The organism is Sphingobium sp. UBA5915 (genome assembly GCF_002431195.1).
Taxonomy (GTDB): Bacteria; Pseudomonadota; Alphaproteobacteria; order Sphingomonadales; family Sphingomonadaceae; genus Sphingobium; species Sphingobium soli.
Genome location: NZ_DJDV01000097.1, coordinates 1 through 82394, shown reverse-complemented (window position 1 = coordinate 82394; position 82394 = coordinate 1). Strand labels below are relative to the sequence as shown.

Sequence of the window (82394 nt, the reverse complement as noted above, 5' to 3'; positions counted from 1 at the left end):
CGGGGGACTGCTGTCCTACCATGTCGGCGACCAAGCGAAGCGAGAACCAGGGGCGCGCACCGCGGCGGTGGAGGGGCATCTAGGCCCACCACCCGAGGCGGGCAATCATAAAATTTCAAAAAAACGACATAAGCGAATTTTGGGCAGCGAAGGGGCGATCACACCGGTGAGATGGCTGGGCCGCTTCCTAAAAAGCGTCGCCAGGCATTGCCATCAAGGACGCCTCGCCCGCGCCGATCGCCCGCGCCAAGCCCTCACTCTCCGGCAGAAGCCGGAGCACGAAGAATTCGGCAAGCGCGCGCTTGCTCGCGTGCAAGGGACTATCGCCGGTCGCCACGGCTGCCATTCGAGTCCACATCCATCCCAAGCAGACGAGGGCAAACAGGCGAAGATAGTCAACCGCCGCCGCTCCCGCGGCGTCGGCACCGGCCCCACGCAAGGCGATCGTCGCGTCTCGCAGAAGGCCAAGCGCGTTACGCACCCGTTCGGCCATTTCGACGCCTTCGCATTTTTGCAAATCCATTTCGATCTGATCGAACAGGCGCTCGACCACAGTGCCGCCGGCCATAGGTAATTTGCGGCCCACAAGATCCATCGCCTGGACCCCGTTCGTACCCTCATAGATCTGCGCGATGCGCGCGTCTCGCACGAACTGCTCCATCCCCCATTCGCGGATATAGCCGTGGCCGCCGAACACCTGCTGCGCCACTACCGCACTTTCAAATCCGAAATCGGTGAACGCGGCTTTCACAACAGGCGTAAGCAGCGCGACCAACGCATCGGCATCCGCCCTGATTGCCGGATCGGCATGGCCCTGCGCCCGATCCCACTGCAACGCGGTCCACCCAGCCAGCGCGCGCCCGGCTTCGACAAAAGCACGTACCTTGAGCAGCATGCGCCGGACGTCTGCATGTTCGATGATCGCAACAGGGCCCCGGCCGCCATCGCTACCGCGCCCCTGGAGCCGATCCTTGGCATAAGCGGCCGCCTGTTGATAAGCAGCGCCGGCAATGCCGAGCCCCTGGATGCCGACCATTAGTCGTTCGGCATTCATCATGGTGAACATGGCCGCTAAGCCACGGTGCGGCTCGCCCACCAGCCACCCCGTTGCGCCATCATAGTTCATGACACAGGTCGGCTGGGCATGAATGCCCATTTTCTTTTCCAATGCGCCGACCGACATGGTGTTGCGCGTGTCATCGGGCAGCATCTTGGGCACAAGAAACAGACTGATACCCTTCACCCCAGCAGGCGCATCGGGCAAACGGGCAAGAACGAGATGGACGATATTGGACGCCATGTCGTGGTCGCCCGAAGAAATGAAGATCTTCTGCCCGGTGATTGCGAAACGTCCGTCTCCCAGATCTTCCGCCTTTGTTTTCAGCAGTGCAAGGTCGGTGCCGGCTCCGCTTTCCGTCAGCGCCATGGCGCCGGTCCATTCTCCGCTGATCAACGGCGCCAGATAGCGGGTCTTAAGGTCGTCGCTCGCATGGGCGGCGATCGCTTCCATCGCGCCGCGGGTGAGACCCGGAAAAAGCCCGAATGAAAGATTGGATGCGGACAGCATCTCATCGAGCCATAATTGCAGGATGAAGGGAAGGCCCTGTCCGCCATGGTCCGGATCAGCAGCCAGGGACGGCCATCCCGCCTCGACGAAGGCTTGATAAGCTGCGGCAAAGCCGTCAGGCATGACCACTGATCCATCGACCAGCCGCGCGCCTTGCTCATCCCCTTGACGATTGAGCGGATGAAGATGATCGGCACAGAATTTCCCCGCCTCTTCAAGGACCGCCGTCGCGAGGCCGCAATCCACGTCCTTGCCGAGCTCCGTCATCGCTCCATCAAAATCGAGCACCTCCTCCAACAGGAAACGATAGTCGTCGATGGGCGGGATATAGCTTTGCATAATACGGGCCTTTCTATTGCATAGCGCTATACCAAACAGTTGTTACAGCTTCAACCTGTCGATATGTCGTGGCGAAACACACGCGCGATTTGCTCAGCGATGTCTCGGGGCGACAGGCGGCCGGGCCGCACCCAGTCGGCCGCCGAATTAAGTTGAGACAGAAGCAGGTTGCGATAGATGGAGCGGTCAAGCTCAGGCGGCAACGGCAGATTGGCCACCAAGTCCCGAAACCGCGTTTCGAACCGATCTCGCCGCTCGATCAGCGCGGTGCGAACCGTAGCGGGCACCTCGCGAAAATCGTTCATCATCGGCATCGTCAACGAGTCAGGGTCGAGCTGAATCTCCAATAAAGCGGCGCAGGCCGCCTCAAGCCGGGCCCAAGGCTCGAGCTGCTGCGATGCAGCCTGAGCGATCCGACGCTCCGCTTCGTCCAGGGCTGCGTGATGGAGTTCTACGAAAAGGGCGTCCTTAGATCTGATATGATGATAGAGCGATCCTCCCTGGACGCCGGCCGCTTCCCCAATGTCCCGCATGGATGTTCCGCGATAGCCCTTGCGCGCAAATAGGCGCGCGGCGATTTCCAATATGGCGCGGCGGCGCGCGCCGCCCGTTTCCGGTTCGCTGGTCCTGTCATCCCTTATCGTCATCCCGGCGACCTAGCATGAAAGGGGACGCCGAATCACCCCGGGACGCACTCGGCGATCCAGAGGGTGTCGGGTAACGACCAGCCATATCGACCGAAGGTCCAATTGCACGCTCGACCGCCTCTGCCATCCTTGATCCAACTTTAATCGATTCAGGAGTGGACGATGCTGCAGCAGGCCATGGAGCGTTTTGCGGGCGAGAGGTTGATCCGTGAGCGCTACGACAATTATATTGGTGGACAGTGGGTAGCTCCAGCCAAGGGCGAATATTTCGACAATATTTCGCCCGTCACGGGCCAAGTCGTCTGCCAGATCGCACGCGGGACCGCCGATGATATCGAACTGGCACTCGACGCAGCCCACAAAGCCAAGGATGGTTGGGGCAAGACATCGCCTACCGACCGGTCCAACATTCTGCTCAAAATGGCCGACCGCATGGAGGCCAATCTCGACCTGATCGCGATGGCTGAAACGATCGACAATGGCAAACCCATCCGGGAAACGACGCATGCAGACATCCCGCTCGCGATAGATCATTTCCGCTATTTCGCGGGTTGCCTACGCGCTCAGGAAGGATCCATCGCGGAAATTGATCATGACACGATCGCTTATCATTTTCACGAACCACTCGGCGTTGTCGGCCAGATCATCCCATGGAATTTTCCAATTCTGATGGCGGTCTGGAAGCTCGCCCCTGCCTTGGCGGCGGGCAATTGCGTGGTTTTGAAGCCTGCTGAACAAACCCCAATGTCCGTCATGGTCCTGATGGAAGTCATCGGTGACCTGCTGCCGTCGGGCGTGCTCAACATCGTAAACGGCTTTGGCGTGGAGGCTGGCAAACCTCTGGCCAGCAACAAGCGGATTTCCAAGATCGCCTTCACCGGCGAAACCACCACGGGCCGCCTGATCATGCAATATGCGTCGGAAAATCTGATTCCGGTCACGCTCGAGCTTGGCGGCAAGAGCCCGAACATCTTTTTCGAAGACGTCATGGACGCTGACGACGATTATTTTGACAAATGCCTTGAAGGCTTCGCGATGTTCGCCTTGAACCAGGGCGAGGTGTGCACCTGCCCCAGCCGCGCCCTGATCCAGGAAAGCATCTATGACCGGTTCATCGCCCGCGCCGTTGAACGGGTCAAGGCCATCCGCCAGGGTAGCCCGTTAGACCCAGCGACCATGATCGGCGCCCAGGCCTCGAACGATCAGCTTGAAAAAATCCTCTCCTATATCGAGATCGGCCTTGGCGAAGGAGCCGAATTGCTGACCGGCGGCGAAAGGGCACGGCTAGATGGCGAACTGGCGGAGGGCTATTATGTCGAGCCGACCGTGTTGAAGGGCCATAACAAGATGCGCATCTTCCAGGAGGAAATCTTCGGCCCGGTATTGTCCGTCACCACGTTCAAGGACGAGGCGGAAGCCGTCGCGATCGCCAACGACACGCTGTACGGACTTGGCGCCGGCGTTTGGACGCGCGACGGCAGCCGCGCCTATCGGATGGGCCGGGCCATTCAGGCAGGCAGAGTCTGGACGAATTGCTATCACGCCTATCCGGCCCACGCAGCCTTTGGCGGCTATAAGCAATCCGGTATCGGACGCGAAACGCACAAGATGATGTTGGATCACTATCAGCAGACGAAGAATCTGCTGGTAAGCTACAGCCCGAAAGCGCTCGGCTTTTTCTGATCCGGCGAAGATGCAATTGTCGGAAGCTGCATTCCCTGTTCCAGGGCTTCCGATGGCGGCGGGCGACAATCTTCCCCAGCGCCCGCCGCACTGGTCAGTAGCAAGGACAGTCACCATGGTGCCAGCGCGCGTGATAGCCACGCCGGAAGCGGAAGCGATGATGCGGGCGCTTACGCACACGCATGGTGCGCTGATGTTTCATCAATCCGGCGGTTGCTGCGATGGGTCCGCGCCGATGTGTTTTCCGCGCGGCGAATTCAAAGTCGGAACGCAGGACGTTCTTCTAGGGCATGTGGCAGGCGACATTCCCGTATGGATCGGCAGCGCGCAGTTTGACTATTGGCGCCATACCCAGGTGATGATCGACGTCGTGCCCGGTCGCGGCGCGGGCATGTCACTCGAAAGTCCGCAAGGTGTTCGTTTCATCGTCCGCTCCCGAGTTTTCACGGATGAGGAATATGCCGCGCTGGAGGCGGCAGGCGGCCCCGTCCGCGGATGCTGAACGTCGGACTGGTCACGCGTCGCCGGCAGGTTCATAAGACCGTATAACAAGGAGAAATCAGGGGGGGGGAGATACCGATGACGTTGCTGGCTTCACGCATTGGCTTTGCAGCCAGTCACGCTGCGAGCCCTGTTGCCGCCATGGACGAGATCATGGAGCAGCTTGGCGAAGCGCCGCTGGCTGGCCTCATGCTGTTCTGCTCGCATCGGTTCGACCGGGATCCGCTGGCGCGGGCCATCAACCGGCGTAGCGAAGGCGTGTCGGTCATCGGTTGCACCAGTTCGGGGGAGTTGACCGATCGCGGCTATGACGAGGACAGCCTTTCCGCGATCGCTTTTCCAACAGACAGCTTTCACCTCGCCTCCCACTGTTTCCAGGATGTCGACATGTTCGATCCGGTCGCGGCGCGCGACGTCGTCCGCAGTCTGGTCGCCACAGCGACGCGCGACAGCCGGTCTCTTGGAGAGAAAATAAACCAGGTTGCCCTGTTCCTCATTGACGGGCTGTCGCATCGCGAAGAGTTGCTCACCATGACGATCCAGGACGCGCTGGGCGATATCCCTTTGATCGGTGGGTCATCGGGCGATGGCCTGGCATTTCGGGAAACATCCATATTTGAGGGGGGGCAATTCCACGCGCATGGAGCGGTAGTGGCGATCTTGTCCACGCCTCGGCCCCTGCACGTTTTCAAGGCGCAGCATTACCGGCCGGGCGCAGCCAAGATGGTTGTCACAGGCGCCATTCCGCAGGATCGGGTCGTAACCGAAATCAACGCAGAGCCTGCGGCCAGCGAGTATCTGCGCATCGCCGGCCATGCCGGCGAGGCACTGGGCGTCGAATTCTTTGCCGCACACCCGCCGATGGTCCGCGCCGCTGGCGACTATCATGTCCGGTCCATCCAGAGCGCAAATGCCGATGGCAGCCTGACCTTCTACTGCGCGATCGACGAAGGCATCGTGCTGACCGTAGGAGAGCCGGTGGATCGCATCGCGGGCATGGATGCGCTTTTCACCGACATCGCCGATCAATTAGGCGAAGTCGATCGCATCATCGCCTTCGACTGCGTGCTCAACCGCATCGACGCAGAACAGCGCCAAATTTCCCGTGCCGTCTCGGAACTCTACCGTCGCCACAGCGTCATCGGGTTCAATACTTATGGCGAGCAATATCACGCCCTGCACGTCAACCAGACGTTCAGCGGTCTGGCCATCGGAAAATGACCGGGGCGGCCGCCGAAATTGCAGACTTGGACGAGATAGACGTCGCGGCCTTGCGTCTGGAAGTCGCCAAGCTGCGCAAGATCAATGCCGCATTGATCGACCGGGTCGAACGATCCAGCGATATGGCCGGCAATGCGTTCGCCATGTTCGAGACTGCGATTTCCCTAGAATCCATGGTGCGCGACCGCACCGTCCAGCTAGAAGACGCACTGGCGCGATTGGCAAGCGCGCATGCGGAACTAGCAGCGGCCCACGATAGTGCCGACGCAGCGCGCATGCGGTTGCGCGATGCCATCGATTCCATCAACGAAGGCTTTGTCCTCTTCGATGCCGACGACCGGCTCCTGCTGTTTAACGAAGCCTATCTCGGCTTCTGGCCCGACATTGCCGATCAGCTGCGTGAAGGCATGCGGTTCGATGAAATCGCTCGGCTGGCGGCGGCACATCAGACTCCACGGGAAGCTTTGATAGCGCCTGACCGCTGGGTTTCTGAACGCCTTGCCCGCCACAGCGTCACACAGGGCGGCCATGTTCAGGCCCTGGCCGACGGACGATGGGTGCAGGTCAACGAACTGCGGACCAGCGAGGGTGGAATTGTTGGCATCTACACCGATATCACCGAAGCAAAGGCCGAGGATGCACGCGAGCGCACGCGAGAACTGGCCGAGCGCAACATCATCCTGCAGGCGACACTCGACAATTTGTCAGAAGGCGTTTGCCTGTTCGACGCGGACAGAAATGTCGCGGCTTGGAATGAGGCCCTGCAACGCCTTCTGCGCTTGCCGGAGGACTGGGCGCAGGACATGGGCAACCATGCGCAATTGGTGCACTGGTGCCGAACCGAGCGGCATCTGGCTGACGAAGGGTACCTGGACTGGCGAGATGGCATTGGCCGAAAGGTCGGCCAGGTTCGCGCAGGGGATCGCTGCTTTGAATTGCGCAGCACAATGTTGGAAGGCGGCGGACAGGTGATCGGTTTTACCGATGTCACCGATATGTTGCGCGCGCAGGCGTCCTTGAAGGAAACGGCTGAAACGCTGGAACGCCGGGTCACGGAACGGACGGGCGAACTAGAGGCAGAGGTGGCCGAGAGGCGACAGATCGAGGCGGAATTGATGGACGCCAAAATTGCGGCGGAAAAGGCCAATCTGTCGAAGACGCGCTTCTTGGCCGCAGCAAGTCATGACCTGCTCCAACCTTTGAACGCCGCGCGCCTGTTCGTGGCGGCCTTGGGCGACAGGCGGCTCGCCTTGCCTACCCGCGCTTTGGTCAGCCAGACGTCCACCGCGCTCGATTCGGTGGAGGATTTGCTGGAGGCACTGCTGGAAATCAGCCGACTGGACGCTGGCGCCATCCAGGCAGAATTGTCGAACTTCCCCCTGGACCGTCTGCTGGACACGTTGCGGGTGGAATTTGCGCCGATGGCGCGGTCGGCAGGGCTGTCGCTCAGTATCGAGGGCGAGCAGGTCTGGGTGCGGTCTGATATCCGGCTGCTGCGGCGGATCCTGCAGAATTTTCTATCGAATGCCGTGCGGTACACACAGAAAGGCGCTGTGCGGCTGCATTGCCACATGTTCGACGCGCTAGTCGAAATCAGCGTTACGGACACCGGCCCCGGCATCCCGCCCGACCAGCAGCAATTGATCTTCGAGGAGTTTCGGCGGTTCGACAATCGCCAGTCCGGCAAGGGTCTGGGTCTCGCCATCGTCCGGCGGGCGAGCGACATGCTGCGGCATCCGGTGACGCTGCGGTCTGTGGCTGGCGCCGGCTCCACCTTTTCGATCATGGTGCCGATCGGCGTGGAAAGCGCAGACGAACGGCAGCCACACGACGCTACGGGAAGGGATCGCACGATGCGCGGGCTGACCGCATTGGTGGTGGACAATGAACGCGCGATCCAGACCGGCATGAGCAGTCTGCTGGGTGGATGGGGATGCAGCGTCGTGACGGCCGGCAGCTTTGCCGAAGCAGCGGGCCAGTTCGCGGCTGGGACGGCGCCCGACATCATCCTGGTGGACTATCATCTGGACGAAGAGGAAACCGGCGATGTCGTCATCGAGCAATTACGGGCGCGTTTTGGTCTTCGGGTGCCAGCGGTGATGATCTCGGCCGACCGCGGCGAAGCGCTGAAAGCCCAGCTGGACGCCGCCGACATTCCCCTGCTCAACAAGCCGGTGAAGCCGGCGCAATTGCGGGCGTTGTTGCGGACGATCCTGAAATAACAAGGCTGTGGCCATCAGTCGCCGCTAAAGCCCACACGGTTCGCCTTGATGACCGCCTGGGTACGGCTGAGCACGCCTAGTTTTTGCAGGATGGCCGAGACATGCGCCTTGATCGTGGTCATCGACACGCCGAGGTCATGGGCAATCTGCTTGTTGAGGCGGCCACGAACAAGATGGCCCAGAACAGTCTTCTGCTGCGGCGTCAGGCTATCGATGCGGCGGACGATATCATCCTCCTCCACCGAAGGGGGCGGCACTTCGCCCATGGTTTCGGGCAGATAAATTTCGCCAGCGACGATGCGTTGCAGCGCATCGACAATGCCGCTGCGCTTGAGCGATTTGGGGATGAACCCCGCCGCTCCGGCCGCCAAAGCGTCCTGCACGATGGCGCGGTCGAAAGCGCCCGAGACCATGACGACGGGGAGGATTGGAAAACGCTGCCGCAGCAGTTTCAACCCGTCGAGGCGGCGAACGTCGGGAATATTGAGATCCAGCAGGATGAGATCGAAATTGTCCTGCTTTTCCAGCAGCGCGACCGCTTCTGCCAAGCTCGCCGCCTCCAATATCTCGATATTGTCGAAACTGATCGCGATGACACTGCGCAGGCCATCGCGCACCAGTGGATGATCGTCGATGATCAGCACCCGTTCCATCATGGCGTCCCCGCCCATATACTGACCCATCCCCCGCCCCTGCATTTCATGATCCATGATGCCATGGGCGGAGGCAAGATGCATCGCGCGTGGCGGCAATGCCGGCATGTGCGGCGTATGATGTCCCCGGCCCATGACAATCATCAATCAATCTCCTTTCATTTCGGCTTATCGCGGCAGCTTGAACACCCAGAGCGCCCCGCCCTGGTTGATGTCCTTGAAGCTTTTGGCCACTTCGCCGCCCCACAGCGGGACCGCCCCACCCCAGCCAGACATGACGGCGACATATTGTTCGCCATCCTGTTCCCAGGTGACGGGCGATCCGACCACGCCAGATCCGGTCTGGAATTTCCAGAGTTCCTGCCCCGTCTTGGCGTCGAACGCCTTGAGATAGCCCTCCGGCGTGCCGGTGAAGACGAGGTTGCCGCCCGTCGTCAGCACGCCGCCCCATAGCGGCGCCTTGTTCTTATATTCCCACATGATCTTGCCGGTCTTGGGATCCATTGCGCGCAACGCGCCGATATGGTCTTCGGCAATCGGCTTAATGGTGAAGCCCGCGCCCAGATAGGCCGCGCCCTTCTTGTAGGCGATGGGTTCGTTCCAGATATCCATGCCCCAGTCATTGGATGGCACGTAGAACAGGCCCGTGTCCTGGCTATAGGCCATGGGCATCCAGTTCTTGCCCCCAAGGAAGGAGGGGGAGGCAAAGACCGGCTTCCCCTTCTCGGTCGTCGGCGCGCCGGGTCGGCCGGCTTCGATATAATTGGGCCGTCCGGTCTTGAGATTGATGCCGTCAGCCCAAGTCGTCTGCATGACGAATTTCGAGGCGCTGACCAATTTGCCGTTGGTGCGATCGAGCACATAGAAATAGCCGTTGCGATCCGCCTTGGCGCCCAGCTTCATCGGCTTGCCATTGATCGTGGCGTCGAAGGGAATGAATTCGTTGACGCCGTCGAAATCCCAGCCGTCATGCGGCGTTGTCTGATAATGCCATTTGATGACGCCGGTGTCGGGATCGAGCGCGATGGTGGAGCTGGTATAGAGATTGTCGCCCGGGCGCAGATGGCTGTTCCAGGGTGCTGGATTGCCGGTCCCAAAAAAGAGCAGATTGGTTTCCGGGTCGTAGGTGCCGCCAAGCCAGGTTGCGCCACCGCCGGTCTTCCACAAGTCGCCCTGCCAGCTGGCGTTGGTCTTGCCGGTGATGCCGTTATCCTTGCCCCGCAACGTGCCCATATGGCCTTCGATCACGGGGCGGTGCCAGATCAGTTCGCCGGTGTTGACGTCGCGCGCCTCGACCGCGCCGACGACGCCGAATTCGCCGCCTGAATTGCCGGTGATGACCATGCCCTTGACGATGATCGGTGCGGCTGTCGCGCTATAGCCTTCCTTATAGTCGGCGATCTGCTTATTCCACACGACCTTTCCGGTTTCGCGGTTCAGCGCCACCACGCGCGCGTCGAGCGTGGCGAAGATGATCTTGTCGCCATAGATGGCCGCACCGCGATTGACGACGTCGCAGCAGGGCATGATCGCGTCCGGCAGTCGGGCATCATATTGCCATTTTTCCTCACCGGTGCGCGCGTCAAAGGCAAAGAGGCGCGAATAGCTGCCCGTCACATAGATGGTGCCGTCATAGACGATCGGCTGCGCTTCCTGACCGCGCTGTTTTTCACCGCCCAGCGAGGCGGCGAAGGCGGGCACGAGTTTTGCGACATTGCCCGCGTCAATCTGCTTCAAGGGGCTGAACCGCTGTGCGCGCGGACCCATGCCATAGGTCAGCACGTCGCCGGGCGTTGCCGCGTCGTTCATGAGGTCAGCATCGGTCGGGCCAGCCCCCTGCGCCAGCAGCGGCGCCCCAGCCACGACCAATGCCAATGCGGCGGCGCCGCCCAGCGAACGCAACATACGTCCCTTCATCATCATCCTCCCATTTCTGCGGCGCCGTGCGCCCCCATTGCGCCGAACAGCCTATGCCGGGCGGCGCAAGCGGCAATTGGACCTTCGGTCGGGAGGAAATGCACAGGAGCGAAGTTCATTCGCTTTGGCCGCTTTTGGCCCCGAAGCGACCGCAGCGCGCCCCACGAAGCGACACGGAAGCGACACCTAAGCGACAGGTGGCGATAGCCACCAAAACCCGCCCAACCGAGCATGAAAAGGATCGAAGCGTGCCTCACCGACCAGGATAGATCAGAGAAAGTCCAACATTGGAAGCGGCAAGTGAGGGCCGCGATCAGCCAGCGACAGGCTTCTGATAGGTGACGCCATGGGCGGCGAACAGGGCGGCCAGTTCGCCCGACGTCCCCATGGCGGCCAGGATGTCCTCCACCGCGTCGCCCAGCGTGCGGCTGTTTTCCTTGACCGCCATGCCGATGTCCCAACCCGGCGAGGTGAAGGCGGGAAGCGGCATTTTGCGGCGAATGATGGCGGGATTTCCGCGGTCATGCAGCGCTGCTTCGATCTGGGCGCGGCTGGCGAGCACGCCGTCGGCCCCGCCATCGAGCATCGCGTCCACGGCGGCTGCGCCGCTTTTATGATGGACGACATCCCTGGACAGTACCCCGCCAAAGGCGCCGATCAGATAAAAATCGGGAATGCTGTCCAGTTCGGCGGCGAGCCGCCTGCCCTTCCATTGGACGGGCGGCGCATCACAGTCGATATCGCCATTGGCGCAGGCAAACTGGAACGTCTCACGATAATAAGGCGCGACAATCGCAACCTGATCATTGCGCGCGGCAAAGGCCCGGTCAAAAGGCACATGCAGCATGATGTCGGCCGGCATGAAGCCGAGCAGTCCGCCCTTCCAAACCGCATTGCGCAGGTCATCGTCGACGCTTTCATCCGCCGTAATCTGCGCCACGTCGGCGCGTACGCCCAGCTTTTGCGCCAAGGCGTTGGCAAGATCGATGTCGATGCCGGTCAGCCGGCCGTTTTTTTCCCAGGACCAGGGACGGTTATCACTATAGACGGCGACCCGAAGGACCCCTGTATCCCTGACCTTGCCAAGCGGCGCCGCGCCGATGCGCGAGGGCAGCAGGCCCAGTGTCGCGGCAGCGCCGGCGGCGCTGAGAAAGGCGCGGCGGCTGACCATGGGATCAGCCCTCGAACTTGGTTTCGAGCCAGGCGCGGATCGCCCAGCCGGTCTTTTGCCCCAGGACATCCCCAAATGGCGGCATATAGACTTTTCCGTCATGGCTTGAGCCGTGGCGATAGCGTTCGGCGAACCACTGGTCGCCCGACTCACCCTGCTCCAAATAGCGCAGGTCCGGGGCGATGCCGCCGCTTTCCGCGTCGAGCCCATGGCAGCGTGCGCAATTCTGGCCATAGGCGGACTGGCCGATTTCGATCGCCTTGGCGTTGCCGCTATAGGGATTTTTTTCCAGCCATTCCTCGCCAATGTCCGGCAGCGCGGAGGTATCGACCGCCTGCGGCGTCACGTCGCCATGCGCCAGCAGTTGGCTGGCCGTCGTTCCGCCCAGCACGGCAAGCGCGCCCAGCAGCAAAATGCGTCCCGAAGTCATGAGCCTGTCCATCCTCACCCATCATGTCCTGTTCCATGCAAGTGTAGGGGAGCGGCGGAGCGCGCCCCATTGGCCTTTGGTACAATCCCGCCCGCCTGATGCTGCGCCTAGACCATTGGGACGACGGACATTGAGGGAGAGGGCTGGCATGAAGAAACTGCTATGGGCCGCGATGGCGAGTGCGATGCCGGTCCCGGCGATCGCGGACACGCTCTATGTCTCCAATGAGCGGGGCGACAGCGTGAGCGTGATCGACGGCGCGACGCGCACGGTGCTGGCAACGTGGGATGTGGGCGGCCGGCCACGCGGCATCACCGTGTCGAAGGATGGACGATATGTCTATCTATGCGCCAGCTTGGATCATGCGGTGCAGGTGATTGATCGCGCCAGCGGCAAGCTGGTGGCCGAATTGCCGTCCGGTGAGGACCCCGAGCAATTTTTCCTGTCGCGCGATGGCGGCACCCTGTTCGTCGCCAATGAAAATGACGCCGCGCTGACCGCGATCGACCTTTCCTCGCGCACCGTCGCCTTTCAGGTGGCGGTCGGCGGCGAGCCGGAAGGCGTCGCGCAAAGCCCGGACGAACGATGGGTCGCGGTCACGTCCGAAGAGGATAATGTCGTCACCTGGATTGATCTTTCCACCCGGACGGCGGCAGGCGAAACCGCGACCGAGATGCGGCCGCGCCATGTCGAATTCACCGCCGATGGGCGCCAGCTTTGGATCGCGGCCGAGATCGGCGGCGTCGTCCAGATCGCGGACGTCGCCAGCCGGACGATTACGGACACGCTGCCGTTCGAGATAGAGGGCGTCGCGGCGCATCGCATTCTGCCCTGCGGCATCCGCTTCACGCCCGACGGCAAGACCGCGATCGTGGCGCTGGGCCGCGCCGATCATGTCGCGCTGGTCGATGTGGCGAGCCGCAAGGTGCGCGCCTATGTCCCGGTCGGCCGCCGCGTCTGGCATGTCGCGGTCAGCGCCGATGGCCGCCACGCCTATAGCGCCAATGGCCTTTCGAACAATGTGTCGGTGATCGACCTGGACATGGCCAAGGTGGTGGGCACCGTGCCGGTCGGCTCTGCCCCGTGGGGAATCGCCATCGCGCCCTGACCCGACCGATACCGCAGCGCCCGGCCGAAAGTCGCAGAACCTAAGTTCAATTTTCGGTCCGCCTGATGCAGCCCACTGTCCGGGCCAGCCGGAACCACCGGCGGCTCAACGGGAGGATGAGATGAAGGGGACACTGCGCCTGATGTGCGCCGCGAGCGCATTCGCGCTTTGCGTCACGGCCGCGCCGGCGATGGCCGGCACCACCGCCGATCTGCTGAAACGACTGCATGAAAAGGGCATCCTGACCGACGAGGAATATCAGGAGCTGCTGAGCGGCCAGGCGAGCGAAACGGCGCAGGCGGCTGCCGCGCCCAGCGCACCGCCCGTGACACCCGACGCATCGGGGGGCGCGGGCTTCGTGCGGATGACCGATAGCGGCATCGGGTTGCAGATGGGGGATGTGACGCTGAAATTTTCAGGGTCGGTCAACGGATTTTACGTGCACGACAATGGCGAAGCGCCCAGCGCGACCAACACGGTCGTGGGCGGTGTCGCGACGGTGGGCGGCGACACATCGGCGATCCGCAACGGCCTGCTGCCCGGTTTCCTGAAGGTCGAGGCGATGACCACCCAGGGCGGGTGGGACGTGGGCGCGCATTTCGGCATGTATCCGGGCATCAATTCAGTCAATTATGCAGCGGGCGGCGGCGCCAACAGCCCCGGCAATCCGCGCGCGTTGCAGACCAGCGGCATCGATTTCCGCCAGACCTATCTGACGTTCGGGCGCAAGGGATTTGGCGAGGTGAAGATCGGCCGTGATATCGGCCTGTTCGCGTCCGAAGCGATATTGAACGACATCACCTTGCTATCGTCGGGCACGCCGGCGGGCAATGTCGCGCCGTCCAACACGACGCTGGGCCGGATCGGCATCGGCTATATCTATACCGACTTCCAGCCGCAGATCACCTATACCACGCCCAGCTTTGGCGGGATCACCGCCAGCATCGGAATTTTCGAGCCGCTGTCATCGCTGACCGGCCCGGCCGAAACCAACAAGCAGCCCGGTTTCCAGGGCAAGCTGGTCTATGACGGCAAGATGGGCGCGGTATCGACGCGGCTGTGGGCGTCGGGCATTACGCAGAAGCATAATGTCGATGCCGGCCCTGATTATACCGGCTGGGGATGGGATGTGGGCGCCAAGGTCGGCTTTGGCCCGGTGACGGTGGTCGGAACCTATTATGACGCATCGGGCCTTGGCACCACTGCGCTCAACCTGTTCGACACAGATGGGCTGGGCAACAAGCGCGACAGCCACGGCTTCTATCTTCAGGGCCTGGCGACCTTCGGCAAATTCTCGTTCGGCGGCAGCTATGGTGAGAGCCATCTGGATTACGCCAATGCAGCCGATGCGATCGCCAACCCCGCGCTGGTCGACAAGAATAGCAGCTGGGTGGGGCAGGTCCGCTATGGCCTCAATAGCTGGGTGACGCTGCTCGGCGAATATGTGAGCACCAAGTCGCAGGCGCATAACGGCAATGAGGCGTCGTCGGACGCGATCGCGGCGGGCGCGATCCTCTTTTTCTGACCAAAGGACCAATGTCACGGGGGACGGGCCGCATCCTACAAGGGGTGCGGCCCTTTCCGTTTGCAATCGCGACAAAAAACCAGAAGGGAGAGGCCGCCTGAGGGGAATGCCATGAAGACCTGCCTGCTGCCTGCGTTGCTATTGACCGTTCCGACTGCCGCTTGGGCGCAGACGCCCGGCGATGCGCCGGCGATCATCGTGACGGGACGCGGCCTGCCGCTGCCGCCGGGAACCCCGGCCTATGGATCGGTGGTGATCGGGCGCGAACGGCTGATGGACAGCGCGTCGGGGCGGATCGAAACGGTACTGGGCGATGTCGCGGGATTTCAGCAGTTTCGCCGATCGGACAGCCGGTCGGCGAACCCGTCCGCGCAGGGCGTGACGCTGCGCGCGCTGGGCGGCAACGCGTCAAGCCGGACCTTGATGCTGCTGGACGGGGTGCCGCTGGCCGATCCCTTCTTTGGTTATATTCCCTTCGGTGCGCTGGCGCCCGAGCGACTGTCGGTCGTGCGCGTGACGCGCGGCGGGGGCAGCGGCGCGTTCGGATCGGGCGCGGTCGCCGGCACCATAGAACTGGCGAGCGCGACCCGCGAAGAATTACCCGACATGGCGCTGAGCGCTCTATATGGCAGCCGAGACGCCAGCGAATTGTCCGCCACCATCACCCCGGATCTGGGCGGCGGTCATGTCTCCCTGTCGGGCCGATGGGACCGGGGGGATGGATTTTATACCACGCCGCGCGACCAACGAGTCGCCGCCAGCGCGCCCGCCGCCTATGATGGCTGGTCGACCAATCTCCGCGCGGTCGCTCCGATCTCCGCGACGTCCGAATTGCAGTTTCGCGCAACGCTGTTCGAAGATCATCGCACGCTGCGTTTCCAGGGCGCCGACAGCATGAGCGAGGGCCAGGACGCCAGCATCCGCTATGTCGCGCGCGGCCCGTGGCAGGTCGATGCGCTGGCCTATATCCAGGCGCGCAATTTTTCCAATATCGTCATATCCTCCTCCAGCTTTCGCAAGACGCTGGACCAGCGCAACACGCCATCGACCGGGCTGGGCGGCAAGATCGAGCTGCGCCCGCCGGTCGGTCCCCAACATGTGCTGCGCGTGGGCGCCGACACGCGGCTAGCCACCGGCGACATGTATGAGGACGCCTATAACGCCAATGTCGCGAGCAACCCGCGCACCTTCCTGCGTCATGCGGGCGGCGAGCAATGGACGAGCGGCCTGTTCGTCGAGGATGACTGGACGCTGGGCAGACTGGTGCTGACCGGCGGCGCGCGGGTTGACCGGTGGACGATCCGCAACGGTTTCTACCGCCAGGTCAATGCGACGACGGGCGCGGCCACGGGCGAATCCTATGCCGATCGGTCGGGCTGGGAAACGACCGGCCGGGTCGGCGCGCTGTTCAGGCCCGGCGACGCGGTGGCGCTGCGGGCGGCGGCCTATAGCGGCTTTCGTCTGCCGACGCTGAACGAACTGTATCGGCCCTTCGTGGTCTTTCCCATCACCACGCGCGCCAATGCCGCGCTGAACCCCGAAAAGCTGAAAGGCGTGGAGGCGGGCGTCGACCTGACACCCATGAAGGGCGTCACCCTGTCGGCCACGGCCTTTTACAACCGGCTGGACGGCGCGATCGCCAATGTCACCATCGCTCCCAACACACGCGAGCGGCAGAATGTCGAGCGGATCGTCGCCAAGGGCGTGGAACTGACGGCGGCGGCGCAGATGGGCGATTTTTCCCTGTCGGCATCCTATGCCTATAGCCACAGCAGCGTGCATGCGCCGGGCGAGGCGTTTGACGGCTTCACGCCCGCACAGGGTCCGCGCCATGCAGCCAGCGGCACGGTGGCCTGGGCGCCGCGCGGGGGGCCATCGCTGTCCACGACGCTGCGCTATGTCGCCAAGCAATATGAAGACGACCTGCAAAGCGATGTGCTGCCCGACGCGCTGACGCTGGACGCGGTTGCGCGCCTGCCGCTGGCCAAGGGCGTATCGCTGGTCGCGCGGGGCGAAAATCTGTTCGACGAAACAGTCGTCACACGCAATGCGGGCGGGTCCATCGACCTTGGCACGCCGCGCACGCTGTGGATCGGCGTCAGCTGGCGTCCTTGACCCAAAGTAGGATGGAGCGCCCCCTGCCCTTCCCCTAACCCTTGTTTCAACAAGGAAAATGGGGGTGAGGATGATGCGGACCTGGGGTGCGCTGTTGGCCGGATCGGCGGCGATCTGGACGATGCCAATTAGCGCGGCGGAAGGCGAGGCCGACAGCGACATCGACAGAAGCGCGATCATCGTGACTGCTCCGGGGGGCGCAGTCGACGTGGACGATGCGCTGATCCTGACGCGCGACGATATCGGGCGCGCGGGCACACCCGACCTGCTTGGCGCACTGACCCGGACCATCGCGGGCATTACCTTGCAGGACGCACAGAATAATCCCTGGCAACCCAATCTGGTCTATCGCGGCTTTTCCGCGTCGCCATTACAAGGGGTGGCGCAGGGACTAGCGGTCTATCTGGACGGGGCGCGGTTCAACCAGCCCTTTGGCGATACGGTGGCGTTCGACCTGCTGCCCGAAGCGGCGATCCGAAGCGTGAGCCTGCTGGATGCAAGCCCGGTCTATGGCCTCAACGCGCTGGGCGGCGCGATGCTGGTCGAAACGCGCACCGGCCTGTCCGATCCGGGGCTGGAGGCCAGCTATAGCGCGGGACGTTTCGGTTATCGCGAGGCGAGCATTGCAGGTGGCATCGCGCGCGGCGACCTGAGCGCCTATGGCGCGTTCCAATATAGCCATGAGGATGGCTGGCGCGATTTTTCACCCTCAACCCTCTATAATGGCTATCTCGACCTGGGCTTCGACACGGCGTCGGGTGGCCTGCATGTCAAGCTGGTGGGCGCGGATACCGACCTGACCGGCAATGGGGTCGCCCCGGTCGAATTACTGGCAGCGGACCGGCGCGCGGTGTTCACTTGGCCCGATAACAGCCAGTCGACCTATGGCCGCATCAGCCTGCATCCCTGGGTCGCCCTGTCCGACACCACGCGGATCGAAGGCACGCTCTATGCCCAGCGCCTGACGCTACGCACGATCAACGGCGACGCGGCCGATATCGAGGCATGCGAGGAGGAGGACGAGGCAGGGCTGTTGTGCCTGGAAAGCGTCGGGGATGATCCCGATGAGGAGGAAGAGGCGGTGCTGACCGACGCGGCCGGCGCCCCGATCGCCGACATGCTGGACGGGGACGGCTATGGCGTGCTCAATCGCGGCCGTACCCGCACGCGCGCCATGGGCGCCCTGTTCCAGATCATCGACGACCGGCCGATGCTGGGCGGGCGCAACCATTTCGCGCTGGGCCTGAGTTACGACACCAGCCGGACGCGATTCGACACGTCGGTCGAACTGGGCGCGTTGACCGATGCGCGCAGCGTCGATGGGCTGGGCACGATGATCGTACAGGGCGATGGCGCCATCGCGCCGGTCAGCCTGATCACGCACAGCGATTATTGGGGCGTCTTCGTGCAGGACAAGCTGCCGATCACGCCGCGCCTGTCGGCCGAAATCGGCCTGCGATATAATCATGCGCGGATCGTGTTGCAGGACCAGATCGGCACGGCACTCAACGGTCGGCACCGGTTCCAGCGGGTCAATCCGGGCGTGGAACTGGATTACAGGATGAGCGATGCGCTGTCGCTGCGGGCAGGCTATGCGGAAACGAACCGGGCGCCGACCCCGGCGGAGTTGTCCTGCGCCGACGAAAATGCGCCGTGCAGCCTGACCAACTTCTTCATCGCAGATCCGCCGCTCAAGCAGGTGGTGGCCAAAAGCTGGGAAGCGGGCGCGAGCGGATCGGGACAGGCCGGCGGCATCAAGGTCGATTGGCTACTGTCGGCCTATCGCACGCGCAACCGCAACGACATTCAATATATCGCCTCGGCCATCAGGGGGCGAGCCTATTTCCAGAATATCGGCGCGACCCGGCGGCAGGGGATCGAAGCCAGCGTCAAGGCAAGCCGGGGCGGCCTGACCGGGGCGATCAGCTACGCCTTCACCGATGCGACCTATCGCGCGCCGCTGACGCTTGCGAGCCCGGCCAACCCGCAAGCGGATGATGACGGAAGAATCGCGGTGGCGCGCGGCGACAGGCTGCCGGGCATTCCCCGCCATAGCGCGACGCTGAGCCTCGACTATGCGACAGCGCGATGGTCGGTGGGGGGCGATGTGCTGGCGCGGAGCGGCCAGTATCTGGTCGGCGACGAAGGCAATGATACGCGCCAGGTGCCCGGCTATGCCATCGTCAATCTGCGCGGCAGCGTGACGATTGTGCCGGGCGTCAGCCTGTTCGGCGAAGTGCGCAACGCCTTCAATCGACGCTATGCGACATTCGGAACGTTCAGCGAGGTAGATGAGATCGACCTGGAGGAAGCGCCCGGCGCGTCGGACCCGCGCGCTTATGGCCCGGGCGCGCCGCGCCGTTGGTATCTGGGCATGAAGGCGAGTTTCTAGGATTTAGTCCGGCCGGTCGACGCGCGGAAGCAGCCGCGCCTCTAGTCCGGGATAGAGGTGCGAGACGCTGCGTTGCAGTTCGTAGCGCGCGGCGGCGAGGCCGGCGAAGCGATCAGGGATCGGCAGCATCCCCGCTTCCACCATGTCGAGACCGGCGGCGACGGCATCGGTCAATGTCGCGTCGAGCCAGTCGAGCCAGTCGCGAGTCTGGGCGATCGCGGCCGTGCCGCCAGGATCCAAAGGTCCATGGCCCGGCAGCAAGGCGCCATGATCCAGCGCCGCGAGCCGATCAAGGCTGGCGCGCCAGGCCGGCAAGTCGGCGGTCGGCGTGCTGGGCGCGCGATTATAAAACACAAGATCGCCCGCCATCAGCAGCCCGGTCTGTTCATCGAGCAATGCCAAGTCCGCGCTGCTGTGGCCAGACAACGCCAGGAGGCGAAACGTCCGGCCGCCAAAATCCTCCTGCCCGGCCGTCAGCGCGATGCGGGGCAGCAAAAGGTCGGTGCCGCGCATCCAGTCGCCGAGGATACGGTACATGGCATCGGAAAAGCCCTGCCCCTGCGCTTCAATGGCGGCGATGGTGCCTGGCAGTGCGGCGGCGCGGGTGGCGTCGAAAGCGCCAAGGCCAAAGCCATGATCGGGATGGAGATGCGTCACATAGATGCGGATCACCGGCTTTCCGGTCAGCTCTTCGGCCACGCGCTTGAGCGCCAGGCCATAGCGCAACGACGGACCGCAATCGATCAACACCGTGCCCGCAGGCGTATCGACAATGGCGATATTAGCGATGGCGCCGCCATTGTCAGGCTGAATGGGGGCATCGGCCCCCCGCACCATCCAGATGCCTTGCGCGATTTGTTCGGGTTCGATCGCATAGCTTTCGGCTGCTCTGGCGACAACGGGCAGGAAGGCGAAGCCTGTCAGGACGCTGCGACGCGAGAGCATCAGGGGCGCGCCGGTATCGGCGATTGCCGGGCCACGTCGATGCGCGCGACATAATCCCGGCCATTGGTGTCGCGAGCCTCGACCAGAAGCTGCCCCCCTGCCGGCGCATCGGGCATGAGGGTCAGCGCCGGGTCTTCGGCCACGCTGGCCCACAGATCCATGTCGCCCAGCAGCTGGCCATCGCCATCCTTCACCGTCAGATGGTCGAGATGATAGGTCGCGATATTGGCGACCAGCCCGGTATCCATGGGGTGGCGAAAGCCGAGCCGCAGGCGCGAGCCATCCTGCTGCGGCCAAGCGCGCCCGCGAATTTCGCCCAGATGATCAGCCCAGTCGCCCTTCACCCGGCTGATCGGTGGAGTGGAACAGCCCCCGCCCGCGGCATCGATCCAGCCACCCGACACCAGCCACTGGCCGTCCGCCAGCTGCACCGCGCCGCGCACCGGCGTTCGCTGGTCGAGCTTGATGCGGGTAGCGACATAAGGCGCGGCATGGGTCGGCCGATAGTCGATCGCGATCGGAATGGGATTGAGGTCGGCAAACAGCAGCATCCGCCGCACCCCGGGAATTCCGCGCGCGTCGATGGCGACGGGAAAGGCGCGCTGATCCTCTGCTATGGCCGGAAATTCGACCTTCACCCGCGCGTCGAACCGGACCGGATCGTCGCCGAACAAGGTGAGGGCATGAGCGCGCCACATGGGCGATCCCAACGGATCGGCGGGATAATCCTGCGCCGCCTGCCCCGGCGCGGCGATCAGCGCCAGCAGCAGCGCCATCATGGCCTTCATGTCCCTTCTCCCTAAGTGCAGGAGGTAAGGCAGGCCGCCTTGCGATACCATTGCACCTTGGGTCGATGACGCGGAAGGATTTGACGATGGGGATCGCGTGGATGATGCTGTCGATCGCTGCGCCTGCGGAGGCGGACGCATCTGCATTCGACAGCGCGGGATATCGGATCGCCCATTATCGCGCGCCGACGCGGCGCGCACCCAACGGCGTTACCCGGATCGCACCCCAGGCCGCAGCGATGTTGCGGCCAGGTGTCGATGCCCTGTTCATCGACGTGACGCCGGTCGATCCCGGTGCGGGGGGCAAGCCAGAGCGAATGACGATTCCCGGCGCGCACTGGTTCCCCGAAAGCGGCAGGGGTGGCATTGATCCGGCCGTCGAACGATGGCTGATCGGCGGCGTGACGCGGCTGACCGCAGGGCGCGCCGATATGCCAGTCATCGTCTTTTGCCTGGCCGATTGCTGGATGAGCTGGAATGCGGCGCGACGGCTGCAGCGCGCGGGCTATCGGCCTATCTGGTGGCTGGCGGAAGGGAGCGATGGCTGGCGGGACCTGGGCTTGCGGCTGGAGCCTGTCAGTCCCGAACGCAACCGGCCCGAATGACCGACGACCCACGCAGTCCGAACAGGGACCTTGGACCAATGGCCCATTGCGCCGGGTTAGGGAAAACCCCCATTTTCTTTGGCAATCCGGCGGCCTACGCCGAGCCATCCAATGGAGAGAGCCTTGATCCGTCCCGTCATTCTTCGCCTGTCGGTCGCCACACTGCTGCTGTCGCCCCTGCCCGCGGCCGCCAAGGAGATCATCGTCCATATGAAGAACCAGGGCGCGGAGGGCGCGATGGTGTTCGAACCGTCCTTCGTCAAAGCCGCGCCAGGCGACAAGATCCGGTTTTTGCCGACCAATCCCAGCCATAATGCCGAAACCATGGCCAATATGCTGCCAACGGGCGCGACGCCGATGAAGGGGGCGATGAACAAGGAAGTGACGATGACTGTGACCAAGCCCGGTCTTTATGGCATCAAATGCATGCCGCATTATTCGATGGGCATGGTCGCCCTGGTCCAGGTGGGCAAGGTGACGCCAGCCGATATCGCCGCAGCGAAAGCAGTGAAGCTGCCCCCCTTCGCCGCCAAGCGCATGACGGCCGCGCTGGCCAAGGTGAAATAACCGACTGTAGTCGCCCGCTGCCGTCAAGAAAGGCGTCAGAGCCAGACGCGCAACCCCAGGACGAGGCTGGCGGTCGACGCCCCCCTGCCCCGTCAGACCTGCCGCAGGGCGCGGGCGGGGCGGACCGACAGGAGCGGCAGCGCGCCGGCAAGGCCGATGCCGAGTGTCAGAAACGCTCCGCCCGCCAGGGTGCCCAGCATGACCGCCCAGTCGGGCGACCAGGTAAAATCGAAGACCTGAACAATGACGAACCAGGCCGCCGCGCTGCCAAGCGCCAGCGCCACGACCGCCAGCAGAACCGAGAGCAGGCCATATTCCAGCGCCTGACCGCCCAGCAGTTGCAGCCGGGTCGCCCCCAGCGTCTTGAGGATGACGCTGTCATAGCTGCGCGACTGGCGGGCGGCGGCGATGGCGCCCACCAGCACCGCAATGCCGGCCAGAATGGCGACCGAGGCCGCAACCAGAATGGCGCGCGACATTTGTGTCAGGATGGCGCCGACCTGATCGATGACATCGCCCACCGCAATGACCGACACGCCGGGGAAGGCCGCCAGCAGGGCGCGGGTCATGGCGGTGTCGTGGCGCGGGTCCATGGTGATGGTGGCAGCAACGCTGTGGGGCGCGGATTGCAATGTGACCGGCGAGAAGACGAGCACATAGTTGAAACCCATCGTATCCCAGTTGACCTTGCGCAGCGAGGCGATGCGCGCCGTAATCTCTCGCCCGAGGATCGAGACGGTCAGCCTGTCACCCACGCCGATGCCCAGCGTGCGGGCCGCTTCCGCGTCGAGCGAGACGAGGGGCGGACCGCGATAGTCGGTCGGCCACCAGGTGCCTGCGACCAGATCACTGCCTTCGGGCAAGGCCGCACTGTAGGTGACGCCGCGTTCACCGCGCAGGAACCAGGCACCTTCGGGCAGTTGCGCAAGATCGGCAACGCGCGTGTCGCCATAGCCGGTAATGGTGCCGCGCAGGACGGGCACGATGTTGAGTTGCGCTTCGGGAGCCTGCGCCCGGGCAATAGTGCGGAAGCGCTGCTGCTGCGACGCGGGGATGTCGAGCACGATCTGCGCCGGCGCTTTCTTGGGCACGACTTGCCGGATTTCCGCATCCAGGCTGGTTTCGATCCCGGCGAGCGTTACGAACAGGGTAAGAGCAAGGCCAAGCGCAACGATGAGCGCGGCCGTCTGCGCGCCGGGCCGATGGAGATTGGCGAGCGCCAGCCGCAGCCAGGGACGGCGGGGTCGGGGCAGGCGCCGGGCGATCCGGCGCACGGCGATGCCGATGCCAAGCAGCAGGAGCAGAACCGCGCCGACCGCGCCCAGAACCGCCGCGGAGAATAGCGGATCGCCCGCCGTCCCAAGCGCCAGCGCGACGAGCAGCAGACCGGCCAGCGCCATGGCGGCAAGGCTGCGTCGGTCAAGACCGGAGCGACGTTCGATCGCACCCCGGAACAAGGCGGCGGCGGGCTGGGTCCGCGCCCGGGCCAGCGGCGGGAACGTGAAGAGAAAAGCGATGAGCAATCCATAGAGCGCGCTTGTCGCCAGCGGCAGCGGGAACAGGCGGAAACCCGGGCTGACCGGCAGCACGTCGCCCGCGAGCGCGACCACGAGCGGGGGCAGCACCGCGCCGACGACGAGCCCTGCGGCAATGCCCAGCAGCGCGACGGCGCCCACCTGCAAGCGGTAGATGCGCGCGATGTCCGCCGCGCTTGCGCCCAGCACCTTGAGCGTCGCAATGCCATTGCGCTTGCCCGCGAGATAGGAAGCGACCCCGTTGCTGACGCCGATCCCGGCGATGACCAGGGCGGCAAGGCCGATCAGCGACAGGAACTGCCCCATCCGGTCGATGAAGCGATTGGCGCCGGGCGCGGCGCGATCGCGATCCTTGAACGTCCAGCCTTCGCCCGCGCGCGCCTTTTCCCAATCCTTGCGCACGGTTGCCGCGTCATAGCGCGGGTCGAGGCGAATGCGATATTTGGTGGAATAGAGACTGCCGGGCTGGATCAAGCCGGTCCGACGCAGCCCCGACAGGGACGTGATCGCCACCGGTCCCAGGGTGAAGCCCTCCCCCAGCCGGTCGGGCTCATCCACGATGATGTCGCGGACAATGAAGAGCGCGTCGCCGTAGCGCAGCTTTGCGCCGCGACCGATGTCCAGCCGTTGGGACAAAGCGTCGCCGATCAGGATATCGCCGGCATCAAGCGGACGATAGATGCCGTGCCGCAACGCCAGCGCGCCATAAAGCGGATAGGCAGCGTCCACCCCCTTGAGTTCGGTCAGGATGGCGGGCGGCGCGTTCCCCCTCCCCTGCCCCACCCGCTGGGCCATGGCGCGCATGCGGATAGTTTGGCTGAGCGCGCCAAGTTGACGAAAAGCCTGTTTGTCGCCCAGGCTGGCTTCGCGCTGGGTCATGCCGATTTCGATGTCGCCGCCCAGGATCAGCCGTCCCCGATCGCGCAGTTCCTGCGTGATCGCGCTGGTCAGGCTACCGATCGCGGCCAGCGTCGCAACGCCCAGGAACAGGCAGAGGAACAGGAGGCGCAGGCCGCGAAAGCCCAGATGCAGGTCGCGACGGGCAATGCGCCACGCTGCGCGCCAGCCAAGCCGGCTCACGCCATGTGATCCGACAGGATGCGTCCGTCACGCATTTCGATGATGCGCTCGCAGCGCTGCGCCAGCGCGGCGTCATGCGTGATGATGAGCAGCGTCGCCCCCGCCGCCGCCTGCCGTTCAAACAGCAGGTCCATGATCGCCGCGCCAGTCGCGGCGTCCAGATTGCCGGTGGGCTCGTCGGCAAAGAGCAAGGTGGGGCGTGGCGCGACCGCGCGCGCGATGGCGACGCGCTGTTGCTCGCCACCCGACAATTGCGCGGGATAATGATCCAGCCGGTGGCCAAGGCCGACCGCGCGCAATTCGTCAGCAGCAATGGCAAAGGCGTCCGCCTGCCCCGCCAGTTCGAGCGGCACCGCGACATTTTCCAGCGCGGTCATGGTGGGAAGCAGATGAAAGGATTGGAGGATGATGCCGATCCGACCGCGCCGGGCGCGTGCCAGATCATCCTCCCCCAAGGCGCCGAAATCGACCCCGCCAATTTCCACCCTTCCCCCGCTTGCCCGCTCCAACCCTGTCAGCACCGCCATCAGCGAGCTTTTGCCCGATCCCGACGCGCCCAATATGGCGACGCTTTGCCCGCGCTGCACATGCAGGTCGATCCCCTTGAGGATCGTTACCGGGGCCTCGCGGGTTCCAAGCTGAAGCGTGACATCCTGGGCACGAATGGCGATAGTTGCAGGATCGAGTGGCGAATGCATGAAGGGAATGGGTCCTTGGCGGGCAGGTTGACGCAATATGGGGCATTGACGCTGATTGTCCATCTGACGGCGGGTTGTTCTCCTGACGCGCCGCCCCCTCCCCCGGCGAGAGAACAGGCGCAGAGGGTGGAGCCGCCGGCCCGGGCGACGCCATCGGCCGACCGCAAACTGGTCGTGGCGTTTGGCGACAGTCTCTATGCCGGCTATAATCTGGACCAGGGACAAGGGCTGGCGCCGGTGTTGGAGCGCGCGCTGGCCGACCGCGGCCTCAAGGCGCAGGTGGTGAATGCCGGCGTGTCGGGCGACACGACGACGGCGGGGCGCGCCCGGCTGGCCTTCACGCTCGACGGGCTGCCGCGCACGCCGGACCTGATGCTGGTCGGGCTTGGCGGCAACGACATGCTGCGCGGGCTGTCGCCGCAGGAAACGCGCGACAATCTGGACGCGATCCTGCGCGAAGCCAAGGCGCGCGGTATCCCGGTTATGCTGACCGGCATGCTCGCGTCGCCCAATATGGGGGCCGATTATGCCGCTGCGTTCAACCCCATCTTTCCGGATCTGGCGCACAAATATGACGCCGCGCTCTACCCCTTCATGCTGGACGGGGTGCTGGGCGACCGGACGCTGCTTCTGCCTGACGGCATCCATCCCAATGCGCGGGGCGTGACAGTGATCGCCCGCCGGCTGGCGCCGATTGTTGCGCAAAATCTTAAAGGCTGACGCCGGCGACGCTGCCGCCGCTTGGGGGTGATTTTGGGAGGGCCGATGCGGTGCAAGCGCGCGCGATCGGCGCATAAAGCTGACTTTCCCAAGCTGTCTTTATCATTGAATATACTATTCTTTCTTGTTGATAAAAAACAGATTATCATACCCTGCTATATATAGGACAGGAGGCGGCCCTTGGAGGAAGATCGGCAGCTCGCTTATGCGCATGCGCAGGAGGCTTTAGGCCGTCTGGACGAGCGCATGCGGCTCAGCCCGGTTCGCGCGGCCTTCCGTGTGCGCGCCCATGTCGCTGAACGTCAGGCACTGGCCGCGATCGATGCCGTTCCGTTGCATGACCATGATATCGAGATTGACGGCCGGGGCACGGTAAGAACATCGACCTTTGACCTCAGCCTGGGGCGACGGTCCATCGGAACGCCCATTAGTCTGGACGCACTGGCAGGCGACGCCATGGCGGTGCTGGACTGGCTTGGCATGAAACCAGACCCGATGGGCGATGGCGGGGTGGTCAACGGGCCAATACTGGATGACATGATCGCGCGCGTGGAGACTTGGCAGCGGGCGATAGAGCGTTGGCGCCCCTCCCCTCCCCTGATCGCCAGCGCGCATGTCGCTGCGTCCTGGCGATCGCACGCGCCTCTTGGTCGGAGCGATCTGGCCGCCAGCCTGCTGATTGGGGATCGATGGGGACCGGGGCGCTGGAATGGGTCGCATGGCGGCCTGATTGCCCTGGGTCTAGACACGCAACAGAGCGGATGGCGGATGGCGCGAGACGCTGCGCTGGAGCGCTTATGGCTGGACGCCATTCGGGATGCTGCGCAGATGCTGCTGGACCTGGAGCTTCGCCTGCGCGGTTTTGCCGCACGCGCGCGCCACTTCTTGGACTCGCGGCGGCGCGCCGGGCGGCTGGGTGACGTGCTGCATCTCGCAATGTTGCGGCCCTATGTAACAAGCGCAATGGTGGCGCGGCATTTGCAGCTGACCAGCGCCGGTGCCATCAAGTTGCTGACCATCGCGGCAGAGGCGGGGCTGCTGATCGAACGCACCGGGCAGGCAAGCTATCGCCATTATGCGATACCCGTTGCCGCACCGCCCGGTGTTCCGCGCGACGGCCGCAATCCGCTGGACCGGTCAGAACCGAGCATCTGGCAAGATGACTCGGTGCCATGGGATTGGCCGGGATGACAGTTGCTGCCTGTGCAACTGCGACCATAAAAAACCAAAATATCGAACCATGCCCGTCGCGTCAGCGGCGGGAGATTCCAGGATTCTAGAGATTCTAAGATTCGCCATATGTAAGTTATTCTTTTCGCAGCGGGATTCAGCACTGACCTGACCCGGTGGGGGTAATTCCCTGTCCTTGTGGGGGCGCAAGCCTGACCCGATGGGGGGCCTATCCTGCCCTCTTGGGGACCGTCCTGACCGCTTGGGGGAACGAGCATGAGCACCCCATAGGGAGTAAATTTGGGCATCGATGCGCCCAGAGGCTCACAAGTCCGCGACTCGGGGTGAAACAAAGATTTCCTATTGAGCAGAGCGAATTTCTATCCTGACCTGATGGGGGCACCCAAACCAGCCTATCCTGTCCTGACTTGACCTTCGCTGTCAGGACAGGCATTTCTGGCGCGATCGACGGGGTGGCGCCATGGACGAATCTGCAGGCATCGAGCAACAGGAAAGCGAAGAGGCTGCAACGCCGCGGTCGATGCGGGTCGCGGCCGCGCTGTCGCGCAAGGGCGGCGATGAATTTGTCAAACCCGGTCGGTTGGTCGAGGTGCGGTTCGTCAAGGGTCAGTCACTCAGCCTGACCGCTTCGCGCCTGCTTGCCCTCATGATCCTGACGGCGGGGGGCGATGCCTGGCGTGATATTCCGCATCGTATGCGCAAGGCGGATATCCGGCGCGGCCACAAGGGCAATGAGCGGATCGTGGATATGCTGGAAGAATTGCACCGGACGCTGTTTGCCGAAGACGACAAAAGCTGGCGGGGAAAGCGTGCTACCAAGCGGTTCAATTTGATCCAGGCATCGTGGGAAGAGGTCGAGGACGGGGACAAGGAAACCGGCTGGATTGAATGGCAGTTCACGCCCGATGCACGGCGGCTGATCCAGGAATCAGAGACCTATGCCGTCATGAACCGGCAGGCGGTGTTGGGTTTCCGCTCGGCTTACGCCCTCAAACTGTACGAGGAGGGCGCGCTGCGTCTGCACCGCCGGCAGCCTGTATGGAAGGTCGATATCGTCGGGCTCAGGGCAGCTTTGGGTATTGATCCGGACAAATATGGCGATTTTGCACAGTTGCGTCGCAAGGTGCTCAAGATCGCAAAGACGGAGATCGACCAGCTGGCCCATTTCACGGTGGAATGGGAGGAAATCCGCCGCGGCCGCGCGGTGGTGGAGATCATATTCCGCTTTGCGCCCAAGGGCGCGCCATCGCAGATCGCGACCGTCGATGAATTGGCGCGCCACTCCGCCGGTAGGAAGGCCAGGCGAGAGCATGCGGTGGAAACTGTGATCGCAATTGGGCGGGAGGAAGATCTGGCAGACCCGGCAGAGGTCACGCATTTGCTGTCTGCCGCGACAACGTCAATGACCGTGAGCGAAGAGCGGGCGCGCGACAAGGCGGCGGCGCCCTGGGCGCGGTTTCCGCGTGGCAGGCTGCATTTCGGGACGACAGAGCAGGCGGCACGGGCCATAGGCTTGCGTCATGGCGGGGGGTGGGACGTCGACCTGATTGCCGATGCCTATCGGGAGGCCATGGGCGACCGGCTCGACAGCCTATCAGGCGCGAAGCTTGAAAAGTCGTGGAAGGGATTTTGCGAGGCATTCTTCGCGCGGCGGGGGCGTCCATCGTAATAATTGCAGCCCTGCAATTTTTCCTGAAGGGCGAATGCGGCGACCTGAGATGTCGCCTATCATATTTACGTCGAACTACGTTGGGGTAGCCTTTGGACCATCAACATAGCTGGCGTCCGTCGATGCAAAGGATGAGCGCCAAGGGCGCTACATGCATGCGGACAAATCGCGACGGCGCCCCTTTGCCGCTCGCCTAAGTCGTGCGTGCCTCCGCATCTCCGGTAGGGGTGTGCGCGATCGCTTTCATAAACCGGCTTTTGCCACCGCTGAGGATCCGCAGGCGCACCCGCCTATTGGAACGGGAGCCAAGGGAGTCGTTGGTTGTTCGGGCGGCTTGATACACGGGGAGGTTCGCGATGTCTGAACCATTGCTCTGCTCATGCTCCATCTGCTGATGCGCAGCGCCCTCCCCTTCGGCGCCACCCAGGAATCGCGAATGCACAAAATCCAGGTGGAAAGAATCAAGCCGAGTAATCTGATGCCTGGAACATTTACCCATTCCTTCGGCATCATGCGTCCACCCTGCAAGGGATCACTGCGCCGATTGCAGGCTAATCGAGAATTGCAGCCCTGCAATTTTGTATCGCCGCCCCCAAAAGGTCAGGATCCATCATGCTCTGTCAGGCCGACCGCCCCCATTAGGTCAGGATAGGTAGCACAATTTACGATGCGTTGAAGCTACAACGCGGATTTGTGAATTTTACGCGCATATTGACGGGAAAGTGAAAATCGAAGATGTAGTACGCCAGTTTCACAAGGAGCAGCTATGGCTTCCGCATTTGAACAAGTGCGGCTGGGGGAAGCACTGGACGTTGCCACTCTAGCCTCTCGGTCCTCTTCTGTCCTCGAAAAGCTGCGTAATTCTGCACGCAACGCGCGAGCCGACGAACGGCGCGAGCCAACTTTCCAGATCGGAAAGGCCGCCGACCTGGTGGGGCGAACGACAGCAGCGATTCGGGAGGCGGAAAGCGATGGCCGCCTTGTCCCCCCTCCCCGTGCGGACAATGGGCGGCGTATGGGGTACACGCTCGCGCAACTCAACGATATGCGCGGCACTTTTGGCACGCGGCCGTGGCGGGAACCCGAAGACCCATGCTCGATCATCGCGGTCCAGAATTTCAAGGGCGGTGTCGGCAAATCAACCGTGTCGGTGCACCTTGCCCAATATCTGGCCATTCGCGGCTATCGAGTGCTCCTGATCGATTGTGACAGCCAGGCGTCGGCCACGACTCTGTTTGGCTATGTGCCCGATCTCGATCTGGATGAGGACGAAACCCTGTACCCCTATCTGCGCGAGGGGGAGCGGGCGTCGCTCGACTATGCTATCAAGAAGACGCATTTTGACGGGCTGGACCTGATCCCCGCCAATTTGCGACTGTTCCAGTCGGAATATGAACTGGCCGCCCGCATGGCGCGGGGGCAGGGGACTTTGCTGGACCGCATGGCGCATGGCATCGCGTCGGTCCAGGATCTTTATGATGTGATCATCCTGGACCCGCCGCCAGCGCTCGGCGCGATTTCCCTGTCGGTGTTGCGCGCAGCCAATGCCCTGGTGGTCCCGGTGCCGCCCACGGTGATGGACTTTTCCTCGACGACCGCCTTCCTGGCGATGCTGGACGAGACGATCCAGGAACTCGCATCCTACGACCTTGCGCCGCAACTCGCTTTCCTGCGGTTCGTGGCGTCGAAGGTGGACGAGGGCAAATCCATGCAGAAGGGGCTGCTGGATCTGATGCGACAAGTCTATGGCAATGCCATGGTGCGCACGCCGCTCAAGGATTCAGCGGAAATCGACAATGCGACCGCGCGGTTGATGACGGTCTACGAACTGGAAGGTCCGATGACCAGCAAGGCGGTTCGCGACCGGTGTCTAACCTATCTCGACGGAGTGAATGCGGAGATCGAACTCGAGATCCGTAAAACATGGCCCAGCCATCTGGGACGCCTGCGCAAGGCGGGCCACGCATGAACAGGAGAAATTGCAGCCCTGCAATTTGGCATGGAGGAGAGCGAGCATGAACTCCCGGAACAAGAGTTTCATGGCCGACCTGGTGTCGGCAGTGGAGCCTGCGGCCGAGGGACAGGGGCGGCCTTCGCGCCTGGGCGTTGGCGTGCTGGGGGGACGCAACAACCGGTTGGCGGAACTGGCGTCCGGGTCGGTGGTCAATAACCCGCAGGAGCTTGTCGATCCTGCTCGGTGCCGCATCTGGGATCGGCACAACCGGGATTATGCGGCGCTGAATGAAGAGCGCTGCAACGACCTTATCGAAAGCATAGTGGCGCAGGGTAAGCAGGAAGTGCCTGCGATTGTCCGGCGCGTGCAGGACCCCGATTATGATTATGAGGTGATCTGCGGCGCCCGCCGGCATTGGGCGGTGTCCTGGCTGCGCCAGCATAATCATCCTGAAATACGCTATCTCGTTGAAATCAGGGACTTAACGGATGAGCAAGCGTTCCGCATCTCGGACCTGGAAAATCGCGCGCGGGCGGACCTAAGCGACCTGGAGCGCGCACGCGACTATTTAAAGGCGCTCGACCTTTATTATGCCGGCAGTCAGAAGCAGATGGCTAAGCGGCTCAACCAGTCAGAGGCCTGGCTGAGCCGGTATCTTGACCTTGCCCGACTGCCGCAGGATTTGGTGGAGTCGTTTCCCGACCCCTTCGACCTTAAAATCTCCCATATCGGCAGTCTAAAGCCGATCCTGAAGGCCGATGACATGCGCGCCACGGTGCTTGGCGAGGCACGCCGAATTCGCGAAGCACGATTGGCAGGGGAGCGGGGCATTCCTGCCAATGCGCCGGAGATGATACGCGCTTTGGTCGCAGCGGCCGGCATGACCGCCAATATGCGGGAAAAAGCTCGTCTGCCCAAGGCCCCCAAGAGGACAGGATCGGATGCCGTCATCGTCCACAGCGCCGCAGGCGCGCCTCTGCTGCGCGTCGATGCGAAGGACCGGCGTGGCGTGACGTTGACCCTGTTTCACAAAGGCGGCGGGTCGCGCGCTGAGGCCGAAGGGGCTTTACGCGACCTTCTCGACAATCATTGGCCAGCCGGATAACGGACAGGGTGCGCGATCCGCGTTCGAAAAAAGGGCTGTGGCTTGCCATATAGGCACTGCAGATATTTGCCTGAATGCCCTTGCGCCGGTGCGGTCTGCTTGCAATATGGCCGCGCGGCGTGGGGGCGTTGTTACAAGAGTGTGGAAACATAATGCCCTCCCTGTTCGGGATGACGCCGGCGCGATCTTCGACGCTGCTTCCCTTTGCCTTGCTGATCCTGATGATCCCGCCCTTTCTGGCGGACATGGCATTGCCACTCGGCATGTCGGTATGGGTGCTATACCTGCTGCCGCTTACCTTGTCCTACATGACGTCACGGGCGATCATTCCGCCACTGCTGGCGGTGACCGCGACTCTCTTGATGGCGATCGGCTATCAGATCGCGCCGGCGGGCGTCGATCCGACTGTTGCGCAGGTCAATCGCTCGCTCGGGGGCCTTACGGCCTGGTTGTTGGGCGGCCTTGGCTATGCGTTCATTCGCACGAAACTGGCCGTGCGGAGGGAGGAATGGGTTCAGCGATCGCAGATCGGCCTTGGCCGGGCCATGGCGGGCGAACGCAATCTCCAGACGCTGGGCGAAGACTTGCTCCGCAATCTCGTGACACGTCTGGATGCGCAGGCGGCCCTGCTATTCGTCGATGACGGCGCGGCCTATCGCAGGGTCGCCAGCATCGGGGTGCCCCAGGGCGCGGACATTATCAGCTCGACCGGTCCAGACGATGGTCTGATCGGCGTCGCCATCACCGAACGGCGCATTGTCCGCGTCGGTCCGGTGCCGCCGTCCTATCTGGCCTATGGTGCCGGCATGGGGCAGGCCGCGCCCACCACCATGCTGGTCGCGCCGGCCTGCGCTGACGATGATGTCGTTGCCGTGCTGGAAATCGGTTTTGCGCAGGAGCCAGACGCCCAGGCGCTGATATTGTTGGAGCGGGCAGGGGAAGCGATCGGCAAGGCGATCCGCGCCGCGCGCTATCGCGAGCGCTTGCAGGAATTGCTGGAGGAGACGCAGCAGCAATCGGAGGAATTGCAGGCGCAAAGCGAGGAGTTGCGCAGCGCGAACGAGGAACTGGAAGAGCAAAGCCGGGTGCTGCTCGATTCTCAGGCGCGCCTGGAAACGCAGCAGGCGGAATTGGAACAGACCAATGTCGAGCTGGAGGAGCAAACGCAGCAGCTGGTCCAGCAGCGCAATGATCTGACCCGGGCGCAGGCGTCACTGGAGGAGCAGGCGCGCGAACTGGAGCAGGCGAGCCGCTACAAGTCCGAATTTCTGGCCAATATGAGCCATGAGCTGCGCACCCCGCTCAATTCGCTACTGATCATGGCGCGATTGCTGGCCGACAATCGGGCAGGAAACTTGACCGCCGAGCAGGTTCGCCATGCCGAAACCATCGAGACGTCGGGCAACGACCTGCTGCTGCTGATCAACGACATATTGGATATTTCGAAGATCGAGGCAGGGCATGTCGATCTACAAACACGGAATATGCGCATCGCGCCGATGGTCGAGAAGCTGCATGCTCTGTTGGAACCGGGCGCGCGGCAAAAGGGGATTGCGCTGCGTATCCCAGCGGCCAGCGCCATGCCGGTCGAGATTGAGAGCGACCCTCATCGGGTGGAGCAGATCCTCAAGAATTTCCTGTCGAACGCCATCAAATTCACCGACAAGGGCGAAGTCACGCTGACGGTGGAGGAGGCTGGGGACGACGCCATTGCCTTTACCGTCCATGACACGGGCATCGGCATTCCGGTCGAGCAGCAGCAGACCGTCTTTGAACCCTTCCGGCAGGCCGATGGATCGGTCAGCCGGAAATATGGCGGCACCGGGCTGGGCCTGTCCATATCGCGCGAACTGGCGAAATTGCTGGGTGGCGAGATCAGCCTGGTGAGCGCGCCGGGGGAGGGGAGTAGCTTTACGCTCACGCTGCCACGCCATTTCACCGAGACGCCCGTCACCCGTCCGCATTATCGGCCCGCGCCGCGCGAGGCGGCCCCGCTGCTGGCGACCCGCACCGACCTGCCAGCGCCACCGCCGCGCGTCCGGTCTGTCGAGGATGATCGGGACGCCCTGACCGGCGACAGCCGCGTCATCCTGTTTGTCGAGGATGATCCGGCCTTCGCCCGCATATTGTGCGACCTGGCGCGCGAACTGGATTTCCAGTGCCTGTTGGCCGAAAGCGCGGACGAGGGCGTGACGCTGGCGCGCCAGTTTGTGCCGCAGGCGATCATCCTGGACATGGGGTTGCCCGACCATAGCGGGCTGTCCGTGCTCGACCGGCTGAAGCGCGACGTCAATACGCGGCATATTCCAGTGCATTGCGTATCTGTGGCCGACCATGCGCATGCGGCGCTGTCGAGCGGCGCGGTGGGCTATATGTTTAAACCGGTCAAACGGCAGCAGCTTACCGAGGTGCTGGAAGGGTTGCAGCATCATTTTTCCGCGCGCATGCGCCGCGTTCTGCTGGTGGAGGATGACGCGACCCAGCGCGAAAGCCTGCGCCTGCTGCTGGCGACGCGCGATGTCGATACGGTCGAGGCAGCCGACGCAAGCGAATGTCTGGAACGGCTGTCCACCCAGACGTTCGACTGCATGGTCATGGACCTCAATCTGCCGGACGCATCGGGCTTTGAGTTACTGGAAAAGCTGAGCCGCGATGACAGCCTCTCCTTCCCGCCGGTGATCGTCTATACCGGCCGCGATCTGTCGGCCGAGGAAGAGCTGCGCCTGCGCCGTTATTCCAAGTCGATCATCATCAAGGGGGCTAAGTCGCCCGAGCGGCTGCTCGATGAAGTGACGCTGTTTTTGCATCAGGTGGTCGCCGATCTGCCCGCGCGGCAGCAGGCGATGCTGGCGACCGCGCTCAATCGGGATGCGCTGTTGGAAGGGCGCCAGATATTGGTCGCGGAGGATGACGTGCGCAATATTTACGCACTCACCAGCCTGTTCGAGCCGCATGGCGCCACCGTTCATATCGCGCGAAACGGCGTGGAAGCGCTTAAATTCCTGGAGGGCGAGCGCGGACGGGATATCGATCTGGTGCTGATGGACGTGATGATGCCCGAGATGGACGGGCTGACGGCCACGCGCGAGATCAGGGCCAATCCGGACTGGCGCGACTTGCCGATCATCAGCCTGACCGCAAAGGCGACTGCGCAGGATCAGGCGCAATGCATCGCCGCGGGGGCCAATGATTATCTGGCAAAGCCCCTGGACGTGGACAAGCTGCTATCGCTGGTGCGGGTGTGGATGCCGCGATGACGATCGACGCGGTCGTGGGGAACGACGCCATCGAAGAGCTGCAATTGCTTGAGCTCGACTGTCTGCTCGACCTGCTATGGCGCCGCCACCAGTTCGACTTTCGCGGCTATTCGCGCGGGTCGATGCTGCGCCGCATGGTTCGGGCGCAGCAATTTTTCCAGTGCGACAGCCTGTCGATGTTGCAGCATCGGATGCTGCACGAACCGGCCATATTGCCCGACCTGCTGAGTTTCCTGACCATCCATGTCAGCGAGATGTTTCGCGATCCCGGCTATTTTCGTGCCCTGCGCGAAGAGGTCATCCCCCATCTCGCGACGTTCCCCTCACTCAAGGTCTGGGTCGCGGGATGCAGCACGGGGGAGGAGCTCTATTCGCTCGCCATCCTGTTTCGGGAGGAAGGGCTGGACAGCCGCACGCTCTTCTATGCCACAGACATCAGCCCGGCCGCGCTGCGCAAGGCGGAAATGGGCATTTACGATCTGGACCGGCTGGCGGGCTTTACCGCCAATCATCAGGCGTCGGGCGCGCGCACATCGCTGAGCGATTATTATACCGCCGCTTATGGCGGTGCGCGCTTTGATCCCAGCCTGCGCGAGCGCACGCTTTTTGCCGAGCATAGCCTGGTCAATGATCAGGTGTTTGGCGAAGTGCATCTCATATCCTGCCGCAATGTCCTCATCTATTTCGATCGTCCCTTGCAGGACCGGGCGATCGGATTGTTCCAGGACTCGTTGGTCCGAGGCGGTTTTCTGGGTCTGGGCGCCAAGGAAACGTTGCGCTTTTCAACCCATGCAAATGCATTTAGCGAATTTGCCGCGCAGGAGCGGATTTACAGGAAAGACCAAAGCGCAGGAAATGTCGTCCATGTCTGAAGAAGCGCCGATCAATTTCCTGCTGGTGGACGATGTGCCCCAGAATCTGGAAGCGCTCGAAGCGCTGCTGGCCAATGACGGGCTGCGCCTGTTCAAGGCGCAGTCGGGCGCGCAGGCGCTGGAACTGATGCTGGAGCATGAATTCGCGCTGGCGTTGCTCGATGTGCAGATGCCGGAAATGGACGGGTTCGAACTGGCCGAGATCATGCGCTCAACCGAGCGGACCCGCGCCATTCCGATCATCTTTCTGACGGCGGTCGCGACCGATGAACAGCGCCGCTTTCGCGGATATGAAGCCGGTGCGGTCGATTATCTGCTCAAGCCCATCGACACGCGCATGCTGCGCAGCAAAACCGATGTCTTTTTCGAACTGAGCCGGCAGCGCCAGACATTGGCACGCCAGCGCGATACCTTGCGCGACACGGCGGAGCAGCTGGCGACGACGCTCAACCGCCTCAATGCCCATCGCGACAATTCGCCGCTGGCCATCGTGGAATTCGAGCCGGACCTGAGGCTGATCAGCTGGACGCGCGGGGCGGAACGGCTGTTCGGCTGGTCAGCCGAGGCGGTGCTGGGGCGCCATGCCGGAACCATCGGATGGATGGATGTGGACACGGCCGGTGCGGTCACGCGCCATGTCGCGGCCCTGACGCTTGGCGGGGAACAGCGCGACATGCAGGTCCATGCCGTCCAGCGGATCGACGGCGCATCGCTGGAATGCGAATTTTATTATTCCCTGTTGCTGGACCATCAGGGCAAGCCGGCTTCCGTCAGCGTCCAGATTCTGGATATTACCGAACGGCGGCGGGCGGAAGAAACACAGCATCTGTTGATCGGGGAGCTTAACCACCGGGTCAAGAATACGCTCGCGTCAGTACAGGCGATCGCCTTCCAGACGCTCAAAGGAGCGCCCAGCCCCGCTGAATTCGCCGATAAATTTACCGGACGCCTTCAGGCGCTGGCGCAGGCGCATTCGTTGCTCAGCCGCCAGACTTGGCAAAGCGCCAGCCTGTCGCAACTGGTGCAGGATCAACTCGACCTGGGCACGATCGATGAGGGGCGATGTTCGGTGTCCGGCCCTCAGGTCGAATTGTCGCCCAACCTGGCGCTGCATCTGGCGCTGGTCCTGCACGAACTGGGCACCAACGCCGCCAAATATGGCGCGCTATCCAACCGCGAGGGGCATGTGTTCATCGACTGGCGGATAGCGAATGAACGATTGTTGCTTAGCTGGCGCGAAAGTGGCGGGCCGGCCGTCACCCCGCCAACGCGCAAGGGCTTTGGCACGATATTGGTCGAACGCAGCCTTTTGGGGGAGGGTGGGGCAGTGAGCGCCGACTATCCGGTCGAAGGCGTGCACTGGCAGTTCGACCTTCCCTGGTCCGCGGCCACGGCGGACATGGGATCGGCCAGCCCACCTCCCGGCGCGGCAGTCCATGAACCGATCATCTATGGCGAACGCCTCAACAGCCACACCATCCTTGAAGGGCTGGAATTTCTGGTGGTGGAGGATGAACCGCTGATCGCGTTCGAACTCGCCGACGTGTTGACCGAAGCCGGCGCGCGGGTGGTGGGGACGCCATCGACCCTGGACGATGCGGTCAATGCAGCTGAAACGCTTGCTTTCGACGCGGCGATCCTCGACGGCAACCTGCAAGGGGCGGCGGTCGATCAGATCGCCGAAGCGCTGGATCGCCGGGGCATACCCTTTCTGTTCCTGTCTGGCTATGGACCCGAACATCTGCCCGTCGCCTTCAACGAGCGGCCGTTGCTGAACAAGCCGTTCGACAGAGGCCATCTGCTCACCATCTTGCGGCGCATCGTCAAGTCGCCGACGCCTGAACCGGTGCCCGCGCGCCGCGTTGCGAATTAGGGCGCGAGCACCGTATCGACCGCCTGGGCCAAAGTGTCCGGATAGTCGAGGGTATAGTGTAAGCCGCGGCTTTCCTTGCGATGGAGCGCGGAGCGAACGACGAGCCGCGCCACTTCCAGCAGGTTGCGCAGTTCGATAAGGTCGGGCGTCACCCGGAAATTGCCGTAATAATCGTCAACCTCGCGCGAAAGCAGGTCGATGCGGTGTTGCGCGCGCTCCAGCCGCTTGGTGGTGCGCACGATCCCGACATAGTCCCACATGAAGCGGCGGATTTCCTTCCAGTTATGCTGGACGATGACTTCTTCGTCGCTGTTGGTGACGCGGCTTTCGTCCCACGCGCGGATCGGCGGGGGCGGGGGCAGGTCGTCCCAGGAGCCACGGATATGCTTGGCCGCCGCTTCTCCGAAAACGAAACATTCCAGCAGGGAGTTGGACGCCAGGCGATTGGCTCCGTGAAGGCCGCTTTCGGTCACTTCGCCAGCGGCATAGAGGCCGGGCAGGTCGGTGCGGCCATCAAGGTCGATGATGACGCCGCCACAGGTATAATGCTGCGCCGGGACGACCGGGATCGGCTCCTTGGTGATGTCGATGTCGAGATCGAGCAGCCGGGCATAAATGGTCGGGAAATGATGCCTCACGAATTCCGGCGGCCTGTGGCTGATGTCGAGATGGACATAGTCCAGCCCCAGGCGCTTGATTTCATGGTCGATGGCGCGTGCCACGATGTCACGCGGGGCGAGTTCCGCGCGCGCGTCGAAACGCGGCATGAAGCGTTCGCCGCCACCCGGCACGCCGGGGGGGAGTTTCAGATGACCCCCTTCGCCGCGCACCGCTTCAGTGATCAGGAAATTCTTGACCTCCAGATTATAGAGGCAGGTGGGGTGAAACTGGTTCATCTCCATATTGGAAACGCGGCACCCCGCGCGCCAGGCCATGGCGATGCCGTCCCCTGTCGCGCCGCGCGGCGCGGTGGAGAACAGATAGGTGCGGCCTGCGCCGCCAGTGCACAGGATGGTTGCGCGGCCCAGCAGTGCGTCGACGCGCTTGGTCGCCTTGTTAAAGGCATAGACGCCCCAGACATGGCCGTCGCCCGAATAACGCTCGCCATGGCGCGAGGTGATAAGGTCGATCGCGACCATATCCTCCATCAGGGTGATGTTGGGATTGGCGCGCGCGGCCTTGAGCAAGGCGACCTGGACGGCGTGGCCGGTGGCGTCGTCGACATGGACGATGCGGCGGTGACTGTGCCCGCCTTCGCGCGTAAGGTCCCAGCGTTTGCCAAAGGCGTCGCCGCCATCCTCGCTGGGGTTGAAGGGCACGCCGAGCGCCGCGAGCCGCTCGATCGCGGCGGGCGCTTCGGACACGACGAATTCCACCGTCGCGCGATTGTTGAGGCCCGCGCCGGCGACCATCGTGTCGTCGACATGCGCCTCGAAACTGTCACCCGCGTCGAGTACAGCAGCAATGCCGCCCTGCGCCCAGTTGGTCGACCCGCTGTCGAGCGCGCCCTTGGCCAGCACCAGCACCTTGCGATCCTGCGCGAGGTTGATGGCTGCCGTCAGTCCGGCGGCGCCAGAACCGATGATGATGACGTCATGGGGGGTGGTGGGCATATATAGCGCTCTTGCTGCTTCTGTTCTACGCTCCTTCCGCAGACGGAAGGGGGGACTGTTTCGCGTTACGCCGCCGCCGTCAGATGCAGGAACACATCCTCCAGGTCCGGGTCGCGGGTCACCACATCGACGATCGACAGGCCGCTTGCCTGCACGGCGCTCAGCACTTGGCCGGCATTGGCGCGGTCCTTGCTGTAGGTGATGGTGAGTGTGCGTTCGCCGGACAGTTCCACCTTTTCGAAACAGGGGGCATCCGGCGCGGCCGTCACATCGCGATCGACCGTTACCTGCACGACCTTCTCCTGTGCCATGGCGATCAGTTCGCGTGTCGGCTTGTCGGTGATCACCTTGCCATGATTGATGATCCCGATGCGGTCACACAGTTCCTCGGCTTCCTCCAGATAATGGGTGGTGAGCACGATGGTGACGCCCATGGCATTGAGTTCGCGGACATAGTCCCATAATTGCTGGCGCAATTGCACGTCGACGCCGGCGGTGGGTTCGTCCAGCACCAGGATGGGTGGCGAATGGACCATGGCCTTGGCGACCAGCAGCCGACGCTTCATACCGCCCGACAGGGTGCGGGCATAGGCATTGGCCTTGTCGTCCAGATGCACCGCGCACAGCAATTCCATCGACCGGCGCTTGTCCTTGGGCACGCCGTAGAAGCCTGCCTGATTGTCCAGCGTCTCCAGCGGCGTAAAGAAGGGGTCGAAGACGATTTCCTGCGGCACGATGCCGATCGAATTCTTGGCGTTGCGCGGATTGACGTCGATGTCGAAGCCCCAGATGCGCACGTCGCCGGCCGTCTTGTTCACCATGCCGGCCAGGATGTTGATCGTGGTCGACTTGCCCGCGCCATTGGGGCCGAGCAGGCCGTAAATCTGGCCGCGTGGAATGGTGAGGTCGATGCCGTCGAGCGCGCGCTTGCCGCCCTTGTAGACCTTGGTGAGGTTACGGATTTCGATAGCGGCTTGCGGGGCAGGGCTGTCAGTCATGCCTGTTCTATGGGGATGGCGACAGAAGAAGGGAAGAGGGCGGAGGCATTGGGGAGGCTAAGGATCGCCCGGCGGCCTTTCAGGATCGGGGCCGGCAAGACATGGAGTGCCCCGAGTGGGTTGAATATGGGCTTGATGATTTCCGCCGGGACGCTTTTCGTGTAGGGGTGGGATTCCCAAGGTGTGGGCATGCGTTCCAAAACCCGCACTGCTATTGGTCCTTTCCATCCGCCTCTCATCTGGAGACTATTGATGAAAATCGCCCTGATTACGGAAAACAGCCAGGCGGCGAAGAATTCGACGATCCATTCGGCATTGACCGCCGTTGCCGAACCGCTGGGCCATGAAGTGTTCAACTATGGCATGTATACGGCCGAGGATAAGGCTTCGCTGACCTATGTCATGAATGGCATCCTGACCGGCATCCTGCTCAATTCCAAGGCGGCCGACTTCGTCGTTACCGGCTGCGGCACGGGCATGGGTTCCATGCTGGCATGCAATGCCATGCCCGGCGTGTTTTGCGGCCTGGTCATCGATCCGACCGACGCTTTCCTGTTCGCGCAGATCAACGATGGCAACGCCATTTCCATGCCCTATGCCAAGGGTTTTGGCTGGGCCGCCGAGCTGAACCTGCAGGATGTCTACCGCAAGCTGTTCGAAGGCGAGCGGGGCCTTGGCTATCCCAAGGAACGGGCCGAAATCATGGCCAAGAATCGCGGCATCCTGAAATCATTGAAGGACGCTTCGTGCAAGGACATGGTGACGGTATTGAAGTCGGTCGATCAGGATTTGCTCAAGGCCGCGATCGCCGGTGAACGCTTCCAGGAGTATTTCTTCGCCAATGCGAAGGATGAGGCCATTCGCGATTATGTGAAGGGCGTTCTGGAAGGGGCGCCGGCATTGGCCGACGCCTGAGTATGAGGCGACCGGGCGGCAATCGCGCCGTCCGGTTTGCTCTTAAAAATCTTCGGCGATATCCATGAGCCCGAGCAGCTTCTTCGGCGCAACCTGCCGCCAGCTAGCGCGAAGCCGATCGCCGATGTGGTCCCAGTCATTGGCGCCTTGGTCCAGCCGGATGCCGACCCAGTCCGTGCCGAAATAAGCCGGGCGATAATATCGGTCGGGGTCCGCATCGATCAACGTCGCCTGTTCGTCCGGTGCGGTGGTCTTGACCAGCAGTGCAACGATGCCGTCGCCATGATGGTCGCGGGTGAACCAAGCGAATTTCTTGCCCTTTTCAATCCCGAAACATGGCATGCCATGGGAGGTGATCTCGTCTGCCTGGGGCAGGGCAAGGGCAATTTCCCGGACGCGGTTCAGCATCCATTCGGGCTGCTGTTCGCGCGTGACGAACTCCGCCAGCGTGCGCGAATAGAGCTGGTGCTCGGCGATCAGGATGCGGGCGGCAAGGCTGTCGGCGCTATCGTCCGGCAGGATCGCGACCGCAGTCTGCGCCAGAACCGGCCCGTCGTCCAGTTCGGCCGTCACGACATGAACGGAGCAGCCAGCATGGCTGTCGCCTGCGTCGATGGCGCGCTGGTGCGTGTCGAGGCCCTTATATTTGGGCAGCAGGCTGGGATGGATATTGAGCATCCGGTTTTCCCAGCCGGCAACGAATTCCGGCGACAGCAGCCGCATATATCCCGCCAGAGCGACATAGTCCGCACCCGCTGCGCGCAATTGGACATCGATGATCGAATCAAATTCGGCGCGTTTCAGCCCCTTGTGGCTGTGGCCAAAGGTGGCGATGCCCTCCGCCGCCGCCAGCGCCAGGCCCGGTGCGGCCGGGTCATTGGCGGCGACCAGCACGATCTCATAGGGGCAGTTGTCAGCCTTTGCGGCATAGAGCAACGCCGCCATATTCGACCCCCGCCCGGAGATCAGAACAGCGACCCTGGCTTTTGCCATCATTTTCCCTCCGTTCCGCCGGACAAGGTTGGTGGCATCACCCCAGATGGGTGGCCGACCAGTCTGCTTTCGCGCTCCAGCTGTCAGCGCTGCCCCGGACGGTGCAGCCCTTTTCCCCGGTAACGACCGCGCCGATGGCGAACACGGCTTCGCCCGCATCCTCCAGCGCCTTCGTAACGGCGGTAACATGCGCCTCATCCACGGCCAGCACCATGCCGATGCCGCAGTTGAACGTGCGCGCCATCTCCTCCGGCTCGATATGGCCCTGTGCCTGCAAGAAGGCCATCAGCCGGGGCTGAACCCAGGCGTCGGCTTCGATCACGGCGTGCGCGCCTTCGGGCAGGACGCGGGGTATATTTTCCAGCAAGCCGCCACCGGTGATATGCGCCAGCGCGTTGATCAAGCCCGCGCGCACCAGCGGCAGCAAGCTTTTCACATAGATGCGCGTGGGCGCCATCAGCGCGTCGATCAGCAGCACGTCCTGGTCGAACAGGGCAGGGCGGTCGAGCCTCCACCCCTTGTCGGCGGCAAGGCGGCGGACCAGCGAATAGCCGTTTGAGTGCACGCCCGAAGAGGCGAGGCCCAGCAGCACGTCGCCGGGTTTCACCCGGTTACCGGTCAGTGCCTTGGATCGTTCCACCGCGCCGACGCAAAAACCCGCAAGGTCATAGTCGCCATCGGCATACATGCCTGGCATTTCGGCGGTTTCGCCGCCAATGAGCGCGCAGCCCGCCTGACGACATCCCTCGGCAATGCCGGCGATGACGCGTTCGGCGACGCCGCTTTCCAGCCGACCGGTCGCATAATAATCAAGGAAGAAGAGCGGCTCTGCCCCCTGGACGATCAGGTCATTGGCGCACATCGCGACCAGATCGATGCCGACACCATCATGGCGGCCATGGTCGATCGCGAGCTTGAGCTTGGTGCCGACGCCATCATTGGCCGCGACCAGCAACGGGTCATCATAGCCCGCGGCCTTGAGATCGAAAAAGCCGCCAAAGCCGCCCAGTTCCGCGTCAGCGCCCGGCCGGCGCGTCGCCTTGGCCAGGGGGGCGATGGCGCGGACCAGGGCATTGCCCGCGGCGATATCGACGCCAGCCTTGGCGTAGCTGTAGGATTCGTTGTCGCTCATGATCAGCGGCCCTAGAACAAAGAGGCGCAAAACGGAAGCTTGGCATCCCGGGCATTACGCGCCAAAAGGGCGCGCGTGAGCCTGAGCCCGTCCCTGTCCCGCCCCCTGTTCCGGCCCATGGCGCTGGTGCGCCTGCTGTCCCGGCCTGTCCAGATCGCGATCGCCATCGGTCTTGGCTTGCTGGCCGCCGCGCTGTTCGCGCAGATGGAGGGGGAACGCGGCGTCCCGCCAATCGCCAGCGGCGGCGATTTCGAGGTAACAGGCGTCAAGGTGGATGTGGAAGCCAAGGACGCTGACAGCGCGCGCTATGCCGGCTGGCGCATGGCGCAGCGACAGGCCTGGCGGATGTTGTGGAGCCGCACCCACGGCGGCGCGGGCGCGCCGGCGCTGTCCGATTCGCAGCTGGAAGCAATGATTTCAGGGATCGAGATCGAGCAGGAGCAGGTGGGCCCCACCCGTTATGTCGCTACGCTGGGCGTCATGTTCGATCGCGCGCGCACCGGGCAGTTGCTCGGCGTGTCGGGCAATGTCCGTCGGTCGCCGCCGCTGCTGGTCATTCCGGTGATGTGGGATGGAGGATCTGCCGTTTCCTACGAGCGGACCAATGAATGGCAGAAGGCTTGGGCGCGCTATCGGACCGGCGAAAGCGCCATCGATTATGTGCGCGTCGCCGGATCAATCGCCGATCCGATCCTGCTCAATGCTGGCCAGACCGGGCGACGCGGCCGTCTGTGGTGGCGGGTGCTGCTCGACCAATATGGCGCGGCCGATGTCGTCATCCCGATCGTGCGGTTGGAGCGCGCCTATCCCGGCGGCCCGATTACCGCGACCTTCACGGCGCGCTATGGCCCGGACAACAGCCTGATCGGCAGCTTTGCGCTGCGGGCGTCGAACGCCAGTGGCCTGGCGCAAATGCTGGACGAAGGCGCGAAGCGGATCGACACGCTCTATACCGGCGCGCTCAACGACGGCCGCCTGCGTCCTGACCCCTCGCTCATCATCGAGGAGCCGGTCGATCCCGCCACGCTGGAGATTGAAAATGCCGTCGAAGCGCCGATCGAGGCGATCGATGTGCCGGTTGCGGGCGTCAGCACGACCGGCAGCTTCACGATCCAATATGACACGCCGGACGTCAGTTCGGTGGGCGCGGGCGAATCGGCCGTCCGGTCCATCCCGGGCGTGCGTTCGGCATCGACCAGCAGTTTGGCGCTGGGCGGCACATCGGTCATGCAGGTCGGGTATGACGGCAGCATCGACATGCTGCGCACCGGGCTTCAGGCGCGCGGTTATCAGGTCGCCGTCGCTGGAACGACGCTGCGCATCACGCGGCGACAGGCGCCGCCTCCCGCACAATGAGCCAGATCAGCCTTCCGTTCGAAGGTCATGAAGGGAGGGGCGAAGGCGATTTTCTTGTCAGCGACGCCAATCGTGTCGCCGTTGCCTATCTGGAGCGCTGGCGGGATTGGCCGCTGTCCATTGCCGTTCTGACTGGCCCGCCGCGTTCGGGACGGTCGACACTGGCACGTCAGTTCGCCCGCATGAGCGGTGGCGATGTCATCGATGATGCGCATGAGGGTGACCGCCCGCTGGACGATCATCGGCTATTTCATGCCTGGAACGCCGCGCAGACGGAGCATCGCCCGCTCCTGCTGGTGGGGCAGGCACCGCCCGCCACCTGGCCCGTCACCTTACCCGACCTACGCTCCCGTCTGGCCGCCGTCCCCCATGTCGGCATCGATGCACCCGACGAGATGCTGACCCGCGCACTCATCCAGCGCAGTTTCGATGCCGCTGGCGCGGCGTATTCTGCGGATTTGCCAGATTGGCTGGCGCGGCGGATCGACCGATCCTATGCCGCCATCGAAACGATCACGCGCCTGCTGGATCGCGCTGCCTTGTCATCTGGACGCAAGATTTCGGTCGCAATGGCGAAAGAGGCCCTGCAATCCGCGGGTATCCTGCCTATAGTCCCGCCCGATCCTTCCTCAGTGCAACGCGAGTAGTCCGTGGCCGAAGCCGATCCCATTGCCAATCTGTCGCTGCCCAGCGACCGCTATTTCAATCGTGAGCTGTCCTGGCTGGCGTTCAACCAGCGCGTGCTGGAAGAGGCGATGAACCGCGCTCATCCGCTGCTGGAGCGCTTGCGCTTCCTGTCGATTTCGGGCGCGAACCTTGACGAGTTTTTTTCCGTGCGGGTCGCAGGGCTCAAAGGGCAACAATTACAGAATGTCGACATGCGCTCCGCCGACGGGCTGACTCCGGCGCAGCAACTGTCCGCGATTACCGAGACGACAGGCACGCTGATGCGCGCGCAGCAGAAAGTATGGGGCGCGCTCCATGGCGAACTGACGCAGGTTGGCGTCGAGGTCATCGGCCCTTCGGCCGACATGGACAATGTCTGCGCCGCCTGGCTGCGCGAACATTTTCTGACGCAGATCTTCCCGATCCTCACGCCCCAGGCCCTCGACCCGGCGCACCCCTTTCCCTTCATTCCCAACCAGGGGCTGTCGATCGTTTTCGATCTCGAGCGCCTGTCGGACAAGCAGCCGATCCGCGAGCTGGTGATGATCCCATCGTCGCTCGCGCGGTTCGTGCGCGTGCCGGGGGAGCCAGCGCGCTACATGGCACTGGAGGCAGTGATCCGGCGCTTTTCGGAGGACCTCTTCCCTGGCTATCGCGTTCGCAACAGCGGCGTCTTCCGCATCATCCGCGACAGCGACATCGAAATCGAGGAGGAAGCGGAGGATCTGGTCCGCTATTTCCGCAGCGCCATCAAACGCCGCCGCCGCGGCCGCGTTATCCGCATGGAAATCGAGGAGCGCATTCCCGAACCGGTCGAGGAAATGTTGCAGGACATGCTCCAGGGGCATGACGCGATCATCGAGGAGGTGGAGGGTTTTGTCGGCATCGGCGACTTGTCCGGCATCGTCGATGAAGATCGGCCAGACCTCAAATTCGAACCCTATGCGCCGCGCTTTCCCGAACGTATCCGCGAATATGGCGGCGACTGTTTTGCCGCGATCCGGGCCAAGGACATTGTCGTCCATCATCCCTATGAAGCGTTCGACGTCGTCATATCCTTCCTGAAACAGGCGGCGTCCGACCCGGATGTGGTCGCGATCAAGCAGACGCTCTACCGCGCGGGCAAACAGTCGGCGATCATCCGGGCGCTCATCGACGCCGCCGAAGCGGGCAAGTCCGTGACCGCAGTGGTCGAACTCAAGGCGCGATTCGACGAAGAACAGAATTTGATGTGGGCGGACGCGCTGGAGCGTGCGGGCGTGCAGGTCGTCTACGGCTTCATCGACTGGAAGACCCATGCCAAGGTGTCGATGGTCGTGCGGCGCGAAGGAGAGCAGTTCCGCACCTATTGTCATTTCGGCACCGGCAATTACCACCCGATCACCGCGCGGATTTACACTGACTTGAGCTTCTTCACCGCCAATCCCGATTATGGCCGCGATGCCGCAGCGTTGTTCAACTATATCACCGGCTATGTCGAACCGCAGGGTCTGGAAAAGCTAGTGATGAGCCCGCGCGACCTGCGCAATCGGCTGTGTGAACTGATCGAGGCGGAAATCGATCATGTGCGCGCCGGGCGGCCCGGCACCATCTGGGCCAAGATGAACAGCCTGGTCGATCCCGCGATCATCGAAAAACTCTATGCCGCCAGCAATGCCGGGGTGCGGATCGAGCTGATCGTGCGCGGCATTTGCTGCCTGCGACCGGGGGTGCCGGGCATGTCTGAAAATATCCGCGTGAAGTCGGTGGTCGGCCGTTTCCTGGAACATAGCCGCATCACCGTGTTCGGCAATGGCAAGGCGCTGCCCAACAATGGCGCGAAAGTCTATATCAGCTCGGCCGATTGGATGCCGCGCAATTTCGATCGCCGTGTGGAATTCTTGGCCCCGGTGGAAAGCGGCACCGTGCACGACCAGATCGTCGACCAGGTGATGGTTGCCAACCTGATCGATACCGAACAGAGCTGGGAACTGGACGCCGAAGGTCATTATAGCCGCGTCGAAATGGGCGAAAAGCCGTTCAACCTGCATCGCTATTTCATGACCAATCCGTCGCTTTCGGGACGTGGCGCGGCTCTGGACAGCGACGCCGTCCCGACCTTGCGTTTGCGCAGCGGGGGTTGAACGCTGCCATGAATTCGATGCTGAGCCGCGTGCGCGCCGTAGCCGAACAGATGGTGACATCGCCCGAGCCCGCCCATGCGCGCACGGCGATCATCGATATCGGGTCAAACAGCGTGCGCCTGGTCATCTATGACGGACCGCGCCGCATCCCCTTCATCCTGTTCAATGAAAAGGTGATGGCCGGACTGGGCGCCTCGCTCGCCCGCACCGGTGCGATCGAACCCGAAGCGATGGAGCGCGGCCTGCGCGCCATCGGTCGGTTTGCGCATCTGTGCCGGTCGATGAAGGTTGCCGATATACGCTGCGTCGCCACGGCGGCGGTGCGCGATGCAACCAACGGACCCGACTTCATCGCCCGCGCCAAGGATATGGGGCTGACGGTCGAATTGCTCACCGGCGCGCAGGAAGCGATCGGCGCAGCCATGGGTGTCCTGTCGGGCATTCCCGGCGCGGACGGCATTGTCGGCGATTTGGGCGGCGGCAGCCTGGAACTGGCGCGGGTGCGGGACGGGGCGGTGGAACAGACCATATCGCTGCCGCTGGGCGTGCTGCGCCTGCCGCAGATCCGCGCCAAGGGGCCGCGTGCCTTGGAGCGCGCCGTCGCCAAGATGCTGGACAAGGCCGGATGGGCCGCTGAACCAGGCTTGCCCTTTTACATGGTCGGCGGGTCGTGGCGTGCGCTCGCGCGGTTCGACATGCAGCTGACCCATTTTCCGCTGCCCGTCGTCCATCAATATGAAATGACGGCTGCGCGCGCCGAGCAGTTGACCCGTATCGTCAGCCATGTCGACAAGGCCCGGCTGAAACAGATACCGGCCATGACGGGATCGCGCGTGCCGACGCTGCCGGACGCCGCCGCTCTGCTGTCGGTTGTGGTGCGCCAGCTCAAGTCGAGCCGTCTGGTCGTGTCCGCCTATGGCCTGCGCGAGGGGCTGCTTTACGGAGCGCTGCCGCCCGATATCCAACGGCACGATCCGCTATTGGTCGCGGCCGAGGCGGAAGGGGAGGCGCAGGCGCGGTTTCGCGGCCATGGGGATCGGATCGACCGCTGGATCGCTCCGCTTTTTACCGATGACGATGCGTCGGGCCGCCGTATCCGCCGGGCCGCCTGCTTGCTGGCCGATGTAAGCTGGCGCGCTAATCCCGACTTTCGGGCGGAGCGGGGTGTCGAAATCGCTTTGCACAGCAACTGGGTAGGTATTGACGCGGCGGAACGAGCGATGCTGGGACAGGCGCTCAGCAGTCATTTTGGCGGAGGGGTGGCACCGCTGCCGGCGCTGGAGCGAATCGCCATGACGGACCGGTTGCAGCGCGCCATTTTATGGGGCCTCGCCATCCGCCTGGCTCAACGCATGTCGGGTGGAGTGGAGGCGCCATTGGCGGTATCGCGGCTGGAACGGCACGACGACCGCATCGACCTGTATCTGCGCGCCGAGGATGCCGATCTTTATGGCGAAGCCGTCGAACGCCGCCTGCGGCATCTGGCCCAGGCCATGGGGCTTAAATATCGGATGATGAACGGCTGACGGGCACCAAGGCGCCCGTCCCATTCAAACGCATATCGCGCTTATTCGCTCTCGCCGGTGGTTGGCGTCGCGGGGCCGCCGGCGGTTGCGGCGTCAGCGGGCGCCGCGCCTTCGACGCTTTGGGCGGCGTTGGTTGCATCGCCCGCCGCTTCTGCCGGCGTGGCGCTCGCTTCTGCTGGCTCAGGGTCGGCCGCGGGCAGCGGCAGGTTGGACCCTTGCGTGTTCAGCCAGGCGATCAAATTGGCGCGATCGGCCGGATTGCCCAGGCCGGCGAAGGTCATCTTGGTGCCTGGCGCAAATTCACGAGGGCTTTTGAGCCAGGCGTCCATATTTTCGAACGTCCACTGACCGCCCTTGCTCTTGAGCGCATCGGAAAAGGCAAAGCCCGCCTTGCCCACGGCAATTGCTTCGCCGACCGTGCCCCACAGATTGGGACCGATGCCATTGGCCCCGCCCTGGTTCACGGTGTGGCAGGCGGCGCATTTGGCGAACACCTTTTCGCCCGCCGCGACGTCGGCGCTGGCCAGCAGGGTGTTGAGGCTGGGTCCGCTGTCGCCGCCTTCGCCTTCGGCCTCAACACCCTCGATGGCATAGCCCATCTTTTCCGGCCGTTCGGTTTCGAAATATTTGGAACTGACGATCGCGCCACCCAGGGCGATGATGCCTGCAAACAAAGCCCAGCCCGCCACGGTATTGAAACGATCGCCCATCTCGCTCGACTTCCCTTGCTTTTGTCTTGGCGGCTGTCAGTCGCGCCCCCTCTTGAGCGCTGCCATAATCGGGCTGGCGCGATGGTGCAAGCCGGGTTGATAGACGAATGCGCAGGGCGCTTGCGCCGGCCGGGGGGAAATCCTAAGCGCGCAGGCGCAAATGGAAAATTATCCTGCCCCCGCCCGCGCGATCGTCGCGGACCAGGCTGCCAAGGCCGCAGCCAACCCCGCGCGCGCCGTCGCCTATCAGGGCGCGCCCGGCGCCAATTCGCATCTGGCGGCGCTTGGCTATGCACCCGATTGCGTGCCCTTGCCCTGCTTCGCGTTTGAAGACGCCATCGACGCTGTGCGCAAGGGCGAGGCGGACCGCGCCATCATCCCGATCGAAAACAGCCTGCACGGGCGCGTGGCGGACATGCATTTCCTGCTGCCCGAATCGGGGCTCCATGTCATCGATGAATATTTCCTGCGCATTCGCCACTGCCTGATGGCGCCCGATGCGACGCCTGTAACCAGCGCGGTCAGTCATGTTCAGGCGTTGGGCCAGTGCCGCCACTATCTGCGCGAACGCGGCATTCAGCCGGTCGCCTATGCCGATACGGCGGGCGCGGCGGCACTCGTCGCCGAACGCAAGACGCCGGGGGAAGGGGCAATCGCGCCCTATCTGGCGGCCGAACTTTATGGGTTACGGCTGGTCGCGGAAAATATCGAGGATAGCGACGACAATATGACTCGCTTCCTTGTGCTGGCGCGTGAGGCGAAAATGCCGGTCGCAGGCATCGGCCCGGTCATGACCACTTTCCTTTTCGAAGTGAAGAATGTGCCCGCCGCACTTTACAAGGCGATGGGCGGATTTGCCACCAACGGCGTCAATATGACCAAGCTGGAAAGCTACCAGCGCGGCGCCAGCTTTGCCGCCACGGAATTTTTCTGCGACATCGAAGGCATGCCGGGCGATGCGGCGGTCGACCGGGCGCTGGCCGAACTGGAATTCCACACCAAATGGGTCCGGCAGCTTGGTAGCTACCGTCAGGCCCGTCCGCGCACCTGACCCAAGCGGCGGCGGCGCGTCAGCACCAGCCGCGCTCCACCCTTTCGCCCGTAATACTTCAAGGGTATAGGCCGACCATGGTTGCTGCCATCCTTCTGTCCGCCTTGGCGATGAGCGTCATCGTCGGCGTGCGTTACCTGCTGGCAAGCGGCGGCTTCGCGCTCGCGACGCGCATTCGCCAGCCCGGTCTCTACCGGGGGCTGGAACGGCAGATGGGGCGGGAAGTGCGCTGGTCGCTCTTGTCTGCGGTCATTTACGGCGTGCCGGCGGGGATCGTCGCCTGGGGCTGGCAGGCGCGCGGCTGGACGCAAATTTACAGCGACATTGGCGACTATCCGATCTGGTATCTGCCGCTGTCGGTGCTGCTCTATCTCGCCGCGCATGATTGCTGGTTCTATTGGACGCACCGCTGGATGCACCAGCCGCGCCTGTTCCGCATCGCCCATGCGGTGCATCATGCCAGCCGCCCCCCAACCGCCTGGGCCGCGATGAGCTTTCATCCCTGGGAAGCGCTCACCGGTGCGATCGTCATTCCGGCGCTCGTGTTCATAATACCGATCCATGTCGGCGCGCTGGCCGTCGTCCTGACCGTCATGACGGTCATGGGGGTCAGCAACCATATGGGGTGGGAAATGTTTCCGGGCTGGATGGTGCGCGGGCCGCTGGGCGCCTGGCTGATCACGGCGAGCCATCATCAGCGCCACCATGAATATTATGCTTGCAATTACGGCCTGTATTTTCGTTTCTGGGATCGTCTGTGCGGCACCGACAAAGGGTTGGGCAAATTTGCGAAGGGACGCACGTGAAGGCGGTTGGTCTGTGTCTGGCGGGGTTTTTTTCGATGGGTGCGGCGCCCGTCACTTTGCCACAGCCCCTCAGCATGGCGCTGGAAGGGCTGCGTTCGGCCAAGGGCCAGATTCTGATTTGCGTGACGCGCGATCCGGATCATTTTCCCGACTGCACGGATGACCCTGACAAGCGGCATTTTTCCATACCCGCGTCCAGCGACCCCGTGACGCTGGGTCAATTGGCGCCGGGCAGCTATGCCATCGCGATCATTCATGACGAAAATCGCAATGGGCGGTTGGATACCTTCGCCGGCATTCCGCGCGAAGGCGTGGGCTTCTCTCGCAACCCTGTCCTGCGCTTTGGCGCGCCCAGCTTCCGATCTGCCAGTTTCACGATCAGCGGCGCGCCGGTCGAACAGGATATTCAGCTGAAATATTTCCTGTGACGGAAATCGGGAACCTGTAACCCCCCCGAAACATTCTGCCTTCCGAATAGAGATTTGAAAACAGGGGTCCTCATGCCATCCTTCCGTAGCCTTGTGGCCGCGACATTTGTCGCGCCCCTGTCATTCACCATGACCGCGCAGGCGCAGGAGGCGGAGGATCACAGCAATCTGACGATCGGCGTCGGCGCGGCCGCCGTGCCGAGCTATGAAGGGTCCGACGATTATCGTGTCATCCCGATCCCGCAGCTGCGGGGCAAGGTTCACGATTTCGCCTTCTGGACGCGCGGACCGGCCCTCTTCGTCGATGTCATTCCCAATCGCAGCGACGAAGGCATCGACATTCAGCTCGGCCCCGTCGTGGGCGCACGGTTCGACCGCACCAGCCGCAAGCGCATCAAGGATGACGCCGTCGCCGCGCTGGGCAAGCTCGACACCGCAATCGAGGTGGGTGGCTTCGTCGGGATCGGAAAGACCGGCGTCATCACCAGCGCCTATGACAATATTTCGGCGCGCGTCACCATCACCAAGGACGTTGCCGGGGCACATGACAGCATGATCGTGACGCCCGCGATTGAATATTTCACCCCTTTGTCGATCCGCAGCTTCGTTGGCCTGGGCGTGTCGGCCGATTATGTCGGCAAGAAATATGGCCGCTATTATTTCGACGTGACGCCCGAAGAGGCCGTTGCGAGCGGCCTGCCGGCCTATGATCGCGCTGGCGACGGGTCAGGCTTTCGCAAGGTCAATTTCAACCTGACCGGTGGGTATTCCCTGTCGGGCGACATCCGGCGCGGCTGGACGCTGTTTGCCCTTGGCAGCTATTCGCGCATGCTCGGTGATTATGCGGACTCGCCCGTGGTCGCCATCGCCGGATCGAAGGACCAGTGGATCGGCGCGATAGGGGTCGGCTACACCTTCTGACGGCATCCTGCCTTGTTCCATGGGGGTGACGCCCCACATAAGGCGCTGTAAGGCAGCGGCCTTGACGGACCAACTTGGCAGGAGATGACGACGTGGCGACCCTGGGACTGAGCGAGACTGAAAAGGCGGCAGTGGAGGCATTTCGCCGAGACGTCGTCGATCCTTCGCGCACCAGTCTGGTCATTGTCGATTTTTGGGCCGAATGGTGCGGCCCCTGCAAGCAGCTGGCCCCGGTAATCGAAAAGGTCTGCGCCGACTATGCCGCCAAGGGCGTTAAGCTGGTCAAGGTCAATGTCGATGAAAACGGCTTTATCGCAAGCCAGTTTCGCGTGCAGTCGATCCCGACGGTTTATGCCGTTTTTCAAGGTCAGCCGGTGGCCGATCTGTCGCAGGCGCGGACGGAAGGGCAGTTCAAGCAATATCTTGACCAATTGCTGGCACAGCTTCCGATAGAATCCGATGAAAAGGCGCTGCAACAGGAAGTCGCGCCGCTGATCGCCATGGGGGAGGAAATGCTCGCGGGGGGCGAGCATGAACGCGCCCTTTCGATCTTCTCGCAAATCGCGGAGATGGATCCGGACAATGCCGAGGTCATAAGCGGCCAGGCTCGCGCATTGATCGCGCTTGGCCGACTGGACGAAGCCGAAGCGCTCATCGCCGGCCTCCCACCTGAAGTAGCAAAGCATCCGGCGATCGATCAGGCCCGCGCGGCGATCGCGCTCAAGCGCGAAGCGCGTCCGACGGCTGATCTGTCGGACCTGGAATCAAAGGTCGCCGCCGACCCCGATGATCATCAGGCGCGTTTCGATCTGGCGGCGGGCCTGATGGGCAATGGCGATCGCGACGGCGCCGCCGACATGCTGCTGGAAAGTGTCCGGCGCGACCGCGGATGGAGTGATGGCGCGGCGCGCGCTCAGCTGGTGAAGATTTTCGAGGCAGTGGGTCTGGAAGATCCTTGGGTTGCAACGCAGCGGCGGAAACTGTCGCAGATATTGTTCGCGTAACGACGATGGCGGCGACGCGCGTCTCCATCTTTCCGCTAGCGGGCGCGCTGCTGCTGCCGGGTATGGACCTGCCCCTGCATATTTTCGAGCCGCGCTATCGCGCCCTCATCCATGACGCAATGGCGCGGGACCGCCGGATCGGCATGATCCAGCCGCGTGGCGACGGTCCGGTGCCACCGCTTTATGATGTCGGATGCTTGGGCCATGTCAGCCATATAGAGGCTCTGGAGGATGGTCGCTTCAACATCATATTGACCGGCCTCGCCCGGTTCCGGGTTCTGCGCGAACTGCCTGTGGCGACGCAATTCCGCCAGGTCGAGGCGGAGGTGGAACAGGCGCCGGGTGAGGACGAAGTGTTGTCCGCAGTGGAACGCGCCGCGCTGGAGCAGGAATCGCGACGCTTTGCCGACATGCTGGGCTATGTTGTCGACTGGACGGCGGTATCGCGGCTGGACGATGTGGCGTTGGTCAATGGCATTGCGCAAATCGCGCCGTTCGATCCTGCGTCCAAGCAAACCCTGCTGGAAGCCGACAGCCTTTCCGAACGGTCGGAGCGCATCATGCAATTGATGCAGATCATTGGCCGGATCGAGCGCGACGGCGGCGCGACGCTGCAATGATCGAACCGGACGGAAATTTCCCTCCCATTGAACCGTGGTTGCTGGAAAAGCTGGTATGCCCGGTTACGCGGACACCGCTGCGCTGGGATGCCGGGCGGCATGCCTTGGTTTCGGAGGCGGCCGGGCTCGCCTTTCCACTGCGTGACGGCGTGCCCCTGCTGGTGGCAAGGCAGGCGCGTCCGCTGTAAGGCCCGGTTAAGTGGCCACTGCTATGAGGTGCCTCGCGCCAAACGGTCACAGCAGATAAGGTAAACCCGATGTTCCTGCCAATGCTCCTTCTCGCCCTGGCGACCCCGGTTTCCACGCCGGCGGCGGTTCCCGCGCCAGCCGTCGATCCGCTGCCCATGTCCGACACGCGGGGACTGACCTGTGCCGACGATAGCTCCGTTCGCGACATCGTGATTGATTTCACGGCCGGGCGCTGGCGGGAATCCGGGCGGAAATGGAGCAAGATCATCGCGCAGGACGATGCGACGATTACATTGGTCAAGCAGGGCGGCGGGCTGCTCAGCGATCTGCGCCGGGTCGAACAGCTGGACCGCGCGACGTTGGTGCTGTCGACCGAGTTGCACACGGGGCTGATCGACGAAAAGCGGGCCTATCATTGCCGTGTCGTGCCGCCTTTCGACGCCGATCGACAGATTTAAAGTCTGGCTGCGTTATCGCTGCGCCGCGATACATTCCACCTCCAGGGGCGCGCCCAGAGCAAGTCCATTCGCGCCAAAGGCGCTGCGGGCCGGCAGGCGCTTGCCCTTGAAATAGGGCAGATAGGCCGCGTTGAACCGAGGCCAATCCTTCATGTCGGCCAGCATCACCGTGCATTTGACGATGTCACCATAGTCGAGACCATTGGATTTCAGGATCGTGCCGACCGCATCCATCGCGCCTTTGACTGCGGCATCAAATCCGTCCGTATGGCGGTCCATCCCCTCCGGCACTTGGCCGATCTGGCCGGACAGGAAGAGGAGACCGCCGGCTGGCACCGCCGGTGAAAAGGGCAATTGGGCGGGCAGCGGTTGCGGCGTAGCAGCGGGTTGCGCCATGGCCGGCGCGGCGGCCAGCATCAGGCTGGCGATGAGGGCGAACTTCATGGCGATCTCTCCTTGACGGGTCAGGCGCGGGGCAGGGCACCAAGCAGACGCTCCACGTCCTGCATATCGGTAAAAACGGATGGCGCGCTATCCGCAAATGATGATCGTGCAGCGACACGCGCACCTGCGCGCGCGCCAAAGGTCCGGTCAGCCGTTCCTGGGCGTTGGGCAGAAGGGCCGTCAACAGGGGCGTGCGTGCGTCGGCCGGAGTGATGAGGCGATAGCCCTTGGCGGTCAGCCCCTCCCGCAGCAGCCCGATCAACTCTTGCGCGTGAGTCTGGATCGCCGGAACGCCGATGGCCGTAATATAATCAAGCCCGTGGTCGATCGCGGGTATGACAGCCTGCGCATAGGTGCCGGTCCCGAAATGGCCGAGGGCGCCCGTTCGGTGGATATAGCCGGTAGGCGCATTTCCGGGCGGGTCCATGGGATAGACATGGGTTTGCGGCGGTGACAGGCCGATGCCCGGCGTGGCGCCGGGAGCGGCAAAGCCATAATAGCCAAAGTCCGCAAGGCGAAGGTCATCGACGATGCCGCGCCTGGCATAGAGAAAGCCAAGGCCAAAATCTCCCATCAGCCATTTATAAGTGGCGCAGGCGGCGAAATCGACGCCGCTGTCGTGCAGATCGACCGGCACCGCGCCGGCGGCATGGATGATGTCGGCATAGACCAGTGCGCCGGCCGCATGGGCGAGCGCACATACCGCCTTCAGGTCATGCTGGAACCCGTTATAGGTGGACACGAGCGACAGGCTGACCAGCTTGGTGCCCGGGGTGATTGCGCGCGCCATGTCCTCCGGCAGGATCCGCCCGTCGCGGGCCTGAACCCAGGCGACATCCACGCCCTGTTTGGCCAGTTCCTGATACATGGGAAAGGCCGCGTAGAAATGCAGCGTGTCGGTGACGATCCGTCCGCCACTGCCGGGAAAACCCAGCGCGCGGAGCACCGCTTGCTCGCCTGCGGTGGTCGATTGCACCCAAGTCACTTCATCGGGATCGGCATTGACCAACCGCGCGAACTTGGCGAGCGTGGCGGCGCGATCCACCGGCTGCGGCGCGGCAGGATCAAGCGTGCGGCCAGCGACATAGGCATCCATCGCCCGCCTTGCGCCCAGGCTGATCGGGTGGATCGACGCACTGTCCAGATAAGCGATCGGGGTGACTGCGAAACCGGCCTTGTCCGGCAGGGCAGGGGGATTGGTCGCGCCTGTCGCCTTGGCCGCCACCTGCATGGCGATCGCGGCGCCGATCGCCTGCCGGCGCGACAACGTCATGCCAGGACTTTGAGCAGGGCGGTCTTGAAAGCCTGCATCTCTGCCGCTGTGCCGATGGACACGCGCACCCAGTCATCCATATGCTTGCGCGGCCCGCCGATGAAGATGCGATCGCGCGCCAGTGCGGCTGTCACATCAGCCCCCGGACGGCCGACATGGATCATCAGGAAGCTCGCTTCGCTCGGCAATGTGCGCAGGCCCTGCGTCGCGCACCAGGTGGTCAGGTCGTCGCGCACCGCCTTATTCTCAGCTTTGCGCATCGGCACCAGATCGGCATCGAGCAAACTCGCTTCGGCCGCGACCACGGCGGGCATGGGGGTGATATTCACGCCATAGCGCGCCATCCCGTCCAGCAAATCCTTGCGCCCGGCGATCAGGCCGCAGCGTAGGCCCGCCAATCCGTAAATTTTGGAAAAGGTGCGCGCGACCAGCACGTCCGCGCCCGATGCCACCAGATCCAGGCAGCTTTGCGCGTCGCTGAACTGGATATAGGCTTCGTCCACCAGCAAAATGCTGCCCTTGGGTTTATGGGCGAGCAGCCATTCGATGTCCGTGCGTGCGACGGGAAGGCCGGTCGGATTGTTGGGATTGCAAAGATAATAGACGCCGGCATTCGGAGCGGCCGCGAGCAGCTTTTGCGGATCGGCCACGAAGTCGCCAGCCAGCGGCACCGCGACCGAGCGCGTAACGCTTTTATCGCCAAGGCCCAGAAACCCTTGGTCGAATGTCGGTTCGAAATAGGCGATCGGTCGTTCGCGCGAGCTATAGGTCAGCGCGACCGACCGCAGCGGCATGAAGGAGCCGGGGTGGACCTGAACCTGATCGGCGGAGAGGCCGTTTTGACGGGCGAACAGGCTTTCGAGCTTGCCGGCAAAGGCCATGCCATAGCGGCCTGAAAGGGGCGGCAGGGCGGCCAGCGCCCGAAGGGCGGACGGGCCGGGGCCCACCGGATGTTCGTTGCTGTTGATATAGACGGCATCGGTCAGGCTCGCGACCATGCCGGCGGGATCGTCGGGCAGTGCGACCGCGCGGCCGCGCTGGGCAACAGCGGGCAAGGCGGAAACGGCGCCCGCCGCGGCCACCGCACCGCGCATCATCATTCGTCGGGACAGGGACATGGGCCGCCTACCAATTGCCAAAAAGCAAAAGGGCCGATCCATCGCTGGACCGGCCCTCCTTCGTGACGACGTCAGAACTTGAAGTCGAGACGCGCGTAATAATAACCCCCGGCCGAGCCATAGGCACCATGGCCATAATAGCTGTTCCAGGATGTCGTGCCATTTTCATAGGGCGACTGACCCGGCAGCACGGTGACACCGCTCAGCAATTTTGGCTTTTCCGGCCGCTTGTCGAACAGGTTGTTCGCGCCGACCGAGAACTTCACAAAATCGGTGAAGTCATAGCCCAGTTCCAGATCGGTGATCCCGGTCGCCTTGACGATGCCGTCCCGCTCGATCGGCTGGCCGTTCATCGCCGCTGCGGACAGGGCCGAACGGACGAGGATGCTGGTCTTGCCATAGAAGGTCTGGCGCAGATTGGCCGAGAAGGGGCCGCTCGCAAAGTTGATACTGCCCACAACCTTATATTCGGGCGACGCGTCCTCGATATAGCTTTCCGATACGGAACTGAAGAGGGCGGGGTTGCTGTTATCGGTAATCTTGGTCTTGTTGTAGTTCGCCGTCAGCGACAGGTCGAGCTTACCGAAATCGAGCATCACCGGATAGCGGGCGGCGAAGTCGATACCGTAGGTTTCGGTGTCGATGAGGTTGGTGAAGCTCGCCACGCCCAGCGTTTGAAGCCCGGTGTCGAGCACAAGGCCGGTAGAAGCAATCGCGGCAAGGATGCTTTCCGCCCCAGCGACGGGATTACCGCCCTGGATGGCGGGCAACGTCGCTGTTGCGGAGATGCGGTCCTTGATCTTGATATAATAGCCATCGATCGTGATCGCGAGCTTGGGCGTTGGGCGGATGACGATACCGGCCGAGAAGTTGGTGGACTTCTCAGGACGCAGCGCATTGAAGCCCAGCAAGGTTGCTGCTGGCGAACCGGCCGGCAATTGCAGCACGGCGCTGGTCGGCCCCACATTCACCGTCGAATAGAAGGATTCGGCCAAAGTCGGTGCGCGGAAGCCTGTGGACGCGGTGCCGCGGATCGCGAAGGCGTCGGAAAAGTCGTAGCGCGTCGTGATCTTGCCGATCGTCGTATCGCCAAAGTCGGTATAGTCCTCGTAGCGGCCGGCAATGTCGATGGTCCATTTGTCGATCGGTTCGGCGATCAGGTTGATATAGGCTGCCCGCGAGCTGCGACGATGTTTGCCTGCATCGATATCCTTGTAGCCGGGGAAGGACTGAACGCCTTCCGCCAAGGTGGAATAATAGTCGCCCTGCAGGATTTCATAGGTGTCGCGCCGATATTCGCCGCCAAAGGCAAGGGTCAGCGGATTGGCCATGCCCACATCAAATTCCTTGCGGATGTCGAGCGTGGTGGTCAGCTGGCTGAGCTTGAAGCCGCCGTCATAGGCGTCGCTCACCGTATTGGGCGTGATCGTCGGGTCCGTGAGCGAGGCGTTATAATTGGCGATCCAGAGCGAACGATGCGCCGATTCAATGGTCCAGATCTTATTCTGGTCATAGCCGTAGGTGACGCTGAGGTCGTAATTCCAGTCGGACCCGAACTCACCCTTTGCCCCGACGGTGAAGCTATATTCCTTCTGTTCCACCTTTTGCTGTGGGACCATGCCGAACGTGCCGGTGTCGCCATAACAGGTGGTAAGGTCGGTCGCATCCGCGCAAATGCGGTTGGGTGGACGATAGCCCTGCAGCGCATAGCCCACGCGCCGCGACACATCACCGAAGCTGTAGAGTTCGACCCCGCCGAAATCATAGCCCATATTGTAAAAGAGGATGTTGAGCTGCGACTTCGCCTGCCCGCCATTGATGCCGTTGAGATCAAGATTGGCCCAGGCAGGATCATAATAATTGCTGGTTGATGGGAACTGCCCGGGATAGGTGCCGGCGGCGTTTACATAGGGATTGCCGTCAATGTCGGCCATGATGACCTGGCCCGTGCCGGTGGTCGTGTAATCCTGGCGGCGGTGGAAGGCGGTAACGTTGAAAAAGCCGTCTTCGCCCAGCTTGAAGCCGACATTGCCCGATGCGGAAAATAGTTCGCCTTCGCTGTTATAATATTGGCCGCCCGTCACCTTGAAGGTGCCGCCGTCCGTCTGGTCCTTCAGGATCATGTTGATCGCGCCGGCGATCGCGTCGGTACCGTACACTGCCGATGCGCCATCCTGTAGGATTTCGATGCGCGACACGGCGTCTGGCGGAATGAGGTCGATGCTGGGCGCGGCCGATCCTTGGAACGGACCAGGGATCACCTGGAGGATGGCGGAACCGTGGCGACGCTTGCCGTTCACCATCACGAGCGTATGGTTCGGGCTTAGACCGCGCAGACGGGCCGACAGCGAGAAGTTGGACATGTCCACGCCCTGCGTCTGGGCGGTGAAGCTCGGCACCAACTGGGTGAGGGCCTGATTGAGGTTGGGCTGACCCACGCTCGACAGCGCCTGTTCGCCCAGCACGGTGACCGGCGCGGCGCTGTCCGCGGCCTGCATGCCGACAGCGCGTGTACCAGTGACGATGATGGCTGCGCCGTCGTCGGCCTGCGGTTCCTGCGGCGCTTCCTGCGCCAGCGCACCGGCCGACCAGGACGACGCCAGGATAAGAGAAAGTTTGAACGCGGACAGTCTTGTCATTCATGCCCCCTGTTTTTGCAATGTCGATGACAAAGGGATGAACGAACGGTGTCAGCCGAGCCGCTATTGCAGCGCAGCATTTCCAACAAGAGAAGAGTCTGTGTCTGAAAAGACACAAGTGCCAGTGCGAACCTATTGGCTTTGCGTAGGCAGGCTGATCATGGCCCCGGAAAATTACTCTTCAGGGCAACTTTGCATCCACTGACATGGAGGGTTTTTATCGCAGAACCGTTATACGAACTTACGTCCTTGAAATCAGGAGGCCAGCGCCGCGTCGATCAGCGACCTGGCTTCCGCGCCTTCCCAGTCCATCGCGCCGATCACGCGCAGCATTTCCTTGCCCTGCGCGTCGTAGAGGACGGTCGTGGGCAACACACCGGTTGCGTAGGAAAAGCCGAAGCGGTTATCCGGATCGGTATAGGCTTTGAGATGCGGCAGATCATGTTTGTCAAAAAACGCGCCGGCGGCCTTCGCGCCTTGCACATCCTGCGAAATGGTCAGTACGGCCAGCCCCTTGGGGCCGTGAGCAGCTGCAACACGGTCGAGCGTCGGCATTTCCGCTATGCAGGGAGCGCACCATGTCGCCCAAAGATTGACCAGCATCGGCTTGCCCGCAAAATCCTGCAACGTCATGTCACTGCCATCGGGCGCCTGAAACACGAAGTCGGGCGCGGCGGTGCCTGCCTTGCTGCGGTCGATCTTGTAATTGAACGCCGCCTCGCCCTTCGGTTCTGCGGTGGCTTCGCCGGCCGTCGGCGTGACTTCGCCGCTGATGGCGGCATTGGCTTGCTCCTTGGGCGGCGATTGCCTATCGCATGCCGCCAGCAACGCAGGCAGGAGCAATATCATTAGCGCGCGGGACGACGACAGCATGGGTTCAGGCTCCAACAGCATGTGGGGCGGCCGCTTCGCTGCCGGCCCCGCTTCGATCATGCGCGAGATAAATGCCTCCATCCCGTTCGACAAGCGCTTGTGGAAACAGGATATCGCCGGGTCCAAGGCGCATGTGGCGATGCTGGCGCGTCAGGGGATCGTCAGCCAGGCCGATGCAGACGCGATCAGCGCCGGGCTGGACACCATCGCCGCTGAATATGAAGCGAGCGGGGTTCCGGTGAACCTTGATCTGGAAGACATCCATATGGTGACGGAGTCGCGCCTGGCGGAGCTGATCGGCCCGGTGGCCGGTCGGTTGCACACGGCGCGCAGCCGCAATGACCAGGTAGCGACCGACTTTCGCCTCTGGGTGCGCGACGCCATTGATGAGGTGGAGGCTGGCCTTATTGGCCTCCAGCGCGCGTTGGTGGCGCGGGCGCAGGATCATGCCGACGCCGTGATGCCGGGCTTTACCCATTTGCAATCGGCGCAGCCGGTGACGCTGGGCCACCATCTCATGGCCTATTATGAAATGGTGCGCCGCGATCGTAGTCGCTTTGCCGACGCGCGCGCGCGGCTCAACGAATGCCCATTGGGCGCGGCAGCGCTCGCCGGCACCGGGTTCCCGACGGATCGGCACATGACAGCGGCGGCTCTCGGCTTTGCCAAGCCAACCGACAACAGCCTGGACAGCGTGTCCGACCGTGATTTCGCGCTCGATTATCTGATGGCCGCAACTCAGGCGTCACTCCACCTTTCTCGCCTGGCTGAAGAGTTCATCATCTGGGCGAGCCAGCCCTTTGGCTTCGTCAAGCTGCCCGACGCCTATTCGACCGGCAGTTCGATCATGCCGCAAAAGCGCAATCCTGATGCGGCCGAGCTGGTGCGCGGCCATGCGGGACGCATCATGGGCTGCATGACCGCGCTTTGCATGACGATGAAGGGTCTGCCGCTCGCTTATTCCAAGGATATGCAGGACGATAAGCCCCCCGTGTTCGAGGCGCATGACCTGCTGGCTCTGTCGATTGCTGCGATGACCGGCATGGTGGAAACCGTGACCTTCCGCACTGACCGGATGCGCGGCCTCGCCGAAAGCGGTTTTGCCACCGCGACGGACCTCGCCGACTGGCTGGTGCGGGAAGGTGGCATCCCCTTCCGCGAGGCGCATCACATCACCGGCCGCGCCGTGGCGGCGGCCGAAGAGGCGGGCGTCCCGCTCGACCAGTTGCCGCTCGACATGTTGAAGGCGATCGACGATCGCCTTGACGATCGCGTCTATGCAGTGCTGACGGTCGATGCGTCGGTCGCCAGCCGCAAAAGCCATGGCGGCACAGCACCCGAACAAGTGCGCGCCCGCATCGCGCAGGCGAAGGAGGAACTGGGATGAAGACACTGCGCATCCTCGCTGGGCTTGGCCTCACTGCCCTGACGCTTGCCGGCTGCGGCGGCCGCCAGCCTCTGAAACCCGTCGAGGGGCAGAAGCTGCCTGCGGTGCCCGTCGGTGCGGCGACCGCACCTACCAGCACGCAATTGCTGACGCCGTCGATTCAGGCGCGCCCGGAGCGCAATGTCGAACTGCTGACCCAGTCACGTGAGCGCACTGACGATGAATTCGACCTGCCGCCCGAAGCGCGGCCCAACTAGACCATAGGACAAGAGCTTGGATCATTTCTCTTATGTCGACGGCGCCATGCAAGTGGAGCAGGTGCCGATGGAGGCCATTGCGCAGGCGGTCGGCACCCCGGTCTATGTCTATTCGACCGCGACGCTGGAACGGCATGCCGGGGTGTTCCGCGAAGGCCTGGCGCAGCTCAGTGATCCGCTGATCGCGTTCGCCGTCAAGGCGAACCCCAATGCCGCAGTGCTGGCGACTCTCGCCAGACTGGGGCTGGGCGCTGACGTCGTATCGGCCGGCGAATTGCTGCGCGCAGTGGCAGCGGGCATACCGGCCAGCCGCATCGTCTTTTCGGGCGTCGGCAAGACGGCCGAGGAAATGCGGATCGCGCTGGACCATGGCATTTACCAGTTCAACCTGGAAAGCGAACCGGAAGCCGAGATGCTATCGCAGGTCGCGGCCGCGATGGGCAAGCGCGCGCCGGTCGCCTTTCGCATTAATCCGGATGTGGACGCAGGCACCCATGCCAAGATTTCGACCGGCAAGTCGGAAAACAAGTTCGGCATTCCCTATGATCGCGCCTTGGACAGCTACGCTGCCGCCCGCGATCTGCCTGGCCTCGATGTTCAGGGTGTCGCGGTTCATATCGGCAGCCAGCTGACCGATCTCGCGCCGCTGGAGGCGGCGTTCGTGAAAGTCGGCGCGCTGATCGAAGTGCTGCGCGCGGCCGGCCATGACATCCGCACGGCGGACTTGGGCGGTGGCCTTGGCGTTCCCTATGATCCCGCCCAGCCGCTGCCGCCCAGTCCGGCCGACTATGGCGCGATGGTGTGCCGGGTGACGCAGAGCTGGCCCGTCCGGCTGATGTTCGAGCCTGGCCGCGTGATCGTAGGTAATGCGGGCGTGCTGCTGTCGCGCGTCATTCGGGTGAAGCAGGGCGCGCAGGCGCCTTTCGTCATCGTTGACGCGGCGATGAACGACCTGATGCGGCCCAGCCTTTATGATGCCTGGCATGACATTCGGGCGGTGAAGCCATCGGGCGACCGCGCGACCGCCAATGTCGTCGGACCGGTGTGCGAAACGGGCGACACCTTTGCCATGCATCGCGACATGGATGTGGTGCAGGCGGGGGAATTGGTCGCCTTCATGACCGCCGGGGCCTATGGCGCGACCATGGCGGGCACCTATAACAGCCGACCACTGACGCCCGAAGTCCTGGTGTCGGGCGACAAATGGGCAGTGGTGCGCGAACGGCCGCCGCTCCGCGCGCTGATCGACGGCGATATCATTCCCGACTGGTTGGCGGACTGATGCACAGCCTGCCGGTCTTCCTTCGGCTGGCGGGGCGCCCGGTCATCCTGACAGGTGATGGCGAGGCGGCGGAGGCGAAGCGGCGGCTGCTCGAGCGCGCCGGCGCGCGGATCGTGGATGAAAACGATCAGGGCGCGCGCATCGCCATTGTTTCGGATGGTGATGAAGCGACGGCCGAGCGGCTGCGCGTACGCGGCATTCTGGTTAACGCGACCGACAATCCGGACCTGTGCGATTTCACGCTACCCGCGATTGTCGATCGTGATCCGGTGCTGATCGCCATCGGCACGGGCGGCGCATCGGCGGGTCTGGCCAAGGCCTTGCGCCAACGGCTGGAGGCATTGCTGCCCGCAAGGATAGGGGCGCTGGCGCAGGCCCTGTTCGATGCGCGCCCCGCAATCCGCGCGCGCTGGCCGGATGCAGGCGAACGGCGGCGCGCAATCGACGCGGGGCTGTCCCCGGGCGGGGCAATCGACCCATTGAGCGAGCGGGCCGCGGCCGGGCTGGCCGGCTGGCTTTGTGGACCGGATGTGGCGCAAACGTCTCGGCTGGAAGTGGTTCACCTATCTTCGAACGATCCAGAGGATCTGACGTTACGCGCCGCGCGGCTGTTGGGTGAGGCGGACCGTATCTATCACCATGCCGATGTTCCAGACACGATCCTCCATCGCGCGCGGGCCGATGCCGTTCATATCCTTGTCACGCGCCCGCCAGAGGCACTGGAACCGGGTCTGTCGCTCTTGCTTGTCTTGCGGAACTGATTTCAGCGCGCGCTAAGGCGTGCGACTTCCGCCTGCAAATGGTCCACTGACGCCATCAGACGCGCACGATCCAGCTCCAATTGCCGCAACGTCTCGCGCGTTTCACCCAATTCCATTGCCCGCCGGGCGATGCGGGCGTCCAGCTCGGCATATTGCCGCGACAGCAAGTTGACGCGCTCGGCCCGCGCATGAACGCGCCGCAGCCGTGCGTCGAGCATTTCGAAATCAAAGGGTTTGACGATGTGATCGTCAGCCCCCGCATCCAGCGCCGCGATCATCTTGGGGGTGTCGGATGCGCCGCCGATCATCACGATGCAGGCATGTCCGGCCGGATGCGCCGCGCGGATTTTTTCCATCGTCCCGATCGCTGGCAGTAACTGCAAATCCATGTCGATAAGGATGATGTCCGACGGCTGAATGATCAGCGTCTTCTGCGCCGCAAACCCGTCCTCGACGACCGTGACGTCATAATGACGATGCGACAGGCGGCGTCCGATGACCGCGCGCGCCGTGGGATTTTCATCGACCAGTAAGAGGCGCAGGCGACGCGGGCTGACAGGCTGGGGCTGTTCTTCGTCAGGCGAAACCTTCGCGCCGCGATATATATAGGACATGCCTTGGGCTCCTGGCGTTGGCCCCGAGTTTAACGGGAAACGGACAAAAAAAAGCTTAATGGATCGGTCCATTATTAATTTCATTTAATTGGCTTGCCCTGGCCGCTGGCCCTAGCCCCTTCTTGGCTTATCTGAAGAGGAGGCTAGCATGACCAATATCGTCCCCCCGCTGGCGATCGAGGATATTCCCGATCTGTCTGACCTCATCAGCCCGTTGGGCTTGTCAGATGGCGGCGCACTGGACATCAGCCTGATGGATGTCGTGATCGCGATTATCGACCAGCCATGACGCCGGCGCCGCTCACCGCAGCGGCGCAGGCGGCGGCCACTGCGCCGCTTGGCGAAGCGGTGGCGCTGATCCGGCCATTTCTGCTTGATATTGCGTGGTTCAGCGCGTGGCTGACGGAGCAGACCGGACAGATGCGCCTTGACCCCCTGTACCTCCCGCCCGTCCGCGCCAGCCGGAATGGAGGGGTGCGTCATCTGGTGTTCGTGCGGACGGAACGCATCTGGCTTACCGCCACCATCCTCGATCTTGCCGGACCGCCTGCTGACCGGCTGCATTTTTCCGGTCGCCATGCGCTGTGCCGTCCGCTCAATCGGCCGCTGTACGGCGAGATATTTAGGCTTGAGGGAGACCGCGCTGTACGTGCCCGGTCGATCGATTGTCAGCCCGGCACCATGGTGGATGTGGACGAACGGCATCAGGCGTTGCGCCTTGCGCACGGCGGCGGGCTGCTCATGATGTTGCGCGCGCAGGTCGCGCCGCTTGGCCCCGTTCTGTCGCGCGGTGTCGATCTGGGCAGCGGAAGGACGAGCACATTGGCGCAAGTGGACGAAGGCCATGCGCGAACGCTGATGCTGCTCTCGCTCCTGCGGATACAGCAGCGGCACGATGCTGCGCCACTGTTCGCCGCCGCGCTCGCCGCGCCGCTGCCGGGGCAGCGATGGGCGGCGATGCGGGAATATCTTGCACTCGACACGGCGCAGGCGCTTGATCCTCTGACGCGCATGGCGCAGGTCGACCCCGATCTAAATGTGCAGGCGCTGGCACGGCAGACGCTGGCAAGGCTGGAACAGGTTGCATGCCGCGCGTGATCGAAACGCAGGACGACGGCGCGATCCTCGATCTCGACGCATTGATCGACTGGTGCGAAAGCCCGGCCTTCGACCCATCCTGCGAGGATGGACTGGCAGCCGCGGCGCCGATGCTCGCAGCCCTGGCGCGCAACCGCCATTTTCTGGCTGACGCCGCTATCGCCGAACTCAAGACCAGATGCGCGACCCAGCGTCGCCATAACCCCTATTCCGCGCAGGTCATGCTACTGCGGCCGCCAACGGGCAAATATGTGCTGCGGGCGGCGTTCTGGCCGGCAATGTCCGATCATGTCGTGCGCGCCAGCGGCACAGCGCCCTTTCTCTATCATGTGCCGCATGACCACGGCTTCGATTTTCTCACCGTCGGCTATCTGGGGCCGGGCTATGGATCGGACTATCACGACTATGACCGGGCCGAGGTCGTGGGTTTTGAAGGTGAAGCCGTCAGGCTGCGCAGCGTCGGGCGTAGCTGGCTTCGTGAAGGGCGAATGCAGCTCTACCGCGCCCACCGCGATATCCATACCCAGCTTCCGCCAGAGCGCATGTCGATATCGCTCAACATTCTGGCCAGCCCGCCAGGTCAGGGATGGCGGCGCCAATATCGTTTTGACACGGCGCGCGGCGTGATCGCGCAATCCATGACCGTGGCCAGTGCGCAATTGCTGCTCGAACTGGCGATCGGATGCGGCGACGAAAACGCCATGGATCTGGCGGCGGCGTTTGCCCGCCGTCATCCGCACGACGCGATGCGCCTGACCGCGTGGAGCGCCTTGGGCGACGCTTTGCAAGGGGACGCCCGCCGGGAGTACCTGGAAGCCGGCGCTGCCAGCGATAGTCCGCTGGTGCGCGCGCAGGCCTATGCATGTCTTGGAACACTCCGAAATGGATAGGAAACGGTTTGTTTTTGGTCCGCCGGGGCTGTCGGATGGGGCCGGACACTAGACGACAGGGCGAATGTGGGCGGGCGCGTGGAATGTCATGGTGTGGGAACCGATTTCGGACCGGTCGCCCGCGCATTGAGCGCGCGGGGCATGGATTTGGCGATGCGGCACGCGCCGGGCGAACCCCATGTCCGCGCGGGTGACGCGATGATCCTTTGGCAGCGAACGGATGATCCGCTTGCCCGCGCGCATGCCTTGGACAGTGGCGCGCAGGACGTGGTCGGCCCTTGGATGCACGAAGCGGAAGCTGCCGCAAGGATTATTCGTTTGGCGCAGGGGCAGAACCCAAGGCTGGTTCGGGGAGACCTGGTGATTGACCTGTTGGAGCGCCGGGTGGAGAGGAGCGGGCGCGCGATACCGCTGCTTGCCCGCGAATATGCCCTGTTGCTGCACCTTGCGCGTCATGCGGGGCAGCCGCATAGTCGTGAAGACCTGCTTCGGTCGATCTGGCGACTGGACTTTGACCCGGGAACCAACAGCGTGGAGGTACATATGTCACGCCTGCGCGCCAAGCTGGACCGGGGCCATCAATGGTCGATGCTGCGCACGGTCAAGGGGCGCGGCTACATGCTCGATCCCGGCGCGGGCGCGTAAGCGCGCAGGAACAGATCCACCGCGAATGCGGCATCCCGTTCGATATTCTCTGGTTCGACGTGACTGATCTGGCCCATCAAAAGCTGATGATGGAGTCCGGCCATGCACAGCGCCGTGAGCGCGCGGGCGGCCTCGAGTGGATCCGCCGCCCGCAGCGCGCCGCGTCGCATGGCTCCTTCCAGAAATTCGGCCAGCAGCGCCCGGGTATTACGCGGCGCCAGTTCAAAGAAGATGCGACTGAGTTCGGGAAACCGCCCGCCTTCGGAAATGACAAGGCGTTGCAACGCAATGGCTTCGGGGGACGTCACCTTCCCCACAAGGCTGATGCAGGCGCCCAGCAAGACTTCCTCCAGCCCGGCGTCGGGGTCGAGAATTTGGGAGAGGCGCGCGCGGTAGGCCCGGGCCACACGATCAAGCACGGCAGCAAACAGAGCGTCCTTTGACGGGAAATGACTCCAGAGCGTGCCTTTCGATCCGCCGAGCGCGGCAGCGATCCTCGACATGGTGGTGCCGGCATAGCCATGATCGAGGAAATAGCGTTGCGCGACCTCCAGGATCATCTCCTGTCGGTCGCGTTTCCGTGCCTCCCGTCGGCTGCAGGATGAAGGCTCGTTCAGCACCGTCATAAAAGCGTACCATATAGTACGATAACCTTGTTGACAAGCCACTGCAAGGAGCGCAAGGGCAATTTTCATACTATCTGGTACGGTTTGTAATGGCGATGAGTCGCATGATGTTATCCACTCGCCTCATTATGGGTTCTGCCGCAGCACTGCTGCTGTCGGGCTGCGCGGCGATACCCGACCTCGGGCAGGAACCCGCAATTCGCTCGGCCCAGAGCGTCGATGCCCGGCAAAGCCTGACCGCGCCTGAAGCCGTCTGGCCGGCCGATGATTGGTGGGTGGCCTATGGCGATCCGCAACTGACGGCAATCATCGAAGAAGGCCTGAAGAACGCGCCGGATATGGCGATCGCCGCCGCTCGATTCCGTCAGGCACAGGCAGTGGCGCAACAGGCGGGGGCCGCGACGCTGCCGTCGGCCGATCTGGAAGCCAGCGCCAATACCACGAAGCAGAGCTACAATATGGGCCTGCCAAAGGAATTCGTGCCGCAGGGATGGTTGGGCACAGGTCGCGTGGCGTTGGACTTGGGGCTGGACCTTGACCTGTGGGGCAAGAACAAGGCGGCGCTGGCGGCTGCGACGTCCGAAGCGCGGGCCGCTGAAATTGACGCGCGACAGGCGCAGCTCGCGCTCACCACCGGGATCGCCAACGCCTATGCCGATCTCGCGCGGCTCTATGACGAGGCAGAGGTGCAGCAGCGCACGCTCGACATCCGGATGGCCAGCCAGAAACTCGCTGCGGAACGGCGCGTGAATGGCCTCGAAACGCGCGGCAGCGTGCGCCAGGCCGACGCGACCGTCTCGGCCGCCAAGGCGCAGCTTGCCGGCGCCAAGGTGGCGATCGCCCTGCGCCAGCATCAGATTGCGGCCCTGATCGGCGCCGGGCCGGATCGCGGTCTGTCGATTACGCGGCCCGCCAAAGGTCAACTCTCGCCGCTCGGTCTGCCGGCCGATGTTACGACCAATCTAGTCGCGCGCAGGCCCGATATCGCCGCTGCGCTGGCCCGCACGGAAGCTGCGGCCAAGCGAATTAAGGTCGCGCGCGCCGATTTCTTCCCCGCCGTCCGGCTGGGTGCGCTGATCGGCGTGCAGTCGCTTGGCTATAACACTGTCTTTACCGGCAACGGCGCACAAGGCGGCGCGTCGCCTTTCCTGGACACCTTGTTCAAAAAGGATTCGATCTTCGGCAATGCCGGACCTGCGATCAGCCTGCCGCTGTTCCATGGCGGCGCGCTGCGCGGGCAGTATCGGAGCGCCCGCGCCGTCTATGATCAGGCGGTGGCGACCTATGATAAGACGGTGTTAACCGCCTATCAGGAGGTTGCAGACGCCGTCACCAGCCGTCGTGCGCTCGAACAGCGTCTGGCGGACGCCCGCGCGGCGCTGGCCGCCTCGCGCGACGCCTATGACGTAGCGCAGAAACGCTACAAGGGGGGGCTTTCGCCCTATCTCGACGTGTTGAATGTCGAGGATCAGCTGCTCGCTGCCCAACGCACCGTCTCTGATCTGGATGCGAGCGCCTTCTCGCTCGACATCGCTCTCATCCGAGCGCTGGGCGGCGGATTTACCGCCAGCGCTGCTTTGCCCAAGGACGACATCCATGGCTGACGCCGAACCTGAAAATATCGCGCGGACGAGCGAGCCGCAGGCCTCCGAACAGGACGCGCAGCAGGACCAGCGCAACAGCGCCCGGCGCAAATGGCTGATCCGGCTGGGCCTGTTGGTGCTGGTGGTCGCCCTGCTGTGGGGCGCCTGGTATCTTTTGTTTGGCCGCAATCATGTCAGCACCGACAATGCCTATGTGAATGCGGAAATGGCGCAGGTGACGCCGCTGATCGGCGCGCAGGCGATCGACGTGCTGGTCAGCGACACGCAGTCGGTCAAGAAGGGCGATATTCTCGTCAAGCTTGATCCGACCAACGCCAAGATCGCCGTCGCGCAGGCAGAAGCCGACTTGGCTGAAGCGCGCCGTCGTTTCCGCCAGACCGATGCGACCAGCGATTCGCTTGCCGCGCAGGTTCAGGCCCGCAGCGCCGATATCGTTCAGGCGCGTGCCCAGCTTGCCACCGCGCAGGCCGATCTTGAAAAGGCGCGCGTCGACTTGCAGCGCCGCGAAGCGCTGGTTGCCGATGGCGCAGTGTCGGGCGACGAAGTGACTGCCGCGCAGACCGCTTATGTCAGTGCGCAGGCGGCGCTCAGGCTGGCGCAAGCGGGCGTCAAGACGGCCGAGGCGACGCGCGGTGCGGCGACTGGCCAACTGGAAGCCAACCAGGCGCTGGTGCGCGGGTCTACCGAAGACACCGACCCGGCGGTCCTGGCCGCGAAGGCGCGGCTCGAATCCGCTAAGCTCGATCTGGAACGCACGACCATTCGCGCGCCGATCGATGGTGTCGTCACCAAGCGGCAGGTGCAGGTCGGCCAGCGCGTTGCGCAGGGCAGCCCGATCATGTCCATCGTCCCGATTTCGCAGGTCTATGTCGATGCCAATTTCAAGGAAAAGCAGTTGCGCGGCGTCCGTATCGGCATGCCCGCCAAGGTGACGTCCGACCTTTATGGTGGTGACGTCGTCTATCATGGCAAGATTGTGGGTTTTTCCGGTGGCACCGGCTCTTCCATGGCGCTGATCCCTGCGCAGAACGCGACCGGCAACTGGATCAAGGTGGTGCAGCGCCTGCCGTTGAGGATCGCGCTTGATCCCAAGGAACTGGCTGCGCACCCGCTGCGCGTCGGCCTCTCGATGGAAGTCGAGATCGACTTGGCCGACTGAAGGGAGCGCGCGGCATGGCGAGCGAAGACGATATCTTCTCGCGGCTTTCGCCGCGCACCCGGACGCTGGCGGGACTGGTTCTGGCATTGAGCAATTTGATGGTCGTGCTCGATCTGACCATCGCCAATGTGTCGGTCCCGCACATTGCCGGCAATCTTGGCATTTCTCCCGATCAGGGAACGTGGATTATCACCTCCTACGCCGTGGCGGAGGCGATCTGCGTACCGTTGACCGGCTGGCTCGCGCAACGTTTCGGGGTGGTGCGGGTCTTCACCCTTGCGATGGCCGGCTTCGGTCTTTTTTCCGTTCTGTGCGGCCTGTCGACGACGCTTGGCATGCTTGTCGCGTGCCGGATCGGCCAGGGTATTTGCGGCGGTCCGATCATGCCGATGTCGCAGACGCTGCTGATGCGCATCTTTCCGCCCGAAACGCGCAATCGCGCGATGGGCATGTGGGCGATGACGACATTGATGGGGCCGGCGCTGGGGCCGATCGTCGGGGGGTATATCAGCGACAATTGGAGCTGGCACTGGATTTTCTTCATCAACCTCCCGATCGCCGTGCTGTGTGTCTTTGCCGCTCAGGCTTTGCTGCGGCCCGTAGAAACCGAAACGGCCCGGGTGCGCATTGACAAGGTCGGACTGGCATTGCTCGTCTTCTGGATCGGCTGTCTTCAGATCATGCTGGACATCGGCCGCGATCATGACTGGTTCGCGGATCCCACGATCATCGCGCTGGCGATCATGGCTGCGCTCGGCTTCTGCGTCTTCGTCATCTGGGAGCTGACTGAGGAGCATCCGGTCGTGGACCTGCGCGTGTTCCGCCATGTTGGCTTCAGCTCTGCGCTTTTCACCCTGTCGCTGTGCTTCGGGTCCTATTTCGCCAGCATCGTCGTCATTCCGCAATGGCTTCAGATGTCGATGGGCTATACCGCGACCTGGGCGGGTATCGTGACCGCGCTCACCGCCATGGCGGCGTTGTTCACCGCGCCGATCGCCGCGCGGATGATGGCCAAGACGGACCCGCGCCTGCTGATTTCCTGCGCCGTCGCCTGGATCGGGATCATGTCGTTGTGGCGTGCCCATTGGACCAGCGGCATCGATTTTTATGGCATGGCCCTGCCGCAGTTCATTCAGGGCTTCGCCTTGCCCTTCTTCTTCATTCCGCTAACGACGCTCAGTCTGGGATCGGTGCTGCCCAGCGAAACCGCCTCGGCCGCCGGCCTCCAGAATTTCGTACGTACGATGGCGACAGCGATCGCGACATCTCTGGTGCTGACCGAATGGGGTGATTCCCAGCGCGTGTCGCGCGCCGAAATGACGCGCGTGCTTCAGCCTGACCAGACCCAGTCGCTCCTCTCGTCATTGGGCCTGTCGCCCGACCAGATCCGGCAGGTGATAGCCAATATCGTCGAGCAGGAGGCGACGGTGATCGCCATCGACCATGTCTTCTTCATCTCCGCGATCATCCTCTTCGTCGCCGCCGCGATTGTGTGGATGGCGCCCAAGCCTGTCGGCAAGGTCGACACGTCCGCCGCGCATTGATAATGGAGCGGGGCGTCAGCCGCGCCACCGTCCAAGGATCGCGCCGTCCCGCAACACCGCGCGCGCCGCATTGTGGCCCGGCGCGCCGGTAACGCCGCCGCCGGGATGCGCTCCGGCGCCGCACATATACAGGCCGCGCAGTGGCCCGCGGTAGGCGCCATGGCCTAGCACCGGCCGCGCCGCCCACATCTGATCCAGCGTCAAGGCGCCATGCATGATGTCGCCGTCGATCAGCCCGAATGTGCGCTCAAGGTCGAGCGGCGAGTGGATCTGACGAGCGATAACGCTGCGGGCAAAGCCCGGCGCCTGGGCATCGACCGTCGCGATGATGGTGTCGGCCGCCTCTTCCCGGGCATCGTCCCAACTCCGTCCGTCGGGCAGATGCGGCGCGAATTGCTGACAGAACAGGCTGGCGACATGGCATCCGGCCGGTGCCAGGCTGTCATCTACGGTGGAGGGGATCAGCATTTCGACAATGGGCGCGCGCGACCAGCCGTCACGCTTTGAGTCCATGAAGGCGCGATCCATATAATCCAGGCTGGGGGCGATGATGATGCCGGACTGATGATGCGCCCCTTCCCCCGGCCGGCAGCGGAAATCGGGCAGGGCGGACAGGGCAACATTCATGCGAAACGTGCCCGACCCGGTTCGGAAACCTTTGATACGCTTGACGAAGTCCGCTGGAAGGTCGTCGGGTTCCATCATCCGCTCATAGAGCAGCCTTGGCCCGACATTGGCGATGACCCTTTTGGCCATGACCTCCTCGCCGCCCTCCAGACGCACGCCTACAGCCTTGTCGCCATCGACCAGCACGCGCGCGACGGGCGCTTCCAGACTGACCTCGACCCCCATCGCCTGGACAACCCGCGCCATCGCCTGAGTGATGGATCCCATGCCGCCGACGACATGCCCCCAGGCGCCTTTCTTCCCGTTCACTTCACCGAAAACATGGTGCAGCAGGACATAGGCGCTGCCGGGGGTGTCGGGCGACGCATAGTTGCCGACCACCGCGTCAAAGCCGAAGGCGGCCTTGACCGGGTCGGACTCAAACCAGCTATCCAGGAAGCCGCGCGCTGATTTGGTGAACAGGTCCAGCACATCGCGCTGCTGTTCGATGGTGAGCGCTGCGACATGTCGACCCTGCCTTAGCGCATCGAGCATCATTGTCATGCCGTCGCCGACATTGGGCGGGCATGTCAGCACCAGGTCGCGGATGACATTCGCCACCGTTTCCAGCGACGCATAATAAGCAGGCAGGGCGTCGGCGTCGCGCGGACTGAATTTGGCGAATTCGGCTTGCGTCCGCGCGATGCCGCCGCCCAGAATGAGATATTGGTCGTCCGGCAAGGGCAGGAAATTGCTCACCGGCCGCTCGATGACTTTGTAGCCCTGGTCGATCAGCCGCATATCGCGAATGATCCTGGGGTGGAGAAGGCTTACCGTGTAACTCGCCGTCGAATTGCGGAAGCCGGGATGAAATTCTTCGGTGACGGCCGCGCCGCCGACTATCGCGCGGCGTTCGAGGATCCGGACCCTGTAGCCTGCGCGTGCCAGATAAAAGGCGCAGACCAAGCCATTATGTCCGCCCCCGATGATCACGGCATCATAGCGCTTGCCCATGCCCCTCACTCCATCACGCTGCTCACTTTACAATCGTATAACAACTGCATGTGCAAAGTCGATGAAGCTGTCGCGTTCGCCGTCGGCGTGATCAGGCGGTACGATCCGGCTGCTCGCCCCAATCTGCAAGGATGCTGGCCCGACTTGCTGCCTTTTCCCAGGGAAATACGAACCAGTCCTTGGTTACTGCCCGGTCGATCGTTTCCGCGCGATAGTCCACCCGCGCCGCCGATCGGCTGTTATCGATCAACACCGCCACGCGCAGCAGCGCCGCGTCGGCTTCGCCGAGCGCGCTGCGCAGGCGCTGGATCGTGCGCCCGCTGTCATTGATGTCGTCCACCACCAGCAGCCGTTCGCCGGCCTTCACCCGCAATCGCAATTCGCCCAGCAGCGTTTCGGCAAAGGCCGGGACCTGCGCGGAAAGATCGACCGATAGCATCGGTCGTCCCAAAGCATGGCTGAGCCAGGTTGCCGGCGCCAGCCCGCCGCGGCCGATGCCCACGATCCAGTCGGGTCGCCAGCCAGACGCGATCACGGCGTCGGCCAAGAGATCGATCTGCGCCAGAAAGCGCGCCATCTCTATGTCGGTCAGGACCGGCTTCCGCATTGTCATCCTCTCACCATCGCCGCGTCTCCCTCGATGGCAGCGTGCGCGCCATAGCGTCGCGCGAGCCAGGCGCAGGCCATCAGCTGTATCTGGTGAAAGACCATGACCGGTAGCAGGATCGGCCCCGCCATCGCCGCCGGAAACAACACGCCGGCGATGGGCACGCCCGACGCCAGGCTCTTCTTGGACCCGCAAAATTGCAGCACGATCGCATCCTCGCGGGACAATCCCATCAGCCGCCCCAGACCCCAGCTGGTCAGCAATATGATGATCAGCAGACCGGCCGAAACGGCGACCAGCGTCAGCATCTCATCCTGCGACACGACCCGCCACAATCCTTCCACGACAGCGGCGGAAAAAGCGGCATAGACCACCAGCAGGATCGATCCCCTATCCACGCGGCCGATCTTCGCCCGGTGCCGATCGATGAAGCTGCCGATCCAGGGGCGCAGCATATGGCCAAGGACGAAGGGCAGCAGCAATTGCAGCACGATCCCCTCCACGGCGGAGAGGGAAATGAGGCTTCCGCCTCCGCCCCGCTGTATCAACAGCGCGACCAGCAGCGGTGTCACCACTATGCCCAACAGATTGGAGAAGGAGGCGCTGACCACGGCGGCGGCGACATTGCCGCGAGCGATCGCGGTGAAGGCGATGGAGGACTGAACCGTCGATGGCAGCAAGGTCAGGAACAGCAATCCGGTGCCCAAGCTTTCCGGCAGTGGGCCGAATCGGCTGATCAGCCATCCCAATATGGGAAAGAGAAGGAAGGTCATCGCCAATGTCGCGCCATGGAGTTTCCAGGCTCGGGCGCCCTGCCAGATGGCGGCGCGCGACAATTTCGCGCCGTGGAGGAAAAAAAGCAGCACGATGCCCGCATCCGCCATGCCCTCGGCAATGCGCGCGCCCTGGCCGCGCGCCGGCAGCACGGACGCTAGGGCGACGGTCGCAATCAGCATCAGCAGAAACGGGTCGAGCGCCTGGCGCAATCGGTTCATCATCACATCTGGCACCATTTGATCGAAACGCAGGGGATAGACGCGCCCGTCAGACTGCGCCAACAATTTCCCTTTGCAGCGCAACAAGGGAGAGGCCGGGCGTGAGCGAGAATGTAGCGATCATCGAAAATGAGGGCGTGGTGGAGATCCATCTCGATCGCCCGGACAAGAAAAACGCTCTGACAGGCGCCATGTATCACGCCATGATAGCCGCGCTGGCGGATGCGTCGGCGCGCGAAGCGGTTGGCGCGGTGCTGATCACGGGACGGGGGGATGCCTTTTGCGCGGGAAATGACCTGGCGGATTTCAGGGCCGGTCCGGAAGGAGGGGCGGCAGCCTTTGATTTCATTCAGGCGATCGCCGCTTTCGACAAGCCGTTGGTGGCGGCGGTGCAGGGTTTGGCGGTCGGCGTCGGCACCACCATGCTCTTGCATTGCGACCTGATCTACGCCGCGCCTGACGCGCGTTTCATTTTGCCTTTCGTCAATCTGGGCCTGGTCCCCGAAGCGGGCTCCAGCCTGCTCGCGCCCGCAATCCTGGGGCATGCCAAGGCAGCGGCAATGCTGCTGCTGGGCGAACCGCTCGATGCCGAGGCTGCCGACCGCGCGGGTCTGATCACGGCTATCATACCCAGCGAGGCGCTGATCGACCATGCCCGAACCAAGGCCGCAGCGCTGGTAGCCAAACCTCCCCAGGCTCTCACAGCGACGCGCAGGCTGATGAAGGGCGATCCTGCGCTGTTGGCCAGCAGGATGCAGCAGGAGGCCGCATTGTTCCGGCAGGCTATGGCTTCGCCCGAAGCTGTAGAAGCCTTCACCGCCTTCTTCGAAAAGCGCCCGCCGGTGTTTCGCCGGGATTGAACCACTTGCGCGCGGGGACTGCGAGTGTCGGGTCTGCTGTCGTTGCTGGATCAGGGATGGAGCATCCGCATCCAGCGTGCGAAGTCGAGACTGCCATTGTCCTGGGCCAGCAGGTGCGGTTGCGACCAGAAATCCGCGCCGCACTGACGCGCTTGCCCGGGGGCGATGCCGAAGGCGCTTCTGAAGGCGCGACTGAACACGGATTCGCTCGCAAAGCCGCAATCGCGGGCGATCTCACCAATCTTGCGCCGTTGATTGGCGGGGCTCGACAGGATGATCGCCGCCACCGCCAGACGACGACGGCGGACATAGTCCGCGATCCCGCCGACCGGCTGGAAGGTTCGATACAGGGTTGCGCGTGACATGCCCAGGCTTTGTGCGAGCGACGCGGCGTCAAGCGATGGCTCTCTAAGCCGCCGGTCTATCTCCTGCGCCACTTTGCGGAACGGGGATAGGGGCGCGGGGGCCGTAGGCGCAAACCCACCGCCGCCCTGATCGGCCAGCATCGTTGTTACCAGCGCGACGGTCGATCGGGCCGCGACCTGGGCATCCCCCGGGGTCAGCGTGGGCAACCGGTCGACAAGCGCACGCATATAGCTGCCGAGCATCGCCGCGATCGCCCCATTTGCAGGCAGCACATGTCCGTGCAGCCGGGACGCGTCGTCACAATGGTGCGCGAGGAAAGGGCGGGGTATCAGCACCGAGATGTTCGTGAAATCCGTCGCCCGTGTTTTCAGTCCTTGAGCCAGATCGAAGATGACGACGTCACCGGCCGTCACAACGACCGAATGGTCGGCTGCAACGCCAGCGAAACCACCCTCCACATAGAGTTGGACCAGAAGGTGATCGAGGCCGCTGGTTGCGACCAGAGCAGCGTCTCGATCAAAGGCCAATGCGGAGCACTGGAACCGTCCGACCATGATGGTGCCAAGATGCCACGCAGAAAGGTTGAGGCGATATTGCCGCTCATCGCCCAGGCAAGTCAGCGTGAACACATCCTGCACTGATTGGCGGAAAGCCGCCAGCGCCTCGGGTCCTGTCATCGCATCAGTGGAAATCCCGAAAGAGGGTACAGACAAAGTTTCCGGTTTGTCCATCGGCGACAACCCCATTCCTCCCTGGCGATTAACCATTCTTTGTGGGGGTTTAGCGTGATCGAGGCAATTTGTCTCAATTTTGCTGCACATCGTTTCAACGGCTGGGCCTGGCGTTGACAATATGTCTTCTGCCGGATGATGGCCGGGCCACTGAGATTGGCCGGCGAGGGGCGCTGGAGGATATAGGCTATGATCGGCGCTGGGAAAAACGCGTGGCCAGGAATGGCAGCCGGGCATCCCCGCAAGATCAAGGCAACCATTCCTTCGTCGCATCCCGCCCGCCGTCTTTTCGCATTGTAGCGGAGACGGCTTCACAGCCTTCTGACGACGGCCAGGCGATGGCTGCGACCCCCATCGCCCGTTATCAGGAGCGGCGCTTGTCCTGGGCCATCGCGCCAGGGACAAGCGCCGGACGCGATGCCAGGATCAAAGCCCCGCAATGTTCGCATATATCTCCGATGCCGCGGCCGTCGTTCAGGGAAGGGCAAAATAGCTGCCTTAAAGTCCTATTCGTGATGAACTGGTCCACGACCTTTGCGTTATGCCCTGTCTTGGCTTGTTCGCGCCGATATGGGAAATGGGCCGGCGACTTTGGTCCGAGCGAAATGACAGGAAGACAGGCTTGCCCTTCAACAGGATGATGATCGCTGGCTGGGTCGCGGCTGTGTTGGCCATGGCGGCGTCAATGCCGCTAGCGGCGGCCGACCCCGCGCCGTTCGAATTGTCCGGGCCGGCTCTGCGCATCATGGTGACGCGCGGCGACCAGACTTTGCCGATCGGGCAAGTGCCCAGTCTGTCCGAAGGAGACAGGCTGGCGATCCGGGCGGACCTGCCCCAGGATCAGGGCGCGCGCTTCATTCTCGTTGCGGCCTTTTTGCGTGGTGCGACCAATCCACCGCCCAAGGACTGGGTCCAGTTTGCCGAAACCTGGAAGAAAAAGGCAAAGGACCGCGAACTGGAACTGACCGTTCCCAAGGGCGCGCGACAGATGGTCCTTTTCCTGGTGCCCGATACCGGCGGGGCGGAAGGGACGCTGAGCGACGCCGTGCGCGGCAAGCCAGGTGAATTCGTGCGTGCGACTCAGGACCTCAATCAGGCGTCGCTCGATCGGTCACGGCTGGACAGTTTCATGGCGGCGATACAGGCGCAGGAAAATACGCATCCGGAATATCTTCGCACGCTGGCGCCCGTCCTGGCGCGGAGCCTGTCGATGAAATTGAACGAGGATTGCCTGTCGAAGGTGATCGAGATGCAGGCGGCCTGTTTGCTCGATAATCGCGAATCGCTGGTGCTGACCGATGTCCACAGCAGTTCCATGGCCGAAACGCTAACCGGCGCGCCGACTGACCTGGCGCTGCAACTGAGCGCCACGCGGGAAGCGGGCTATGGCTATTACAGCCCCTATATCGGCGTGGCGCGCGATATCGCGCGCATTTTCGGTGCGTTCAGCAATCCTGAATTTGATTATCTTCCGACCCTGAGCGTGCGGCAAGGGGACGCGATGCACCTGCTGCTGAACGCGGCGCCATCTTTTCAAAAGCCCAAATCGGTTATGGTCGTCGCAATGCCGGCCATCGAGGCGGATAGTCCGCCCCGACTGCGCAGCGGCGCGCAAGGACCGGTCTGCGCGGTGCGGCCAGACGCCGTACTCCCGGTGGAAGGGGCGCCGTTGATCTATTCCACGGCCTATGCCCGCGACATGAAACTGGCGTTCAGGACGGCGTCGGGCGGTACGATCGACGTTCCCGTGACGCCACGCGCCGATCGTGGTGGCTATGTGCTTGCAGCCAATAGCGGACAGTTTCGGACGTTGCAGGGGTCGGTTCGTGCACATCTCCACGGGAAATGGGGCTTCAACCGCTTCGATGGGCCGGACTTCACCGTTCAGTTGCCCGACGAAAAGGGATGGTCGATCGAGGGTGATAAGCCTTCGCTGGTGGTGGGGCGCGACAATGCGGTGCGCCTGAACGGCGGTGCGCCGGCTTGCGTCGAAAGCGTTACCCTGCGCGCGCCCGGGGGGCAGGCTCAATCGCTCGGCTGGAAGGTCAGGGACAGTGGCTCGATCGCGGTCACATTGCCCCTGACCGAACGCAGGGCAGGGCCGCTCGAACTGACGGTCAAATATCTGGGCGTTGCAGAGCCCTCGATTCTCTCCCTTCGCAGCTATGCCGAACCCAGCCGCCTTGACGGCTTGACCATCCATGCCGGTGATCGGACCGCCACGCTTGCCGGTCAGCGGCTGGACCAGGTCGATAGCGTTGCGCTCGGTGACCTTTTGCTGCGCCCCGACGGATTGACGCGCGAAGGCAAGTCCGACCGGTTGATGTTGAAGGCGATTGAGGGACAGGCGCTGGAACCAGGCCGCGCCATGACCGCTGAGGTGTCGTTGCGCGATGGCCGCAAGGTCGACCTGAGCGTGAAGGTCGCCACGCCGCGCCCCCAGATCCGCCTTCTGGGCAAGACGATCGTGGCCCGCCCGCCCGGCGATGAAGGGAAGGCATTGATCCTGCTCCCTGACACGTTGCTGCCGGACGATGGATACATGAGCTTTTCGGTCGCGGTTGACGGGGACGTGCGCCTATCGCCCGCCGACGTGATTGAAGTCGCCACAACCGATGGCGGCGATATGGTGCGCCTGACGGCTGGCAAGGCATTGCAGATGGAAGGGCCGCATGTCCTAGTGGCGCGGCTCGATCCTTCGGCTTTCGGGCCGGCGTTGTTCGGACCGCTTCAGATGCGCCTTCTCCACAATGGAGAAGCAAGCGACTGGCAACCGCTTGTGACGCTGGCACGCCTTCCCCGCGTCGATGCCGTCACATGCGCCACGGTGGCGGAGGGCTGCACGATCAGCGGGCGTGATCTGTTTCTGATCGAGGCGGTCGGCGCCACCGCGACGCTGAACGACGCCGCGACCGTCGCGCATGGCTATACCGGGGCCGTGCTGAAGGCGCCCCTGCCAACGGCCGGAAAGCTCTATCTGCGCTTGCGCGACGCTCCGGGCGATGTCGTCATGCTGCCCGCCGGCTGATCGCCGCGCATCATGACCGGTGAAGATGCGGTCGACGCCTTGGAAAGGTTCCCACCGCAGAAAGATTTTTTGAAATAATGATGTTTTCCCTGTTGACCGACTCGGGTGGTGGGC

Annotated in this window: 69 protein-coding genes and 1 pseudogene; 44 read left to right on the top strand and 26 right to left on the bottom strand. The window is 63.3% G+C overall.

Going from position 1 to position 82394, the window contains the following annotated elements:
• Positions 1-187 precede the first annotated feature (187 nt).
• Positions 188-1906: an acyl-CoA dehydrogenase gene (locus B2V90_RS17090; protein ID WP_228222616.1), complete on the bottom strand. Its 1719-nt coding sequence runs from the start codon at positions 1904-1906 to the stop codon at positions 188-190.
• A gap of 50 nt (positions 1907-1956) precedes the next feature.
• A complete protein-coding gene (locus B2V90_RS17085) occupies positions 1957-2553 on the bottom strand; it encodes a TetR/AcrR family transcriptional regulator (RefSeq protein WP_228222617.1) in 597 nt (198 codons plus the stop codon).
• Between the two features lie 162 nt (positions 2554-2715).
• Here B2V90_RS17085 and adh point away from each other — a divergent pair, with 162 nt between their 5' ends.
• The 4 genes from adh (at position 2716) to B2V90_RS17065 (ending at position 8180) form a co-directional block, all read left to right on the top strand.
• On the top strand, positions 2716-4236 hold the full coding sequence (gene adh, locus B2V90_RS17080) for an aldehyde dehydrogenase (RefSeq protein WP_228222618.1): 1521 nt from the start codon (positions 2716-2718) through the stop codon (positions 4234-4236).
• Positions 4237-4351: 115 nt separating this feature from the next.
• The gene (locus B2V90_RS17075) at positions 4352-4738 is read left to right on the top strand and encodes a DUF779 domain-containing protein (RefSeq protein WP_228222663.1); all 387 of its coding nucleotides are present in this window, start codon (positions 4352-4354) and stop codon (positions 4736-4738) included.
• Between the two features lie 77 nt (positions 4739-4815).
• A complete protein-coding gene (locus B2V90_RS17070; RefSeq protein ID WP_228222619.1) occupies positions 4816-5958 on the top strand; it encodes an FIST N-terminal domain-containing protein in 1143 nt (380 codons plus the stop codon).
• Entirely contained in the window at positions 5955-8180 is a 2226-nt protein-coding gene (locus B2V90_RS17065; protein ID WP_228222620.1) for a hybrid sensor histidine kinase/response regulator, read from the top strand. The genes B2V90_RS17070 and B2V90_RS17065 overlap by 4 nt, the downstream gene beginning before the upstream one ends.
• 14 nt (positions 8181-8194) lie before the next feature.
• Here the strand turns inward: B2V90_RS17065 and B2V90_RS17060 are convergent, their stop codons facing one another.
• The 4 genes from B2V90_RS17060 to pedF all read right to left on the bottom strand — a co-directional run bounded on the left by B2V90_RS17060 (position 8195) and on the right by pedF (position 12351).
• The gene (locus B2V90_RS17060; protein WP_228222621.1) at positions 8195-8977 is read right to left on the bottom strand and encodes a response regulator; all 783 of its coding nucleotides are present in this window, start codon (positions 8975-8977) and stop codon (positions 8195-8197) included.
• A gap of 24 nt (positions 8978-9001) precedes the next feature.
• A complete protein-coding gene (locus tag B2V90_RS17055; RefSeq protein ID WP_037543898.1) occupies positions 9002-10750 on the bottom strand; it encodes a methanol/ethanol family PQQ-dependent dehydrogenase in 1749 nt (582 codons plus the stop codon).
• Positions 10751-11063: 313 nt separating this feature from the next.
• A complete protein-coding gene (locus B2V90_RS17050) occupies positions 11064-11921 on the bottom strand; it encodes a substrate-binding periplasmic protein (RefSeq protein WP_228222622.1) in 858 nt (285 codons plus the stop codon).
• 4 nt (positions 11922-11925) lie between these two features.
• Complete coding sequence (pedF, locus tag B2V90_RS17045) at positions 11926-12351, bottom strand: cytochrome c-550 PedF (RefSeq protein WP_228222623.1); 426 nt, start codon at positions 12349-12351, stop codon at positions 11926-11928.
• 148 nt (positions 12352-12499) lie between these two features.
• Between pedF and B2V90_RS17040 the strand changes: the two genes are divergently transcribed.
• The 4 genes from B2V90_RS17040 (at position 12500) to B2V90_RS17025 (ending at position 19491) form a co-directional block, all read left to right on the top strand.
• A complete protein-coding gene (locus tag B2V90_RS17040; protein WP_228222624.1) occupies positions 12500-13459 on the top strand; it encodes a PQQ-dependent catabolism-associated beta-propeller protein in 960 nt (319 codons plus the stop codon).
• Between the two features lie 121 nt (positions 13460-13580).
• Entirely contained in the window at positions 13581-14984 is a 1404-nt protein-coding gene (locus tag B2V90_RS17035) for a porin (protein WP_228222625.1), read from the top strand.
• 111 nt (positions 14985-15095) lie between these two features.
• Positions 15096-17099 (top strand): TonB-dependent receptor, encoded by a 2004-nt coding sequence (locus B2V90_RS17030; protein ID WP_228222626.1) that lies wholly within the window; start codon positions 15096-15098, stop codon positions 17097-17099.
• Positions 17100-17172: 73 nt separating this feature from the next.
• Entirely contained in the window at positions 17173-19491 is a 2319-nt protein-coding gene (locus B2V90_RS17025) for a TonB-dependent receptor (protein WP_293922447.1), read from the top strand.
• 3 nt (positions 19492-19494) lie between these two features.
• Here B2V90_RS17025 and B2V90_RS17020 read toward each other — a convergent pair whose 3' ends face one another.
• Both B2V90_RS17020 and B2V90_RS17015 read right to left on the bottom strand, forming a co-directional pair.
• On the bottom strand, positions 19495-20439 hold the full coding sequence (locus B2V90_RS17020) for a quinoprotein relay system zinc metallohydrolase 1 (protein ID WP_228222665.1): 945 nt from the start codon (positions 20437-20439) through the stop codon (positions 19495-19497).
• Positions 20436-21224, bottom strand: coding sequence for a quinoprotein dehydrogenase-associated SoxYZ-like carrier (locus tag B2V90_RS17015; protein WP_414711618.1), 789 nt, complete (start codon positions 21222-21224; stop codon positions 20436-20438). Before B2V90_RS17015 ends, B2V90_RS17020 begins: the two co-directional genes overlap by 4 nt.
• An 86-nt stretch (positions 21225-21310) precedes the next feature.
• On the opposite strand from B2V90_RS17015, the gene B2V90_RS17010 reads away from it, so the two are divergent.
• Together B2V90_RS17010 and B2V90_RS17005 are read left to right on the top strand one after the other, a co-directional pair.
• Positions 21311-21829 carry a rhodanese-like domain-containing protein gene (locus tag B2V90_RS17010; RefSeq protein ID WP_293922439.1) on the top strand — a complete coding sequence of 173 codons (519 nt, stop codon included), beginning with the start codon at positions 21311-21313 and terminating at the stop codon, positions 21827-21829.
• 111 nt (positions 21830-21940) lie between these two features.
• Positions 21941-22396: a pseudoazurin gene (locus B2V90_RS17005; protein ID WP_009823448.1), complete on the top strand. Its 456-nt coding sequence runs from the start codon at positions 21941-21943 to the stop codon at positions 22394-22396.
• A gap of 92 nt (positions 22397-22488) precedes the next feature.
• Here the strand turns inward: B2V90_RS17005 and B2V90_RS17000 are convergent, their stop codons facing one another.
• The gene (locus B2V90_RS17000) at positions 22489-25011 is read right to left on the bottom strand and encodes an ABC transporter permease (RefSeq protein WP_228222628.1); all 2523 of its coding nucleotides are present in this window, start codon (positions 25009-25011) and stop codon (positions 22489-22491) included.
• Positions 25008-25709: an ABC transporter ATP-binding protein gene (locus B2V90_RS16995; protein ID WP_228222629.1), complete on the bottom strand. Its 702-nt coding sequence runs from the start codon at positions 25707-25709 to the stop codon at positions 25008-25010. Before B2V90_RS16995 ends, B2V90_RS17000 begins: the two co-directional genes overlap by 4 nt.
• Between B2V90_RS16995 and B2V90_RS16990 the strand changes: the two genes are divergently transcribed.
• From B2V90_RS16990 to B2V90_RS16955, 8 genes are all read left to right on the top strand, one after another.
• Positions 25704-26429 carry an arylesterase gene (locus tag B2V90_RS16990; protein ID WP_037543792.1) on the top strand — a complete coding sequence of 242 codons (726 nt, stop codon included), beginning with the start codon at positions 25704-25706 and terminating at the stop codon, positions 26427-26429. The two genes, B2V90_RS16995 and B2V90_RS16990, sit on opposite strands and share 6 nt — an antisense overlap.
• Before the next feature lie 180 nt (positions 26430-26609).
• Positions 26610-27620 (top strand): helix-turn-helix domain-containing protein, encoded by a 1011-nt coding sequence (locus B2V90_RS16985; protein WP_228222631.1) that lies wholly within the window; start codon positions 26610-26612, stop codon positions 27618-27620.
• A gap of 460 nt (positions 27621-28080) precedes the next feature.
• Entirely contained in the window at positions 28081-29289 is a 1209-nt protein-coding gene (locus tag B2V90_RS16980; RefSeq protein WP_228222632.1) for a replication initiation protein, read from the top strand.
• 766 nt (positions 29290-30055) lie between these two features.
• Positions 30056-31258, top strand: a complete 1203-nt coding sequence (locus tag B2V90_RS16975; protein WP_037543790.1) for an AAA family ATPase — start codon at positions 30056-30058, stop codon at positions 31256-31258.
• 46 nt (positions 31259-31304) lie between these two features.
• On the top strand, positions 31305-32348 hold the full coding sequence (locus tag B2V90_RS16970; RefSeq protein ID WP_293922432.1) for a ParB/RepB/Spo0J family partition protein: 1044 nt from the start codon (positions 31305-31307) through the stop codon (positions 32346-32348).
• A gap of 152 nt (positions 32349-32500) precedes the next feature.
• A complete protein-coding gene (locus B2V90_RS16965; protein WP_228222634.1) occupies positions 32501-35605 on the top strand; it encodes a response regulator in 3105 nt (1034 codons plus the stop codon).
• Positions 35602-36477: a CheR family methyltransferase gene (locus B2V90_RS16960; RefSeq protein WP_228222635.1), complete on the top strand. Its 876-nt coding sequence runs from the start codon at positions 35602-35604 to the stop codon at positions 36475-36477. The genes B2V90_RS16965 and B2V90_RS16960 overlap by 4 nt, the downstream gene beginning before the upstream one ends.
• Entirely contained in the window at positions 36470-38350 is a 1881-nt protein-coding gene (locus B2V90_RS16955) for a response regulator (RefSeq protein ID WP_323132807.1), read from the top strand. Before B2V90_RS16960 ends, B2V90_RS16955 begins: the two co-directional genes overlap by 8 nt.
• On the opposite strand, the gene nadB is transcribed toward B2V90_RS16955, so the two are convergent.
• Both nadB and B2V90_RS16945 read right to left on the bottom strand, forming a co-directional pair.
• Positions 38347-39963 carry an L-aspartate oxidase gene (gene nadB / locus B2V90_RS16950; RefSeq protein ID WP_009823437.1) on the bottom strand — a complete coding sequence of 539 codons (1617 nt, stop codon included), beginning with the start codon at positions 39961-39963 and terminating at the stop codon, positions 38347-38349. The genes B2V90_RS16955 and nadB overlap by 4 nt on opposite strands.
• Positions 39964-40028: 65 nt before the next feature.
• On the bottom strand, positions 40029-40961 hold the full coding sequence (locus B2V90_RS16945) for an ABC transporter ATP-binding protein (RefSeq protein ID WP_228222637.1): 933 nt from the start codon (positions 40959-40961) through the stop codon (positions 40029-40031).
• Positions 40962-41213: 252 nt separating this feature from the next.
• On the opposite strand from B2V90_RS16945, the gene B2V90_RS16940 reads away from it, so the two are divergent.
• Positions 41214-41876, top strand: coding sequence for an RpiB/LacA/LacB family sugar-phosphate isomerase (locus B2V90_RS16940; protein WP_228222638.1), 663 nt, complete (start codon positions 41214-41216; stop codon positions 41874-41876).
• Positions 41877-41918: 42 nt separating this feature from the next.
• Here the strand turns inward: B2V90_RS16940 and purN are convergent, their stop codons facing one another.
• Together purN and purM are read right to left on the bottom strand one after the other, a co-directional pair.
• Complete coding sequence (purN, locus tag B2V90_RS16935) at positions 41919-42869, bottom strand: phosphoribosylglycinamide formyltransferase (RefSeq protein ID WP_228222667.1); 951 nt, start codon at positions 42867-42869, stop codon at positions 41919-41921.
• A 37-nt stretch (positions 42870-42906) separates the two neighbouring features.
• Complete coding sequence (purM, locus tag B2V90_RS16930) at positions 42907-44001, bottom strand: phosphoribosylformylglycinamidine cyclo-ligase (protein ID WP_009823432.1); 1095 nt, start codon at positions 43999-44001, stop codon at positions 42907-42909.
• A 117-nt stretch (positions 44002-44118) separates the two neighbouring features.
• Between purM and B2V90_RS16925 the strand changes: the two genes are divergently transcribed.
• The 4 genes from B2V90_RS16925 to B2V90_RS16910 are packed head-to-tail and all read left to right on the top strand — an operon-like array spanning position 44119 to position 49672.
• Positions 44119-45357 carry a hypothetical protein gene (locus B2V90_RS16925; RefSeq protein WP_009823431.1) on the top strand — a complete coding sequence of 413 codons (1239 nt, stop codon included), beginning with the start codon at positions 44119-44121 and terminating at the stop codon, positions 45355-45357.
• Entirely contained in the window at positions 45354-46004 is a 651-nt protein-coding gene (locus tag B2V90_RS16920) for a chromosomal replication initiator protein DnaA (protein ID WP_009823430.1), read from the top strand. Before B2V90_RS16925 ends, B2V90_RS16920 begins: the two co-directional genes overlap by 4 nt.
• A 3-nt stretch (positions 46005-46007) precedes the next feature.
• The gene (locus B2V90_RS16915; RefSeq protein ID WP_228222639.1) at positions 46008-48146 is read left to right on the top strand and encodes an RNA degradosome polyphosphate kinase; all 2139 of its coding nucleotides are present in this window, start codon (positions 46008-46010) and stop codon (positions 48144-48146) included.
• An 8-nt stretch (positions 48147-48154) separates the two neighbouring features.
• Positions 48155-49672 carry a Ppx/GppA family phosphatase gene (locus B2V90_RS16910; protein WP_228222640.1) on the top strand — a complete coding sequence of 506 codons (1518 nt, stop codon included), beginning with the start codon at positions 48155-48157 and terminating at the stop codon, positions 49670-49672.
• A 41-nt stretch (positions 49673-49713) separates the two neighbouring features.
• Here B2V90_RS16910 and B2V90_RS16905 read toward each other — a convergent pair whose 3' ends face one another.
• Complete coding sequence (locus B2V90_RS16905) at positions 49714-50382, bottom strand: c-type cytochrome (RefSeq protein ID WP_009823427.1); 669 nt, start codon at positions 50380-50382, stop codon at positions 49714-49716.
• Positions 50383-50542: 160 nt separating this feature from the next.
• Here B2V90_RS16905 and B2V90_RS16900 point away from each other — a divergent pair, with 160 nt between their 5' ends.
• The 8 genes from B2V90_RS16900 (at position 50543) to B2V90_RS16865 (ending at position 55859) form a co-directional block, all read left to right on the top strand.
• Positions 50543-51433: a prephenate dehydratase gene (locus tag B2V90_RS16900; RefSeq protein WP_009823426.1), complete on the top strand. Its 891-nt coding sequence runs from the start codon at positions 50543-50545 to the stop codon at positions 51431-51433.
• 77 nt (positions 51434-51510) lie between these two features.
• Complete coding sequence (locus B2V90_RS16895) at positions 51511-52239, top strand: sterol desaturase family protein (RefSeq protein WP_228222641.1); 729 nt, start codon at positions 51511-51513, stop codon at positions 52237-52239.
• Between the two features lie 35 nt (positions 52240-52274).
• Complete coding sequence (locus tag B2V90_RS16890) at positions 52275-52667, top strand: DUF2141 domain-containing protein (RefSeq protein WP_228222668.1); 393 nt, start codon at positions 52275-52277, stop codon at positions 52665-52667.
• Between the two features lie 72 nt (positions 52668-52739).
• Positions 52740-53588 carry a MipA/OmpV family protein gene (locus tag B2V90_RS16885; RefSeq protein WP_228222642.1) on the top strand — a complete coding sequence of 283 codons (849 nt, stop codon included), beginning with the start codon at positions 52740-52742 and terminating at the stop codon, positions 53586-53588.
• A gap of 92 nt (positions 53589-53680) precedes the next feature.
• Positions 53681-54592 (top strand): tetratricopeptide repeat protein, encoded by a 912-nt coding sequence (locus tag B2V90_RS16880; protein WP_293922418.1) that lies wholly within the window; start codon positions 53681-53683, stop codon positions 54590-54592.
• 5 nt (positions 54593-54597) lie between these two features.
• Positions 54598-55212, top strand: coding sequence for an LON peptidase substrate-binding domain-containing protein (locus B2V90_RS16875; RefSeq protein ID WP_228222644.1), 615 nt, complete (start codon positions 54598-54600; stop codon positions 55210-55212).
• Entirely contained in the window at positions 55209-55400 is a 192-nt protein-coding gene (locus B2V90_RS16870) for a Trm112 family protein (RefSeq protein WP_228222645.1), read from the top strand. The genes B2V90_RS16875 and B2V90_RS16870 overlap by 4 nt, the downstream gene beginning before the upstream one ends.
• A 69-nt stretch (positions 55401-55469) precedes the next feature.
• The gene (locus B2V90_RS16865) at positions 55470-55859 is read left to right on the top strand and encodes a hypothetical protein (RefSeq protein WP_009823419.1); all 390 of its coding nucleotides are present in this window, start codon (positions 55470-55472) and stop codon (positions 55857-55859) included.
• Between the two features lie 12 nt (positions 55860-55871).
• Here the strand turns inward: B2V90_RS16865 and B2V90_RS16860 are convergent, their stop codons facing one another.
• The 5 genes and pseudogenes from B2V90_RS16860 to B2V90_RS16840 form a co-directional block, all read right to left on the bottom strand.
• On the bottom strand, positions 55872-56303 hold the full coding sequence (locus B2V90_RS16860) for a RidA family protein (RefSeq protein ID WP_414711617.1): 432 nt from the start codon (positions 56301-56303) through the stop codon (positions 55872-55874).
• Positions 56304-56877: 574 nt separating this feature from the next.
• Positions 56878-57399: pseudogene (locus B2V90_RS23195) on the bottom strand (aminotransferase class V-fold PLP-dependent enzyme); the annotation flags it as partial.
• A 173-nt stretch (positions 57400-57572) separates the two neighbouring features.
• Positions 57573-58694, bottom strand: a complete 1122-nt coding sequence (locus B2V90_RS16850) for an aminotransferase class I/II-fold pyridoxal phosphate-dependent enzyme (protein ID WP_228222648.1) — start codon at positions 58692-58694, stop codon at positions 57573-57575.
• Positions 58695-58765: 71 nt separating this feature from the next.
• Positions 58766-61333: a TonB-dependent receptor plug domain-containing protein gene (locus B2V90_RS16845; RefSeq protein ID WP_009823415.1), complete on the bottom strand. Its 2568-nt coding sequence runs from the start codon at positions 61331-61333 to the stop codon at positions 58766-58768.
• A 255-nt stretch (positions 61334-61588) separates the two neighbouring features.
• Positions 61589-62206, bottom strand: coding sequence for a TlpA family protein disulfide reductase (locus B2V90_RS16840; RefSeq protein WP_293922409.1), 618 nt, complete (start codon positions 62204-62206; stop codon positions 61589-61591).
• A gap of 19 nt (positions 62207-62225) precedes the next feature.
• Between B2V90_RS16840 and argH the strand changes: the two genes are divergently transcribed.
• Genes argH through B2V90_RS16820 form a run of 4 tightly spaced genes read left to right on the top strand, consistent with a single transcriptional unit; the run spans position 62226 to position 65893 of the window.
• Positions 62226-63593, top strand: coding sequence for an argininosuccinate lyase (gene argH / locus B2V90_RS16835; RefSeq protein WP_228222670.1), 1368 nt, complete (start codon positions 62226-62228; stop codon positions 63591-63593).
• Positions 63590-63850 carry a hypothetical protein gene (locus tag B2V90_RS16830; protein ID WP_228222649.1) on the top strand — a complete coding sequence of 87 codons (261 nt, stop codon included), beginning with the start codon at positions 63590-63592 and terminating at the stop codon, positions 63848-63850. The genes argH and B2V90_RS16830 overlap by 4 nt, the downstream gene beginning before the upstream one ends.
• Before the next feature lie 16 nt (positions 63851-63866).
• The gene (lysA, locus tag B2V90_RS16825) at positions 63867-65132 is read left to right on the top strand and encodes a diaminopimelate decarboxylase (protein WP_228222650.1); all 1266 of its coding nucleotides are present in this window, start codon (positions 63867-63869) and stop codon (positions 65130-65132) included.
• Positions 65132-65893 (top strand): precorrin-2 dehydrogenase/sirohydrochlorin ferrochelatase family protein, encoded by a 762-nt coding sequence (locus B2V90_RS16820; RefSeq protein ID WP_228222651.1) that lies wholly within the window; start codon positions 65132-65134, stop codon positions 65891-65893. Before lysA ends, B2V90_RS16820 begins: the two co-directional genes overlap by 1 nt.
• A 2-nt stretch (positions 65894-65895) precedes the next feature.
• On the opposite strand, the gene B2V90_RS16815 is transcribed toward B2V90_RS16820, so the two are convergent.
• Positions 65896-66507 carry a response regulator transcription factor gene (locus B2V90_RS16815; RefSeq protein WP_228222652.1) on the bottom strand — a complete coding sequence of 204 codons (612 nt, stop codon included), beginning with the start codon at positions 66505-66507 and terminating at the stop codon, positions 65896-65898.
• A gap of 148 nt (positions 66508-66655) precedes the next feature.
• On the opposite strand from B2V90_RS16815, the gene B2V90_RS16810 reads away from it, so the two are divergent.
• From B2V90_RS16810 to B2V90_RS16795, 4 genes are all read left to right on the top strand, one after another.
• Entirely contained in the window at positions 66656-66796 is a 141-nt protein-coding gene (locus B2V90_RS16810) for a hypothetical protein (RefSeq protein ID WP_228222653.1), read from the top strand.
• The gene (locus B2V90_RS16805) at positions 66793-67605 is read left to right on the top strand and encodes a hypothetical protein (RefSeq protein ID WP_228222654.1); all 813 of its coding nucleotides are present in this window, start codon (positions 66793-66795) and stop codon (positions 67603-67605) included. Before B2V90_RS16810 ends, B2V90_RS16805 begins: the two co-directional genes overlap by 4 nt.
• Positions 67593-68495 carry a transposase gene (locus B2V90_RS16800; protein ID WP_228222655.1) on the top strand — a complete coding sequence of 301 codons (903 nt, stop codon included), beginning with the start codon at positions 67593-67595 and terminating at the stop codon, positions 68493-68495. The genes B2V90_RS16805 and B2V90_RS16800 overlap by 13 nt, the downstream gene beginning before the upstream one ends.
• A 153-nt stretch (positions 68496-68648) precedes the next feature.
• Positions 68649-69140: a winged helix-turn-helix domain-containing protein gene (locus B2V90_RS16795; RefSeq protein ID WP_293922402.1), complete on the top strand. Its 492-nt coding sequence runs from the start codon at positions 68649-68651 to the stop codon at positions 69138-69140.
• Here the strand turns inward: B2V90_RS16795 and B2V90_RS16790 are convergent.
• Entirely contained in the window at positions 69110-69766 is a 657-nt protein-coding gene (locus B2V90_RS16790; protein ID WP_228222671.1) for a TetR/AcrR family transcriptional regulator, read from the bottom strand. The genes B2V90_RS16795 and B2V90_RS16790 overlap by 31 nt on opposite strands.
• 89 nt (positions 69767-69855) lie before the next feature.
• On the opposite strand from B2V90_RS16790, the gene B2V90_RS16785 reads away from it, so the two are divergent.
• Genes B2V90_RS16785 through B2V90_RS16775 form a run of 3 tightly spaced genes read left to right on the top strand, consistent with a single transcriptional unit; the run spans position 69856 to position 74073 of the window.
• A complete protein-coding gene (locus B2V90_RS16785; protein ID WP_228222657.1) occupies positions 69856-71370 on the top strand; it encodes an efflux transporter outer membrane subunit in 1515 nt (504 codons plus the stop codon).
• A complete protein-coding gene (locus tag B2V90_RS16780; RefSeq protein ID WP_228222658.1) occupies positions 71363-72529 on the top strand; it encodes an EmrA/EmrK family multidrug efflux transporter periplasmic adaptor subunit in 1167 nt (388 codons plus the stop codon). Before B2V90_RS16785 ends, B2V90_RS16780 begins: the two co-directional genes overlap by 8 nt.
• Before the next feature lie 14 nt (positions 72530-72543).
• Complete coding sequence (locus tag B2V90_RS16775) at positions 72544-74073, top strand: DHA2 family efflux MFS transporter permease subunit (protein ID WP_009823401.1); 1530 nt, start codon at positions 72544-72546, stop codon at positions 74071-74073.
• A 15-nt stretch (positions 74074-74088) separates the two neighbouring features.
• Here B2V90_RS16775 and B2V90_RS16770 read toward each other — a convergent pair whose 3' ends face one another.
• The 3 genes from B2V90_RS16770 to B2V90_RS16760 form a co-directional block, all read right to left on the bottom strand.
• Positions 74089-75693, bottom strand: a complete 1605-nt coding sequence (locus B2V90_RS16770; RefSeq protein ID WP_228222659.1) for a phytoene desaturase family protein — start codon at positions 75691-75693, stop codon at positions 74089-74091.
• Positions 75694-75784: 91 nt separating this feature from the next.
• On the bottom strand, positions 75785-76300 hold the full coding sequence (locus tag B2V90_RS16765) for a phosphoribosyltransferase (protein ID WP_228222672.1): 516 nt from the start codon (positions 76298-76300) through the stop codon (positions 75785-75787).
• A gap of 2 nt (positions 76301-76302) precedes the next feature.
• Positions 76303-77295, bottom strand: coding sequence for a bile acid:sodium symporter family protein (locus B2V90_RS16760; protein WP_228222673.1), 993 nt, complete (start codon positions 77293-77295; stop codon positions 76303-76305).
• A 101-nt stretch (positions 77296-77396) separates the two neighbouring features.
• Between B2V90_RS16760 and B2V90_RS16755 the strand changes: the two genes are divergently transcribed.
• On the top strand, positions 77397-78155 hold the full coding sequence (locus B2V90_RS16755) for an enoyl-CoA hydratase-related protein (protein ID WP_228222660.1): 759 nt from the start codon (positions 77397-77399) through the stop codon (positions 78153-78155).
• A gap of 50 nt (positions 78156-78205) precedes the next feature.
• Here the strand turns inward: B2V90_RS16755 and B2V90_RS16750 are convergent, their stop codons facing one another.
• Positions 78206-79198, bottom strand: a complete 993-nt coding sequence (locus B2V90_RS16750; protein WP_228222661.1) for a helix-turn-helix domain-containing protein — start codon at positions 79196-79198, stop codon at positions 78206-78208.
• A gap of 631 nt (positions 79199-79829) precedes the next feature.
• Between B2V90_RS16750 and B2V90_RS16745 the strand changes: the two genes are divergently transcribed.
• On the top strand, positions 79830-82280 hold the full coding sequence (locus B2V90_RS16745) for a hypothetical protein (RefSeq protein WP_414711616.1): 2451 nt from the start codon (positions 79830-79832) through the stop codon (positions 82278-82280).
• Positions 82281-82394 lie beyond the last annotated feature (114 nt).

Coding starts and splice junctions, on each gene's coding strand:
- B2V90_RS17090 (WP_228222616.1), bottom strand. CDS start 1,906: ATGCAAAGCTATATCCCGCCCATCGACGACTATCGTTTCCTGTTGGAG.
- B2V90_RS17085 (WP_228222617.1), bottom strand. CDS start 2,553: ATGACGATAAGGGATGACAGGACCAGCGAACCGGAAACGGGCGGCGCG.
- adh (WP_228222618.1), top strand. CDS start 2,716: ATGCTGCAGCAGGCCATGGAGCGTTTTGCGGGCGAGAGGTTGATCCGT.
- B2V90_RS17075 (WP_228222663.1), top strand. CDS start 4,352: ATGGTGCCAGCGCGCGTGATAGCCACGCCGGAAGCGGAAGCGATGATG.
- B2V90_RS17070 (WP_228222619.1), top strand. CDS start 4,816: ATGACGTTGCTGGCTTCACGCATTGGCTTTGCAGCCAGTCACGCTGCG.
- B2V90_RS17065 (WP_228222620.1), top strand. CDS start 5,955: ATGACCGGGGCGGCCGCCGAAATTGCAGACTTGGACGAGATAGACGTC.
- B2V90_RS17060 (WP_228222621.1), bottom strand. CDS start 8,977: ATGATTGTCATGGGCCGGGGACATCATACGCCGCACATGCCGGCATTG.
- B2V90_RS17055 (WP_037543898.1), bottom strand. CDS start 10,750: ATGAAGGGACGTATGTTGCGTTCGCTGGGCGGCGCCGCCGCATTGGCA.
- B2V90_RS17050 (WP_228222622.1), bottom strand. CDS start 11,921: ATGGTCAGCCGCCGCGCCTTTCTCAGCGCCGCCGGCGCTGCCGCGACA.
- pedF (WP_228222623.1), bottom strand. CDS start 12,351: ATGACTTCGGGACGCATTTTGCTGCTGGGCGCGCTTGCCGTGCTGGGC.
- B2V90_RS17040 (WP_228222624.1), top strand. CDS start 12,500: ATGAAGAAACTGCTATGGGCCGCGATGGCGAGTGCGATGCCGGTCCCG.
- B2V90_RS17035 (WP_228222625.1), top strand. CDS start 13,581: ATGAAGGGGACACTGCGCCTGATGTGCGCCGCGAGCGCATTCGCGCTT.
- B2V90_RS17030 (WP_228222626.1), top strand. CDS start 15,096: ATGAAGACCTGCCTGCTGCCTGCGTTGCTATTGACCGTTCCGACTGCC.
- B2V90_RS17025 (WP_293922447.1), top strand. CDS start 17,173: ATGCGGACCTGGGGTGCGCTGTTGGCCGGATCGGCGGCGATCTGGACG.
- B2V90_RS17015 (WP_414711618.1), bottom strand. CDS start 21,224: ATGAAGGCCATGATGGCGCTGCTGCTGGCGCTGATCGCCGCGCCGGGG.
- B2V90_RS17010 (WP_293922439.1), top strand. CDS start 21,311: ATGGGGATCGCGTGGATGATGCTGTCGATCGCTGCGCCTGCGGAGGCG.
- B2V90_RS17005 (WP_009823448.1), top strand. CDS start 21,941: ATGGAGAGAGCCTTGATCCGTCCCGTCATTCTTCGCCTGTCGGTCGCC.
- B2V90_RS16990 (WP_037543792.1), top strand. CDS start 25,704: ATGCATGAAGGGAATGGGTCCTTGGCGGGCAGGTTGACGCAATATGGG.
- B2V90_RS16995 (WP_228222629.1), bottom strand. CDS start 25,709: ATGCATTCGCCACTCGATCCTGCAACTATCGCCATTCGTGCCCAGGAT.
- B2V90_RS16980 (WP_228222632.1), top strand. CDS start 28,081: ATGGACGAATCTGCAGGCATCGAGCAACAGGAAAGCGAAGAGGCTGCA.
- B2V90_RS16975 (WP_037543790.1), top strand. CDS start 30,056: ATGGCTTCCGCATTTGAACAAGTGCGGCTGGGGGAAGCACTGGACGTT.
- B2V90_RS16970 (WP_293922432.1), top strand. CDS start 31,305: ATGAACTCCCGGAACAAGAGTTTCATGGCCGACCTGGTGTCGGCAGTG.
- B2V90_RS16965 (WP_228222634.1), top strand. CDS start 32,501: ATGCCCTCCCTGTTCGGGATGACGCCGGCGCGATCTTCGACGCTGCTT.
- B2V90_RS16960 (WP_228222635.1), top strand. CDS start 35,602: ATGACGATCGACGCGGTCGTGGGGAACGACGCCATCGAAGAGCTGCAA.
- B2V90_RS16955 (WP_323132807.1), top strand. CDS start 36,470: ATGTCTGAAGAAGCGCCGATCAATTTCCTGCTGGTGGACGATGTGCCC.
- nadB (WP_009823437.1), bottom strand. CDS start 39,963: ATGCCCACCACCCCCCATGACGTCATCATCATCGGTTCTGGCGCCGCC.
- B2V90_RS16945 (WP_228222637.1), bottom strand. CDS start 40,961: ATGACTGACAGCCCTGCCCCGCAAGCCGCTATCGAAATCCGTAACCTC.
- B2V90_RS16940 (WP_228222638.1), top strand. CDS start 41,214: ATGAAAATCGCCCTGATTACGGAAAACAGCCAGGCGGCGAAGAATTCG.
- purN (WP_228222667.1), bottom strand. CDS start 42,869: ATGGCAAAAGCCAGGGTCGCTGTTCTGATCTCCGGGCGGGGGTCGAAT.
- purM (WP_009823432.1), bottom strand. CDS start 44,001: ATGAGCGACAACGAATCCTACAGCTACGCCAAGGCTGGCGTCGATATC.
- B2V90_RS16925 (WP_009823431.1), top strand. CDS start 44,119: ATGGCGCTGGTGCGCCTGCTGTCCCGGCCTGTCCAGATCGCGATCGCC.
- B2V90_RS16920 (WP_009823430.1), top strand. CDS start 45,354: ATGAGCCAGATCAGCCTTCCGTTCGAAGGTCATGAAGGGAGGGGCGAA.
- B2V90_RS16910 (WP_228222640.1), top strand. CDS start 48,155: ATGAATTCGATGCTGAGCCGCGTGCGCGCCGTAGCCGAACAGATGGTG.
- B2V90_RS16905 (WP_009823427.1), bottom strand. CDS start 50,382: ATGGGCGATCGTTTCAATACCGTGGCGGGCTGGGCTTTGTTTGCAGGC.
- B2V90_RS16900 (WP_009823426.1), top strand. CDS start 50,543: ATGGAAAATTATCCTGCCCCCGCCCGCGCGATCGTCGCGGACCAGGCT.
- B2V90_RS16895 (WP_228222641.1), top strand. CDS start 51,511: ATGGTTGCTGCCATCCTTCTGTCCGCCTTGGCGATGAGCGTCATCGTC.
- B2V90_RS16890 (WP_228222668.1), top strand. CDS start 52,275: ATGGGTGCGGCGCCCGTCACTTTGCCACAGCCCCTCAGCATGGCGCTG.
- B2V90_RS16885 (WP_228222642.1), top strand. CDS start 52,740: ATGCCATCCTTCCGTAGCCTTGTGGCCGCGACATTTGTCGCGCCCCTG.
- B2V90_RS16875 (WP_228222644.1), top strand. CDS start 54,598: ATGGCGGCGACGCGCGTCTCCATCTTTCCGCTAGCGGGCGCGCTGCTG.
- B2V90_RS16870 (WP_228222645.1), top strand. CDS start 55,209: ATGATCGAACCGGACGGAAATTTCCCTCCCATTGAACCGTGGTTGCTG.
- B2V90_RS16865 (WP_009823419.1), top strand. CDS start 55,470: ATGTTCCTGCCAATGCTCCTTCTCGCCCTGGCGACCCCGGTTTCCACG.
- B2V90_RS16860 (WP_414711617.1), bottom strand. CDS start 56,303: ATGAAGTTCGCCCTCATCGCCAGCCTGATGCTGGCCGCCGCGCCGGCC.
- B2V90_RS16850 (WP_228222648.1), bottom strand. CDS start 58,694: ATGTCCCTGTCCCGACGAATGATGATGCGCGGTGCGGTGGCCGCGGCG.
- B2V90_RS16845 (WP_009823415.1), bottom strand. CDS start 61,333: ATGACAAGACTGTCCGCGTTCAAACTTTCTCTTATCCTGGCGTCGTCC.
- B2V90_RS16840 (WP_293922409.1), bottom strand. CDS start 62,206: ATGCTGTCGTCGTCCCGCGCGCTAATGATATTGCTCCTGCCTGCGTTG.
- argH (WP_228222670.1), top strand. CDS start 62,226: ATGTGGGGCGGCCGCTTCGCTGCCGGCCCCGCTTCGATCATGCGCGAG.
- B2V90_RS16830 (WP_228222649.1), top strand. CDS start 63,590: ATGAAGACACTGCGCATCCTCGCTGGGCTTGGCCTCACTGCCCTGACG.
- B2V90_RS16820 (WP_228222651.1), top strand. CDS start 65,132: ATGCACAGCCTGCCGGTCTTCCTTCGGCTGGCGGGGCGCCCGGTCATC.
- B2V90_RS16815 (WP_228222652.1), bottom strand. CDS start 66,507: ATGTCCTATATATATCGCGGCGCGAAGGTTTCGCCTGACGAAGAACAG.
- B2V90_RS16810 (WP_228222653.1), top strand. CDS start 66,656: ATGACCAATATCGTCCCCCCGCTGGCGATCGAGGATATTCCCGATCTG.
- B2V90_RS16805 (WP_228222654.1), top strand. CDS start 66,793: ATGACGCCGGCGCCGCTCACCGCAGCGGCGCAGGCGGCGGCCACTGCG.
- B2V90_RS16800 (WP_228222655.1), top strand. CDS start 67,593: ATGCCGCGCGTGATCGAAACGCAGGACGACGGCGCGATCCTCGATCTC.
- B2V90_RS16795 (WP_293922402.1), top strand. CDS start 68,649: ATGCGGCACGCGCCGGGCGAACCCCATGTCCGCGCGGGTGACGCGATG.
- B2V90_RS16790 (WP_228222671.1), bottom strand. CDS start 69,766: ATGACGGTGCTGAACGAGCCTTCATCCTGCAGCCGACGGGAGGCACGG.
- B2V90_RS16785 (WP_228222657.1), top strand. CDS start 69,856: ATGGCGATGAGTCGCATGATGTTATCCACTCGCCTCATTATGGGTTCT.
- B2V90_RS16780 (WP_228222658.1), top strand. CDS start 71,363: ATGGCTGACGCCGAACCTGAAAATATCGCGCGGACGAGCGAGCCGCAG.
- B2V90_RS16775 (WP_009823401.1), top strand. CDS start 72,544: ATGGCGAGCGAAGACGATATCTTCTCGCGGCTTTCGCCGCGCACCCGG.
- B2V90_RS16770 (WP_228222659.1), bottom strand. CDS start 75,693: ATGGGCAAGCGCTATGATGCCGTGATCATCGGGGGCGGACATAATGGC.
- B2V90_RS16765 (WP_228222672.1), bottom strand. CDS start 76,300: ATGCGGAAGCCGGTCCTGACCGACATAGAGATGGCGCGCTTTCTGGCG.
- B2V90_RS16760 (WP_228222673.1), bottom strand. CDS start 77,295: ATGAACCGATTGCGCCAGGCGCTCGACCCGTTTCTGCTGATGCTGATT.
- B2V90_RS16750 (WP_228222661.1), bottom strand. CDS start 79,198: ATGACAGGACCCGAGGCGCTGGCGGCTTTCCGCCAATCAGTGCAGGAT.
- B2V90_RS16745 (WP_414711616.1), top strand. CDS start 79,830: ATGGGCCGGCGACTTTGGTCCGAGCGAAATGACAGGAAGACAGGCTTG.